The following is a 103,080-nucleotide window of genomic DNA, read 5'->3' as shown; positions in this document are numbered from 1 at the left end:
CTGCAGGGGGGACCCTGTGGGAGAGTAGGACGCCGCCGAACAATTGTTGAGGAAACCCCCGTACCGTTTATTCGGTACGGGGGTTTTCTGCGTTTCAGGGCTTGGGTCTTGGGCCCCTCAAAGAGGGCCCTCCCCTTACAGGCCCTTACAGGCGTCCCGCCGCCTTCAGGGCCAGATACGCATCTGCAAGTGCTGGCGCCAGTTCTTCCGGAGTCTCGTCGACGACCGTCACACCGTGCCGGCGGAGCTGCTCCGCGGTGCGGTGGCGCTCACTTTGGGCCTGGGCAGCGGCTGCAGCTTCGTAGACGGATTCGGCGCTTCCACGGGCGCTCGCCATACGGGCGATGTATGGATCCGCTACCGATGCCATCAGAATCGTGTGGCGCTGCGTGAGTTGGGAGAGCACGGGAAGCAGCCCCTCCTCCACGGGTGCCGCATCGAGGCTTGTGAGCAGCACGATGAGTGAGCGGCGGGGGGCCGTGCGGAGTGCGGCCGCTGTCAGGCCTCGGGCATCCAGTTCGACCAGTTCGGGTTCGACCGTGGCCATCGCGTTGACCAGGGACGGGAGGACGTCGCGTGCTGTGCGGCCCTGAACGAGGGCGCGTACCCGGCGGTCGTAGGCGAGCAGGTCCACCCGGTCGCCGGCGCGTGAAGCGAGTGCTGCCAGGAGCAGGGCCGCGTCCATGGAGGCATCGAGGCGTGGGGCGTCCCCGACGCGGCCTGCTGAGGTGCGGCCGGTGTCCAGGACGATCAGGATGTGGCGGTCACGTTCGGGGCGCCACGTGCGCACGGCGACCGCGGACTGGCGGGCCGTCGCACGCCAGTCGATGGAGCGGGTGTCGTCGCCCGGTACGTACTCGCGCAGGCTGTCGAATTCTGTTCCTTCGCCGCGGGTGAGCACACTGGTGCGGCCGTCGAGCTCGCGGAGGCGGGCTAGTTTCGAGGGCAGGTGCTTGCGGCTGGTGAAGGGGGGCAGGACGCGCACTGTCCAGGGGACCTGGTGGCTGCCTTGGCGTGAGGAGAGACCGAGGGGGCCGTAGGAGCGGATCGTCACGCGGTCTGCTTGACGGTCGCCGCGGCGGCTGGGACGTAGACGGGTGGTGGCCCGGCGGCGTTCGCCTGCAGGAACGGTCAGGCGGTGGCGCGAGGCCTCGATTTCCGTGCCGGGCTGCCAGCTGCTGGGGGGCCAGGCGTCACGCAGACGGGCGCGGAGGAGACGGCGCGAGGGATTGGTGACGGTAAGGGTCACGTCGGCGGCCTCGCCCAGGCGGACGGACGTGTCGCCGGAGCGGGTCAGGCCGAGGCGTCGTACCGGTGCTGCTAGGGCGAAGTCGCAGGCGCAGGCCAAAGCCAGGGGACCGTTCACGGCGAGGATGCCCGTCCAGCTGGGGTCCCAGATACCGACGGGCAGGGAGCCGAGGGCCGCGAGGAGCGCGGCGCGTCCGGTGAGTGGCATCAGCGGGGGACGGGGACGTGGGCGAGGATCGCGTTGATGACGGAGTCGGCCGTGACGCCTTCCATCTCTGCCTCTGGGCGGAGTTGCACGCGATGTCGGAGAGTGGGGAGGGCCAGGGCCTTCACGTCGTCGGGGATGACGTAGTCACGACCCGTGAGCCACGCCCATGCGCGCGAGGTGGCAAGGAGGGCCGTGGCGCCGCGTGGGGAGACGCCCAGGGCGAGGGACGGCGACTCGCGGGTGGCCCGGCAGATGTCCACCACGTAGGCGGTGATTTCCGGGGAGATGGCCGTCTTGGCGACTGCGGCGCGGGCGGCCTCCAAATCGGCCCCGCCGGCCACGGGGCGTACGCCGGCGGCGCGCAGGTCGCGCGGATTGAAGCCCTCGGCGTGACGGGTGAGGACGTCGATCTCGTCCTGGCGGGAGGGGAGAGGGACCGTCAGTTTGAGGAGGAAGCGGTCCAGTTGGGCTTCGGGGAGGGGGTAGGTGCCCTCGTACTCGACAGGGTTCTGGGTTGCGGCGACCAGGAAGGGGTCGGGGAGCGGGCGCGGGGTGCCGTCGACCGTGACCTGCCGTTCCTCCATGGCTTCCAGGAGGGACGACTGGGTCTTCGGGGGCGTGCGGTTGATCTCGTCGGCCAGGAGGAGGTTGGTGAAGACCGGGCCGGGCTGGAACGAGAACTCGGCGGTGCGAGTGTCGTAGACCAGGGAGCCCGTTACGTCGCTCGGCATCAGATCGGGAGTGAACTGCACGCGCTTCGTGTCGAGTTCGAGTGCGGAGGCGAGGGCGCGTACAAGCAACGTTTTGGCGACCCCGGGGACTCCTTCTAGTAGTACATGTCCGCGGCAGAGGAGGGCGACGACGAGGCCGGTCACGGCAGGGTCCTGGCCGACCACGGCTTTGGCGATCTCGGCGCGCAGGGCTTCCAGGGAGGCTCGGGCTTTGCCCGGATCCCCGGTGTTCCCGGCGTTGTCAGTGGTCGGGTCCATCATGGACGGCGTACCTCTCTTTCGAGGGCGTCGAGTTGGTCGGCGAGGGAGATGAGGGCCGCGTCGTCGCCTGGCGGCGGGCCGAAGAGGAGGGGTTGCAGGGCCTGCCCGTCACCGTGGAGATGGGCGGACAGGGCAGGGAGCAGGGCCTCGGGTGCGTGCGCCTGGGCGACGGGGACACCTACGAGGGGGGCGAGGCGGGTGCGGGTGGCGGAGCGAAGAGCGGCGGCCGCGCGGTCGCGGGCGTTCGCCTTGCGGTAGAGGCGGGCGCGGCCTTCGACGGTTTCGGAGGCGCGGATCGCCACGGGGAGTTTTTCGGGCACGAGGGGGCCCAGCCGGCGTGCCCGCCAGAAGGCGGCGAGGGCTGCCGCGACGAAGAGTTGCAGCGTGCCCCAGAGCCAGCCGGAGGGGAGCAGGTCGAAGAAGCCTTTTTCGTCGCCCGTGTCGGTGGCGGAGCTGTCGGAAAGCGTGGGGAGGTACCAGACCAGATGGGGGCGGGAGCCGAGGAGTTGGAGGGCGAGGGAGGCGTTGCCCTCCTTGTCGAGGCGGTCGTTGAAGAGGATGTCGGGCGCGCCGAGGACGACGGTGTCGCCGTCTCCGGAGGTCTCCGGAAGGCGCAGGAGGGTGGCCAGGCGCTCGCTGCGGTAGCACTCGTCGGCGCCGCGGCGTGTGGTGGTGTAGCGGATGCCGCCCGTGTCGGCGGTGCCCGCACGGCGGGCGGCAGGCAGCCGGCAGTCGGGTGGCAGCGTCGAGTCGAGGCTGGTCGCGGGGTCCGCCGTGACACCGGGGGCAAGCTTCTCGACGGACGAGCTGCCTGGAGCGATGAGGACGGTGCGGCCACCCGAGTGTGCGGTCGCGGAGTGCAGCCGGGTCTGTTGACGCTGTGTCAACAGGTCAGGGAGGGCGACCAGGAGGGTTGTGTCCGAGGCGGCTGCGGCCCGCGCCCCGTCCAGAGTGGTGACCACGCGCGTGGACACACCGCGGTCGGCGAGGAGTTCGGCGACGGCGCGGCTGCCTTGGGGGTCGACGGAGCGTGGGTCGAGTTCGCCGTGCCGGGTGTCGGAGCGGATTACGGCGATCACGACGGCCGCCGCCAGGAGGAGCACGACGGCGAGTGCGATGCCGCGTGCGCGGGTCCAGACCTGGCGTGCGGTGGGCGAGGCCGAGGTGGACGGGAGCATGACCTCGGTCGTCATCCGGCGGCTCCCTGGCGGGAGTTGTGGGCTGTGCTGAGGTTGCTGTTCGCGAGCTGGGGCTTGGTGCTTTCGAGGTCGCGGTCGAGTTCCGCCATGCGGTGGTACGACTGCTCGCTCGCCCTTCGGCCGCCGTATGTCACATCGTCGAAGTCCCGGGCGGCGGCGTGCAGCCGGTCTCGGTGGTCGGGCAGTGCTCGGCCTGCTTCTGCGGCCGCCTCGTCCGCGGTGCGGCCGGGGCGGATGTCGAGCAGCGCGCGTTCCTCGAGGGAGCGGACGATGCCGCGCATGCGTTCCTGGACGGCTTGGTTCCAGTGGCCCTGGGCGGCGTGCGCTTCGGCGGCCGCGCGGTGCTCGGCGGCGCTGCGGGGGCGATCGTCGAACAGGGTGGCGGACGAGGTGGGTTCACGCCGTGGTGTGCCCAGCCGCCACCACAGCGCGCCCAGCAACGCGAGAACGGCCACGATGACGACAACCAGGCCGAGTGTGCCTCCGGGGGTCGCGGCCGCCGCCGAGCCGAACAGTTTGTCGACCCAGTCCCAGAAGGCGTTCAGGGCGCGCTGGAACAGGCTGGGATCGTTCTCGTGGTACATGCGCTTCGACAGCTCGCGACGGGCTGCCTCACGCGCGGGATCCCGAGGGATCGTCACCGGCGGTTCGTTGTCGGAGGGCGCCAGCGACAGGACGGATGCGGTGCCGGTGCGCAGCAGCGTTCGTACGGCCGATTCCGCGGCGCGCGGCAGGACCGTCGGCACCGCTGTGAGAACTCCCCCCGTCATGCTCACCGCATCAGCCCCCCGAGCCGGCGTCGGCCCCGTAGCCCTGGACACCGGCGGCGCGGGCCAGTTCGAGATCCAGGGCTTCGCGGCGGATGCGCTGGTCGATGTAGAGGAGCACGGTGACGCCGGCGTTGATCGGGAAAGTGATCATGGAGCCGATCACCGAGCCGATCCCGCTGATGATGAGGAAGGTCCAGCCGAAGTTGTTGCCCTGCCCGTTGAGGAAGCCGACGACGCCTTCGCCGCCGAGCGCTGCGGCGAGGAAAGTGAAGGGGATGACGACGATCGCCGAGATGATGTTCGCGATGATTCCGGCGAGCAACTGGATGCCGAAGACACGCCACCAGGAGCCTCGGACCAGTTTCGCGGATCGGCTCATCGACTTCACGACGCCCTGCTTCTCCAGCATCAGCGCGGGCGACGCCAGGGAGAAGCGGATCGTCAGCCACAGGGCGACGACGCCGGCGGCGAGGCCGCCCAGGACGGCGAGTGCGACACCCCCGTCGGCGTTACCGAAGACCGCCACGAGGATGCCGGGCAGCGCGCCCACGAAGACAATGGTGACGGCGATGAGAGGCAACAGCAGGATCAGGCCGAACAGCTTCACGACCTGAGGGCGGGCATCGCGCCAGGCCTCGCCCGTGGTCACGGAGCGGCCGAGGACCGCGCGGCTGGTGACGGTGGTGAGCAGGGCGGTCGCGGCGACTGTGGCGATCAGAGAGATCAGGAAGACCGCACCGGAGCTGAGCATGACCTCGCCCATGGCGCGGGTCAGTTCGCTCGCGGTGGCGCTCGGGTCGTCGAGGGCCGCAGTGCTGGTGTCGTTGAGCACCAGGCCCTGCAGCAGGATGACGAGGACCTCGGTGACGACCGCGACGGTCAAGGAGATACCCAGCACTGTGCGCCAGTAAGTGCGCATGGTGGAGACGGCGCCGTCGAGGATCTCGCCCACGCCGAGCGGGCGGAGCGGAATGACGCCGGGCTTGGCGGCGGGCGGGGGACCGCCCCAGCCGCCGCCCCATGCGGGGTATCCGGGAGTGCCGTAGGCATGGAAGCCGCCGGGACCGTGGCCTCCGGGGGGAGGCTGGGTGCCCCAGCCGGGGCTGGGCGGTGGGGGTGGCGGAGCAGGCCGGCCGGAGCCTGCCGGGTCGGCGGGCGCGGACCACTGGCCGGGTGGCGGCTGCTGCTTGGACCACTGCGAGCCGGGGCGCTGCGGGTCAGGCGTGTCCTGCGGGGCGGAACCGGGCTGATCCGCGGGCTCCGCGGTACCGGGTCGGTCGGTGGGCCCGGCAGGGCCGGACGCGCCGGGCTCCTGCCCGTCGGACGGGGCAGATCCGGGCGAGGCCCAGCCCGGAGTGTCTTTCATCGTCGCTCCTTCACGGTGCCCGTCCGCGGTCGCGGCGGCAGGTTGGCAGCCATCGTGCCATGGGGTGGTCGCCGAGGTACCGGCCGCGGTATGGGCTGCACACCTTCAATTGTCCGCGGGATAAGGGGCAGACTGACCGCATGGCTGATCAGTACGTGCAATCCGGCGAAGACAGCAGTCCGACCGAGATACCGGCGATCCGCTGGGAGGAGCCACCAGAAGGGCCCGTACTGGTACTTCTCGACCAGACGAGGTTGCCGGCCGAGGAGGTCGAGCGGGTTTGCACGGACGCACCCGCGCTGGTGGAGGCGATCCGTTCGCTGGCCGTGCGCGGGGCGCCACTGCTCGGCATCGCCGGAGCGTACGGTGTCGCGCTCGCCGCCGCGCGCGGCTTCGACGTGGACGAGGCCGCAACTGCGCTGGCGGGTGCCCGGCCCACTGCGGTGAACCTCGCTGTCGGTGTGCGCAGGGCCCAGAGCGCCTACCGGGCCGAGTTCGCCAGGAGCGGCGACGCCGGGCAGGCTGCTGCGGCGGCGCTTGCCGCGGCCCGTCGGCTGCACAAGGAGGACGCCGAGGCAAGTGCCCGAATGGCCGAGTTCGGGCTGGCACTTCTGGACGAGCTGCTGCCCGGTGGCGGGCACCGGATCCTCACCCACTGCAACACCGGCTCGTTGGTGTCGGGCGGGGAGGGGACTGCTTTCGCGGTGGCGCTCGCGGCGCACCGCGCGGGGAGCTTGCGGCGGCTGTGGGTGGACGAGACGCGTCCGTTGCTGCAAGGCGCTCGTCTGACCGCTTATGAGGCGGCCCGCAGCGGCATGGCGTACACCTTGCTCACGGACAACGCGGCGGGCTCGCTCTTCGCGGCCGGCGAGGTGGACGCGGTGCTGATCGGCGCGGACCGCATTGCCGCCGACGGTTCGGTGGCGAACAAGGTCGGGAGCTATCCGCTCGCGGTGCTCGCGCGGTACCACCATGTGCCGTTCATCGTGGTGGCACCGCTGACGACGGTGGATCCGGACACTCCCGACGGGGCCTCCATCGAGGTCGAGCAGCGGCCCGGCCATGAGGTGACCGAGGTCACCGCACCTCAGGTGCCGGTGGCGGGAGCGGAAGCAGGAGGCGGAGTTCCGGTGGCGCCACTGGGGACCCAGGCGTACAACCCGGCGTTCGATGTGACGCCGCCCGAGCTGGTGACCGCGATCGTCACGGAAGAGGGTGCCGTTTCGCCTGTGACAGCTGAGGCTCTTGCGGAGCTCTGTGCCAGGTCGCGCGAGGTGACGATCGGCTGAGGGCTGAGTTCGGCCCGAGCGAGTGCGATCGGGTCGGGCATGGCATGTCCGTCCCGCCGTCGCTGCGGTCCGGCCAGGAGCCACTGGGCCGACCGTATGGTCAGGCTCCGCCTACCCTGGGTAGCTGACATCCGTGTCTGACATCGACGTCGCGGGACAGGGGCAGACAGTGACGGCCGGGTACGACTATCGTCACGGGCCAGTGACCCTGCTCACCTGCACCTTCACCACCGTTATGAGAATGGGATGATGTCGTTTATGAAGGGACGAGTCCTTGTCGTCGACGACGACACGGCACTGGCCGAGATGCTCGGCATCGTGCTGCGTGGTGAAGGTTTTGAGCCGTCTTTCGTAGCCGACGGCGACAAGGCGCTGGCCGCATTCCGTGAGAGCAAACCCGACCTGGTGCTGCTCGACCTGATGCTGCCCGGGCGGGACGGCATCGAGGTGTGCCGCCTGATCAGGGCGGAGTCGGGCGTGCCGATCGTGATGCTGACGGCCAAGAGCGACACCGTCGACGTGGTGGTCGGGCTGGAGTCGGGTGCCGACGACTACATCGTGAAGCCGTTCAAGCCGAAGGAGCTGGTCGCCCGGATCCGGGCGCGGCTGCGGAGGTCGGAGGAGCCGGCGCCGGAACAGTTGGCCATAGGTGACCTCGTCATCGACGTGGCCGGTCACTCCGTGAAGCGGGACGGGCAGTCGATCGCGTTGACGCCGCTGGAGTTCGATCTGCTGGTGGCGCTGGCGCGCAAGCCGTGGCAGGTGTTCACGCGTGAGGTGCTGCTCGAGCAGGTGTGGGGATACCGGCACGCTGCGGACACCCGGCTTGTGAATGTTCACGTGCAGCGGCTGCGCTCCAAGGTCGAGAAGGACCCGGAGCGGCCGGAGATCGTGGTGACCGTCAGGGGCGTTGGTTACAAGGCAGGGCCCAGCTGACGTGTCCGGTGACAGTGCCGCTTCGGCGCCAGGGCCGGACAGGGTCGGCGCGGGGCGGCCTGTCGGCCGGAGGACGACAGGATCGCGCTGGGGCCGACTGCTGGAGGGCGGTCTGCTGCAGGGCGGAGTCCAGGGCAGCCCGGTGCTCCGCTTGTTCATGCGCTGGGTCCGCCGGCCGTTGCTGCCCGTCATGCGGCTGTGGCGGCGGAACATCCAGCTCAAGGTCGTCGCCACCACCCTGCTGATGTCCTTGGGTGTGGTGCTGCTGCTCGGATTCGTCGTCATCGGTCAGGTGCGCAACGGGCTGCTGGACGCCAAGGTGAAGGCCTCGCAGAGCCAGGCCACGGGTGGGTTCGCGGTGGCCAAGCAGAAGGCCGACGAGGCAGCGGTCGGGACCAGCGACGACGGCACGGCGGCGGACCAACGGCAGTCGCAGAACCTCACCTCCTGGATGAGCGACCTGGTGGAGTCCCTGTCCAGCGGTGGCCAGGGCGCCTTCGACGTGGTGACGCTGCCCGCGGGCGACGACAACAGCGGCGGCGGGCGTGGGCCGCGTGCCTCCGGATACGTCGATCCGACGGCCAGCGTGCCCGAGGACCTGCGCGCACGGATCAACGACGACACGACAGCCGCCCAGAGCTACACCCGCATCCTCTACAGCAACAACAAGGAGTCGCAGCCGGCACTCGTCATCGGCAAGCAGGTCAACGACCCCAACGGCGAGCCGTACCAGCTCTACTACCTCTTCCCGCTCACCCAGGAGGAGAAGTCACTGAGCCTGGTCAAGGGCACGCTGGCGACCGCGGGGCTCTTCGTCGTCGTACTGCTCGGGGCGATCGCGTGGCTGGTCGTACGGCAGGTCGTCACGCCCGTGCGGATGGCCGCGGGGATCGCCGAGCGGCTGTCCGCCGGCCGGCTGCAGGAGCGTATGAAGGTCACCGGCGAGGACGACATCGCCCGCCTCGGCGAGGCCTTCAACAAGATGGCGCAGAACCTGCAGTTGAAGATCCAGCAGCTGGAGGACCTGTCGCGGATGCAGCGGCGGTTCGTGTCGGACGTGTCGCACGAGCTGCGGACACCACTGACGACCGTACGGATGGCGGCGGACGTCATCCACGAGGCACGGGAGGACTTCGATCCGGTGACCGCGCGGTCGGCGGAGCTGCTGGCCGACCAGTTGGACCGGTTCGAGTCGCTGCTCGCGGACCTGCTGGAGATCAGCCGGTTCGACGCGGGCGCGGCGGCGCTGGAGGCGGAGCCGATAGACCTCAGGGAGGTCGTACGGCGCGTCGTCAGCGGGGCCGCGCCGCTAGCCGAGCGCAAGGGCACGCACATACGTGTACTGGGCGACCAGCAGCCCGTCGTCGCCGAGGCGGACGCGCGGCGCGTGGAGCGGGTTCTGCGCAACCTCGTGGTCAACGCCGTGGAGCACGGCGAGGGCAAGGACGTCCTCGTCAAGCTCGCCGCGGCCGGCGGGGCGGTCGCCGTCGCGGTGCGCGACTACGGCGTCGGACTCAAGCCCGGTGAGGCCACGCGCGTGTTCAGCCGCTTCTGGCGGGCCGACCCGGCACGCGCGCGTACGACCGGTGGTACGGGCCTGGGGCTGTCCATCGCCCTGGAGGACGCGCGGCTGCACGGCGGCTGGCTGCAGGCCTGGGGGGAGCCCGGCGGAGGCTCGCAGTTCCGGCTGACGCTGCCGCGGACCGCGGACGAGCCGCTGCGGGGCTCGCCGATACCCCTGGAGCCCAAGGACTCGCGGCGCAACCGAGGACTCAACGACGCCGGCCTGCCGCGCGGCGACAAAGCCGCCACCGTGCCCGCGCAGCCGGTCGCGGACCAGATACCGCCCATGGCCCCCAGACGGGGCGGTGCGGCCGCCACAGCCGACCCGACGGCACTGCCCGGGAACGGCGCGCGCGTGGTGCCCCGTCCGACTTCCGCAGCCAGACGACAGAACGAGAGCCCTGGCGAGGACGGGGCCGAGACGTCGAGCCGCCCGGACACCGGGCCGGAGGAGTCCAAGAAGCAAGGGGAGGCATTTCGTGGGCGCTGACCGCGAGGGGGGCGCCGGGCGCAGACCGATGCGCGCGGCGACGTACGCAGTCTGTGGCGCCGTCCTGCTGGCGGGATGCGCCTCGATGCCTGACAGCGGCGATCTGAGCGGCGTCGACTCCACACCGCGACAGGACTCCCAGGTGCGGGTCTTCGCCATGCCGCCCCAGGAGGACGCTCAGCCCTCGGACATCGTCTCCGGTTTTCTCGAGGCGCTGACCAGCGACGATCCGAACTATTCGACGGCGCGGCAATACCTGACCAAGACGGCGTCACAGACGTGGAAACCGGGGCAGTCCAGCACGGTCCTCGCCAATGGGCCCGGCATCGACCCCAACCGCCTGGGCGGCCGGGAGGGCGCCGACGACCTCTCGTTCACACTGACCGGCACGCGGGTCGCGAACGTGGACGAACAGCAGGCGTACTCGCCCGCCGACGGGCCCTATGACGCGCCGGTGCATCTCACGCGCGACAAGAAGACCAAGCAGTGGCGCATCGACAGGCTGCCGCAGGGCGTCGTCATGGGTAAGTCGGACTTCCAGCGCAACTACATGTCCGTCAACAAGTACTACTTCGCCTCGAACGCGGCGGCCGGGAGCACGGCACAGCCGGCGGCAGTCGCCGATCCCGTGTACGTCCGCCGGCGCGTGGACCCCATGACGCAGATGGTCCGCTCGCTGCTCAACGGGCCCACCAACTGGCTCGACCACGTGGTGCGGACGAGTTTCCCGACGGGTACGGCGCTGAAGGACGGCGTCACCACGCTGACGCCCGACGACCAGAACACGCTGACCGTGCCGCTGAACGAGAAAGCCCGCCGGGTCGGTCAGGGCCAGTGCAACGAGATGGCCGCCCAGCTCCTGTTCACCCTGCAGGACCTCACCCCCGCGGTGGACCAGGTCGAGCTGCGGTCCGGCAACTCGCGGCTGTGCTCGCTGCGCGAGTCCGACGCCACCACCGCGCGCGGCACGGTGCAGCAGCCGGGCTACCTGTATTTCATCGACAACAAGAACCGGCTCGTACGGATGGGGACCGGCAACAGCCCCAGCCCCAAGGCCGAACCGGTGGCGGGGGCTCTCGGCGCGGGCGAGAAGGCGCTGCGCTCGGTCGCCGTGTCGCACGACGAGAACAAGGCGGCCGCCGTCTCCGGCGACGGCAAGGAGCTGTACGTCGCCTCGCTGGTGTCCGGCGATTCACTCGGGACCCCCGTAGTGACCAGCCACGCCACTTCGGACAAGGACCGGCTGACGGCACCGAGCTGGGATGTCTACGGCGACCTCTGGGTGGCCGACCGCGATCCCCGCAACCCCCGGTTGCTCCTGCTGGAACAGGGCAGGGGCGAACCGCTCGCGGTGAAGATCCCGGAGCTGGACGGCCGTATCAAGGACGTCCGGGTGGCCGCCGACGGAGTGCGCATAGCGCTCGTGGTGGCGAAGGGCAGCACGAAGTCCCTGCTCATCGGGCGGATCGAGCGGCGGCAGGAGGCCGCGGAGGGGCGGCCCACCGTCTCGGTGCTCGGACTGCACACCGCAACGCCGGAGTTGGAGGACGTCACGGCCATGTCCTGGGCCGGGGACAGCCGGCTCGTGGTGGTCGGACGTGAACAGGGCGGACTGCAGACCATGCGGTACGCGCAGGTCGACGGGTCCACACCCGAGGGACCGGCACCCGCGGCCCTGTCCGGCATCAAGGAGATCACCGCGGGCGAGTCCGACCGCCTGCCGTTGGTGGCTGACTCGGAGGACGGGATCGTACGACTGCCCTCCGGCGGCCAGTGGCAGAAGGTCACGGACGGGGCGGCGCCGGTCTATCCGGGGTGACGCTCTCGGGCGGGGGAGCCGGTGAGGTTGTCCGGGGTGGCTGCTTTCGGCCGCATCGAGGGGGATGGTTTGCACCCCGGACGACTTGTCCACAGGGAGTTATCCACAGGGCTGGCCGGGGGGCTCGGGGGTTGGCAGAGTGGTGGGCATGCGGGGGTGGTGGCAGGACCTCACCGACCTGGTGCTGCCGGCCGAGTGCGGAGGCTGCGGGAGGCCTCGCACGGTGCTCTGCCCGGAGTGCCGTGCCGTCCTGAGCGGGACCGCACCGAGCCGGGTGCGACCGGTGCCGGAGCCGCCCGGGCTGCCCGTGGTGCACGCGGCCGCCCGGTACGCCGACGAGGTGCGGGCCACGCTGCTGGCCCACAAGGAACGGGGCGCGCTGGCCCTCGCGGCACCGCTCGGCACGGCACTGGCAGGTGCCGTGCAGGCGGGGCTCAGCGAGGCGGCGGCCGGCCCTGCGGCTGCGGGCGGTGGAATGCCCGTACTGCTCGTTCCCGTGCCGTCCGCGCGTGCGGCGGTGCGGGCGCGGGGCCACGACCCGGTACGGCGGATCGCGCTCGCGGCGGCGGGCGAGCTGCGGCGGACCGGGACCGCGGCCCGAGTCCTCGCCGTGCTGCGGCAGCGGCGCGCTGTGGCCGACCAGTCGGGGCTCAACTCCCGGCAGCGGCTGGACAATCTCGCGGGCGCCCTGGCGGTGACTCCCGGCGGAGACCGGCTGCTTCGCGGGGGTTCGATCGTGCTCGTCGACGACCTGATGACCACCGGCGCATCCCTGGCCGAAGCGGCACGGGCCGTGCGTGCGGCGACGGAGCCGGAAGGAAGGACGGGCGCGCACGGGAGGAGAGGACAACGGGCGGTTGGGCAACGGCAGTTCTCGGGGCTGGATTCGTACGACGAGGCAACTACGGCTGTGTACACGGCAGCCGCTCGGGAAGGCACAGGAGAACGGATCGCCGGCTCGGCAGACGGGTCGCCCGGTCGTATGCACTCAGTGCCAGGAATGGTGGGTGCGGGCGGAACGGGTGACGTCATCTGCGCAGCCGTGGTCGCAGCGCCCCCAGATTCTTTCGGAATAAACCGGAACTGACTGCCAACTTGCATCGTTGCAGGTAATGAGAGGGTCAATTCACCTGAACGGAGGTACGCCGCGGTAGAGGGTGACGACATCCGTCCGGGCGAGATATGTTCGGTTGTGAGAGAAAGGCGCAGGCCATCGCTCTCGTACCCGAATGCTGTGCTGCGGGTTTTTCACAATCACCCGTAGCGGTGGAGTGGAGATCTTGTCCGCGGGGGAGGAGGTGGAAGTCACCGAGTCCGTAGGTTCCGGAGCTCGCCGGAGCCTGGTGCAAAAGGGAGATGCTCCGCCAGTGGAGCGGAGTGATCCGGGAACGGAGTTCTGCGTGGACATCGTCGTCAAGGGCCGCAAGACCGAGGTGCCCGAGCGGTTCCGCAAGCACGTGGCCGAGAAGCTGAAGCTGGAGAAGATCCAGAAGCTCGACGGCAAGGTGATCAGCCTCGACGTCGAGGTGTCCAAGGAGCCCAACCCCCGACAGGCCGACCGTTGTGATCGAGTGGAGATCACGCTCCGCTCCCGCGGTCCGGTGATCCGGGCGGAGGCAGCGGCCAGCGACCCGTACGCGGCGCTGGACCTGGCAGCGGAGAAGCTGGATGCCCGGCTGCGCAAGCAGCACGACAAGCGGTTCTCCCGCCGCGGCGCGCGCAGGATCTCGGCCGCCGAGGTCCCCGACCACGTCCCGGGCGCGGCGACGCTCAACGGGAACGGCCACCCCGTCCACGAGGAAGACCAGGACGGAGTGCCCACCAAGAAGATCGGCTCACTGGAGGTCAAGGGCGAAGGCCCCCTCATCGTGCGCGAGAAGACCCATGTCGCCTCCCCGATGACCCTCGACCAGGCCCTCTACGAGATGGAACTGGTCGGACACGACTTCTACCTGTTCGTCGACTCCGAGACGAAGGAACCCAGTGTCGTCTACCGGCGGCACGCCTACGACTACGGCGTCATCCACCTCAGCACCGACCCGATGGTTGCCCAGGCGCAGTCTCCCGCGCCCGGCGGCACCCTGGGTGGCTGACCCGCGCGGCTGACGGCTGAGCGCCGGTGCCCCTGGAGCGCCTATGCGCCCCCAGGGGCACCGGTGTGACCCCTTCGCGAACTGCTCTGTCACCGCGTTGTCGCCCGGGCATGGAATCATGGCGTCAATGGCCCAACCGGTGGGTCACTGCCTTGGGTTGGCGATGGCACAGCACCACAGGCCACAGCCTTCAGGGGGAGGAACGATGGCGGACAGCTTCGGACCGATGCGTGACGAGGATGCCGACGGCGGCGTCGTCGGCATGGGCCCGGATGCGGGCTCTCCACGCAAGGAGCCGATCAGAGTCCTTGTTGTGGACGACCACGCCCTCTTCCGCCGGGGCCTGGAGATCGTGCTCGCGGCCGAGGAGGACATCCAGGTCGTGGGGGAGGCCGGAGACGGTGCGGAGGCCGTCGACAAGGCGGCCGACCTGCTGCCGGACATCGTCCTGATGGACGTACGGATGCCGAAGCGGGGCGGGATCGAGGCCTGCACCTCCATCAAGGAGGTTGCCCCCAGCGCCAAGATCATCATGTTGACGATCAGCGACGAGGAAGCCGACCTCTACGACGCGATCAAGGCGGGCGCGACCGGTTATCTCCTCAAGGAGATCTCCACGGACGAGGTGGCCACCGCCATTCGCGCGGTGGCCGACGGGCAGTCGCAGATCAGCCCGTCCATGGCGTCGAAGCTGCTCACCGAGTTCAAGTCGATGATCCAGCGGACCGACGAGCGCCGGCTGGTGCCGGCGCCGCGGTTGACGGACCGCGAACTGGAGGTCCTCAAACTCGTCGCCACCGGGATGAACAACCGTGACATCGCCAAGGAACTGTTCATCTCCGAGAACACCGTGAAGAACCACGTCCGCAACATCCTGGAGAAGCTGCAGCTGCACTCCAGGATGGAAGCGGTGGTGTACGCGATGCGGGAGAAGATCCTCGAGATCCGCTGACGGGCCGGTGGCCCGGTCAGCGCATGGCCGCGACGAGTGCCCGGGTCACCTCCTTGGTGAGCGGCTCGTGCAGCTCCGGGGCGTCCACGCGCTCCACGCGTACGCTGGTGCAGTTCACCCAGCTCGCCGCCTCGACCAGTGCCTCCGCCACGGCCGGTACCACCTTGGGGCCGTCCAGGGTGACCTGCCTGGCGACCAGCGTGGCGCCGTCACGGGCCGGGTCCACCCGGCCGACGAGGCGGCCGCCGGCAAGGACCGGCATGGCGAAGTAGCCGTACACCCGCTTCGGCTTCGGCACATAGGCCTCCAGGCGGTGGGTGAAGCCGAAGATCCGCTCCGTGCGCGCCCTCTCCCAGATCAGGGAGTCGAAGGGGGACAGGAGCGTGGTGCGGTGGCGGCCGCGCGGCGGCGTGTCCAGGGCGGCGGGGTCGGCCCAGGCCGGTTTGGACCAGCCCTCGACCGTGACCGGGACCAGGCCCGAGTCGGCGATCACCGCGTCGACCTGCTCGCCCTTGAGGCGGTGGTAGTCGGCGATGTCCGCGCGCGTACCGACGCCCAGGGACTGGCCCGCCAGGCGGACCAGGCGGCGCAGGCACTCCGTGTCATCCAGCTCGTCGTGCAGCAGCGCGTCCGGGATCGCTCGCTCGGCGAGGTCGTACACCCGCTTCCAGCCGCGGCGCTCCACACACACCACCTCCCCGTACATCAGCGCACGCTCCACGGCGACCTTGGCGCCGGACCAGTCCCACCACTCACTGGTGCGCTTCGCACCGCCCAACTCCGTCGCCGTGAGGGGGCCTTCGGCGCGGAGCTGCTTGATGACCTGGTCGTAGGTGCCGTCCGGGAGGTCGTGGTTCCAGTGCGGGCGGTTTCGGTAGGCGCGGCGGCGGAAGGCGAAGTGGGGCCACTCCTCGACGGGGAGGATGCACGCGGCGTGCGACCAGTACTCGAAGGCGTGCGGGGCGGCGGACGGTGCCTTCCAGTACGCGTCCTCCACCTTTGCGCGGCCCACCGCGCCGAGGCGGGCGTACGGGATCAGCTCGTGGGAACGCGCCAGCACCGAGATGGTGTCCAGCTGGACCGCGCCGAGATGGCGCAGGACCCCGCGGACGCCGGCTCTGCGGTCGGGTGTGCCGAGAAGGCCCTGGGCGCGGAGGGCGATGCGGCGGGCTTCGTCTGCCGAGAGATCGGTGGCGGGGCGCGGGGTCGTCATGGTCCGCACGATAGAAGGCGGCACTGACAACGCGGGATGACCTGCGAATTCACCACTGGACGCCCGATGTTGAGGCGGGCGCCGGGAGGTACGGTGCCGTCGACGCCAGCCCCAGGTCCGAGGGCAGCAGGGCACCCACCCAGGAGTCCCGGCGCACGCCCTGGTGGATGATCGCGGAGCGCAGGACGCCCTCGATGACGAAGCCGGCGCGTTCCGCCACCGCGCGGGAGGCGTTGTTGCCGACTTCCGCACGCCATTCCACGCGGTCGACCGACAGCTCGGTGAAGGCCCAGCGGGAGACCTCGACGACGGCCTCGGTGACATAGCCGTTGCCGCGGTGCTCCTTCGTGCCCCAGAAGCCGATCTCGGCCATGCTCAGGGAATGCATGGTGAGGCTGAGCATGCCCACGAGTTCCTCCCCTTCGGGGAGGAACAGAGCGAAGGTGAGTATGGAACCGTTCGCCCACCCCTTGGGGGCGAGTTCCTCGGTGAAAGTCCGCGCGTGCTCGGCGAGGTAGGGCGAGGGAATCGTCGTCCAGCGCTGGATGTCGGGATCCTGGGCCGCGGCGTACACCGCGTCGGTGTCCTCGGGGCCGACCGTGCGCAGGAGCAGCCGGGAGGTCGTGAGCGTGACGGGTTCCATCGGCTGATTCTCCTCGCAGGCCCGACACGGACGCCATCCTTTTGCCGTGCGTGAGCGCGTGATCACAATTCGCGCAATTCGTAGGCGTCATGCGGCACCATCCGCGGGGCCCGTCCGTTGTCCCCTTTGAAGAAGATTTGAAGCGGTGCGCGAAGCCTTCGGCGGTCGTCGTACCGGCGGGCCTCCCGGCTTGGTGGGGTCCTCGCATACGATGGCCGTTGCTCAGCAAGTCAAATGGAAACCGACCGTCCCAGGCCCGACCGGCAAGGAGACCAACCCCCGTGTCCGTCCTCTCGAAGATCATGCGTGCAGGCGAAGGCAAAATCCTGCGCAAGCTGCACCGCATCGCGGACCAGGTCAACTCCATCGAAGAGGATTTCGTCGACCTCTCCGACGCCGAGCTGCGGGCCCTCACCGATGAGTACAAGCAGCGGTACGCCGACGGCGAGAGCCTGGACGACCTGCTCCCCGAGGCGTTCGCCACCGTGCGCGAGGCCGCCAAGCGCGTCCTCGGGCAGCGTCACTACGACGTGCAGATGATGGGTGGCGCGGCGCTCCACCTCGGCTATGTCGCCGAGATGAAGACCGGTGAGGGCAAGACCCTGGTGGGCACGCTGCCGGCGTATCTGAACGCCTTGTCCGGGGACGGCGTTCACCTGATCACGGTCAACGACTATCTGGCCGAGCGCGACTCCGAGATGATGGGCCGCGTCCACAAGTTCCTGGGCCTGAGCGTCGGCTGCATCCTCGCCAACATGACGCCGGCCGAGCGCCGCCAGCAGTACGAGTGCGACATCACGTACGGCACGAACAACGAGTTCGGCTTCGACTACCTGCGCGACAACATGGCGTGGTCGAAGGACGAACTGGTGCAGCGCGGCCACAACTTCGCCATCGTCGACGAGGTCGACTCCATCCTGGTCGACGAGGCCCGTACGCCGCTGATCATCTCCGGTCCCGCCGACCAGGCCACGAAGTGGTACGGCGACTTCGCCAAGCTGGTCACCCGACTGAAGAAGGGCGAGGCGGGCAACCCGCTCAAGGGCGTCGAGGAGACCGGCGACTACGACGTCGACGAGAAGAAGCGCACGGTCGCCATCCACGAGTCCGGCGTCAGCAAGGTCGAGGACTGGCTGGGCATCGACAACCTCTACGAGTCGGTGAACACGCCTCTGGTGGGCTACCTGAACAACGCCATCAAGGCCAAGGAGCTCTTCAAGAAGGACAAGGACTACGTCGTCATCGACGGCGAGGTCATGATCGTCGACGAGCACACCGGCCGTATCCTCGCCGGCCGCCGCTACAACGAGGGCATGCACCAGGCGATCGAGGCGAAGGAAGGGGTGGACATCAAGGACGAGAACCAGACGCTCGCCACGATCACCCTGCAGAACTTCTTCCGCCTCTACAAGAAGCTCTCCGGCATGACCGGTACGGCGATGACCGAGGCGGCCGAGTTCCACCAGATCTACAAGCTCGGCGTCGTCCCGATCCCGACCAACAAGCCGATGATCCGCAAGGACCAGTCGGACCTGATCTACCGCACCGAGGTCGCCAAGTTCGAGGCGGTCGTCGACGACATCGCCGAGAAGCACGAGAAGGGGCAGCCGATCCTCGTCGGTACGACGTCGGTCGAGAAGTCCGAATACCTCTCGCAGCAGCTCTCCAAGCGCGGCATCCAGCACGAAGTGCTGAACGCGAAGCAGCACGACCGTGAGGCGACGATCGTCGCCCAGGCCGGCCGCAAGGGCGCCGTGACCGTCGCCACGAACATGGCCGGCCGTGGTACGGACATCAAGCTCGGCGGCAACCCCGACGACCTCGCCGAGGCGGAGCTGCGCCAGCGCGGCCTCGACCCCGAGGAGCACATCGAGGAGTGGGCGCACTTCCTGCCCGACGCCCTGGAGCGTGCCGAGAAGGCCGTGAAGGCGGAGTTCGAAGAGGTCAAGGAGCTCGGCGGGCTCTACGTCCTGGGCACCGAGCGGCACGAGTCGCGACGTATCGACAACCAGCTGCGCGGTCGTTCCGGCCGTCAGGGCGACCCGGGCGAGTCCCGCTTCTACCTCTCGCTCGGCGACGACCTGATGAGGCTCTTCAAGGCCCAGATGGTCGAGCGCGTGATGTCGATGGCGAACGTCCCGGACGACGTACCGATCGAGAACAAGATGGTCACGCGCGCGATCGCGTCCGCGCAGTCGCAGGTCGAGCAGCAGAACTTCGAGACCCGTAAGAACGTCCTGAAGTACGACGAGGTCCTCAACCGCCAGCGTGAGGTCATCTACGGCGAGCGGCGCCGCGTCCTGGAGGGCGAGGACCTGCAGGAGCAGGTCGGGCACTTCATGGACGACACGATCGACGCGTACATCGCCGCGGAGACCGCCGAGGGCTTCGCGGAAGACTGGGACCTCGACCGGCTGTGGGGCGCCTTCAAGCAGCTCTACCCGGTGAAGGTGACCGTGGAGGAGCTGGAGGAGGCGGCCGGTGACCGGGCCGGTCTGACCGCCGAGTTCATCTCCGAGTCCATCAAGGACGACATCCACCAGCAGTACGAGGCACGCGAGGCGCAGCTCGGCTCCGAGATCATGCGTGAGCTGGAGCGCCGGGTCGTGCTGTCGGTCCTGGACCGCAAGTGGCGCGAGCACCTCTACGAGATGGACTACCTCCAGGAGGGCATCGGCCTGCGCGCGATGGCGCAGAAGGACCCGCTGGTCGAGTACCAGCGCGAGGGCTTCGACATGTTCACCGCCATGATGGAGGGCATCAAGGAGGAGTCCGTCGGCTACCTGTTCAACCTGGAGGTCCAGGTCGAGCAGCAGGTCGAGGAGATCCCGGTGGAGGACGCCGAGCCGGTCGACATGGAGAAGCAGGACGTGGTGTCGGCGCAGGCGGGTGGCCGTCCGGAGATCCGCGCCAAGGGGCTGGACGCTCCGCAGCGCCGGAACCTGCACTTCTCCGCGCCGACCGTGGACGGCGAGGGCGGCACCATCGAGGGCGACTTCGTGGGCGACGAGGAGCCGGTGCGCTCGGAGGCCGACGGTCTCACGCGCGCGGAGCGGCGCAAGCAGTCCCGGAGCGGGCGTCGCCGCAAGAAGTGAGTAGCGCGTCGTAGCGGCTCGAAGGGCCGGGTCACCTCAGGGTGGCCCGGCCTTTCTGTGTACGGCGGTGCGGCCCGGCGGGAAGGGCTGGGCCGGCGGTCCCTGCGGTCGTCTAGTCGTCGCCTGTGGGGCGCGGCGGGCGGGGGCCGCCGAGCTCCACCGCCGTGCAGCGCCAGCGAAGGTCCTGGCCCCGTTCCAGGCGGAAGGCCATCGCCCGCAGCTGGTCACCGGCGCCGATGCGGGCGAAGGCCTCGACGGCACCGGGACGGGCTTCGTAGTAGCCGATGTCGCGGACGACGGGGCGTGCGCCGCGGGTGCGCAGGGGGCCGCGTTCGGCGAGCCAGGCCAGTTCGTCGTAGGCCCGGCCCGCGGTGTGCCGCAGCATCGAGTGCACGGGGCGCTGACCGCTCAGCACGGCGAGCAGGAGGTCGGCGAAGACGTCGGTGGGGCGGGGCTGGGGGACCGGACGGGTGCGGCCGGCTGGATTCCCGACGGCAAGGGCGGTTCCCTCTGCAGCGGGAGCCGTGCTGCACGGCGCGTGGGTGGTGGTGCGGCCTGCGGCAGCGGTACGCGCGCCCGCAGCCGTCGTGGTGGCGCCTTTGGATGGCGTGGCCTTGCCCTGTGGGCTGACCGGCCCTGTGTGGGCGCTGGTCGTGTTCCTGGCCGTAGTGGCAGTGGCTGTCGGCGGGCGGTTGTCGGCGGGTCCCGTGCTCGGGGAGGGGCTCTCGGTCCGGGAGCCCGGTGGGCGGCCGCCGCCCGGGGCGGTGCGGGTCGAGGTTCCGCCCGGGGTGCGGCGCGGGGCGCCGCCAGGGCGGCGGGAGTCGCGGCGGCCGGGAGGGCGGGCGCCCGGGTGGTGCTGCGCCCTGGTCATGATCTTGTGCATGTGCGTCCCCGTTCGGTGAGACGGATTGATACCCGCCGGTAACTTGGCGTTGGGGATCTTGTACGGGGCGAGGGGCGGCGGCAGCAAGGACGCGGGGAGCCGGACCGGGGCGGTCGGAATCTTCACCTATCAGAGTGAGGGAGGGGGCCTGGAGCCCCGTGATCACGGGGGTGCGCCGGGTGAATTCCGAGGCCTGAAGTGGACGCCTCCGGGCGCATGGGCAGGGACTCGAAAGGGGACTCCGGCACGTATCCTGAAGGCCTTTCAGAAGGCGCCTGAGCGCGCCCAGCCATCGACGACGAAAGTGGCCGGCCATGCGCGTCTACGTCCCCCTGACCCTCTCCGGTCTCGCCGAGGCGTACAAGACGGGAGAGCTGGGGGCAGGGCCGCTCGTGGCGTACGCCGTCACGCCCGCCCTGCGCGAGTGGTACCTCTCCGACGACATCGAGGAACTGGAGTACGCCGCCCTCAACCGCGCCGCGCTGGCCTCGCTTCGGCTGCTGGCCGCGGACCCCGGAGCCGTACGGCGCCGGGTCGTGGTCGCCGTCGACGTGCCCGACGGCGCCGCGTCCGCCGACCCCGACCGGAGCCTCGACCCGGCCGCGCTCGGCGAGGTACGGGTGACCGGGGTCGTGGCGCTGGCCAAGGCCGCCGCCGTCCATGTCGACCTCGACGACGCGGAGGGGGACGTGGCCGCCGCGGCCGAGGCGCTCGAAGCGGCGGACCGCGGGGACGACGACGCACAGTTCGTGGTGGACGGCGCCGAGGACCACGAACTGCTGTGGTACGCGACGCAGGAGATCCCCCACCTGGTCGGGCTCGGCGACTGAGCCCGCCGTGCCTGAGCCCTTCCACGTCGGCTCAATGGCCGTCTGACCTGCGGCGCTCTTGATTGTCAGTGGCGGCGGGTACGTTTTTGGCATGGGGAAGCAGACAGGGGCGCACATCGTCTGGGACTGGAACGGGACGCTGTTCCACGACAATGACGCGATCATCGGGGCGACGAACGCGGCGTTCGCCGAGCTCGGCCTCGAGCCGATCACGCTGGAGCGGTACCGGGCGCTGTACTGCGTGCCGGTGCCGAAGTTCTACGAGCGGCTCATGGGCCGGCTGCCGACGGACGCCGAATGGGAGGTCATGGACGAGACCTTCCACCGGTACTACGCCGAGCACCTGATCGGCTGCGGGCTGACCGAAGGTGCGGCGGAGCTGCTCGCGGGGTGGCGGTCGGCGGGACGCAGCCAGTCGATCCTGAGCATGTACACGCACGACGAACTCGTGCCGTTGGTGCGGGGGTTCGGGATAGAGGCGCACTTCATACGCGTCGACGGGCGGACCGGCCCCTCGGGCGGCAGTAAGGCGGAGCACATGGTGCGCCACCTCGGCTCACTGGTCGGTGTGGATCCGGCCCGTACGGTGGTGATCGGGGATGCCGCCGATGATGCGGTGGCCGCGCTGCACGTGGGGGCGCGGGCGGTGCTGTACACCGGGGGGTCGCATGGCCGGGCCAGCCTTGAGGAGGTCGGGGTGCCGGTGGTTGACACGCTGGCGGACGCGGTGGCGGAGGCACAGCGGCTGGCGGCGTGAGCGGGGTGGTGCCGCGCCGGTGCTGCAATTGGGCAGGGGGCGGGCGCGCGACCCGGCGCGGCGGGGGCCGCTGCGCCCACCCCGTGCCGCCCCGGCGGCACGACTGCTGCCCGCAGCTACCGGCGGTGCGGCACAACTGCCCGTAGCTGCGTCACCCCGTCACGTCACCGGGGCCTTTGCCCGTAGCACCGTCAGGAACTCGCGCATCCAGGCCGGGTGGTCCGGCCAGGCGCGGGAGGAGATCAGGGTGCCGTCGACCACGGCCTCGCTGTCCTGGAAGGTGGCGCCGGCGGCCTGCATGTCGGGTTCCAGGGCGGGGTACGCCGTGACGCGGCGGCCGCGCAGGCCGTCGACCGCGGCGGTGAGCAGGGGGCCGTGGCAGATCTGGGCGACGGGTTTGTCCGCGTCGAAGAAGGACTTGAGGATCTTGCGGAGTTCGGGGTCGTTGCGGAGGTACTCGGGGGCGCGGCCGCCCGGGATGACGAGGGCGGCGTACTCGCCGGCGTCGACCTCGGCGAAGGCGAGATCGGCCGGCCAGGTGTAGCCGGGCTTCTCGGTGTAGGTGTCGAAACCGGGTTCGAAGTCGTGGACGACGAACTGGAGCTTCTTGCGGGCGGGGGCCGCGATATGGACGTCGTAGCCCTCCTCGCGGAGGCGCTGGTAGGGATACAGGACCTCGAGTGACTCTGCTGCGTCGCCGGTGACGATGAGGATTTTCGCGGTCATGTCGGGCGGCTCCCCTCGGGCGGGCGTGCGCTGTCATGGGCAACGTGCCTCCTCGGGGTGGCCTTGCCAAGGGGTCCGGTCGTATTCGAGCAAGGGGGATCAGATGAGGGGTGCGTTTCGTCGGACCGCACGACGGCGGGGCCTTTGCCGCTGTGCAGAGTGTCAAAGTTCCACCCCCGGTTTTGTACACATACGGCTCATGACGGGGCCCCCGTACTGAGCGATAGCCTTATGGCGTGATCAGCGCGATAGCTCGCGGGGGCACCGTTGCCCCTGCCCTGCGCCCGGCGAGCACGGACCATCTCCGTGACCGGGCGGCGGTCGCTGGTCTTCGCGGGCAGGAGGGGGCCGGAAGGGCTCCCGGGATGCCATTCACCCCCTGGACGCGGCCGCTGCGGAGAGCAGCGTCACACCTTCGGGGCGGCTCAAATATGGCTCATATCTTCCCGCTCATCTCACCTTGCGGCATAGCGTCGGAGCAGACCGGAGAACCCGGGCCGTGGCGTCGAGCCGCAGGGGAAGAGACCGTACTTCCTTCTACGTCACGCAACGGCGCGCGACAGGAGCCAGAGGACAATGCAGACCAAGCTGGACGAAGCCAAGGCCGAGCTGCTCGAGAGGGCCGCCCGGGTAGCTGAGAACAGCCCGGTCGGGGGGAACCTACCGACCGGGACGACGGACGAGAGCACCCCGGACCGGGACACCGTGCTCGCGTTCCTCCAGCGCTACTACCTGCACACCGCCCCGGAGGACCTCAACGGCCGCGACCCGGTCGACATCTTCGGAGCCGCGCTCTCGCACTACCGGTTGGCTGAGAATCGCCCCCAGGGCACGGCCAACGTGCGGGTCCACACGCCCACGGTGGAGGAGAACGGGTGGACGTGCAGCCACTCCGTCGTCGAGGTCGTCACCGACGACATGCCCTTCCTGGTCGACTCCGTCACCAATGAGCTGACGCGACAGGGACGCGGGATCCACGTCGTCATCCACCCGCAGGTCGTCGTCCGCCGGGATGTCACCGGCAAGCTCATCGAGGTGCTCAGCGCACAGCCGGGCGGCGGCCTGCCGCACGACGCGCACACCGAGTCCTGGATCCACGTCGAGATCGACCGTGAGACCGACCGGGGCGACCTCAAGCAGATCACCGCCGACCTGCTGCGCGTGCTGTCCGACGTCCGCGAGGCCGTCGAGGACTGGGACAAGATGCGGGACGCGGCGCTGCGCATGGCCGACGAACTGCCCGAGGAACCCGTCGCCACCGACCTGCGCGAGCAGGACATCGAGGAGGCCCGCGAGCTGCTGCGCTGGCTGTCCGCCGATCACTTCACCTTCCTCGGCTACCGCGAGTACCAGCTGCGTGAGGACGACTCGCTGGCCGCCGTGCCCGGCACCGGCCTCGGCATCCTGCGCTCCGACCCGCACCACGCCGGGGACGACAGCCACCCGGTGAGCCCGTCCTTCGAGCGGCTGCCCGCCGACGCCCGCGCCAAGGCCCGCGAGCACAAGCTCCTCGTTCTGACCAAGGCGAACAGCCGGGCCACCGTGCACCGGCCCTCGTACCTGGACTACATCGGCGTCAAGAAGTTCGACGCGGACGGCAACGTCGTCGGCGAGCGCCGCTTCCTCGGACTGTTCTCCTCCGCCGCCTACACCGAGTCGGTGCGCCGGGTCCCGGTCATCCGCCGCAAGGTCGAGGAGGTCCTGGAGCGCGCCGGCTTCTCGCCCAACAGCCACGACGGGCGCGACCTGCTGCAGATCCTGGAGACCTACCCGCGCGACGAGCTCTTCCAGACGCCGGCCGACGAGCTCGAGTCCATCGCCACCTCCGTCCTGTACCTGCAGGAGCGCCGGAGGCTGCGCCTCTACCTGCGGCAGGACGAGTACGGGCGCTACTACTCCGCCCTCGTCTACCTCCCGCGCGACCGCTACACCACCGGTGTGCGCCTGAGGATCATCGACATCCTGAAGGAGGAACTCGGCGGCACCAGCGTCGACTTCACGGCCTGGAACACCGAGTCGATCCTGTCCCGGCTGCACTTCGTGGTGCGGGTCCCGCAGGGCACCGAGCTGCCACAGCTGTCGGACGCCGACAAGGAGCGCATCGAGGCCCGCCTGGTGGAGGCCGCCCGTTCCTGGGCCGACGGCTTCGCCGAGGCGCTGAACGCCGAATGCGGCGAGGAGCGCGCCGCCGAACTGCTGCGCCGCTACAACAACGCCTTCCCCGAGGGCTACAAGGCCGACCACAACCCGCGTGCCGCGGTCGCCGACCTCGTCCACCTGGAACAGCTCAGCGAGGCACAGGCCGACAGCGGCCAGGACTTCTCGCTCAGTCTGTACGAGCCCGTCGGCGCCGCCCCCGAGGAGCGCCGGTTCAAGATCTACCGCAAGGGCGAGGCCGTCTCGCTGTCCGCGGTGCTGCCGGCCCTCAGCCGGCTCGGTGTCGAGGTGACGGACGAGCGGCCGTACGAGCTGCGCTGCTCGGACCGCACCAGCGCGTGGATCTACGACTTCGGCCTGCGCATGCCCAAGTCGCAGAACGGCAGCGGCGACTACCTCGGCGACGACGCCCGCGAGCGCTTCCAGGAGGCCTTCGCCGCCACCTGGACCGGCAAGGCGGAGAACGACGGCTTCAACGCCCTGGTGCTGAGCGCCGGACTGACCTGGCGGCAGGCGATGGTGCTGCGGGCGTACGCCAAGTACCTGCGCCAGGCCGGGTCCACGTTCAGCCAGGACTACATGGAGGACACCCTCCGTAACAACGTCCACACCACGCGGCTGCTCGTCTCGCTGTTCGAGGCGCGGATGTCCCCGGACCGGCAGCGCGCCGGGCACGAGATCGTCGACGCGCTGCTCGAAGAGGTCGACGCGGCCCTCGACCAGGTGGCCTCCCTCGACGAGGACCGGATCCTGCGGTCCTTCCTGACCGTCATCAAGGCGACGCTGCGTACGAACTTCTTCCAGGAGGCGGCGGGCGGCAGGCCGCACGCGTACGTGTCCATGAAGTTCGACCCGCAGGCGATCCCCGATCTGCCGGCGCCGCGCCCGGCGTACGAGATCTGGGTGTACTCGCCGCGCGTGGAGGGCGTCCACCTGCGCTTCGGCAAGGTCGCCCGAGGCGGTCTGCGCTGGTCCGATCGGCGTGAGGACTTCCGGACCGAGATCCTCGGCCTGGTGAAGGCGCAGATGGTGAAGAACACCGTCATCGTGCCGGTCGGCGCGAAGGGCGGCTTCGTCGCCAAGCAGCTGCCGGACCCGAGCGTGGACCGGGACGCGTGGCTGGCCGAGGGCATCGCCAGCTACAAGACGTTCATCTCGGCCCTGCTCGACATCACCGACAACATGGTGGCCGGCGAGGTCGTGCCCCCGGCGGACGTCGTGCGGCACGACGAGGACGACACCTACCTCGTGGTCGCCGCCGACAAGGGCACCGCCACGTTCTCGGACATCGCCAACGGGGTCGCTGAGACGTACAACTTCTGGCTCGGTGACGCCTTCGCCTCCGGTGGCTCGGCCGGCTACGACCACAAGGGCATGGGTATCACCGCCCGCGGCGCCTGGGAGTCCGTCAAGCGGCACTTCCGGGAGCTGGGCGTCGACACGCAGAGCGAGGACTTCACCGTCGTCGGCATCGGCGACATGTCGGGTGACGTGTTCGGCAACGGCATGCTGCTGAGCGAGCACATCCGACTGGTCGCCGCCTTCGACCACCGGCACATCTTCATCGACCCGGACCCGGACGCGGCCACCTCGTACGCCGAGCGCCGCCGCATCTTCGAGCTGCCGCGCTCCAGCTGGGCCGACTACAACGCCGAGCTCATCTCGGCCGGTGGCGGTGTGTTCCCGCGGACCGCCAAGGCCATCCAGCTCAACTCGCACATCCGCGAGGCCCTCGGTATCGAGGGCAAGGTCTCCAAGATGACCCCGGCCGATCTGATGAAGGCCATCCTCCAGGCCCCGGTGGACCTGCTGTGGAACGGCGGCATCGGTACATATGTGAAGGCCAGCACGGAGAGCCAGGCGGACGTCGGCGACAAGGCCAACGACCCGATCCGGGTCGACGGCGCCGACCTGCGCGTCAAGGTCGTCGGCGAGGGCGGCAACCTGGGTCTGACCCAGCTCGGCCGGATCGAGTTCGCACGGCACGGCGGCAAGATCAACACGGACGCGATCGACAACAGCGCGGGCGTGGACACCTCCGACCACGAGGTGAACATCAAGATCCTGCTCAACGGCCTGGTCGCCGACGGCGACATGACCGTCAAGCAGCGCAACAAGCTGCTCGCCGAGATGACCGACGAGGTCGGCGCGCTGGTCCTGCGCAACAACTACGCGCAGAACACGGCGCTCGCCAACGCCCTGGCCCAGTCCAAGGACATGCTCCACGCCCAGCAGCGGTTCATCCGCCACATGGTGCGCGAGGGCCACCTCGACCGGGCGCTGGAGTTCCTCCCCGCCGACCGCCAGATCCGCGAGCGCCTCAGCGCAGGCCAGGGCCTCACCGGCCCCGAGACGGCCGTCCTGCTGGCGTACACCAAGATCACGGTCGCCGAGGAGCTGCTGCACACCTCGCTGCCGGACGACCCCTATCTGCGGGGCCTGCTGCACGCCTACTTCCCGACGGCCCTGCGCGAGAAGTTCGCCGACCACATCGACGGTCACCCGCTGCACCGCGAGATCACCACGACCGTCCTGGTCAACGACACGGTCAACACGGGCGGTACGACCTATCTGCACCGGCTGCGCGAGGAGACCGGCGCCTCCCTCGAGGAGATCGTGCGGGCGCAGACCGCGGCGCGGGCGATCTTCTGCTCGGCACCGGTGTGGGACGCAGTCGAGGGCCTGGACAACCAGGTCGAGGCCGCCGTCCAGACCCGTATCCGGCTGCACTCGCGCCGACTGGTGGAGCGCGGCACGCGCTGGCTGCTCAACAACCGCCCGCAGCCGCTGCAGCTCGCGGAGACGGTGGACTTCTTCGGCGAGCGCGTCGAGCAGGTCTGGCAGCAGCTCACCAAGCTGCTGCGCGGCGCGGACCTCGAGTGGTGGCAGCAGATCTACGACGAGCTGACCGGCGCCGGCGTCCCGGACGAGCTCGCCACCCGCGTGGCCGGGTTCTCCTCCGCCTTCCCGGCGCTCGACATCGTGTCGGTGGCCGACCGCATGGGCAAGGAGCCGCTGGACGTCGCCGAGGTGTACTACGACCTCGCCGACCGTCTGCACATCACCCAGCTCATGGACCGCATCATCGAGCTGCCGCGCGCCGACCGCTGGCAGTCCATGGCCCGCGCCTCCATCCGTGAGGACCTGTACGCGGCGCACTCGGCGCTGACCGCGGACGTCCTGGCGGTGGGCAACGGCACCTCGACTCCCGAGCAGCGCTTCAAGGCCTGGGAGGAGAAGAACGCGGCGATCCTGGGCCGGGCGCGCACGACGCTGGAGGAGATCCAGAGCTCGGAGACGTTCGACCTCGCCAACCTGTCGGTGGCGATGCGCACGATGCGCACCCTGCTGCGCACGCACTCGTAGCGGGCGGTACGAAAGCGGGGTGCCCCGAGCCGGCCGGCTCGGGGCACCCCGCTTTGGTTGCGGTGTTCAGGCGGCCTTCGGCTTGTCCGCGCCGCCGGTGAACTCCTCGTACGCCGCCATGACCTCCTCGGTCGGGCCGTCCATGCGCAGTTCGCCGCGCTCCAGCCACAGCACGCGTTCGCAGGTGTCGCGGATGGACTTGTTGTTGTGGCTGACCAGGAACACCGTGCCGGCCTTCTCGCGCAGTTCGCGGATGCGTTCCTCGGAGCGCTTCTGGAAGGACCGGTCGCCGGTGGCGAGCGCCTCGTCGATGAGGAGCACGTCGTGGTCCTTGGCGGCGGCGATGGAGAAGCGCAGGCGGGCGCCCATGCCGGAGGAGTACGTCCGCATGGGGAGGGTGATGAAGTCGCCCTTCTCGTTGATGCCGGAGAAGTCGACGATGCCCTCGTAGCGGTCCCTGATCTCCTCGCGGGACATGCCCATGGCGAGGCCGCCGAGGTAGACGTTCTTCTCGCCGGTCAGGTCGCCCATCAGGGCCGCGTTGACGCCGAGGAGGGAGGGCTGGCCGTCGGTGTAGATGTGGCCGTTCTCGACCGGCAGCAGGCCCGCGACCGCCTTCAGCAGGGTCGACTTGCCGGAGCCGTTGGTGCCGATCAGGCCGACCGCCTCGCCCTTGTAGGCGACGAAGGACACGTTCTTGACGGCGTGCACCGTGCGGACGCCGGACGCCTTCTCCGTCTGCTTGCGGCGCACCATGCGGTTGAGCGCCGCGGTGGCGGAGCCCTTGCCCGTACCGGTGCCGTTGACCCGGTAGACGATGTCGACGCCGTCGACGACGACGGTGGGGATGCGTTCGATGGTGTGCTCAGCCACGGCCGTACGTCTCCTCAGCCTTCCAGAAGTAGATGAAGCCGCCGACTCCGGCGAGCAGGGCCCAGCCGGCCGCGTACAGCCACACATGGTGCGGCAACTGCTTGGCGTGGAAGCTGTCGATCAGCGCGAAGCGCATGAGGTCGATGTAGACCGCGGCCGGCTGGGCCTGGAGCACCGGCTCCACCCAGTGCGGCAGCCCGCTGTGCTTGCCGGCCAGCTTGTCGATGCTCCACATCACGCCGGACACATACATCCAGGTACGCAGGACGAAAGGCATCAGCTGGGCGATGTCCGGGGTCTTGGCCCCCATCCGGGCCATGATCAACGAGACGCCGGTGTTGAAGGTGAACTGCAGGACCAGCGCCGGGAACGCCAGCAGCCACGAGAACGCGACCGGCACCCCGAAGCAGAGCAGGATGACGACCAGCGCGGCCATCGAGAACAGCAGCTGCTGCAGCTGCTGGAGGCAGAAGGAGATCGGCAGCGCGGCCCGCGGGAAGTGCAGCGCCCGGACCAGGCCGAGGTTGCCGGAGATCGCGCGGGTGCCCGCCATGATCGAGCTCTGGGTGAACGTCCAGATGAACACGCCCGTGACCAGGAACGGGATGTAGTCCGGCACGTGCCGCTTGGTGCCGAGCAGGACACCGAAGATGAAGTAGTACACCGCCGCGTTCAGCAGCGGGGTCATGACCTGCCAGACCTGGCCGAGCTTCGCCTGGGCGTACTGGGCGGTGAGCTTGGCGGTGGCGAAGGCGGTGATGAAGTGGCGCCGGGCCCACAGCTGCCGTACGTACTCGGGCAGGGAGGGGCGGGCGCCGCTGACCGAGAGGCCGTGGCGGGCGGCGAGGGCCGCGAGGTCGTCGTCGGCCGGGGCCGGCGTCGGGGGCGGTGTGTCGAGGACCTGGCTCACATCCGCTGCTTTCACTCGGGGGAGGGGGTGCTGGCGTCGTCCGGCCCGCCGGCCGGACGGTCCGGTGCCCGGCGTTTCCTTACGCTTCTCTTCACGTTCTCTTACGTCAGGACGGGACCGTATCGTCGCAACGCGAGCGTAAGACACGTTGACGTCGGAACGCAACCGTTTCGTCGTAACGTGTTCGTCGGGTCGGGCCGGGTCGGTTCGGAGCGGGCCGTCACGACGCAACCGTTTCGTCGCAACGCCCCTATGCTGGTCCGCATGACGACGAACGCCGAGGAGCCCCAGACGCGTCCGCGCCGCCGGACCCCCGCGGGGGCGGCCGTACTGCGGGAGGACGTGACGGAAGCCATCCGTGCGGCCGTCTTCGAGGAGCTCGCGGCCGTCGGCTATGCGCGGATGTCCATCGAGGGGATCGCGCGCCGTGCGGGCGTCGGCAAGACCGCGGTCTACCGCCGCTGGCGCTCCAAGCTGCACCTGGTCCTCGACGTCGTCTCGGCGATCGCGGTGCTGGGGCTGCCGACTCCGGACACGGGTTCCCTGGAGGGTGATCTGCGGCTGCTGTACGAGGTCACCTCGCGCGCGCTGCGGCACCCGGTGGCCTCGCAGATCATCCCGGACCTGCAGGCCGAGGCTGCCCGCAACCCGGAGATCGCCGAAGCCATGCAGAAGACCCTGCGGGAGGGGCAGGAAGGCGTGGCCCTCAAGATCATCGTGGCGGCGGCGCAGCGCGGTGAGATCAACGGGGAGCTGGACGAGGACCTCGCGCTCGACCTGATCTCCGGGCCCCTCTACTGGCGCTCGGTGGTGATCCGCAGCCCGAAGCTGCCGAAGGACTATCTGGCGGCGCTGGCGCGGGCCACCGCGGAGGCCCTCAAGGCGCTGTGAGCGTGCTGCGGCCCCCCCGGCCGCCAGTGGCCGAAAGCGAGTCGCCGCCCCGCGGTGACCGGAGCTGAGGCGGAACCACCGCGAGAGTTGTGATCGCCGAGGACAACGCCCTGCTCCGGGAGCCGCCTCGTCCTGCTGCTGACGTCCGCCGGGCACGAGGTCGTGGCCGTTGCCGGCACCGGGCCCGAAGTCCTGCCCGCGCTCCTGGAGCACCGTCCCGACGCCGCTGTGCTCAGTACGTCGAGGAGTCCTGCGCCGCCGAGCTGCTGACCGGGGGTGCGAGCGGGCTCGGCTGTCTGCTCGAGGACCGGGTCGGCCGGGTCGACGAGTTCCTCGACGCACTGGAGCGGGTTGCCGCCGGCGGTACGACGCTCGACCCCGAGACCTCAGCGGCAACGTCTTCGGGCCCGTCCGCCGAAGAGGGACGCGGGCGAGCCGTAGAGCGGCGCAGCCCCGCGCCCCTTCAGGGTGCGCGTCTCCGCGCGGGGTCTAGGCGCGCGCCGCCTCCGGATGTACCCGTACCCAGCCCTCCCAGGCTGAGGTGATCATGTCCTGGACGTCGTGTTTGGCCTTCCAGCCCAGTTCGGTGGCGGCGCGGTCCGCGGAGGCGACCACCCGGGCCGGGTCGCCCGGGCGGCGGGGGGTGATGGTCGGGGGGCGGTCGTAGCCCGTGATGGCGTTGATGCGGTCGATCATTTCGCGGACCGAGACGCCCTCGCCGCGTCCGATGTTGAGGGTGAGCCGGCGGCCCGGTGCGGACTGGAGCGTGCGGGCGGCTGCCACGTGGGCTTCGGCCAGGTCCACGACGTGGATGTAGTCGCGGACACAGGTCCCGTCGGGGGTTTCGTAGTCGTCGCCGAAGATGCGCGGGGGCGCGTCGTCCGTCAGCTTCTCGAAGACCATGGGGATCAGGTTGTGGACACCCGTGTCCGCGAGTTCGGGGGTCGCGGCACCCGCCACGTTGAAGTAGCGGAGGGAGGCGGTGGAGAGGCCTGTCGCGCGAGCCGTCGCGCTGACCAGCCATTCGCCGACCAGCTTCGTCTCGCCGTACGGCGACATGGGCAGACAGCGTGTCTCCTCCGTCACCAGGGGCTCGTCCGGCATGCCGTACACCGCCGCGGAGGACGAGAAGACGAAGGACGGGACACCGGCCCCGGTCACCGCCTCCAGGAGGACGCGCAGACCCTCGACGTTCTCCCGGTAGTAGTGCAGCGGCAGGTCCACCGACTCGCCCACCTGCTTCTTCGCCGCCAGGTGGATGACCCCGCTGACGTCGTGGACCGCGAGGGCGCGCGCGACCCGCTCGCCGTCCAGCGTCGATCCCACCACCAGTTGCACACCCCGCGGCACGCGCTCGGCGACGCCCGTCGACAGGTCGTCGTACACCACGGTCCGCTCGCCCGCCTCGATCATCGCCCGGACGACGTGCGCCCCGATGTATCCGGCGCCGCCGGTGATCAGCCAGGTCATGTGCGGCCGTCCCCTTCGTCAGTTGGCCCGTGGTGTGCGGTGTCAGTGGTGCAGGCGGTGGATCCCGTCAGCGACTGCTATGCGCCGGAGTGCTCGGGGAGGCGTCGGGTGACCGGGTCCGGTCCGTGCGTGGATGCGGGAGTCACCGGCGCCGGGCGGGTGGAGCGCCACAGCCGGACGAGGGACAGTACGGCGGCCGTGGCGAGCAGCCCGTTGCGGGCGAGCATCAGCACGCAGCCCGGCCAGGTGCAGGCGATGACCTGGTCGTAGAAGGCCGGATAGGCGACTGTGCTGAGCACGGTCGCGGCCAGCACCAGGGCGGCCACCGGGCGCTGCACGGTGTGCCGCGAGGTCAGGCACACGGCGGCCAGGCCCAGCAGCCAGATCATGTACTGCGGGCTGATCACCCTGCTGGTGACGGTGAAGAGCAGGACGGCGCTCAGCGCGGCGTCGTACGGCGTGGCGGGCGTCCAGCGCTTGGCCCGCAGCCGCCACAGGAGCAGCAGTGCGAAGGCGACCGCCGTGAGCGCGAGGGAGAGGTGCGCCACGGTCCGCACGTGCGGGCCGGTGAACTCCATGGCGCCGTACTGGTATTGCACCTTCCCCGGCCATCCGGCGTGTGTCGCGAAGGCGAGCGCCGTACCGCCGAGCGACTCGATCTGCACGCCCCGCCCGCCCTGTTGGCGCAGGAAGGAGGAGGGGTTGGCGAACAGCGCCGCGAGGACCGCGAGCGACCCCGCCCCGGTGACGGCGGCCCACACCCACGCCGAACGCGTCGTACGCCCCCTCGGCGTGCCCAGCAGCACCAGCGCCGGCCACACCTTCACCAGGGCGCCGAGCGCCGCGAACACCCCGCACGCGCGCGTGGAGCGCGGCAGCGTCAACAGGGAGATGACGGCGAAGGCCGTGACCTGCACGTCGTAGCGGGCCAGCGGGACGTGCAGGAGGAGCGGGAGGCCGCCCACCCACATCGCCGCCCCGAGGAGCCTGCGGCCGGGGCGGTTGCCCGCGACGGCCAGCGCCAGCGTGATCGCCGCGTCGGCGGCGAGGGTGAGCACGACGAACGCCTGGAAGTACGTCAGGCCCGGCAGCAGCTCGGGCGACAGCAGTACCGCGCCGGCTCCCGGCGGGTACTGCCACAGCGGGTCGTGCGCCGGGAAGGCGCCGTGCGCGAGGGTCCCGTACCAGTCGTGGTACAGGTGCCACACCTCCCGTGCGACCGTGCCCCCGCCGAGCCGGGGCGCCGCGTCGTGTGCGAGCAGCCACAGCATCAGGGCGCGGGTGGCGAGCCAGGCGGCGGCGAGGGCGAGGAGCCGGCGTTTTCCGGCGGTGGACATCACGGCTTTCGTCACGGCGTTCATCACGGCGGATCGTAAGCCGGGCGTATGGTGTATGCCTGCTAATACACCGTCAATGCTCGGTAAGAGCCCGTCCGCGGGAGAAAATCAGCCGTGTGCTGAGCGAGGACGCGGGGCGGGCGAACCGTCGGTGGGTGCGTGCGGAGATCGTTGCCGTGGCGGTTCCCGCCGTCGTCATACTCGCGATCGGTCTGTGGGGGCTGGACCGCGGCGGCATGTGGGGCGACGAGAGCGTCACCTTCCTCGTCGGTCGGCGCACGGTGCCGCAGATCTGGCAGCTGCTGCACGGCCTGGACGCCGTGCACGGCCTGTACTACCTGTTCATGCACGTCGTCCTCGCCGTCCACCCCGGTGAGGTCGTCCTCCGGCTGCCGTCCGTGCTCGGGGCCGCCGCGACCGCCGGGCTGGTCGCGGCTCTCGGGGTACGGCTGGTCCGTCCGCGGGTCGGGCTGTGGGCGGGGCTGTTGTACGCGATCACGCCCATGACCGGCCATTATGCGCAGGAAGGCCGCTCGTACGCACTCGTCGCGGCGGGCGTGGCGGGGGCGACACTGCTGCTGGTGCGCGCCGTGGAGGGACGGTCGCGGCAGGATTGGCGATGGTACGGCGGTGTCCTCGCCGTGACGTGTCTGCTGCACGAAATGGTCGTCCTGGTGCTGTGCGCGCATGCGCTGACGCTGGCGCTCATGCGGGTGCCGAAGCGGGTGTGGCTGGGCTGGGCGCGGGCGGCGGGGCTGGCGGGGGCCCTTCTGCTGCCCTTGGTGTGGGTGTCGCATGAGCAGGCGGGGCAGGTGGGGTGGCTGGTGACACCCGGGTGGGACCAGGCGGGACTGCTGGTGCGGGACTTCGCCTTCGCTCCGGACGGGGCGGTGTTCTGGGTGGCCGTCGCGATGATGGTGCTGGGGCTCGGGGCGGGCCGGCTGGCGGCGGTGGCACTTCCGCTGCTGGTACTGCCCCCGGCGCTCCTGATCGCCGTATCGCAGATCCGGCCGCTGTTTCACGAGCGGTATGTGCTGTACGCGTTGGCGGGGGCGCCGCTGCTGGCCGCCGCCGGCGCCGAGCGGGTGGCCGGGTTGCTGGAGCGCCTGCGGCTGGGCGGTCGACGTGTGCCCTACGGCAGGCTCGGCACCCTCACCGGTGTCCTGGCCGTCGCGCTCGCCTTCGTGCAGTGCCTCCCGCTCTACCGGCAGGACCGCTCCCCGGCGCACCGCCCCGAGAACCTCGGTGCCGTCGCCGCCCGGGCCGCCCGCGACATCCGTCCCGGTGATCCGGTGCTGTTCCTGCCGTCGAACTGGCGGCTGACGGCGCTGGCCTATCCGAAGGCGTTCCGCAGGGCCCGGGACATCGCGCTGCGGGAGTCCGGGACCCGGTCCGGGACGCTGAGCGGCATCGAGACCACACCTCAGGAGCTGCGGCGCAAGCTGGCCGGCGTGGACCGCGTCTGGGTCGTCGGCCAGTCGAGGCTGCTGAGGTCGGGGCTGCTGCCGGCCGACCCGACCGAGCGCGTCAAACTCGCCGTCGTGGAGGAGCAGTTCACCGTCCGCGAGAGATACGTCAGCGGCCGGGTGACCTTCCTCCTCTACGTCCGCCGCTCCGCCGCCTCCGCCTCCGCCGCCGTGGCCGCGTCAAGGCCCCTGGTGAGCTCGTCGAGCCGCGACCGCAGCTCCCGGATCTCCTCCACGTCGAAGCCCGTCGCCGCGGCGATCCGGCGCGGTACCTGAACCGCCTGATCGCGCAGGGCGGCGCCCTCCTCCGTCAGCCGGACCTCCACCGAGCGCTCGTCGCGGGCGCTGCGCTCACGCCGTACCAGACCGGCCGTCTCCAGCCGCTTGAGCAGCGGGGACAGGGTGCCGGAGTCGAGCCGCAGATGCTCGCCCAGCTTCTTGACCGGCAGCTCGCCGTGCTCCCACAGCAGCAGCATCACCAGGTACTGCGGATAGGTGAGCCCGAGGTCCTTGAGGATCACCCGGTAGATGCCGCCGAAGGCGCGCGAGGCGGCGTTCAGGGAGAAGCAGATCTGCTGGTCGAGGCGGAGCCAGTCGGTGGCCGGGGTGTCGGGCGCGGTCGTCATGGATCCAGGATAGCTCTTGCGAGCCATTCAGTTGTGTGCAATTGAATTGTGTGCTCTACTTGTCGTCGTGAGGCGGCCGCCAGAAGGGCCGCCGGAACACGACTCCGAGAGGGATGGTCATCCATGGACGCGCTCTACACCGCTGTCGCCACCGCCACCCACGGCCGTGACGGTCGCGCCTTCACCAACGACGGCAAGGTCGACGTCAAGCTGGCCCCGCCGGTGGAGTTCGGCGGCAACGGCGAGGGCACCAACCCCGAGCAGCTGTTCGCCGCCGGTTACGCGGCCTGCTTCGGCAGCGCCCTCGGCCTCGTCGGCCGTCAGGCGAAGGTCGACGTCAGCGACGCCGCGGTGACCGCCGAGGTGGGCATCGGCAAGCAGGGCGAGGGCTTCGGGCTCAAGGTCACCCTGCGCATCGAGCTGCCGGACACCGTGGACGAGGCGACCGGCCGCAAGCTGGTCGAGACCGCCCACCAGGTGTGCCCGTACTCCAACGCGACCCGCGGCAACATCGACGTCGACCTCGTCATCGAGTAGAGCCGGACGACCGTCAGCTCAGCGAGTGCGCCCGCTCCGACGCAGGAGCGGGCAGCACGGCGGCCGTCTGCGGCGCCGGCATCTGCTCGCCGAGCAGCACCGTCCGTACGACCCGCTCGGCGGCCCGTCCGTCGTCGAACTCGCAGAACCGCTCCCGGAAGGCGGCCCTGAGTCCCGCCGACTCCTCGTCCCGCCAGGTGTCCGAGGCGAACAGCCAGGCCAGCTCCCGGTAGGAGCGCGACACATGGCCGGGCGCCTCGGCGGTGATGTCGAAGTAGACGCCCCGGCTCGCCGCGTACGCGCCCCAGTCGTCGGCGTGGATCACGATCGGCCGGTCCAGGTTGGCGTAGTCGAACATAAGGGCCGAGTAGTCGGTGACCAGCACGTCGGAGGCGAGCATCAGGTCCTCGACGTGTGGCTCGTCCGTCGCGTCGACGAGTACGCCGCGCGCGTGCAGATCGGAGAGGCCGAGCCCGCGCGCCGTGCCGGTGGCGAGGGTGGGGTGCAGACGTACGACGAGGGTGTGTCCGGCGCCGAGGTCCGCGGCGAACCGCGCCAGGTCGATCCGGTCGACGTGCCCGCCCCGCCGGTAGTCGCGGCGGGTCGGCGCATACAGCACGACCGTGTTCCCGGCGGGGACGCCGAGCCGCGCACGGACGGCCGCACCGTGCTCCGCGGGCTGCTCGACCAGCACGTCGTTGCGTGGACTGCCCGTCCGCAGCGAGGTGAAGTGGCAGGGGTAGGCCCGGTCCCACACCAGCTCGGAGTGCCGGTTGGCGACCAGGCTCAGATCCCAGCGGTCGGCGCGGTGCAGCATCTTCGGCACGCTGAAGCCGTACCGGGCGCCGGGCTTGGTCAGCAGGTCGGCACCCATGTACTTGAGCGGTGTGCCCTGGTGGGTGTGCACATGGATCTGACCCGTGCGTTTGACCAGGGAGCCCGGCCAGTTGACGTTGTTGACCCAGTACGTGGCCCGCGCCATGACCGCGTGGTACTCGCGCGAGCCCGGCGTCACATAGTCGGTGCCGGGCGGCAGCGAGTCCACCGCGTCCTCGCGGACCACCCACACCCCGCGGATGTGCGGCGCGAGTTCGCGGGCCTTGGCGTGGATCGCGGCCGGGTCGCCGTGCACCCCCGCGTGGTGGGTGGCCGAGTAGACGGCCAGGCGCGGATCGAGCGGGAGCTGCGACTGGGCGGCGTACCAGGCGCGTTGGACCGCCGCCGATGCCTTGCCGACCGTACGCCGCTTGCCCGCCCCGGCGATCCTGCGCAGACCGCGGACCCCGCGCAGCGCCGCGTACGACACGTAGGGCGAGCCCGCCAGGAGCCGCATCTCGGTGCCGCGCGGGCCGTCCGGCGGGGTGAAGTCCTCGGGACAGTGACGGCGGTGGAAGGAACGCATCTCGCGGTAGAAGGCGGAGCGGTCCGACGGGGTCACCCGGTCCTCGCGGGCGATCACGAACAGCATGTGGTCCAGGGCCCGTTCGAAGAGCAGGGGCCGCGCCCAGGCGAGGTCCTCGCGCTCCTGAAGGAACGCGAACAGGCCCTCGTACTGCGGAAAGATGTCGAAGTGCCTGCGTCCCGGCGTCTTGGTGATCGCGCCCTGCCGGCGCTGCCGGTACTCGACACCGATGCGGTTGAGACAGGCGATACGGTCGGCCAGCACCATCGAGCGGTAGGTGACGGGCGCGTCCTCGTACAGTCCGGACGCGTACTGCAGCCCGTGCCCCTGGAAGAAGGCCCTCCGGTACGCCTTGTTCCAGGCGACCAGGAACAGATGGACGTACTGCGGGCTCTCGCGGAGGCTGAAGACGTCCTGGCCCGCGGCGGCCAGCAGCTCGGAGGCGTCGCTCGGGCCGCCCCGCCCCCACCAGTGGGTGCGTACATGGTCGAAGACCAGGATGTCCGGGTCCTCGGCCGACTTCAGCCGGTCGGCGACGGCGGCAAGCAGGCCCGGCGTGTAGTGGTCGTCGCTGTCGAGGAAGAGGACGTAGTCGCCGCGCGCCTCGGCCAGCCCGGCGTTGCGGGCCCGGCCGAGTCCGACGTTCTTGGGCAGGTGCAGCACGCGCACCCGCTCGTCGCGTGCCGCGTACTCGTCGAGGATCGCGCCGCAGCCGTCGGGCGAGCGGTCGTCGACGGCGATCACCTCGAAGTCGGGGTACGACTGTCCGAGCACCGAGTCGATGCACTCGCGCAGGAAGCCCTGCACCTTGTAGACGGGGACGATGATGCTGAAGCGGGGCACGGGTTTCAGTTCCTCACAAGGGCGGGGACCGGGGCCGGGGTGCGCTCGGCGAGCGGGATCACGGGCGGGATCGACTCGGGCGGCTCGCCCAGCAGCACCCGGCGCACGACCCGCTCGGCGGCGCGCCCGTCGTCGAACTGGCAGAACCGCTCACGGAAGGCGGCCCGTGCCGCCGTCGACTCCGCTCCCGCCCAGGAGCCGTCGCGGAAGACCCGGGCCAGCTCCTCGGGCGTGCGGGCCACCGGCCCCGGCGGGTGTTCCATCAGGTCGAAGTAGACGCCCCGGGTCTCCCGGTAGACGTCCCAGTCGTCGGCGTACACCACGACGGGCCGGTCCAGGTTGGCGTAGTCGAACATGATCGACGAGTAGTCGGTGATCAGGGCGTCCGCGGCCAGACACACGTCCTCGGAGGAGCGGTGCGCCGTCACGTCGATGATCCGGCCGGTGCTTCGCGCCGTGCCCTGGTCGTAGAAGTAGTGGGCGCGCAGCAGCACGACCACGTCCTCGCCCACCTCCTCGCAGAACGCCTCCAGGTCCAGGCCCGTCTCGAAGCCCGTGTGGTAGTCGCGGTGGGTGGGCGCGTACAGGACGGCCGTCTTCCCTTCGGGGACCCCGAGCTCCCGCCGGATGCGGGCCACGTCGTCCGCCGTCGCCGTGTAGTACACGTCGTTGCGCGGATAGCCGTACTCGAGCGTCTCGTGCGCGGCGGGGAAGGCCCGCTCCCACATCTCGGTGGAGTGGCGGTTGGAGGTGAGGTTGTAGTCCCAGCGGTCGATACGGGCCAGCAGCTTGGCGAAGCTGCCGGTCGCCGCGGCCACCACCGGATAGGTCGCCTGGTCGACGCCCATCTTCTTCAGCGGGGTGCCGTGCTGGGTCGACAGATGGACGCTGCCGGGGCGCTTGACGACGGCGTCCGCGAAGTTGGCGTTGTTGACGAGGTACTTGGCGGCGGCCAGCACGTCCCAGTACTTGGTGCTGCCGATGACCGCGTACTCGATGCCCTCCGGCAGGGTGTGCTCCTGATCCGGTTCGACCAGGAACACCGAGCGCAGATGCGGGGCGAGTTCGCGGGCCTTGGCGTGGATCGCGGCCGGGTTGCAGGCATAGCCGCGGCCCCAGTAGGCGCAGTAGACGACCAGGTTGGGGTCGAGTGGGCGGCGCAGATTGCGCGCGTACCGCAGACGGGTGCGCACCATGTGGGGGCGCGGCAGCCGCTCGGCCGCCTTCACCGCCGCCTGGTTGGCCTCCCGCAGGGCACGGAACGCCGTGTACGCCCCGGCCGCCAGCAGCCGGTGCTGCAGACCGAGGCTGCCGGGCGGGGTCCGATGGCCGACGGGGCGGTGCCGGCGGTACAGCGTGCTCGCCAGCCGGAAGAAGGCGCGGCGCCTGCCGGACAGCCGCCTGGGGTGCGCGGCGGTCTTCAGGACGGCCGCGAAGAGCTGCTCGAACAGCGCGTTCAAGCGATCGCAGGGCAGGTCGAGTTCGGCGGCGTGGGTGAGGACCAGGTCGGTCTGGGCGAGGAGTTCGAGGTGGTGCTCGCCGGGGAGGGCGAGCCGGCTTCCCTGTCTGCGCACCAGATGCCGTACGACGACCTGGCGCAGCACCGCGGCCTTCTCGGCCGCCAGCGTGACCAGGCCGCCGAAGCCCACATCGGTGAAGTGGCCGTCGGGGAAGCCGATGCGCTGCTCGACCAGGAAGGCCCTACGGTAGGCGGCGCTCCACGCCGGCAGCTGCACGCCCGTGAGCTCGGGCACCTCGTCGGGGGAGAAGGCGCCCGCCGGTGTCCTCGGCAGGAGCAGCGCGGCCGGATTGGTCGGCTCGCCCTCCCACCAGGGCACCCGCTCGTGCTCCAGGTACAGGACGTCCACGTCACCCGTCTCGGCCAGGCGTGCGTCCAGCGCCGCCAGGGCGCCGGGGACGAAGGTGTCGTCGCAGTCGAGGAACAGCAGATAGGTGCCGGTCGACGCCCGCATCCCGGTGTTGCGCGCCCCGGACAGACCGGCCGTGGGCGGCGAGTGCACCGTGGTCACCCGGGAGTCCCGCTCGGCGTATCCGTCGACGACGTCCGCCGCGGGCGTGCCCGGGCCGTCGCAGACCGGGATCAGCTCGAAGTCGCCGAAGGACTGCGCGAGCACGGAGTCCAGCGCCTGGGACAGCCGGCCTGCCACCCCATGGGACGGGACGATGATGCTGAAGCGGGGCATGCTGCTCTTTCTGTCGATGTTCGTGCGGGGACCCGAATGCGTCTCAGCCGAGGCGTCCCGGCCGCCCTGTGGGACGCCAGGTGGACGGCCGGCTCGGTGTGGGCCGCGACGGGCTGGAGGGCATGCGAACTCCCCGGAGTGAGAACGGCGTTCAGAGGCTGTCGGTGACGGTCAGCGGACCGCCGGGTTGCGGCACGGTCGCCTGCGGGGAGCGCGCGAGGGTCGCGGCCGCCGAGGGCACGGGGTGGCGCTCGGCGAGCGGGGTCACCGGCGGCAGTTCGGTTTCGCCCAGGACGACCCGGCGTACGACGCGCTCGGCGGCGCGCCCGTCGTCGTACGGGCAGAAGCGCTCGCGGAACGCGGTCCGCAGCTGCGTCGAGCGGGAGCCACGCCAGTGGCCGGTGGCGAAGATGTCGATCAACTCGTCCTCGCTGCGGGCGACCGCGCCCGGTGGGAAGGCGCGCACGTCGAAGTAGGTGCCGCGGGCCGCCTCGTACGCCGCCCGGTCGTCGTCGGCCGAGTGGAGCACGATCGGGCGGTCCAGGCCCGCGTAGTCGAACATGAGGGACGAGTAGTCCGTGAGCAGGACGTCCGAGGCCAGGCAGAGGGACTCGACGCCGGGACCAGCGGTCACGTCGATGATCCGGGCGCTCTGCGGGACGGGGCCGTGGGTGCGGGCGAGGACGACATAGCGGGGGCCCAGGCGGCGCAGGACGCGTTCCAGGTCCAGCGGGGAGCGCTGGGTGCGGCAGTGGTCGCGGCGGGCGGGGGCGTAGAGGATCGCGACGCTGTCCTCGGGGATGCCGAGGGACTCGCGCAGGCGGGTGACGTCGTTCGACGTGGCCTTCTGGAACACGTCGCTGCGCGGGGAGCCGTATTCGAGCGTGGTGTAGCCGCCCGGGTGGACCCGCTCCCAGGTGAGGGTGGAGTGGCGGTTCGCCGACACGACGTAGTCCCATCTGTCGACGTCTTTGAGGAGCCCTTCGAAGTCCAGGCCGCGCGCCGCGGCCGGGCGTTCCTGGAGGTCGAGGCCCGCGTGCCCGAGCGGGGTGCCCGCCGGTGTCTGGACCAGGATCTGCTGGGGCCGCTTGACCAGGCGGGGCTCGAAGCCGTTGTCGCTGACGAGGTACTTGGAGCGGGCCAGGGCCGTCCAGTAGGCGGCCGTGTCGGGGCGGGCGAGCCAGGTCGTGCGGATGTGCGGCGCGAAGGTGCGGAAGGCCTCCTCCAGGGCGCCAGGGTTGCAGCCGTGCTCGTGGCCGTCGTACGCGGTGAAGGCGGCGCGGTCGGCGCGCAGGGGCAGCCGGAGCTGGATGCGGTAGTGCAGACGCAGCGCCGTCGCCCTCGCGGCGCGCAGGAGTTTGACGGAGAGCTTGCCCGTCCTGCGGTGCAGGGCCGCCGCCAGCTGCAGTGAGCGGTAGGTGCGGTGCAGGCCCCAGCGGATCAGGGTGTGGCGCAGACGGGAGCCCAGCGGGAGGGGCGGGCCGGGGACGCGGTAACGGCGGTAGTGGGCACGGGCCTTGCGCAGGAACTCGGCGCGCGAACCGCGCGGCAGGCGGTCGCGGTGGGAGAACACCTTCGTCAGATGGTCGACCATGCGGCGGAACAACATCGGCCGCCAGCGGGCGAATTGGGGACGCGCGTCGAGGAACGCGAAGACCCGGTCGTACTGTTCGAAGAGGTCGAAGTGCTTACGGCTGGTGGTGGAGAGGATGTTGCCCCGGCGGCGCTGCCGGTAGTGCACGCACACCCGGTCGAGGGTCGTGATGGACTCCGCGGCCATCAGCACCGGGAACGTCCACGGGGTGTCCTCGTAGTAGCCGGGTGGGAAGGTGAAGCCCTCGCGTTCGATGAACTCCCGCCGGTACGCCTTGTTCCAGGCCACCATCAGCACCTTGAGCAGTCCCGGGCGGTCCTCCAGGCGGAAGGGGGCCGGGCTCTGCTCGGTGAGCTGGTCGGCGACGATGTTGCGGACGGTCTCGCCCGACCAGTAGGTGCGTGCGTAGTCGTAGACGACGACGTCCGGTTCGCCCGTCTCCTTGAGGCGGTCGGCGATGGCGCGCAGGGCGTGCGGGGTGAGGGTGTCGTCTCCGTCCAGGAAGACCAGGTAGTCGCCGCTCGCCCGCGCGAGGCCCGCGTTGCGGGCGTGGCCCAGGCCCTGGTTCTCGGTCAGGTGCAGGGGCTGCACGCGCGGGTCGCGGGCCGCGAACTCGTCGATGATCGCGCCGCTCGCGTCCGGGGAGCAGTCGTCGACGGCGATCAGTTCGAGATCGGGATACGACTGCGACAGCACCGATTCCAGGCATTCGTGCAGATACGCCTGAACCTTGTACGCGGGGACGATGACACTGAACCTGGGCAAGGCACATCCATGGGGTCGGCGCGGACGACGGGGCCTTGCCCGGGAACGGCCGATGGAGTGACTTGGTTACGCTGCCTGCGGCATACGGGGGATCCTGGGTGAACGGAAGGGGGCGGGACCGTAACGTCCCACCCCCTTCGGCGCGTTGTCCCCCAGGGCTATTTGACGGCGCCCGCCATGACGCCCGAGACGAACTGCCGCTGGAACGCGAAGAACACGACCAGCGGGATCACCATCGAGATGAACGCGCCGGGCGCCAGTACGTCGATGTTGTTGCCGAACTGCCGTACCTGCTGCTGCAGGGCGACCGTCAGCGGCTGCGACTCCGCGTTCGAGAACACCAGCGCCACCAGCATGTCGTTCCACACCCACAGGAACTGGAAGATGCCGAGGGACGCGATCGCCGGCGCACCCAGCGGCATGACGACGGTGAGGAACAGCCGGGTCTCGCCCGCGCCGTCCAGCCGTGCCGCCTCCAGGAGTTCACGCGGGATCTCCGCGAAGAAGTTCCTGAGCAGGAAGATCGCGAACGGCAGTCCGAAGCCGACGTGGAAGAGGACCACGCCGATGATGTCGCCGAAGATCCCGATCTTGCCGAAGAGATCGGCGAGCGGGATCAGGGCCACCTGGACCGGCACCACCAGCAGCGCCACCACCACCAGGAACCACCAGTCGCGGCCCTTGAAGTCCATCCAGGCGAAGGCGTATCCGGCCATCGCGCCGAGCAGCACCACGAGAAGCGTCGCCGGCACTGTGATCCAGACCGTGTTGAACAGCGCGTGGGTGATCGCGTCCTTCTCCAGGAGCGACTGGTAGCTCTTGGCGGTCAGCCGGCTCGGCGCGGTGAAGACCTTCCACCAGCCCGAGGTGGCGATGTCGGTCGGGTCGCGGAACGACGAGACCAGCAGCCCGAAGGTGGGCACCAGCCAGAACAGGGCGACCAGGATCAGGAAGATCCGCATCACCCCGCCCGCCGCGCCGCTCGCCACCCGCGCGGCGAGGGAGCGCTTGGCGCGCACGGTCGTGTCGAGGGCGGTCACCGCTGACGCTCCTTCCTCAGCCGGCGGATGTTCACGAACATCACCGGCAGCACGAGCAGCAGCAGGATGACGCCGATCGCGCTGCCGACGCCCTCGTTGCCGCCGCCGCCGAAGGACGACAGGAACAACTGCAGGGCAAGGACGTTGGCGTCGTCCTGACTGGGCTGCGGGGCGATGATGTAGACCAGGTCGAAGATCTTCATCACGTTGATCATCAGCGTGATGAGGACGACCACCAGGACCGGTGCGAGCAGCGGGACCGTGACCCTTCTGAAGACCTGCCACTCGTTGGCGCCGTCCACCCGGGCCGCCTCCAGCAGGTTGCGGTCCACGCCCGCCAGGCCCGCCGCGATCAGCACCATCGCGAAGCCCGCCCACATCCACACGTACGCGCCGATGATGGCCGGGGTGACCAGCGTCGGTCCGAGCCAGTCGATGCCGTTGTACGGAGCCGAGAAGTTCGAGGCGGGGAGCCTGAGTTGGGCCCCGTCGGCCTCGGCCGGCAGGGTGAAGGTGCCGTCGGCGCCGCTCTTGGCGGAGGCGACCACCTTGCCGCCCTTCACGGCCTCCACCTTGACGCCCTTCAGCGCCTTCTCACCCGGGTCGACCTTGCCCTTCATACCGCCGCCGCCCAGCTTGAAGTCCAGCCAGACGGTGCCGGTGACGCCCGAGCCGCTCGCCGTCCTCGCGTTCTCGGGGGTGCCGGGCAGCCTGTTGGGCGCGATGCCGACCAGGGGCAGCAGGGCCGGAGTCCCCGCCTTCACGGTGCCGGTCGTCGTGAACGAGCCGCCGCCGGACGGCTTCAGATCGGTCGCCGTCTCGTTCGGCCGCGCACCCGGATACACCGACGACGACACGAACGTGTCATGGATGGACTTGGCGACCGCGTTGGCGGCGCCCAGGTTGGGGTCCTGCTCGTAGACGAGACGGAAGATGATCCCGGCGGCGAGCATCGAGATCGCCATCGGCATGAAGACGATCAGCTTGAACGCCGTTCCCCAGCGCACCCGCTCGGTCATCACGGCGAAGATCAGACCCAGCGCGGTGACGATCGCGGGCGCCACCGCCACCCAGATCGCGGTGTTGCGTACGGCGGTCAGGGTGGCGTCGTTGCTGAAGATGTCGCCGTAGTTCTTCAGCCCGACGAAACCGGAGCCGTCGGCGTCGTAGAGACTGCGCCAGACGGAGTACCCGATCGGGTAGACCACGAGCGCCCCGAGAAGCACGAACGCGGGCAGCAGAAACAGCACCGCCACCCACAGCCGGGTCCCCGTGACGCTCTTGCGCGGCGAGACCGAGGGCGTCGGCAGTGCGCCGGCGCCCCCCGTCGAGTTCGCTACGGACGTCATGGCCGCGCCGTCAGCCCGCCGCGTACGCCTTGGCCGCGTCGGCCTCCAGCTTCTGCTGGGCGCCGGCGACGTCCTTCGGGTTCCTCAGGAAGTCCTGCAGGTCCTTCCACTCGCCGATGCCGGCCGTGCCGCCGAAGGCGGCCGGGGCCTGGTCGGACATGTCGAAGCGGAAGTTGTCACCGGCCGCGAGGAGTTGCTTGGCGATCTGCGCGGTGATCGCGTCCTTGTACTTGGACTGGTCCATCTCCTTGTTCGGGGAGAGTATGCCGCCCTGCGCCGCCCAGATCTCCGCCGCGTCGGTGGAGGCCAGGAACGTCAGCAGCGCCTGGGCGCCCTTGCTGTCCTTCAGCGCCACGGCCACGTCGCCGCCGCTGACCACGGGAGCCTGGGAGCCGACCGCCGGGAACGGGAACACCTTCGCGTCCGTGCCCAGCTTCGCCTTGGTGTCGCCGTTGATGTTCGCGGCCACGAAGTCGCCCTCGAAGACCATCGCCGCCGGGGTGCTGCCGGAGAAGGTCTGCGTGACGGACTTCGGGAACTCAGTGTTCAGCGCGCCCTTGGTGCCGCCCGCGATCAGGTCATTCTTGCCCCAGAGCTGGGCGAGCGTGGTGAGCGCGTCCTTGACGGACGGATCCGTCCACTTGATCTTGTGGGCGGCCAGCTGGTCGTACTTCTCGGGGCCCGCCTGGGAGAGATAGACGTTCTCGAACCAGTCGGTGAGCGTCCAGCCGTCCGCGCCGCCGATCGACACGGCGGGCGAGCCGGCGTCGGAGAGCGTCTGCGCGGTGCTGAGGAAGTCCTTCCAGGTCTTCGGCGCCTGCGTGATGCCCGCCGCCTCGAAGGCCTTCGTGTTGTACCAGACCAGGGACTTGTTGGCGGCCTTGGCGTAGACGCCGTACTGCTTGCCCTTCCAGGCGCCGAGGTCGACCCAGCCCTTGCTGAAGTTCTTGTCCAACTGGGCCTTGGCGTCCGCGCCGAGCGGCTTGAGCCAGCCCTTGTCCGCGAACTGGTGCAACACGCCGACCTGCGGCAGGAACGCGACGTCCGGCGGCTGACCGCCCTGGATCTTGGTACCGAGGAACGTGGAGGTGTTGTTGCCCGTCGGCACGAAGTTGACCTTCGCGCCGGTGCGCTTCTTGAACTCGTCCATGACCTTCATGAAGTTGTCCTGCTCGGCGCCGGTCCAGACGGCTGCCACCTCGAGCGTCTGGCCGTTCAGCTTGGGCAGCTTGACGGAGCCCGAGCCTCCCGAGCTGCCACCGCCGTTGCTGCTCTTGCCGCCGCCCCCGCCACAGCCCGTGAGTGCCAGCGCGAGTGCCGCCGCCAGGAGGGCGGCCGCGGATTTGGCGGCCCTGCGTGTCCGGTTCTTGCTGCTCGTGCTGCGCATCACTGCCCCGTTCTCCGTTCTTCGTCGAACGTCGAGCGCTGTCCCGTGTGATCTGGTCTACGCCTGCGGGATGGGGTCGGCAAGTGTGCGTCCGCTGTCAACCGGGGGATCGTGACCGCCTCGTGACCAGGCGTCCGGCGTTGGTATGACCGCCCACTGGGGGCTGCCGCCCCCAGCCCCCCGCTTCGGCCTGAACGGCCTCGTCCTCAATCGCCGGACGGGCTGGGATGGCCGACCGGGGCTGGAAAATGCTGAACGAAAGAGGACCTACAGGAGCGAAGGGACCTCCGATGCCGAGACCTCCCGGGCCGCTCGCTCCAGCGCGCTGGCCAGCAACGCCAGGTCCGTCGGGCCGTTGCCCAGTTCCCGTACGGGTCTGCGGGTCGGGGGGTCGCCCATGCGCTGCCAGTCCAGGGGGACGACCGTGGGGCGGAGGGTGGCCGTGCGGGGGATGCGGCCCGTGACGCGGCCGCCCTGGAAGGGGGTTGTCCGGCCGTCGGGGCGGGTCAGGCTGCCGCGGCCCGGTGCCGGGTCGTCAGGTCCGGTGGCCGGGGCGCCGAGGGTCACCCGGAGGGTGGCCTTCCGGGCCGGTTCCGTGTCCGCCGTACGGCCGCCGGGGGCGGTTGCGGCCACCAGGTGGACGCCGAGGCGCTCGCCCTCGCGGGCCACCGCCTCCAGCGCCCGCATGACGGAACCCGCGGCCGGGCGGCCCGGTGAGCCGAGTGCGGGGGAGACCAGGGCGTCCAGGTCGTCCACGACCACCACCAGCCGGGGGAGGGGCGGTGCCGCCTCTGTCTGCCGACGCGCCGCCCCCGGACGCAGCCGTATCGTCGAGCTGGGCGGGGAGTCCAGGTCGCCGGTCGCGGTCGTGCCGGTCGCCCGCTGGGTCACCATGCGGCCCGACAGCTCCCGGCCCGTGTGCCACTCGGCGAAGGCGGAGCGGCCCAGCAGCTCGGCCCGGCGCTTCAGCTCGGCGCTCAGGGACTGCGCGAACTCCCGCATGCGGACGGGGTCGTTGGCGGTGAGGTGGGTCGTGACGTGCGGGACGTCCGTACAGACCCGCAGGCCGTCGCCGTGCCCGCCGCCGGAGGGGGTACCCCCCGCGCCCACGCTGTCCCGGCCGTCCATGAGGACGATGCCCAGCCGATCAGGGCGCTCGGCCGCGGCCAGCGAGGCGACCACGGCCCGCAGCAGCTCCGTACGACCGCTGCCCGCCGGGCCCTCGATCAGCAGGTGCGGGCCGTCGGCGGCGAGGTCCGCGCTGACCGGGCCGCGCGGACCGGCCCCGAGCACGGCCCAGGCCCGCCCGCCGAGCGCCTGAGCGTCGTCCGCCGCGTCCGCCCAACGCGCCATCAACGACGCCGGGGTGGCCCTCGCGAGCCCCAACTCGTCCAGCAGCCGCGCCGCCTGGGGCAACGGCACGGACACACGTGCGTGCCGCTCGGTCCCCGAACCGTCCGTCCTGAGCGGCGCCAGCGCCCGCGCGAACCGCTCGGCCCAGGCCAGCGAGACGGCGTCCACCGCGGCCACGGTGCCGGGGCCTATGGGGCCGGGGTGCGGGTGGGCGGTGGCACCCGCGGGCGGGGCGGTGGCCGGGGCTATGGGCACGGGCATGGTGTGCGTGTCGGCCGGTGACGCCGTGTCCGTGCGGACGGCCTGGTCCGCCGGAGGCGGCGGGCGGTCCGCGGCCCCGCCTCCGGGGATGGCCGAACCGGTCCGTGCCACCCGCATCAGCCGCAGCGCCGTCGCCACGTCCCCGCTCAGCAGGGCGACCGCGCCGCAGTCCCGGAAGGCCGGTGCCACCGCGCACGCCGCCTCGTACGTCTCCGTCACCGGCGACGCGGGCGAGGCCGATGCCGTCTCGGCGAGGCAGACGACATGTATCCCGGCCCGCGGCCCCTCCAGGGCCAGCCGCGCCACCGCCTCCCGCACGGCGGCGCCTCCCGGATCGCCGTCCACGACGACCACGGTGTACGGCCCGGGGAAGCCGTCCCGCTCCTCCGCTCCGTCGTCCGCCCGGGCCCAGGAGGGCCTGCGGGCCTGGGCGTGGTCGGGGGTGCGGGGTGCCGCCGGCCGAGTTCCGTGCCGTGTCTCCGCCTGCTGGTCCTCCAGGCGCCGCAGCAGCTCGTCGGTGCGGGCCGTGGCCTGCTCGCGGTCGTAGGCGAGGAGGAGACGGCAGTCCTGGCCGTGGCCGGGGCGCAGATGGGGGAGCCAGCCGAGCCAGGACCATTCCGCGGTGCGCTCCTCCAGCGGGCGGGAGCGGTCCGCGGCGATCAGGACGATCTCCAGGGCTTCGGGCGAGTGCAGCGCGGCCAGCTGGGCCAGCACCGCGCGGGCCAGCCCGGACAGCCGGGCGCGGGGGCCGGCCAGGCCCAGCGCGCCTGCCTCGCGCAGATCCGCGGTCACCGGCACCGCGGGCAGCAGCCCGGAGCCGTCGGGCGCCGCCCGGTCCGCCGTGCCGAGCCGCACCGTGAGCGCCTCCGGGTGCCCCGGCCCGCGCTCCCACAGCCGGGGACCGGGGCCGAGCGCCGTCAGCAACAGCGCCGCCGGGTCGGGCCAGGTCTCCGGGAGCTGGGGGCCGGTGCGGGGGGCGGGCCCCGCCGTGGTGTCCGGGCCGTCGTCCTCGTCGTACGCCTCATGCGCGGTCATGGCCTGCTCGCCGCGGCCGCCGGCCAGCCGTCGTGCCCACGCGGAGAGCCCACCGCGCCTGCGCAGGCCCGGTGGCACGTCGGTCCCACGGAGCGGGGTCCCCTTGCGGCGGCCGGTCTCGGGGGCGTCCGTGCCCTCCGGTGAGTCCCATACGACCGCACCGAAACGGCCCGCAGGGGGGTCCCCCCGCTCGGGCGAAGCCGGGAGTGGGGGAGTGTCGCCGCCCGCTGCGGACGGTCCTGCGGTCCTCATCTCCATCCGCGGTGCGCCGCCCTGCTCGGGCACCAGCGGGGGTTCGGCGGAGCCGTGGCCCTGGGCGGAGGGCATGCCGCGCGAGGGGGTTACGGAGGGGTCGCCGCCGTCGGCCACGCGTGCGTGAGGCGTGGCCTCGGGCGCCGGGGTGCCGCTCCCAGGGGCCGCATGTGCCCTGTCGGCGGTCGCCGGCTCCAGCTCACCCCCTGACGCCACCCGGACATGCCCTTCCCCGTCCGGAGCCGTCGGCACCCGCGCGCCCGGTCCCCCGGCCGGAGCAACCCGCAGTGCCGACTCGCCGACACGGAGCAGCGCGCCCGGGGTGAAACGCACCGGGCGGGTGCCCAGGCGGGTGCCGTCCAGGGTCGTGCCGTTCGTGGAGTCGAGGTCGGCGACCGAGACCTGGCCGTCCGCGGCGACCGTGACCGCGCAGTGGAGGCGGGAGACATCCGGGTCGTCGAGCGGGACGTCGGCGTCCGCGGAGCGGCCGACGCGGATCTCGCCGCCATGCAGCAGATGCACGCCGCCCGCGTCCGGACCCGCGATCACATGCAGCTGGGTCGGGGCGTCGTCCAGCTCGGGGTGCGGCTCCGGCTCGGCGGGGGCGCCCAGGGAGAGCACCGCGCCGTCGATCAGCGGGGGCTCGCCGAGCGTGCTGCGGCGGTCGTCCAGGCGCTCCGCGCCCGCGTACAGCACCACCGCGCCGCCGGAGGCCGAGGCACTCGCGTCACCCGCGACCGCCGAGGCCAGCGCCGACGCCACCGCGGCCAGCGCCGTGCCGGCGGGCGCCGTGACCAGTACGTCACAGCTCGCCGAGCGGCCCCGCGCGCGGTCGGGCGGGCCCAGGGGGTCTACGACGGTCAGCCGGATCTGCATCGCCGTCAGCGGTCCCTTCTGCGCGGGTCTGCGCGGGCGCGGACTTCCCCCACCCCACACGAGCACATCGGCCAGTACTGATACTCCACGCATCCTCGCACCTGCCACTGACAACGCGCCCGCCGCTCGGGGGCAAGTGATCTTGATTGGTCGGCTCTGCCCGCAAAAGTGCCTGACAGATGACACAGCGCAGACCGCTTGAGATCAGTCACGCCCGCCTCGGGCAACCGGTGGACCAAGTCGAGCGTCTTTCCTTCGAACATGCACGGGAAGGCGTACGTAAGACGCTGGGACGGCGACAGGTCGGTGCCGCGCACAGCGGCACTACAGTGGGTCGGAACGGTAAGCAAGCAGCAGGGAGCACATGACGTGCGGCCGGTAGGCAGCAAGTACCTGCTCGAGGAGCCGCTCGGTCGCGGCGCCACGGGCACCGTCTGGCGGGCCCGCCAGCGAGAGACCGCGGGGGCCGAGGCCGCCGTGCCCGGTCAGCCCGGCGAGACCGTCGCGATCAAGGTCCTGAAGGAAGAGCTCGCGAACGACGCGGACATCGTGATGCGCTTCCTCAGAGAGCGCTCCGTGCTGCTGCGCCTGACCCACCCGAACATCGTCCGGGTGCGCGACCTGGTCGTGGAGGGCGATCTGCTGGCGCTGGTCATGGACCTGGTCGAGGGCCCCGACCTGCACCGCTACCTGCGCGAGAACGGCCCCTTCAGCCCGGTGGCCGCTGCTCTGCTCACCGCCCAGATCGCCGACGCGCTCGCCGCCAGCCACGCCGACGGCGTCGTGCACCGCGATCTGAAGCCCGCCAACGTCCTGCTCAAGCAGGACGGCGGCCAGATGCACCCGATGCTCACCGACTTCGGCATCGCCCGCCTGGCCGACTCCCCGGGTCTGACCCGCACCCACGAGTTCGTCGGCACGCCCGCGTACGTGGCACCGGAGTCCGCCGAGGGCCGCCCGCAGACGTCCGCCGTCGACATCTACGGCGCGGGCATCCTGATGTACGAGCTGGTCACCGGCCGTCCCCCGTTCGGCGGCGGCTCGGCCCTGGAAGTACTGCACCAGCATCTGAGCGCCGAGCCGCGCCGTCCGTCCACGATTCCGGACCCGCTCTGGACGGTCATAGAGCGCTGTCTGCGCAAGAACCCGGACGAAAGGCCCAGCGCCGAGAACCTCGCGCGCTCCCTGCGCGTCGTCGCCGAGGGCGTCGGTGTGCACGCGAACGCCGCGCAGATCGCCGCCGCGGAGGCCGTCGGCGCCCTGCTGGCCCCCGACCCGATGCCGGCCGCCGTCCCCGGCTCGGCCGACCCCACGCAGGTCCTGCAGCACGGAGCGGGCTCGTACGACCCGAACGCGGCGACCAGCTTCCTGCCCCACACCGGCGGCGCACCGGGCGCCGCCGATCCCACCGCCGTACTCCCGAACACGGGAGCCGCGGACCCTACCGCCGTCATGCCGCCGATGCCCCAGGGACAGCCGGGGCAGCAGCCCGAGCAGCCGCACCCCTGGCAGAACCAGCTGCGCGCCGCCCGCGACCGCAACGAGCAGACGCAGGTCCAGTACCTCGACCCCGACGAGGACCCGCTGCGCCGCCGCCCCCAGCGGCAGGCCGCCCGCCCGCAGCAGCAGCGCCCCCGGCAGCAGCGGCCGCAGCAGGCGTACGGCTATCCGCAGCAGCAACAGCCGCAGCAGTACGCCCCGCCGCAGCACCAGCAGCCCCAGCGGTACGCGCCTCCGCAGCAGCCGCAGCAGCCCGCCCGTGAGCCCCGGCAGCCGCGGCAGCGCAGCGCCAACCCGATGAAGATCCCCGGGCTCGGCTGTCTGAAGGGCTGCCTGTTCACGATCGTCATCCTGTTCGTCGCGGGCTGGCTGGTCTGGGAGCTGAGCCCGCTCCAGGAGTGGATCGGCACGAGCAAGAGCTACTTGCAGCAGCTGTCCGACATGTTCAGCACCGTGAGCGGCTGGATCGGGAAGCTGGGCCACCTCGTCAGCAGCAAAGGCGGCAACTGAGCAGCGAGCTTGGTGATTTGTCGACACCTGGCGGGTGATTTCCGTCTCTGCGGTGAAGGTTGGCTCCTCGGACGCGTAGTTTTGTCGGCTGGGGGTCTGGGGGTTATCCCCCAGGAAGGCGCAGCAGCGACACAACGCGTCCCGTAGGAGCAGTCTTGGCACGGAAGATCGGCAGCCGGTACACCGCGAACCAGATCCTTGGGCGGGGCAGCGCCGGCACGGTGTGGCTGGGCGAGGGGCCCGAGGGACCCGTCGCCATCAAGCTGCTGCGCGAGGATCTCGCGTCCGACCAGGAACTCGTCGGCCGCTTCGTGCAGGAACGCACGGCGCTGCTCGGTCTCGACCACCCGAACGTCGTCTCCGTACGCGACCTGGTGGTGGACGGCAACGACCTCGCACTGGTCATGGACCTGGTCCGCGGCACCGACCTGCGCACCCGTCTCGACCGCGAACGCCGGCTCGCGCCCGCGGCCGCGGTGGCGATCGTGGCCGACGTCGCGGACGGCCTGGCTGCCGCGCACGCGGCGGGCGTCGTGCACCGCGACGTCAAGCCGGAGAACGTCCTCCTCGACATGCAGGGACCGCTGGGCCCCGGCGGCTCCCACCCCGCCCTCCTGACCGACTTCGGCGTCGCGAAGCTGATCGACTCCCCGCGCCGCACCCGCGCGACGAAGATCATCGGCACCCCGGACTACCTGGCCCCGGAGATCGTGGAGGGCCTGCCCCCACGCGCGGCGGTCGACATCTACGCCCTCGCGACCGTCCTCTACGAGCTGCTCGCGGGCTTCACCCCGTTCGGCGGCGGCCACCCCGGCGCCGTGCTGCGCCGCCACGTCACGGAGACGGTGGTCCCGCTCCCGGGGATCCCGGACGAGCTCTGGCAGCTCCTCGTGCAGTGCCTGGCCAAGGCACCGGCCTCCCGGCTGCGCGCCTCGGAGCTGGGCGCCCGGCTGCGGGAACTGCTGCCGCTGGTCGCGGGCATGCCACCACTGGACGTGGACGAGCCGGACACGGAGCCGACCGAGGAGCCGGAGCCGGCGGCCGGGGAGACCGCGGCCCCGGCCCGCGAACGGGTACGGCGCGGCGCGGTCCCCCTGGTACCGGGCGCGAAGCCGGCCGACTCCAACCGGGACACCCATACGTCGATGAGGGTCCCGGCCCCGGACGAGCTGGCCGGCGGTGCCCGCGGCACGGCCCGGGTACCCCGGGCGACGGGCGCACCGCGGCCGGGTTCCGCACGGCACCGCGCCGTGACGCGCCGTCGCCGGATGGTGCTGGGGACGGCCGCGGCGCTGCTGGTGGCGGCGGCCGGGGTGGGCACGTGGCTGGCGACCTCGGGGGACGACGCGGGGGCGACACCGCAGGACTCGAAGCACTCGGCACCGGCGTCGCCGTGACCAGGGTGGTTCGCTCGCCCGCGCTCGCGGGGTGCCGCCCCAGCGGCACGACTGCCCGCAGCTACGGCGCTGTAGCCGGGCGCTCACCGCTTGGCGGAGCCGTTACGCTGGAGGCGTGGCAGTCGTCGATGTATCCGAAGAGCTCAAGTCCCTCTCCTCGACCATGGAGTCGATCGAGGCCGTTCTGGACCTCGACAAGCTGAGGGCAGACATCGCCGTGCTCGAGGAGCAGGCGGCCGCGCCGTCCCTGTGGGACAACCCGGACGAGGCGCAGAAGATCACCAGCAAGCTGAGCCACCTGCAGGCCGAGGTCAGGAAGGCCGAGGCGCTGCGCGGGCGGATCGACGATCTCGCCGTGCTCTTCGAGATGGCCGAGGAGGAGGACGACCCGGACACCCGAGCCGAGGCCGAGTCCGAGCTCGCCGCCGTCAGGAAGGCGCTGGACGAGATGGAGGTCCGCACGCTCCTGAGCGGTGAGTACGACTCCCGTGAGGCGCTCGTCAACATCCGCGCCGAGGCCGGTGGCGTCGACGCCGCAGACTTCGCGGAGAAGCTGCAGCGGATGTATCTGCGCTGGGCGGAGCAGAAGGGCTACAAGACCGAGCTCATCGAGACGTCGTACGCGGAAGAGGCCGGCATCAAGTCGACCACCTTCGCCGTGCAGGTGCCGTACGCCTACGGCACGCTCTCGGTCGAGCAGGGCACCCACCGGCTCGTGCGCATCTCGCCCTTCGACAACCAGGGACGGCGCCAGACCTCCTTCGCGGGCGTCGAGGTGCTCCCCGTGGTCGAGCAGACCGACCACATCGAGATCGACGAGTCCGAGCTGCGCGTGGACGTGTACCGGTCCTCGGGCCCCGGCGGCCAGGGCGTCAACACCACCGACTCCGCGGTGCGCCTCACCCACCTCCCCACCGGCATCGTCGTCTCCTGTCAGAACGAGCGGTCGCAGATCCAGAACAAGGCGACCGCCATGAACGTTCTCCAGGCGAAGCTGCTGGAGCGGCAGCGTCAGGAGGAGCGGGCCAAGATGGACGCCCTCAAGGACGGCGGCAGCTCCTGGGGCAACCAGATGCGTTCGTACGTCCTGCACCCGTACCAGATGGTCAAGGACCTGCGTACCGATTTCGAAGTCGGCAACCCCGAGGCCGTGTTCAACGGTGAGATCGACGGCTTCATCGAGGCGGGTATTCGCTGGCGCAAGCAGCAAGAGAAGTAACTTTGTCGACTTGCCAACTGCCGCCCCACGGGCGGCAGTTGCTGTTTGTCTGGGTTTTACATCACACTCACAGGTTCCAACTCGATGTAAACAACCCGCAAGTGGACATTGCGCACGCAATGCCCTTGACGTTGCTTTGAAAAATGGGAAGGGTAAAGCGCGGCATGCGTATCTCTGGGGCGCATGTGAACCGGGGGAATTTTGCAATGCAGCTACCTCCGTCGATCACGGCCCCGAGCGCCGCCCAACTGACGAGCAGCTACTGGGGGTAGCAAACACATGACGAACAAGACGCGGATCCGTTTGGCGCGGATTGCCGCGGGTGCCGTGATCGCCGCCGGCGCGTCACTGACCGCTGCGGGTGCCGCTTCCGCCGATGACTGTCTCCCGATCGTCGGGTGCGCCACGCCGGACCCGACGCCGACCGAGCTCCCGACGGACCCGGCCCCGACCGGTCTGCCCACGGACCTCCCGACGGACCTCCCGACGGACCTTCCGACGGAGCCCACCGGTCAGCCGACCGAGCCGACGGAGCAGCCGCCCACCACTCCGCCCACGGACAACCCGACCACTGCGCCGACCAACCCGGGCAATGGAAACGGCAACGGCAACGGCAACGGGCACAACGGTGGTGGCAACTCCAACACCAACCCCGACGGCAACACCGGCACCTCCACCCAGGACCAGGGCTCCTCGGTCCTCACGGACACCGGCTCGAACACCGCGACCCAGACCAAGGGCAACGGTCAGCAGCTCGCCGAGACCGGTGCAGGCCAGACGACCTTCCTGATCATCGGTGCCGCCACCATGATCGCCGGTGGCGTCGGCTTCCGCCTTCTGCCGCGCCTCGTGGGCGGCCGTGGCGGTGCGGCTGCCTGACGGTAGCCGTGCGCACACGCAATGTGTGTGACGACGTACGACGAGGGGCCCGGAGCGTGCATCGCTCCGGGCCCCTCGGGCGTCTCAGTGCCCCTTTGACGCGCCCTAGGCGGTCTGGTGCGCCAGTAGCGCCACCGCCGCGATCAGCACTGCCAGCAGTGCGATCAGCGCCATGGGGTTGAGCCCCGCGAAGAAGTTCTCCTGCTGCAGCCGCTCGCGGTTCGCGCGGCACACGGGGCACCGGCCCTCGCTCACGGGCGCCGCGCAGTTTGCGCACACCAGCCGGTCGTACGTCATGCGCTCGCCCTCCTTGCGAATACGTTCCACTGGGAGAACGGTTTGTGGTTGCCGAACGTTCCCCTCTCTACTGTGCCAGGTTCCTCCGGAGGTCGCGCGGGTTCCTCCCGGAGGGTGCGCTGGGGCGCCTCCAGAGGGGATGTGAGGCTTGTCTCGCGGCTGCCCCTTACGAAGCCCCGCACAAAAACGCACAACCTGCACCCAACCGCAACCGCTGCCTGCACTTGTGCACCCGACTCGCGTATGGTCACGCTCATCTACCCCCGGCGACCCGTGGTGCATCCGTGATCCGATTCGACAACGTCTCCAAGGTCTACCCCAAGCAGACCCGTCCTGCACTCAGGGATGTGTCCCTGGAAGTGGAGAAGGGCGAGTTCGTGTTCCTCGTGGGGTCCTCGGGCTCCGGAAAGTCCACCTTTCTGCGGCTGATCCTCCGCGAGGAGCGGTGCAGCCACGGTCAGGTGCATGTTCTGGGCAAGGACCTCGCGCGCCTCTCCAACTGGAAGGTCCCGCAGATGCGGCGCCAGTTGGGAACGGTGTTCCAGGACTTCCGGCTGCTGCCGAACAAGACGGTGGCCGAGAACGTCGCCTTCGCGCAGGAGGTCATCGGCAAGTCGAAGGGCGAGATCCGCAAGTCCGTGCCGCAGGTGCTCGACCTTGTCGGGCTGGGCGGAAAAGAAGATCGGATGCCCGGTGAGTTGTCCGGTGGTGAACAGCAGCGCGTGGCCATCGCGCGCGCCTTCGTCAACCGGCCCAAACTGCTCATCGCGGACGAGCCGACCGGCAACCTCGACCCGCAGACCTCCGTCGGCATCATGAAGCTGCTCGACCGGATCAACCGGACCGGCACCACCGTGGTGATGGCGACGCACGACCAGAACATCGTGGACCAGATGCGCAAGCGCGTCATCGAGCTGGAGAAGGGCCGCCTCGTCCGCGACCAGGCACGCGGCGTCTACGGCTACCAGCACTGACCGCCACGTCCACGGAAAGGCTCAACCAGTCGCCATGCGCGCACAGTTCGTACTCTCCGAGATCGGTGTCGGTCTCCGCCGCAACCTCACCATGACCTTCGCGGTCATCGTCTCCGTCGCCCTGTCCCTGGCCCTGTTCGGCGGGTCGCTCCTCATGAGCGACCAGGTCAGCACCATGAAGGGCTACTGGTACGACAAGGTCAACGTCTCGATCTTCCTCTGCAACAAGAGCGACGCCGAGTCCGACCCGAACTGCGCCAAGGGCGCGGTCACCGACGACCAGAAGAAGCAGATCCTCTCCGACCTGGACAAGATGACCACGGTTGTGCAGAAGGTCACATACGAGTCGCAGGACGCGGCGTACAAGCACTACAAGGAGCAGTTCGGCGACTCCCCTCTGGCCAGCTCCCTCACGCCGGACCAGATGCAGGAGTCGTACCGGATCAAGCTGAAGGACCCGCAGAAGTACCAGGTCATCGCGACCGCCTTCGACGGGCGCGACGGTGTGCAGTCCGTTCAGGACCAAAAGGGCATTCTGGACAATCTGTTCGGGCTGCTGAACGGCATGAACTGGGCCGCGCGGGCGGTGATGGCGCTGATGCTGGTGGTTGCGCTGATGCTGATCGTCAACACCGTGCGAGTGTCGGCGTTCAGCCGGCGGCGCGAGACCGGGATCATGCGCCTGGTCGGCGCCTCGGGCTTCTACATCCAGGCGCCGTTCATCATGGAGGCCGCGGTCGCCGGGCTCATCGGCGGGACGGTCGCCTGCGGGTTCCTGGTGGTCGCGCGGTATTTCATCATCGACCACGGTCTGGCCCTGTCCCACAAGCTGAACCTGATCAACTTCATCGGCTGGGACGCGGTGTTGACCAAGCTGCCGCTCATCCTCGCCACGAGTCTGCTGATGCCTGCGCTTGCCGCGTTCTTCGCGCTGCGCAAGTACCTGAAGGTGTGACGCATGCCAAGAGGGCCGTACGGTCAACCCGCCGTGCGGCCCTTCGCGTTGTCCTAGACTCACCGGCATGTCAGGTCGTGACCTGTTCTGCCAGCCCCGCCGCATTCGCCGCGGGGCCGCCCTGACATTGGTCTTCGCGAGCGTGCTCGTCGCGGGTGCGGCGACCGGCTCCTTCTCCGAAGGCGACCGGAAATCCTCGCCCGGCGCGGCCCGTTCGGCCGTGCCCGCCGGTCATCACGAGGACGTGGCGAAGGCGGCCGAGGAGGCCATGGCCGACGGCAAGTCCCCCATGGAGGCCGCCGAACGCGCGGTCAGCCGCAGCGGGGACCGCTGGGGCGCCGTCTACTCCGAGGGCGAGTACCAGGAGTTCGAGGAGGCCCTCGACGGCCGGTACACCGGCGTCGGCCTGTGGGCCAGGCGCGAGCGGGACGGCCGTATCGAGGTGACCAAGGTGGCCGACGGTTCGCCCGCGGCCGCCGCCGGGATCCGCAAGGGCGACCGGCTGCGCAGCATCGACGGCGAGAAGGTCGACGGGCAGCCCGTCACCGAGGTCGTGTCGTTACTGCGTGGCGACGCCACCGACGCGGCCGCCGGTACGGCGGTGCGGCTGGGCCTGCAGCGCGGCACGCGCGCGTGGATCGAGACCCTGCGCCGCGCGCATCTGTCCACCGACTCGGTCGCCGTCCGAAAGCTCGCCGGCGGGGTCACCGTGATCCGGATCGCCGCGTTCACCAAGGGCTCCGGCGACGTCGTCCGCACCGCCGTACAGCAGGCCCCCGACGGCGGCGGGATCATCCTCGACCTGCGCGGCAACTCCGGCGGCCTGGTCACCGAGGCCGTGACCGCCGCCTCCGCCTTCCTCGACGGCGGCCTCGTCGCCACGTACGACGTCGACGGCGAGCAGCAGGCCCTGCACGCGGCCCCCGGCGGCGACACCACCAGACCCCTGGTCGCGCTCGTCGACGGCGGGACGATGAGCGCGGCCGAGCTCCTCACCGGCGCCCTCCAGGACCGCGGCCGCGCGGTCGTCGTGGGCTCCCGCACCTTCGGCAAGGGCTCGGTCCAGATGCCGAGGCAGCTCCCCGGCGGCTCCGTCGCGGAACTGACCGTCGGGCACTACCGCACCCCCTCCGGGCGCAGCGTCGACGGCCGGGGCATCACCCCCGACCTGGAGGTCACCTCGCCGGGCCAGGCGGCCGTCGAGCGGGCCGGGACCGTGCTCGGCGGACTGGGCGACGCAGACTAGACGCCGGTAGGACGCCGGATGGATGCCGGTTAAAGGACTGGCCCGCACACCCCCGCGTAGTGCGAAAATGGACGGCACTATGAGCAAGGGAATGTACGTACCGAAGGAGTCCCAGCCCAAACAGGGCGGGGCGGCCGCGAAGGCCAGGGACGGCGAGAAGGGCGGCAAGCGCAAGATCGTCGCCCAGAACAAGAAGGCCCGGCACGACTACGCGATCGTCGACACCTACGAGGCCGGCCTGGTGCTGACCGGCACCGAGGTCAAGTCGCTGCGCGAAGGACGGACCTCGCTGACCGACGGCTTCGTCCAGATCGACCGGGGTGAGGCGTGGCTGCACAACGCCCACATCCCGGAGTACCACCAGGGCAGCTGGACCAACCACTCCGCGCGCCGCAAGCGCAAGCTGCTGCTGCACCGCGAGGAGATCGACAAGCTGGAGTCCAAGGCGCAGGAGACGGGTCACACGATCGTGCCCCTCGCTCTGTACTTCAAGGACGGCCGTGCGAAGGCCGAGATCGCCCTCGCACGAGGCAAGAAGGAGTACGACAAGCGCCAGACCCTGCGGGAGAAGCAGGACCGGCGGGAGTCGGACCGGGCGATCGCGGCGGCGAAGCGCAGGCAGCGCGGCGTGTAGCCGACCCGGCGCCCGGGAATACGGTGGCATCGTCGCTCGTTGTTCACGTACGATGGCACTGCACTCCACGGCGGGTGCACGCCCTCTTCGGAGGGGCCCTCTCCGGAGGGATTGACAACACAACATGGGGATGATCGGTTTCGACAGCGGCTGTCGAAGCAGGGGAAGCGTGTCGAGGAAGCGGCAATGATCTCGTAAACCATATGTCGCAAAAAATAATCGCCAATTCCAAGAGCGATTCTCCCGAGCTTTTCGCTCTCGCTGCCTGATCAGGTAGTGATCGAATAGCTCCTTAATGGGAGTGTCAGCCCGGGGCTGTTCCCGACCCGGATCCTGGCATCAGCTAGGGGACTAAACCTTGATCCCGGTCACGGGGTGAAGAGGGAAATCAAACAGTGACTGGGCCCGTCGGCGACTTGTTCGCGTGATCGCCGGGGCCGAGAAAATCGCAGCGAACTGCACACGGAGAAGCCCTGATTCCGCACCGTTGGACGCGGGTTCGATTCCCGCCATCTCCACTCATCCCATGTGGGCAAGGCCCCGTCGCTTTCGAGCGGCGGGGCCTTTGTCTGTAAGGGCTCACGCCGCGGAGGCCGAAGTCTGCGTGAGCTCGCACCACACGAACTTGCCCCGGCGGCCTCCCCTGGCCACCGGCTGCCACCCCCACAGGCTGGAGCACGCCCGCACCAACCCCAGCCCGCGCCCCTCTTCCGCCTGCATGAGTCGCCCCAGGTCCCCCGGCGGCTCGGGCGGTGCTGGATCGGCATCCCAGGCCCCGATCCGCAGTACACCGCCCGCCAACCAGCACACCCGCAGTTCGGCGGGCCCCTTGGTATGCCGTACGGCGTTGGAGACCAGCTCCGCAGCGAGCAGCTCGGCAACGTCGACGAGGCCGATGAGCCCGTGCATCGTCAGGATCAGGCGAAGGGTGCGGCGACTGACGGTGACGGCGCGAAGGTCGTTCGGAATGCGGAGGGAGTATTCCCAGGGTTCGGATTCGCTTTCGGGCATGCGTCAACTCCGGTCGAGTGGTGGGGGAGGTGCGGCCGACGGGCGGTGGCAGTGCCGCAGCCGTCATGGCAGGACGGGGCGGTGCGCTTCCGGGGTCCCGGGGTTCCGCATCGTGTGCGTCGCGTCACCGACCGTAGATCTAAATCTATAGATGAGGCAAGCTGGTCGCGTAATCTGACGCCGAACGAGTCGCGCCCGTAGGCGCGTTGAACCTAGGAGCAGTCGAGACCCTTGAGGCGCGAACCGACGGCACGCCAGACCCGGCTGGCGACCGAGCTGCGCAGACTCCGTGAAGCAGCGGACCTCAGTGCCCGCGAGGCGGCAACTCTGCTCGGAGTGAGCCCCGCCCAGATCACTCACATCGAGTCCGCGCTCGCAGGTGTGAGCGAGAAGCGGCTGCGCCTGCTCGCCGCCAATTACTCATGCCCCGACGACGAGTTGATCGATGCCCTGGTGGCCATGGCCACCGACCGCACACGCGGCTGGTGGGAGGAGTACCGCGAACTCCTTCCCGCTCCCTTCCTCGACCTCGCCGAACTGGAGCACCATGCCACGTTCCTGCGGGAAGTCCAGTTCCTGTACATCCCCGGAGTGCTCCAGACGGAGCAATACGCTCGGGCCGTCTACGGCTACAGAGTCCCTGAACTCCCCAGTGAAGACCTAGAGTTGCGCGTCCAGCACCGAATGCGACGCAAAGTGATCCTCGAGGGCCCCTCTCCCACGTTTTACGAAGCCGTCATCCACGAGGCGGCGCTGCGCATCATGGTCAGTGACCGCGCCGCTTCCCGAGCACAGCTCGCCCGCCTGGTCGAACTCTCCGAAGCGGACCACATCACCGTCCGCGTCATCCCTTTCGACCTGGAAGGATTCGCCGGCGCCACGAGCGCAATGACGTATGCAGGAGGCGCCCTGCCACGACTGGACACCGTCGTACGCGATGGCCCGCACGGCGCAGCCTTCATCGATTCCGAAGCCCAGCTGGGATCGTTTCGAACGCTCTTTCATAAAGTGGAGGCCGTGTCGCTCGATCCCGAGCGGTCGCGCGACCTCATCCACAGGCTGACGAAAGAGCTGTGAGGCACTCCATGAACACTCCCGGCGACTGGCGGAAGTCGTCCTACTCCGGGCCCGGCGACGGCGATGCGTGCGTAGAGATCTCCGACCGCCGCACCCACATATCCATCCGCGACTCCAAGGACCCGACCGCCGGCGTCCTCATGTTCCCTACCCGAACCTTCACCACCTTCGTCGAAGACCTCAAGGCCCAGCTGCTACGTGACTCTTGATCAGCCATGGGCCCGAAAGTCACCGCCTCGATGGGGTCCCCGGTTAGTACTCCAGTTGCACTTCTCCATATGCCCTGGTCACGGGGCCCTTTCGGAGTCTAGTTGGCTGACGCTGCATCAGGGGGGTGGTGGTTCGTGACTCACTCGATCGGGGCGCGTTGAACCGGTCGTGGATATGGAGAGCGATGCCGAAGTCGGTTCGTGGGATGCCGAGTTGGAGTCGTTGCTGCTGCGGGTGGGCGAGCGGTTCGGCCGCGTCGAGCCGCGGCGTCGGATGCGGGACTACGTGCGTGGACTGCTGGGCCCGGTGGGCCGGAAGAACAGCTGGCAGATAGCCGAGCACGCAGGCAATGACACCCCGTACGGGCTGCAGCGACTGCTGTCGTGGTGCCAGTGGGACCCGGACGAGATCCGTGACGACCTGCGGGACTACGTGGCCGACCGGCTCGGGCAGCCGGACGGTGTCCTGATCGTGGACGACACCGGCTTCCTCAAGAAGGGCACCGTCTCCGCCGGGGTGCAAAGGCAGTATTCCGGGACCGCCGGCCGAACGGAGAACTGCCAGATCGGAGTGTTCGCCGCCTACGCCTCTGCCAAGGGCCGGGCCCTGGTGGACCGCGAGCTCTACCTGCCCAAGTCCTGGACGGAGGATTCCGACCGGTGCCGCGCCGCCCGGATTCCGGAGACCAAGTCCTTCGCGACCAAGCCGGACCTTGCCCGTGCCATGGTTCGGCGGGCACTGGACTCCGCACTGCCGATCGCGTGGGTGACCGCCGATGCGGCCTACGGACAGGAGTGGCACTTCCGGCGGATGCTGGAGGAAGCCGGTGTCGGCTACGTCCTGGCGTGCCCAAGTCGCAGCAGGTCAAGTCTCCAGCGGGAAGCTGGCGCATCGACCATGTCCTGACCGGTGCCCCGGCCGAGGCGTGGGAGCGGATCTCCTGCGGTGACGGCGCGAAGGGTCCGCGGGTCTACGACTGGGCCGCGGCGAAACTGCCCACCGTGGAGGGTTCGGATCCCGCCCACTGCCGCTGGGTGCTGGCCCGTCGCAGCTTGGCGCGTCCCGAGGAGATCGCGTACTACCTGGCCTTCGCACCGGCGGACGCTGCTGTCTCCGAACTGGTTCGGGTGGCCGGCGCCCGGTGGGCCATCGAGGAGTGCTTCCAGGCAGCGAAGAACGAGTGCGGCCTGGACCAGTACGAGGTCCGCCGCTACGTCGGCTGGTACCGCCACATCACCCTGGCCATGCTCGCGCACGCCTTCCTGGCGGCGATGACGGCCCAGGCCCTCGAAAAGGGGGCCGCAGAAACGACACTACCAGCCTCGTTCCCCTCACCGTGGCAGAAGTCCGACGGCTCCTGGACCTTGCCCGTCCCTCCTCGGCCCGGCACCGGTCGCCCGCGCGGCGGCTCTACTGGTCCCGCTGGCGCCGACGCCACCAGGCCGTCGCCCGCCGCTGCCACTACCAGCGCCGCACGCGCCCCGATCGAGTGAGTCACGAACCACCACCCCCCTGATGCAGCGTCAGCCAACTAGACTCCGAAAGGGCCCCGTGACCAGGGCATATGGAGAAGTGCAACTGGAGTATTAGCTGGTTGGCCAGCGTGACACCACGCCGCATCTCGTAGACCGTCAGGGCTAGTCGGACAGGCCAGGGTCTGCACCTGTCTCAGCCGCTTTCGGTCGGCGCACCCATTAACAGTGGCTGCTCGTCCGTGCGACGGGCTCCTTGATCTTTCAGCGGGAATGGGGCTGCATTGCCGTATAACGGGGACCATACGGCCAATCCTGCCTACTCGGGCTGTCGAATTTTGAATTCGAACGCCGCAGGTCCGACTCATTCCGTGGTAGGCCAGCGAACCTCCAGGTTCGTGATCTCCTCGGTCGTGTCTAGGTGCTCCTCCGCCGCTGACAGGTCGACCACCGTCTGGGTGAAGAGGTGATGGGCCCGCGGATCCACCAAATCCGTCAGTGCCGATGGCTCTCCGTAGCCCCCACGCAGCAGCCATCCCGGACCGTCGCATCCGACGATCCGCGTCGGCTGAAGCACTCGCTGCCCATCCTTCACTACAGGAATCCGCGCGCGGACCTCGGATCCGAGGCTACTCTCGGCGTCCTCCGCCGTACCTCCCTGATCCCTGACCTCCTGGATGATCTTCGGGCGGATCTTGCCCCAGACCGAACCGAGAGGAACCCTGAACGCTTGGAGGCTGAGGGCATGATCACCTAGGGAGACGACCACTCCGACGGCGCGCCCGCCGGCCCTCAGCGGGTGAATGCGCGCACCTTCCAACCGCGGCACCCTCAGCACGCCGTAGTCGAGCCGCTCCACTCCGGCGGACGTCGGCGTCTTGGTCGCATCCCAGGGCCCGAACTCGCCGTCCCGCACCTGAGGACGGGTCATCTCGCCGGAATCAAGAACCTCAAACCAGAGGTCTTCCGCCTGCGACAGCAGAGCGTCGAGGGTGCTCGCCGGCGCATCGGGGCGCCGGACGCACTCCGAGAGCCAGGCCACCGCCTGCCCCCAGCTCATGGCCGCAGCCTCGACGCCCAGTTCGATCGCCTGGAAGTCTCCCGAGATCAGTCGCGGCAGCATCGTATCGCCCGACTCCGCGATGCCCTCAGCGAAAGCCGGGTCCTCAACCGCGGCAAGACCAAGGGCCATGATGAGCAGCACGCCCGGAGTCAGTCGGTCCCAGACGCCGAACTCCGCCGAAGCGAGGCTCTCCGCGGACAGGCGTCCGTCCCGGCCGTACCGCTCGACGATTTCCTCGGCAACCACCCTGGCCTGGTTCATCGAAGTCAGGCGGATCTTTGCACCCGCAGCGTCACTTTGGCGATTCCGTCGAACTCCCCGAAGTCGTGGTGGTGATATTCCCACCTGCCTTTGCTGGCATCGGCCCCACAGAAGTACCGCGCGCCCGGAGCCTTCCAGTAAAGGTGATCTAGGTTTTCCAGAGCATCCTCTGTCCTGCAGACGAGACCAGGCTGATCCGGAGTGAAAAGCACCAGCACGTGAGTGTGCAGAGGGGCCTTCCGGGCTCTTGCGGTGGCTGCGACCGCGGCGTTGTCGACCTCGTCGAGGTCCATGGTCACGTGCTCCACCGCTCCCCAGTCGATACGCGTAGGCGTCCAGGGGAACGTCAGGAGGACGTCATGGAAATCCCGGCAGACCTCGGCCGACACCACCGAAGCCTGCCCGCTCTTGATCCAGTTCTGGAGGTGTTCACTGTCAATGTAGTTCATGCCTCGACTTACGTCAGGGGAAATGTGTTGACGATTCCACGGAAATCGCCTTCCGTGAACCCGTCCAGAATCACCGCACCGGATTTCCATCCAGAGTTTCGTTTCGAACCGCTTGTCTTGTCCCACCAGTTCATGTGCACACCCTTGGGGGATTTGGGGTCGAAGTCCAATCGCCAGCCACGCAAGCCGTCCGGACTCTGCATTCCGGAGTAGTACTTGTCCTTCAGCGGACCGAGCTCTTGCTTGAAGGGCACGGCGTCGTCTCCCAAGCCTGCGGCGGTGCGGGCTTTGTCCCGGGCTTCGTTCAGGCTGTTGACGTGGACGTGGGCTTCTTCGATCTCGTCGCAGTTGTGCACCAGCACTGGCGCCGAGCCCGCCAGCACATAATACGTGTGCAGTTTCCCGACGGTCAGGTCGTAGGTGACCTGGTGCTGGTGGAAGTTGTGAACCGCAGTGACCGTGACGGTCGTGTCGTCGGCCTGGCGGAGTTTGGTGCCCGGAATGAGGTCCCGGGCGTCGGTCCAGCGGCCGCGGGTGGCGTCCCAGAAGGGGTGGTGCCAGGTCGTGGTGAGGAGCTGCTGCGCAGACGTGTGGGTCTGAGCGTGAGCGTGTGAAGGCGGGCCGCGGACCGGTGTCGCGTCCACCGTCAGGGTCGTGAAGTCCTTGTCCGTGTGGGTGACGATCACGGCCTGGACTTTCTCCGGGGCCGTGACGCCGGTTTGCGGGTCCGTAGCCAGGACTGTGTCGCCGACTTTGACCTTGCTGATTGGTTTCGAGGCCCCGTCGGCCAGTTGCACCCCGGTATCGGGTACGAAGCTGTGCACTGCACAGGCTTCCACCGCCTCCGCGCCTGCCCCTTCCGTCTTCGCCGCGTCCAGTGCCATCCGCTCGGCTGCCAACGCATCGTCGGCGACCTTCACGGCTTCTTCCGCGTCCTTGACCGCCGTATAGGCCCGGTCCAGTGCGCGCCACACCTTGAAGGCTTCGATGCCGACCTTGATCGCCTTGAAGACCTTGCCCCAGGGCACGGCGGTCAGGGCTGTGTTGACGCAGCCCATGACGTCGCCTTTGGTGAAGCAGTTGTAGGCGTCCGTGAGGCCGATGACGTCGGCGACCAGGCTGAGCAGACGGTGTTTGAAGCCTGATGCCTGTTTCTTGGCCGCGGCGACTGCTGCGTTTGCTGTGGCCTTCTGGCGTTCCAGGGCTCGCTCTTGCGCCCGGGTGTTGGCCGCGCTGTTGCTGATGTCGGCCTTGTACCTCTTGGCGTACGCCTTTGTGTTGCTCGGCGTGCTGCCCGAACCCGGGTAGTCGTGCATCGCCCGGTTCATGGAGTCCTGGTCGCCCGGCGTGCCGTTGATGCAGGCGGGGCAGACGCGGGTCGGGCAGTCGAGTTCCGCGCACGCACCGCTGGGGTCGGACGTGGTGACCGGGGTGTCGTCGGCGTAGTCGTAGGCGTTCCAGGACTGCGGGGCGCCGGCGTCGAGCAGGGGGTCCGGGCTGAGGAAGCGGCCGATGGACGGGTCGTACTCGCGTGCTCCGAGGTTGGTCAGGCCGGTGTTGTCGTCCTGGGTGCCGCCCACGAAGCCGCGTTGTCCGATCCATGTCCCGGACTGGTCGCGTGTCTCGCCGAAGGGCTTGTACTGGCGGCGGGTGACCTGCTGGGTCTGGGAGTCGATCGCCAGCGTGCCGGTTCCCTGGCGGTCCGGGATCAGGTAGGTGAACTTGCCGTCGGAGGAGTGCATGGCCACGGTCTCGCCGGCTATGGAGATGTAGCGCACGCCGTCAGCGCTGGTGGCGTCCTTCTTGAGCGTGATCTCCTCATCGCCCGTGTAGAGCGTGGTGGCGTCGGGGCTGTGACGCAGCAGCAGACTGCCGTCGGCGCCGTACAGGTACTTCGTGTCCCCGGCCGAGCCCGTCGAGGCGAGCTCGGAGAGGTTGCCCTCGTCGTCGTACTTGAAGCTGTCGGTGCCGGCGCGAGTGGTGCGTGTGAGGACGTTGCCGTCCTCGTCGTAGGTGTAGGCGTTCGTGGTGTTGGAAGCCGAGTCACCCGGCGTCACCTTGTCCACCTGGGACACGGCATGCGCCGGTCCCTTGCCCGTGTCGAACGGGGTGTAGCTGGCGGTCGTGTCGTGCGAGGTGTCACCGGACGGGTCGTGGTCCACCTGCTGGGAGCGCGCGCCCGTGGCGTCGTAGCTCCAGGATTGCCAGTACGGCGACGGGCCGCCCACGGTGGTGGATGATCCGGGGGTGGGGGTGGCCGCGCAGTCGTCGGTGGCCGTCCACGCCGCCTTGAGGCGCTGGGCCCAGTCGTAGTTGAAGCACTGGGTGTCGGTCGAGCCGGTCTCCAGCTTGTCGGTGATCTTCGTGACGTTGCCGGAGGGCTGGTAGGCGTAGCTGGTCTTGTCGGCGATCGCGGTGCCGGACTTAGTGGTGGTGGACGAATCCGTCAGGCGGTGGGTCTGGTCGTCGTAGTTGAGAGTCTGCTGGGCGAAGTTGCCCAAGGTGCCGTAGGTGAACTGGTACGGCTCGTCGAACTCGGTGTAGGAGAGCTTGTCGACGTAGTCCCAGCTGCCGACGTCACCGCCGACGGCGGTGGGACGGTTGAACGCGTCATAGCTGTAGCTGACCGTCTCCTGCGGCAGCGTGACGGCGGTCGGGTCCTGGTCGGTGTAACTCCTCAGAGTGCCTGTGAGGTTGTACGTGTTCTGGTGGATGTAGCTGCCCTGCAGCGCGCCCTCGGCCGCCGGGATCACGAGTTCGTCGGCCTGCGCCCAGCCGTGGCTGTCGTAGCCAAGGACCTTCTGCGTGTAGGCGGAGCCGCCGGTGCCGCCCACGTAGCGGGTGGAGGCGGTGGGCTTGCCCTTCTTCAGCGTGTCGTACGTCCACGACGCCAGCTCGTTGCTGGTCGAGGGTGTCACGCCACCCGTCGTGTCGTACTCGGCCGTCTTGCGGCCCATCTCGTCGTACTTGTAGCTGATGGTCTTGCTGCGGGCGTCGGTCGTGGTCAGCAGCTGACCGGCGTTGTCGTAGGTGGAAGAGGAGCTGCCGGTGTCGGGGTCGGTCTGGGAGGTGCGGCGGCCGAGGAGGTCGTAGTGGCTGCTCCAGGTATGGCCCTGGCCGTCGTCCTGGCCGGTCTGGTGGCCTGCCGCGTCGTGGGCGTAGGTGACGGTGTCGGCGGCTCCGGTGGGCGTGGTGCCGTGGTAGCGGAGCAGCTTGACCGTCTGGCCTCGTGCGTCCGTGTAGGTGGTGGTGGGCGTGCCACCGGCGGGCGGAGTGACGTCGACGCGGTCCGAGCCGGGGTAGGCGGTGGTGGTGCGCCAGGTCTCCGAGGCGAAGTGGTAGGCGATCGAGTCTGTCACCCTGCCCGCGCCGTCGTAGACGGTCCCGGTCTGTGAGGGGGTCTTGTCGTCCGGCGCGTCCACCAACGTGCCTGAAGGGGCACCCGAGTTGTAGTACGCGTCGGAGGCGCTGACGGCCCAACCGTGAGTGTCGTAGACGGTGTCGGTGATGACCCGGCCGCCGTCCACCGTCGCCGACTGCGTCTCCCGCGGGCGCAGCAGCGCGTCATAGATCGAGATGGAACTGCGGTAGGCGTTGTCGTCGGTGAGCGTCTGGGTGGTGACCGTCGAGGGCACGGACGGCGAGAGGCTGTAGGTGTACTTGGTGTTGGGGTTGTTGCTCGTGGAGAAGCCCGGGTTCCACACGGCGGTCAGGCGACCCAGCGGGTCGTACGAGCTGGTGCTGGAGTAACCGGCCGCGTCCGTGGTCTTCAGATCCAGCCCTCGGGCCGGGTCCAGGGTCGTCGTGGTGGCGAAGCCCGCCGTCTGGCCGGTGACCTTGGGCTGGGTGACCTTAATGGAGGTCGGGGCCGCGCCCGTCGTGGGGGTGTAGACGGTGGTGGTCGTACGGCCGTCGGCGTCGGTCTCCGTGAGCTCGCGGCCGTAGCTGTCGTACGTGTTCTGCAGCGCCGTGACGTAGTGGATGGTGCCGTCGGCAGCGACCGAGTCGGCCTTCTGGACCATCGTCACATCGCCCTTGGTGGGCGTCGCGTTGTTGTCCGTGGAGCCGTCGAAGAAGGTCAGGTCGTCGCTGAGCAGGTCCTTGGTGTTGTCCGGAGTCACCGAGCAGGAGACCGAGACCTCCTGGACCCGGCGCGGGGTCGGCAGCAGGTTGCCGGAAGCGTCCTGGGCGTACCAGGTACGGGTGCACTTGTCGTCGGCGGACGTCGAGACGTCACCCTTGTCGTCCATGGACTTGGGCAGGCCGGTGGCGCCGTCGATCGAGTAGTCGGTCTCGGTGGTGAGCTTGGTGCCGTCCGCCTTGGTGGTCGTGGTGCGGGCCCGCTGGATGTTGGTGCGGCGCGCGACCAGCGGGTCCAGACCCGCCTTCGTACGGGACTGGGTGGCCGTGGCCGTCGAGCTCCAGGGGTCGGTGACCGCGTCAGACAGCAGGGCACCGCCGTCGCCGTTGTAGGACTGCGTCTCGAAGGTCTGGCCGGCCAGCCAGTCGGAGTCCTTCTGCGGGTCGTCGTTGGCGCTGTCGTTGAGCGTGGCGCTGTGGGTGCCGGACGAGGTCTTGTCGCCGTCCATGCCCCGGAAGTACGTCTGCTTCGACAGAGTGATCTTCTCGGGAGACGTGCCGGTGCGGGTCTCGACCGTGCCGTAGCCGCGCCACTGGTTCCAGGTGCGGTACTTGGCCTGGGTCAGCGGGTCGTCGTTGAAGTGCCAGGCCGGGTCGCCGACGTACTTGTAGGAGGTCTGGACGGGGAGACCATGGGCCGTCGAGTCCTGTGCCGTCACGGAGTTGACGACGAACTTGTTGAACCAGTCCAGCTGCGGCGAAGTCTGGCCCGGCGGTGTCCAGTAGGACGGATAGCAAAGATAGGTGTTGGCGTCCTGGCTGGACGGCAGCACGGTGGTGCCCGCGCGATGGCACTGCGGAGAGCTGTAGTTGACCGTGATCACTTCACCGGACTCGGTGGTGACAGTGGTCAGCCGGTAGCGGGTGATGGGCTGGTAGCCGTCCAGGCCATCGACTCGGTTGGCAAGGGCCTGGCCTTCGAACTTCACCGGTGGCAGGTCCAGGCTGCCGCCGTCCTTGCCGGTGTGCACGATCTGGCTCAGCCACAGCGAAGGGGTGGTGGTGTCCCCGGTCGGCGGAAAGATGTGGGTCAGCGACCAGGCGTCCACGTCCTGGTAGGCGGTGCCGACCAGGACTTGCGTGCGGATGCCCGTCAGGCGCTTGGTGGTGAAGAACGCCGGGCCGTGGTTGTTGCAGGTGCCTGACGAAGCGCAGACCTGGTCCACCGGGACGTCCGGCCAGTGCGAGGCGTTCGCCGTGGTCATCTTCGACGAGGCGCAGTCGAAGCTGGAGTCGGGCAGGCAGCGCTCGGAGGTGTCGAAGAAGACCTGCGCGGCTGCTGGGGCGGTGCTGTCGTAGACCTTCCCCGCCAGCTGCCCGTACTGGATCTTGGAGAGGTATCCGTCGCGAGTGTAGGGCGTGGCCGTGGTGGCGTTGTCCCGGCCGTAGTAGCCGGTCTCCGGCGTGTACCAGTAGCTGATCGCGTCGCCGTGTGGGTCGACGACGTAGTCGAGGTTCCACCGGTAGCCCTGCTGGCACCAGGAGGCGGCAAAGGTGGAGGCGTGGCAGGGCTCGCCCGAGTCGTTGCCGTACACGGGGGCGGTGAACACCGAGTTGGTGGTCGCGTTGCCGGACGCCCAGCCCGGAAGGCGGTTGAGGCCGAAGTAATACTTCGTGCCGTCGGCGGTGGTGACGACGAAGTACTCGTTGTCGTTGTCGCCGTTGACCGTGTCGGTCTTGATCGCGATCTTCTCGCCGTTGTCGCCCTGAGGGTGCCAGGTGTTCGTGGCGTCGTCGTGGACGAGCGTGTTGGACGAGCCGTTCAGCGACAGGGTGAGTGTGTCGACCGCGTCCGACCAGCACTCGTCCGAGGTCTTGGGCGTGCCGTTTGCCGCGTCGTCGGAGCAGGAGGCGTAGCTGCGCTCGACGAAGCCGGGCGAGTAGTCCCAGCCGTCGCCGATCCAGGAGGACTGGGCGTTGGTCGAGGAGGTGCGCCCGTCGACGCTCTGCGAGCTGTAGTCGAGGGACACGCTCGGGGTCAGGCTGCCTGGAACGTCCGGCACGGAGATCGGATACGAGTAGCCGAAGGCACCGCTCGAACTACCCGCCGACCACTGGCCGGACGGAGCCAGCGAGGTGGCGCCGTAGCTGCCGCCGCCGCCCGAGCCGGTCGCGGCTGCGGCGAGCACCAGCGGCTGCGTGGTCGTGGCGGCGGACAGCGGGACCTGGGCCGAGACCGTCTGGGTGCTGGCGTTGTTGGTCGAGGCCAGCGAGGTCTGCTTGCGGCAGGCGGGGGACTTCGGGGTGGTCAACGCGCAGGCAGGCAGCCGTACGAGCCGCAGCCGCCCCGCCCAGTCACCGCCGTAGGCGTCCTTGAACGCCGAGTAGTCCAGACCGACTTGGGCGGTCCCGCCTGAAGTGGCCTGGTCCGGCTGCACGGTGAAGACCACGCCATGCACGCCGAGCTTCTGTGCGGCCGTCTGTCCGGGCAGCGTCACGTGCACGCGCGTGCCGGCGTCGGTCCGGCGCGTCACCTTCGCCGCGGCGACGGTCACCGGGAGATCGCCGGCTCGCTTGGCGGCGGCACCGTGTGCGGGCACCGCCACATCGGCGACACCCTTGGCGGGCCAGGCCTTGTGCGCTTGGGCAGCGCTCCAGCGTGCCATGCGCGGGACCTTCGGGCTCTTGCCCTTGACCGGCGAGACGGGTACCGACCGTGCCTTCTTCGCCTTTACGAGGTAGTTGCCGGAATGGCCTGCCGCAATTGCGTCTGTTGGTGCGAGGAGTCCGACCAAGAGGCCCAGTGCTGTGATTTCGACGATCCACAGCGCCGGTGCCCTGCGTATCCGCATGGTCTTTCTGAAAATCCGCCAACGAGAATGACGACGCACTCCGGACCCCCCAATTCCAGCACGGCTGCCGAAGATGCATTCGATCAGATGACAGGCCGCGCTCACAGGGGCTTCACATGTTCAATAGGCATAGATATCGCCATGCAACCCTCTGTGTTCGACAAAGTTTCGAGGCCAAATGCACCAACTTCCCCGCGAACGAGGCCGATTGCTCAACAACCGCTTCAACCGGTGTACCGTGCAGCAAAGTTGCGCACATCATCTTCACGTTCGGTTGATGCAAAACGCAACCACTGCTTTGCGTGGACAGTTGCCGCATTGACGCGATTGCCGGTAGCCTCCCTCGCGCCCATCGGCGTTTTTCAATCGGACTCAAATGGGGGGCAAATGTCCGACCGTTTCCGCCGACGTTCCTCCGGCGGTCCATTCAGAAAGAGCCCGCGAATACCGGGCCGACTCCTGGTTCTTGCGACGGTCAGCGCACTATGCCTGACCCCACTCGCCACTCGGCCCGCCGCAGCCGACTCCACGCCCGGCTCGGTCGCAGATGTCAACGCCGGAGAGCCCGACCTCACCCCGGCGCCGAAGGACGACACGAAGCCGCCGGAGCCGACCGGCTCGTTGCGTCCGTCCGGCGACGGCGACCTCACGAAGGCCGAGCAGACAGCGCTCGCCGTAGCCCAGAAGCAGGCCGCCTCGACCGGGAAGCCGGTGCGTGTCGATCTCTTGACCACGGAGAACGCGACCACGACGGCCAACCCTTCAGGCACCGTCACCTACGACTCCAGCCTGCTGCCTGTGCGAGTGCACAAGGCCCATCACTGGGTCCCGGTCGACGCCACGCTCACGCGCAACGCGGACGGCACATGGAGCCCCAGGGCCGCTGCCGAACCCCTCGCCTTCTCCGGCGGCGGCGCAGCCGCCCTCGCCACCATGACCAAGGGCAAGGCTTCCCTCGCCCTGTCATGGCCGCACGCACTGCCCGCCCCGCATGTCTCCGGCGCGAGCCTGACCTACCCGGGCGTGATGCCGGGCGTGGATCTGCGGGTCACCGCGGACACCCAGGGCGGTTGGTCCCAGGTCCTCATCGTCAAGAACGCGAAGGCCGCGGCCAACCCCGCGCTCGCCCAACTCGCCCTGACCACCCGTGCCAAGGGCGTCACCGTCGACGACGACGGCCACGGCAATCTCGCCGCGACCACGCCGGACGGCCGGGTGCTCTTCAGCGCCCCACCGCCGTCGATGTGGGACTCCAGCGGCATCGGCACGGCCCGCACCGCACCGGAGGCGGGCCCCGCCCCCAAGGCGCAGGTGGCCCGTGTCCATGGCCAGCTACGCGGCCGCACGCTGTCCCTCGTCCCAGATGCCAAGCTGCTCAGGGACGGACACACCAAGTTCCCGGTCTACATCGACCCGACCTGGAACCCGCACTACGCCAGCGGCGGCAGACAGCACTACGTGGAAACTCAACAAGGCTGCTCCACCGCGAAGAACTACGATTCCAATAAGTACGGCGACCCCGGCGTCGGCTACAACAGCTGGACCGACTGCATTGGCGTGGAACGCTCCTACTTCCAGATGGCCGTGCCCTCAAGCGTCGACCACGCGCACATCGTCTCGGCCACCGTGAATGTCAAGGAGAACTACTCCGCCAGCTGCAGCCTCTCCTCGGACGTCTACCTGTACTGGTCCGGCGCGATCAGCTCGTCGACCACATGGAACGCCAAGCCGTCGCTGACCAGCAAGCTGGACACCCTGAGCTTCGGCCCGGCCTGCACCAGCCAGCCCTCCGGCGGCTTCACAGTGACCGACACGATCAAAAAGGGCGCGAAGGTGCCCTGGAAGAGCTGGACGTTCGCCCTCGTAGGCAGCCAGAACGGCAGCGGCGACGGCAACTACTTCAAGCGGTTCGACAACAACCCGTCGTTGTCCATCACGTACAACCACGCGCCCAACAAGCCCGGCACCCTGGCCACCAAGGTGGGATCCACCTCGCTGGGATGTGGCACCACGACTCCGTACCCGATCGTCGGCAAGACCTTGGCCACCACCCCGCCGACGCTGAACGCCTCGGTGAGCGACGCCGACAAGGATGCTCTGGCGGCAACGTACTCGTACTGGGTGGGCAGCGGTTCGGCCACCACGAAGACCAGCGCCACCGTCGCAAGTGGCGCCAACGCACCCGTACAGCTGGCCTCGTCGTTCATGAGCGGCCTGGCCGACGGCAGCGTGGTCAGCTGGAAGGCGACCTCCAGCGACGGCGAGGACACCTCGGACCCCTCCGCGACTTGCCACTTCACCGTCGACCTCCACAGCCCGGCCCAGCCGACTGTCAAACCCGCGGACAACCTGTACCCGGAGGACTCCGCAGGCATCACCGCGGCGGGCACCCCGGGCAAGTTCACCGTCTCGGTGGACCCGGGCAGCAACGGCAACAACGCCGCCAAATTCCTCTACGGCCTGGACGCGGAACCGCCCACCTCCAACACCCCGGCCTCGCAGACCAAGACGGCCACCAACAACGCGGCCACGATCACTGTGACGCCGGTGGCACCGGGCACGCACACGCTCTACGTGTACGCCGTCGACTCGGCCGGCAACGTCTCCTCAAAACGGCAGTACGAGTTCACCGCGCTTGGGCATGCGACGAAGACGTACGCCAGCCTTCAGGCCGCCTTCAACAACACGGCCACCACGGACGACAGCAACCGCACGACCGCCGACGCCGACGGAGCCGGCGCCACGCTCTCACTGCAGGACCTCAAGGCGGCCGGCTGGCAACCCGGCGGCAAGATCACTGTGGACGGCGCCACCTTCACCCTGCCCAACTGGGGTTCCACGAGCGGTGACAACGTCATGGCTGCCAACCAGACCATCCAGATGAACGGCACCAGCGGCCAGGCAATGGTCTTCCTCGGTTTCTCCACCAACGGCGCCGTCGGCTCCCAGCACCAGGACGGCGACAGCACCAGCCCGGTGGTTCCGGACGACACCAATATCGCGGCCACCAACTGCAGCCTCGGCAACGCCACTTACGAGGACTGCACCACCCCCAAGGGGGCGATCACCTACGGCGACGGCACCGCTCAGCCCTACTACCTGACCATGCCCGACTGGGTGCGTGGCTCGGACACCCTGGCCGCCGTCACCCTGCTGCACCGCAACACCCCTAGCGCCCACGAGACCCACAGCACCAACATCTACGCCTTCGCCGTTCCGCTCAAGGCCGGTGCCACTGTCAGCTCAGTGACGCTGCCCGACGTGGCAGACGCCGCCCGCCAGTTTGTCCCTGGAATGCACATCATCGGCATGTCCGTCCGTGACACCACTACCGCGACCAATGGCACTACCTGGACGGGTAGTTGGAACGCACCCACTGAAGAGCGGTTCCAATTTCCGGACATGGGTGCCTTCAGCAACCAGACCTTCCGCACGGTCACCATGGCCAGCACCGGCGGCGACACCATACGGCTGCGGCTGTCCAACGCGCTGGGCACCGATCCGCTCACGCTCGACCACATCACTGTCGCCCCATACGGCAACGGCGCCACGCTGACGTCGACACCGGTCGACGTAACCTTCGGTGGAGCCAAATCAGTGGTGATCCCAGAGGGCGGCGAACTTTACAGCGACCCCATCCCCATGACGGTCGCCCCGCGCGGGGCGATCACAACCAGCATCCACCTGGTGAACCGAGTTAACTACCTCGTCATGCACCCGTGGGCGGCCGCCGACACACTCAGCTACGTCAGCGCCGTCGGGAGCGGCGATCACACCACGGACACGGCGAACACGGCGTTCAGCGGCACCGGAACGGTCTCGGCGGGCCGCTTCGCCGACATCCTCACCGCAGTCGACGTCACCACTGACCACAAGCCGACGGTCTCCGTGCTCGGCGACGGCCTCATTAACACCCGTACCACAGGCACCACCGCCGGCAGCGACGCCTCACGCTTGAACCAGTGGCTGGCATACCGGCTCATCAACAACACCGACGGCATCCCGGTTTACGGAGTCGTGGCCTCCGGCATCGAGAACAACTACCTCGGCACGGACCAGGGCGCAGGCGCCGGAGGTCGCGCAGCACTCACCCGTCTGGACCGCGACGTCCTTTCCACTCCCGGCATCCGCACGGTCGTGGTCACCCAGGGCCTGGAGGACATCGTCGCCGGCCACGACGACGTCGATGTCGACAGTGCCCTCGGCCTGCTACGCGACCAACTCAAGGGCTGGGGCATCAAGGTCATCTTCACCACGCTCACCCCCTGCGACGGCTACAGCCCCTGTACCGCGGCGATCGACCAGAACCGCATCGACACCAACACATGGATCACCGACCAACTCGACGTCACCTCACCCAAGGTGAGCTACGTGGATGCGGAGTCGGTCGTAGCGGTCCAGGACCCCGCCAGCACGACGGATCCACCGGCGCTGCGGCTGAATGCCGGCACGGCCCCGTCGGACTACGACTCCGGCGACCACGTCAACCTCAGAACGGACGGCTACGGCGCCATCAGCAGCGCGTTCGACCTGGCCACACTGGGGCCCGACGCATAGAGGCCATCTGAACAAGGCCCCGTCGCTTTCGAGCGGCGGGGCCTTTGTCGTGTACACCTTCACAGATCCCACACAGGTGCCATAAGGTGATCGCGACCGGCGACTGGGGGGAACCAGACCGTGCGGGACCAGTCCGGCCCCTACTTCGAGAAGTACGACTCCGATTTCGGGCTCAGCGGCCTGACCGAGGCGTTCGCGCAGTCGACGCCGCCCGGGACGGAGGAGGCGGCACTCGCACTCGTCACGGAGAAGCTCTCCGCATACGAGGGTGAGACGCCCGTCGACACCTCGGGCATCGAGCGGCTCAGCGAGGACGAACGCCACATCCTCGGGTTTGACGTGTTTCATGAAGACTTCGGGTATGCCGAGGAACTCCGCCGAGACCTGGGCAGGCTCCTGGACTCCCCGCTGTCCGACGAGGTGCTCGGGGCCGTGTGGCTCGCCGCCACGGGAGGCGGTTGGGATCCGCGGGCGCACGGAATCGGCGTGCGCGACTGGCTCGCGCGGATGGACGCGACCTGCGCGGCCCGTCCGCCCCGGGTGATGGTGGGCCGTGCGCCGGCTCCGTCGTGGTCGTTCTGGCGGCTGCCGGCCGTCGAAACCGTGCGGGACGCGATCCTGGCGGAGATCCGCGCGTCCGCCGGTGAACTCCCCGGTCTGGCGCCGGCGTTGGAGGAGGTTGCCACCCGGGCCGATCTCGATCTCGGGTTCCGGCTCTGTCTTCGGGCGCTCAAGACGGCAGGCGTGCCGGTCTCGGAGGAGCGCTGCAAGAGGTTCTGCGACCTCGGTGAACCGTTCGGACATCCCTTCTGGGTCGTCTACGGGGGGCTCACCGTCGTGTGGCGGCCCCTGGAGGTCGCGCGGCGTCTCTTCGACGGGGACTTCGGGTTGTCCGAACTCGCCGGACAGTTCCACCCGATGTGGGAGCGATCCGTACCGGCGCCAGAACTCCTCCACCGGACCGTCACCGCCGACGGCTATCACATCCCCGGCGTCCAGGCGCTCGTGCTGTGGGAGGACACCGCCCGGCTGCTCCGGTCCCCGCTGTCCGGCGACACCCTCACCACGCTCTGGGTCGCCGCGTCGCACACGGACCCCGCCCGCTTCGCAACCGACGGACCGGGCTGGCTGCGCCGGATCGCCGAGGAGTGCCGGGCTCGGCTGACCGAGGTCGCCCCCGAGCACACCCCCGCCCTGCCCCCGGTCCGGGCCGACCTGGCGGACGCGGTCCTGCGCGAAGTCCGGGAAGCCGCACCCCTGTTGGAGCCCGAGCAGACGACTGCGCTGGAACAGCTCGTCGTCCAGGTCGACCCCGACCTCGGATTCCGCCTGCTGCTGAGGGTCCTGCACACGGCGTCCGGGTGCCTCACCAAGCGGCAGTACGCCCGTTGCCGGACCCTCGGCGAACGCTTCGGCTACGGCGAGGATCACGTGTCCCACGCGATCGAGCACCTCGCCCAGGACGAGTGACCGCCCGGCACGCGCCCCATCTCCGCACGGCCGCACCCACTCCGGGCGGCCTCACCACTCCCGTACGACTCACCCACCTGACGAAGGACCCACCCCCGCATGTTCCTGATCCGTCTGCTGCCCAGGCTGCCCCGCGAGATCTGCCTCGCCGTCATCGGGCTCGTCTTCGGTGTCTTCCTCGCCGGTCACGGCATCGTCCAGGCCCACGCCGAACTCACCGGCATGCCCGGGACGGTCCAGGTCACCGACTGCCACCGCGCGACCGGAGCGTGGAGCGACCTCTGGGAGGACGGATGGGCCTGTGACGGGTCGTTCGAGTCCGACGACCATGGTGTGCGGATCGCCGCCGTCGGCATCGACGGCATTCTGACCTCCCCTCCCGACAAGCCCCTCGCCGCCCGCGTCGACGGGGCCTCGGCCCGCACCGCGACCCAGGACAGCTCCGGCCGGTGGAAGTGGCCCGCCCTCACCGGCCTCGTCGTGCTCGCCTTCACCGCCTGGCGGATCCGGTCCATCCGCGGGCTTCTGCGCGAGCGCCGCGCCGACGGATCTGCACACCCGGTCCCCGCCTGAGGGTCCTGCGCTGCGTCCCACAACCACGGCGCCCGATGTGGTGCCACACCACATGTCGAGGGACTGTTCACGCTTCTACGGTCCCTCCCCATGACACAGACCAGAGCCGCACGTCACCGCTCCGTCCTCGCGACCCTCCTGGTCGCCCTGATCGCCGCGTTCCTCACCCCGGGCAGAGCATCCGCCGCCTCCCTCCAGGAAGTCACCGGCTTCGGTACCAACCCCGGCGCCCTGCGCATGTTCCGGTACGTGCCCGACGGGCTGCCCGCCGGGCGGCCCGTCGTCGTCGCCCTGCACGGCTGCACACAGGACGCATCCGGGTACGGCTCCGGCAGCGGCTGGCTCCAGCTCGCCGACCGGTGGGGGTTCTCCGTGGTGCTGCCGCAGCAGACCACGGCCAACAACGCCTCCTCCTGCTTCGACTGGTTCCAGAGCGGGGACATCGAACGCGGCCAGGGCGAGGCCGCGAGCGTCGCGCAGATGGTGGACCGGCAACTCGCCGATGTCGGTGGGGACGCCTCGCGCGTGTACGTGACCGGGCTGTCCGCCGGCGGTGGCATGACCGCCGTGATGATGGCGGACTACCCGGAGAAGTTCGCCGCGGGCGGCGTCGTCGCCGGGCTGCCGTACGGGTGCGCGCAGGCCGCCGGGTCGCCGTATGTGTGCATGTACGTCGGTGCCACGCAGACGGCGAAACAGTGGGGCGACCGGGTGCGTGCCGCCCGGCCGGGCTACACCGGCACCTGGCCCACGCTCACCGTCTTCCAGGGCAGCGCCGACTACACCGTCAAGCCCGTCAACATGACCGACCTGATGAAGCAGTGGACCGATGTGCACGGTGCCGACCAGACCGCGGACGTCAGCGACACCGTCGCCGGCTATCCCCACCAGGTCTTCCGGGACCCGGCAGGGAACACCGCCGTCGAGACGTACAGCATCACCGGCATGGGGCACGGGCAGCCGGTCGACCCCGGCAGCGGCACCGCGCAGTGCGGTGCCGCCGGGGCCTACCTCCTCGATGTGAACCTGTGCGCCGCCTACCGGCTCGGGCTCGCCTGGGGCCTCAGCGCAGGGTGAACGTCGACAGGCGAACACCCTTGCTCAGGACCAGATAGACGTCCGTACGGCCCTTCGTCGCGCCCGACAGCTTCGCGGTCACCGTCGTGTAGTCGTACGGCGACGACGTGCCCGCGAAGCGCGCGGTGCCGACGAGGGTGCCGGTCGGTGAGCCGAGCCGTACCTCCACCGTGCCGGAGGACGTCCCGGCGACCCGCGCGGCGAATTCGCCCGCGTCCGGGGCCGGTCGGGTGTCCGCGAACTCCAGCCACGCGCCGTCGGAGGCCGCCGACACCGCCGTACCGCTCGCCTTGGACTCGTCGACGAGAGCGATGCCGGCGGAGTAGTCGTCGAAGTTCTCCGCGCGGGTCGTCTTCGACAGGTCGCGGGGCGGGATCGTCTCACCCTTCACCTGCCAGGACGTACGGGCACGGATGTCGGAGGACGACGAGCCCACCAGGACGTCGTAAGTGCCGCTCTCCACCGCCCACTTGGAACGCGTGACGTCCCAGTGCGCCAGGTCCGACGGCCGTACCCGCAACCGGACCGTCCTCGTCTCGCCCGGCTGGAGCGACACCCGCTGGAAGGACTTGAGCTGCTTGAGGGGCTGTTTGTCGCGGGAGGTGCGCTGGTGGGTGTACAGCTGGACGACCTCCGCGCCCGCCCGGCTGCCGGTGTTGGTGACCTTCACCTGGTAGCCGTCGCCCACCCGCCGCAGACCGGAGTAGGCGAACGTCGTGTACGAGAGGCCGTAGCCGAAGGGATAGAGCGGCTGCCCCGTGAAGTACTGGTAGGTGCGGTCGGACTTGATGATGTCGTAGTCGAGGATCGACGGGAGGTCGGCGTCGGAGCGGTACCAGGTCTGGGTGAGGCGGCCCGACGGGTCGGCGTCGCCGTAGAGGAGGTCGGCGAGGGCGTTGCCGGTCTCCTGGCCCGCGTGGGTGGTCCACAGCAGCGCGGGGACCTCCTTCTGCAAGGAGCCCAGCGTGGTCGGATAGCTGTTCTCGACGATCACGACCGTGTGCGGATTGGCCGCGCGCACCGCCTTGACCAGGGCTTCCTGCGTCGGAGCCAGGGACAGGTCAGTGCGGTCGTGGGCCTCGCGGCCGTTGATCGACGGGTCCGAGCCGATCACCACGACCGCCTGGTCCTTGCCCTTGACCGCGGCGACCGCCTCGTCGACACCGCTGCGGACCACGTCCTTGGTGTAGTGGGCCGCCTGGTCCTTGGCGACCAGGCCGAGGGTGCCGTCCGTGCCGGACGGGCCCAGGTAGACCGGGTTCGACCACCAGGACTCGGAGGTCTCGTAGCCGGCGTAGCGGAGCAGATACGTGCCGTCGTCCTGGCGCTCCAGCTTGAACTGCTGCTGTACGAACCAGCCGTTCGGCTGTTTCTGGTCGTTGACGAAGTTCGACCAGTTGTAGCCGACGTACTTGCCGTTCGCCGCGGAGCGCAGGGTCACGATGCCCGAGCCCCAGTCGAAGACGTCGAACTGGGCTCCCGTACCGGAATCCGCCGTCTCCTTCAGGGGCGCGCCCGCCTCGCCCGTGCCCGCCGTCACGTACTTGCCGGTCGCCGTGTCCTTCAGGGCGATCCGGTCCACGCCCTCGGTGCTCGCGACCGAGGTGCCGAGCTTGGACTCGATGCCGTCCTTCGGGGTGACGGCGTAGGGGAGGGTGCCGGAGTACCAGTCCGTGTAGAGGGTGTCGGCGAGGGGGCCGACGACGGCGGCACTGTCCGTCTTCTTCAGCGGCAGCGCGCCGTCGTTCTTCAGCAGGACCGCCGACTCGGTGGCCGCCTTGCGGGCCAGGGCGCGGTGGGCGGGGCTGTCGATGACGGACGCGTCGATGGAGCCGTACTTCCCGCCGCCGGGATCGAACTCGCCGAGCCGGACGCGGACGCTCAGCACGTCTCCCGCGGCCTTGTCGACGTCCGACTCCTTCAACAGGCCGGTGGACAGCGCCGACTTGACCGCCGTGGTCGTCGGGCCGGAGTCGGCGTCGTTCTCGGTGAAGCTGTCGATGCCCGCCTTCAGCGCCGCCGCGTCGGCCTCGGCCGGGGTGCCGTAGTACTTCTGGCTGCCGACCAGGTTGCCGGGTGCCGCGGCGTCCGTCACATTGAGCAGGTCCTTCGAGGTCCAGGTGCGGACGGTGTCGTCGAGGGCCGGATTCACCGTGTTCGGACGGCCGTTGACCAGGTTGTACGAGGACATCACACCCGTCGCCGCGTCCGCCTCGATCGCGGGCTTGAAGGCCTGCTCGTCGTACTCCTTCAGCACGCGCGGGCGCAGTTCGGAGCTTGTGGTGTCGCGGTGCTCCTCGTTGTTGTTGGCGAGGAAGTGCTTCAGCGTCGGGGCCGTCTTGAGGTGGTCCGGGTCGCCTCCCGTCAGGCCCGTGCCGTACGCCGTGGAGATCGCGCCGGTCAGATACGGGTCCTCGCTGTAGCCCTCCTCGTTGCGGCCCCAGCGCGGGTCGCGCAGCAGGTTGACCACGGGCGCCCACAGGTTCAGGCCCCAGCCCGCGGGGCGGGTCTGCTGGAAGCCGCGTGCCTCGTCCCCGACCGCCGAGCCGACCTGGCGGAGCAGGGCCGGGTCCCAGGTGGAGGCGAGGCCGACGGCCTGCGGGAACACGGTCGTCCTGCCGAGCCAGGCCACGCCGTGCAGGGCCTCGGTGCCGGTGCGGAAGGACTGGATGCCGAGGCGCGGGATGGCGGGCTCGTACTGGTGGAGAAGGGAGATCTTCTCGTCGAGGGTGAGGCGGGACAGGAGGTCGGAGACCCGGGCGGCCACCGGGAGATTCGGGTCGCGGAACGGGTAGGCGGGGTCGTCGGCATGGGCGGGGACGGTGGCGCCCAGACCCGCGATCAGGGTCAGGGCCGCCAGCAGCGTGGTCCTCTGTCTTCTTCGCTTGCCCTTCATGTCACGGCTCCTTCAAGTAGGGCCTTGCACAGGTGGGTCGGTCAGGCACTGCGTGGCATGGTGCTCGCCCGCTCCGTCAGCCGCGGCGGCAGCAGCGTGGCCTCGGGCACGGCGCTGCCGCCGAGCTTCTTCATCAGGAGCTCCACCGCTCGCTCGCCCACCTCCGCGGAGGGCAGGGCGACGGAGGTGACGGGGACGCGCACGGACTCGGCGAGTTCGTCGGGGCAGATGGCGGTGACGGAGAGGTCGCCGGGCACCCGCAGCCCGAGCTGCTCGAAGGCCTCGATGAGCGGTTCGAGGATCGGCTCGTTGTGGACGACGACTCCCGTGAGCGCCGGGTGTTCGCGCAGGAGTTGCTCGGCCACCAGCCGGGCGGCCGCGGGCGAGGCCTCGCAGGGTTGTACGGAGGAGGACAGCCCGCTGCGGTCGGCGGCGGCCGTGAACCCCTGGACCACCCGCTGGGCGAACGCGGTCTGCCGCACGTACACCTCCGGCGGTGAGCCGACCAGCGCCACCACCCGGTGCCCGAGCCGCGCCAGATGCTCCACGCACGCCTCGCCGGCCGCCTTGAAGTCGAGGTCGATGCAGGTCAGTCCCTCCGAGTCGGCCGGGAAGCCGATCAGCACGGACGGCCGTTCCAGCGAGCGCAGCAACGGCAGCCGCGGCTCACGGAGCTGGACGTCCATCACGATCAGCGCGTCCACCAGCGCCGTGTCCGCCACCCGCCTGAGGCCCTCCTCGCCCTCCTCCTGCGTCAGCAGCAGCACGTCGTGGTCGTGCTTGCGGGCCGTCGTCACCACCGACACCGCGAACTGCATCACCACCGGGACGTGGATGCCTGCCCGTAAGGGGATCACGAGTGCCAGGACGTTCGAGCGACTGCTGGCCAGGGCTCGGGCGCCCGCGTGCGGCCGGTAGCCCAGCTCCCGGGCGGCCGCCTCGACCCGCTGCCGGGTCTCCTCGGAGATCGGGCGCTTGCCGCTGAGCGCGTAGGACACGGTGCTGGGGGAGACCCCGGCGTGCCGCGCCACATCGGTGATCTTCACCATCAGCCCAGCTCCAGGGAGAGGAACCCGGTGCCCGCCTGCGCCCGCGCCGACCGCTCCCCGGCGGCCAGACTCCACTGAGCCACCGGCTCACTGCACGAGGCCCGCAGCGTGTCCCCTTCGCGTACGACGGTGAAGGTCACGTCCCCCACCTGCACCGTCACCTGAGCGCCCCGCTCCAGGCCGTAGGCCCGCAGGGTGACGCCGTCGGCATGGTCGTAGTCGGGGCGGTCGGCCACCGCGCCCACCGGGATCACCGTGCCCGGCCGTACCAGCAGGGGGACGCTCAGGAAGCCGTGCCGCTCGCGCACCCAGCGCGGCCCGGTCACCGTCCGCCCGCTCAGGAAGTGCGTCCAGGTGCCCTCGGGGACGTAGTAGGACACATCCCCCTCGTCGTCGAACACCGGCGCGACCAGCAGGTCCGGGCCCAGCATGTACTGCCGCTCCAGATGCGCGCACCCCGGATCGTCCGGGAACTCCAGCACCATCGCCCGCATCATCGGCACGCCCTCGGTGTGGGCGGTGCGTGCGGCCTCGTACAGATACGGCATGAGCCGCAGCTTCAGCCGGGTGAACTGGCGCAGCACGTCCACGGACTCCTCGTCGAACAGCCAGGGCACGCGGTAGGAGGAGCTGCCGTGCAGCCGGCTGTGCGAGGAGAGGAGACCGAAGGCCAGCCAGCGCTTGAACAGGGCGGGGGTCGGGGTGCCCTCGAAGCCGCCGATGTCATGGCTCCAGTAGCCGAAGCCGGACAGGCCGAGCGACAGCCCGCCGCGCAGTGACTCGGCCATCGACTCGTAGGTCGCCTCGCAGTCGCCGCCCCAGTGCACGGGGAACTTCTGGCTGCCGGTCGTCGCCGAGCGGGCGAAGAGCACGGCCTCGCCCTCGCCGCGGTGCTTGCGCAGCACGTCGAAGACGGTGCGGTTGTAGAGGTACGTGTAGTAGTTGTGCATCCGCTCCGGGTCCGAGCCGTCGGACCACGCCACGTCCACCGGCACCCGCTCGCCGAAGTCGGTCTTGAAGCAGTCGACGCCCTGCGCGAGCAGCGCCTCCAGCTTCGAGGCGTACCAGTCGCGGGCGGCCGGGCTGGTGAAGTCGACCAGCGCCATGCCCGGCTGCCACATGTCCCACTGCCAGACGCTTCCGTCCGGCCGCTTCAGCAGATGGCCGAGCGCCTTGCCCTCCGCGAACAGGGGCGAGCGCTGGGCGATGTACGGGTTGATCCACACGCAGACGCGCAGACCGCGCGCCTTCAGCCGGGCGAGCATGCCCTCCGGGTCGGGGAAGACCCGCGGGTCCCACTGGAAGTCGCACCAGTTGAACTCACGCATCCAGAAGCAGTCGAAGTGAAAGACGGAGAGCGGGAGTTCGCGCTCCCGCATGCCCTCGATGAAGGACGTCACCGTCTCCTCGTCGTACGAGGTCGTGAAGGACGTCGACAGCCACAGGCCGAACGACCAGGCGGGCGGCAGGGCCGGGCGGCCGGTGAGGGCCGTGTACTTGCGGAGGATGTCCTTGGGGCTCGGGCCGTAGATGACGTAGTACGTCAGCTCCTGCGTCTCCGCGCTGAACTGGACCCGGGACACCGCCTCCGAGCCGACCTCGAAGGACACCTTGCCCGGGTGGTCGACGAAGACGCCGTAGCCCGCGTCCGTCAGATAGAACGGGACGTTCTTGTAGGCCTGTTCGGTGGCCGTGCCGCCGTCGGCGTTCCAGATGTCGACGACCTGGCCGTTCTTGACCAGCGGGCCGAAGCGCTCGCCGAGGCCGTAGACGGACGTACCGACCCCGAGGCCCAGCTGTTCGCGCAGGTAGTGCGCGCCCTCCGCGTTCCGCATGATGCCCATGCCCTTGGGGCCGCTGGAGGTGAGCGTGCGGCCGTCGGCGAGGAAGTCGACGTGCCAGGAGCCGGTGCGGGCCACTCGGACCGACAGGGCGCCGGAGGTGAGGGTCGCGTGCTCGTCGTCGTATCCGACCTGTGGGGCGAACTCCTGTTCACTGATGTCGAATTCAGGGCCGCGCGCCTGCTCGCCCTCGAAGTGGGTGAAGGTGAGGCCGATGACGTCGGGCATCGGGGTGTGCGCGCTGATCGTCACGACCGGTCCCTTCAGCAGGTCGCCGCGGTGGCGGATGGGCTGGGTCGGCGCGTGGATCTCCAGCGAGCCTCCCCCAGAGGGGGTGCCCCCAGTGGCGGTGACGTCGAGGACCTCGACGGGGTGGGCCGCGGTGACTCCCTCGCGCAGCAGCCAGTAACCATCGGTGAACTTCACTTGCCGCCTCCCCGAGCCGTCCGGCCGGAAAATCCGTCAAAGGTCCTTCGTTTACATGCAGATGGAGATAGCGTGTAAGCATGAAGCGGCAGGTGAAGCGGGCATTCAAGTACCGCTTTTATCCCACCAGTGAGCAAGTGGCGGAACTGACCCGCACGTTTGGCTGTGTGCGCTACGTGTACAACTGGGCCTTGCGGCTTCGTTCGGAGGCATTCACGCTGCGTGGAGAGAAGATCGGCTATCCGGCCACCGACCGGGCGCTGACGGCGCTCAAGGCCACGGAGGATGCCGCTTTCCTCCGTGAGGTGTCGTCGGTGCCTCTGCAGCAGGCGCTGCGTCATCTTCAGCTCGGCTTTCAGGCGTTCTTCGACAAGCGAGCGAAGTATCCGCGGTTCAAGTCGCGCAAGAGAACACGTCCCTCGGCCACGTACACACGTGCGGCGTTCCGCTGGCGCGGTGGCCAGTTGTTCCTGGCGAAGATGAGCGACCCACTGGACATCGTGTGGTCCCGCCCCCTGCCACGAGACGCTCATCCGTCCACGGCGACCATCTCCCGGGACCCGGCGGGGCGCTGGTACGTGTCCCTGCTCTGTGAAGACACGGTGACGGCTGGCAAGGCCGCGGGTCAGATCGGCATCGACGCGGGAATCACCAGCCTGCTCACTCTCTCCACCGGGGAAAAGATCGCCAACCCAAAGCAGGAGAAGCGGGAGCGCGCCCGATTGGCTCGCGCTCAGCGTGAACTGGCACGCAAGGAGAAAGGAAGCAGGAACCGGGAGAAGGCTCGGCTCAAGGTTGCACGGGTTCATGCCCGGGTCGCCGACCGGCGTAGGGATCACCTGCACAAGGTCACCACTCGTCTCGTTCGGGAGAACCAACTGATCGTGATTGAGGACCTGACGGTGCGGCACATGGTCAAGAACCGCAATCTCGCCCGTGCAATCTCTGATGCGTCGTGGGCCGAGCTGCGGGGCATGCTGGAGTACAAGTGCGGGTGGTATGGGCGGGAGCTGATCGCGGTTGACCGCTGGCACCCCAGCAGCAAGGCATGTTCGGCTTGCGGCCTGATCCGTGACTACCTCCCGCTGAACGTCCGAGTCTGGACGTGTGACGGCTGCGGAGTTTCTCATGACAGGGACACGAACGCTGCACGCAACCTTCTGGCCGCTGGGCTGGCGGTGTCGGCCTGTGGAGCCGGTGTAAGACCTCAACGGAAGATCCTTCCGGATGGGGCTGTCGGCGATGAAGCAGGAAAGCTCCGAAGGAGCGTCGCGTAGCGGCGCAGAGTCGGGGCATCCCCTCCTCACGGAGGAGAGAGGCCAATTGACGGCACCCACGGCGGTCATTTGACCGCCCCGACGGCGATGCCGCGGGTGAGGGTCCGCTGGAACACGAGGAAGAACACGATCGCCGGGAGCACGCCCAGCAGGGCCGCCGCATTGGTCATCGTGGCGTCCATCAGGCGCTGGCCCTGGAGGACGCCGAGCGCCACCGACACCGTCTGGTTGTCGTTGGAGACCAGCATCACCAGGGGGAGCAGGAACTCGTTCCAGGTCCAGATGAAGAAGAAGACCAGGAGCACGCCGATGGTCGGCCGGCTGACCGGGACGACGATCCGCCACAGCACCTGCCACTTGTTGGCGCCGTCGATCCGGGCCGCCTCGACGATCTCGCGGGGGAACTGGCCCAGGACCGACGAGAGCAGATACGTACCGAAGGCCGCCTGGATCACCGTGAAGACGATGATCACGCTCAGCCTGGTGTCGTACAGGCCGGCTTGCTTGGCCAGGTAGTAGATCGGGTAGACCAGCGCCTCCTGCGGCAGCACGTTGGCGAGGACGAAGAAGGCCAGGACCCAGGTGCGGCCCTTGATCCGGCCGATCCCGATGGCGTAGGCGTTGAGGACGGAGAGGATCACCGCGAGTACGGCCACCGAGCCGCTGATCAGCACCGAGTTGACCAGCTTCTGGCCGAAGTCGACGCGCTGCCAGAAGCTCTTGAGACCGTCCAGGTACAAGCCCTCGGGCAGGCTGAGCGGGCCGTGCTGGGAGTACTCGGCCGGCGACTTGAACGCGTTGACCGCGACGATGAGGAACGGGACCACCATGAACAGGGCGGCGATGCACAGCGCGATCAGCACCGGGTAGCGGCGCAGGGCGGTCGTCATGCGCGGTCCCCTTCCTCGTCGCGGGTCTGCAGCTTCAGGAGGACGAGGGAGAGCGCCAGGATGATCACCGTGAGGATCGTGGAGATCGCGGCGCCGTAGCCGACCTGGGTCTTCTCGAAGAAGGTGGAGAAGGAGAAGTAGGAGGGGACGTCCGTGGCCCCGCCCGGGCCGCCCTTCGTGAGCACGTACACCGCGCCGAACACCTTGAGCGCGGCGATCGTGCACCAGGTCAGGACGACGTAGATCTCCGGGCGGATCTGCGGCAGCGTGATGTGCCAGAAGCGGCGCCACCAGCCGGCGCCGTCCAGCTCGGCCGCCTCGTACAGCTGCGGGTCCACGCGTTGCAGGCCCGCCATGAACACCACCAGCGGGAAGCCGATCTGCACCCAGACCATCACCCCCATGACGCTGTACAGCGCGATGTCGGGGTCGCCGAGCCAGTCCTGCTGCCAGGAGCCCAGCCCGACCGCCTTCAGCAGCTCGTTCAGGGAGCCGTTGTCAGGGGCGAGGATCCAGCTCCAGACGATGCCGGCGACCGCGATCGGCAGCACCTGCGGGAGGTAGAAGCAGGCCCGCAGCACCGCGGCCCACCGGGATCCGAAGTGCTTGCCGATGTAGTCGAACAGCGCGGCCGCCAGGACGAGACCGATCATCGTCGGTACGGCCGCCATGGCGACGACCATGAACAGGCTGTGCCGGAACGACGCCCAGAACTCCGCGTCGTCCATCAGCTCCCGGTAGTTGGCGAGCCCGGTCCACTGGGGGCTGCCGATGCCCTGCCACTGGGTGAAGCTCACGCCCGTGTTCATCAGGAACGGGACGACGATGATCGCCGTGAACGCCAGGATGCCGGGGAGCAGGAACAGGGCGTACGAGTCGCGGGTACGGGGGCGGCGCGGGCCGGCGTCCGGGTGCTTGCCGGCGGTCCGCGCGCCCCGTTCGACGGTCACCGTCATTTCGTCGGCGCGCCCTTGTCGTAGGCCTGCTGCAGTGCGCTGAGATAGGCGTCCGGTTTCTCGCTGCCCGTCATCAGCTTCTGCGTCTCGGAGATGAGGACGTCGTAGAAGCCGGTCACCGGCCAGTCCGGGTAGAAGGCCAGGCTGTCACGCCCGCTGAGGGTGTTGAAGTTGGCGATGAGCTGCTTGGACTTCGGGTCCGTGATGGCGGAGGCGTCGGCCGCGACCGGAACGCCGCCCTTGTTGCCGAGCAGGTTCTGGATCTTCTTCGACATGGTGATGTCGATGAAGTCGTAGGCCAGGTCCTTGTTCTTGGCGTTCTTGGGGACCACCCAGATGTTCCCGCCGGAGCCCGGGGTCAGATTCGAGCCGGGCCACAGGGTGGTGTCCCAGTCGAACTTGACCTCCCGCTGGAAGCGGCCGTACCACCAGCTGCCGGAGAAGAGGATCGGCGTCTTGCCCTGGATCCAGGACACGCCCGCGTCCTCGGACTTGGTGCTGGTGGTGTTCTTGCTGATGTAGCCCTTCTTCACCCAGTCGGCGAAGGTGGTGGCCCCGTACGTCCAGGCCTGGTCGTGGAAGTCGGTCTTGCCCTTGTACAGCTGGTACTTGTCGACCCAGGAGCGGTCGGCCTTGGAGAGGGCCAGCTGGTAGAGGTACTGCTGGGCGATGTACTCGGCGCCCGCGTTGGCGAGCGGGGTGACGCCCTTGGCGACGAACTTGTCCATGGCGGCGGTCAGTTCGTCGAACGTCTTCGGCTCGGTGATCCCGTACTTCTTGAAGAGGTCCTTGTTGTAGTAGACCATCGTGTACTCGGCGTAGTTGGGCACGCCGTACCACTTGCCGGATCCCATGACGCCGTTGGTGTCGTACATGCTGGTCGTACGGACGCCCGCGCTGAGCTTCTTGTCCCAGCCGTGCTGGGTCGCCTCGGCTGTCAGATCGGTCAGCAGGCCCTGCTTCGCGAGGGTGCCCGCGGTCGCGTTGCCCTTGCTGTACTCCATGACGTCGGGCACGTCCGAGGAGTTCAGGATCATGGGCGCCGTCTTCTGGATCTGTTCGAAGCCCTTCTCCTCGAACTTCACCTTGACGCCCGGATGCTTCGCCTCGAACTCCTTGATCGCCTCGTTCCAGGCCACGCCCATCGCACTGTCGGGGCCCTCGAAGTGCCAGAGCTTGAGCGTCTTGGCGTCGGAGGACCCGCTGCCCGAGCCGCCGCATGCCGTGACCAGCAGCGATCCGCCGAGGAGCGCGGCCGCCACCGTCATCACACGCCTTCGTGCCGTCAACATCCCGTGCCTCCAGGAGAGCCGGATGGGTAGTCGGGGCGTCACGCGGCGGACGGATCCGGTCGTCGAATCGATTCGATGCGTGACGTCGAAGCGCTTCGACGGGCGAAGGTATGCGGGGGCTGGGGGTGCGTCAATGGATTGGACGAGAAATGCTCCGCGGGGTGGGTGGTGAGGGGTTGTCGATCGTCTGCGGCGGAGTCGTGGCTTGTCGCGCCCACGCGGCGGAGCCGCATGTCGACTCAGCCCCGCGCCCCTTAGAGGGCGCGGTACGCACCGGCGATCAGCAGCGCAGCGGCGGCCACCGTCACCGGTATCCCGAAGCCCGCTGTCGGGAACAGGTGGTCCACCAGCCAGCCGCCCGTCGCGGAGCCGCAGGCGATTCCGCCGAGCAGGCCGGTCACCGCGAGGGTCATGCCCTCGTTGAGGCGGCCCTCGGGAGTGTGCTGCTGGACCAGCGTCATCGTCGTGACCATGGTCGGGGCGGTCGCCATGCCCGCGACCAGCAGCGCACCCGCCAGGGCCAGGAGGGAGCCGGTGAGGGAGGCGGCGAGGAGGGGGAGGGCCATCAGGGTGGTCATCGCGGCGACGCACCACGGCAGTCGGGCGTCGGCGGGACCGCTCGGCTTGAGGGCTCCGTACAGCAGCCCCGCCGCGCATGAACCCGCCGCCTGCAGCGCGAGCACGAGGCCCGCCACTGAACGGTGTCCCTGTGCGTCCGCGAACGCGATCGTGACGACCTCCATGGAGCCGAACACCGCGCCCATGGCCAGGCAGACGGCGAGCAGCGGGGGCATACCGGGCGCGCGGAGCGGGGATCTGGCGCGAGCGTGCCGCCGCACGGGCGGCTCGGTCGAGCGCTGCGCGGCGAACAGCAGCATGCCGGTCAGCAGCAGCACCGCGCCGGCCAGCGTGCCCGCCTCCGGGAAGAACGTCCCGCACAGGAAGGCCGCGAGCACCGGGCCCAGCATGAAGCAGAGCTCGTCGGCGGCCTGTTCGAAGGAGTTCGCGGTGTGCAGCGCCCCGTCGTCGCCCTTCAGCAGGTGGGCCCAACGGGCACGGGACATGCCGCCGATGTTCGGGGTCGTGGCGGTGGCGGCGTAGGAGGCGAACAAGGTCCAGGCGGGGGCGCCGAAGTGCACGCAGAGCAGGAGGGCGAGGGAGCCGAGGGCCGCGAACACCGTGGCGGGTACGGCGATCCGGGCCTGGCCGTAGCGGTCGACGAGCCGCGCGGTCCACGGGGCCATCACGGCCGTCGCCGCGAGGCCGGTCGCGGTGACGGCGCCGGCGAGGGCGTACGAGCCGCGCGCACCGGCGATCATCACGACCGCGCTCACGCTGAACATGCCCATGGGGAGCCGGGCCAGCAGATTCCCGAACGTGAAGGCGCGGGCGCCGGGGGTGGCGAAGAGACGGCGGTAGGGACCGGGCGGGCGGTTGCGGGTGCGGGGGTTGAAGTCGACGGCGACGAGGGTGTCGGCGGTGACCGTGAACAACGGGGCTTTCCCGGGCGTCGGTTGCGGCATGGGCACTACGGTCGCCCGTAGATGATCAAGGGGTCCAACACCTTCTGCGCGCCGATTCACGCACCTGCGTTGTAAGTTCTGTTGTAGGTTCGCCGGATGCCCGCGCCCGGCCATCCAGACCCCCGCCTCCTGCGTGCCTTCCTCGCCGTCGCCGAGGAACTGCACTTCACGCGCGCCGCCGCCCGGCTCTATGTCGCCCAGCAGGCGCTCAGCCGGGATGTGCGGCGCCTGGAGCGGGAGTTGGGGGCCGAGCTGTTCGTGCGCAGCACCCGGCAGGTGACGCTCACGGCCGACGGTGAGCGGCTGGTGCCGTACGCGCGCCGGGTGCTTCAGGCGCAGGACGAGCTGCTGGCCGCGTTCGGGCAGGCCAGGCCGCTGCTGGTCGACCTCAACTACCGGGGCGCGGCCACCGCGCGCCGCGTTCTGCACCGGGCCCGCGAACTCGCCCCCGACCACGAGCTGATGGCGCGTTACGAGAGCGGGCTGACCGGCGCCGCGGAAGAGCTGCTCGCAGGGCGCCTCGACGCGTCGTTCGGCCGGTTCGCAGGCCTGGACCCGGTGCTGCGGGCCCGGCTGGAGCACCAGCCCGTGCGCTACGAGCCGATGGCGGTCGTGCTGCCCGAGGACCACCGGCTGGCGGCGCTGGACGCGGTGCCGCTCGCCGCGCTGGCGGGGGAGACGGTGTACGCGGGGGCGGGAAATCCGCGGACACCGGAGTGGACGGATCTGGCCCGCCGGCTGTTCGACGGGCGGCGCATCGAGATCGCACCGCCCGTTCCGCTGGCCGTCGGGGAGGAGGAGTTCGAGCGGATCATGGCCAAGACGCGCAACCCGATTCTCGCCGTGGTGGATTTTCCGGCCATGCCTGGGAGGGTGCTGCGGCCCCTGGCCGATCCTGTGCCTTTGTCGCCGGTGTCACTTGTGTGGCGGAAGGGGCTGGTGCACCCCGCATTCGATGCGCTTCGACGGGCGGCGCTCGAAGTCTCGGCGGCGGAAGCGTGGCTGCGGGTGCCTTCCGATGGATGGCTTCCGGCCATCGATGCGGAGGTCATGCCCGCCGGGGCCCGGCGGAAGCGTTGACCGGACACGAACGGGGCGGCGCACCCGACGAGTTGTCGGTGTACGCCGCCCTGGGGTGGGACGGGTTTGCGGGATGGCCCGCGCTGTCATGACGGTTACTTCGGCTCGCTGTTGAACTTCGACGCCGACCAGAAGTAGCCGAGGACCGCGAGGCCGACGCACCAGGCGATGGCGAGCCAGCCGTTGTGGCCGATCGGGGTGCCCAGGAGGAGTCCGCGCAGGGTCTCGATGGCGGGAGTGAAGGGCTGGTACTCGGCGATCGGCTGGAACCAGCCCGGCATGGTGTGCAGGGGGACGAAGGTGCTGGAGATGAGCGGGAGGAAGATCAGCGGCATCGCGTTGTTGCCGGCGGCCTCGGCGTTCGGGCTGACCAGGCCCATCCCGACCGCGATCCAGGTGAGCGCCAGGGCGAACAGCGTGATCAGCCCGAAGGCGGCGATCCAGTCGAGGACGGTGGCGTCGGTGGAGCGGAAGCCGATGGCCACGGCGACCGCGCCGACCAGGACCACGCTCATCACGCACTGCAGCACGCTGCCGATGACGTGCCCGATGAGCACCGACCCGCGGTGGATGGCCATGGTGCGGAAGCGGGCGATGATGCCCTCGGTCATGTCTGTGGCGACGGACACCGCGGTGCCGATCGTGGTGGAGCCGACGGTCATCAGCAGCAGGCCCGGCACGAGGTAGGCGATGTAGTCGGAGCGGTCGGCGCCGCCGCCGAGTCCCGCGCTCATCGCGTCACCGAAGATGTAGACGAAGAGCAGCAGCAACATGACCGGGGTGAGCAGCAGGTTCAGGGTGAGCGACGGGTAGCGGCGGGCGTGCAGCAGGTTGCGGCGCAGCATCGTGGACGAGTCGCGCACGGCGAGGGAGATCCGGGTCGGGCGGGCGGTAGCCGCAGGGGTGCTCATCGCATGGCCTCCTCGGGCCGGGTGCTGCTGGTCAGGGCGAAGAAGACGTCGTCGAGGTCGGGGGTGTGCACGGTCAGCTCGTCGGCCTCGACGCCGGCCGAGTCCAGCCAGTCGAGGATGGAGCGCAGTTCGCGCTGGCTGCCGTCGCTGGGGATCTGCAGGGCGAGGGCTTCGTCGTCCCGGGCCGCCTCCCCCAGGGCGGAGGCGGCGCTCTGGTACGCGGCCGGGTCGGTGAAGCGGAGCCGGACGTGGCCGCCGGGGACGATCCGCTTGAGCTGCTCGGCGGTGCCTTCGGCGGCGATCCTGCCGTCGTGGAGGACCGCGATACGGTCGGCGAGCTCGTCGGCCTCGTCCAGGTACTGAGTGGTGAGGAAGACGGTCACGCCGTCGCTTGTGACGAGGTCGCGGATGATCTGCCACATGGTGTGCCGCGAGCGCGGGTCGAGGCCGGTGGTCGGCTCGTCGAGGAAGATGATCCGCGGACTGCCGACCAGGGTCATGGCGATGTCGAGGCGGCGTTTCATGCCGCCGGAGTAGGTGGAGGCGGGCTTCTTCGCGGCCTCGGTGAGGTCGAAGCGCTCCAGCAGTTCGGCGGTGACCTGCCGTCCCTCGCGCCGGGACAGGTGGTGCAGGTTCGCCATCAGGAGCATGTTCTCCTCCCCGGTGATCAGGTTGTCGACGGCGGAGAACTGCCCGGTGACGCCGATCGCGGCGCGCACGGCCTGCGCGTCGGTGGCGAGGCTGTGGCCGCCGACGTACAGGTCGCCGGCGTCGGCGCTGATCAGAGTGGAGAGGATCTTGACTGCGGTGGTCTTGCCGGCGCCGTTCGGGCCGAGCAGGGAGAAGATCGTTCCTTCCGCGACGCCCAGGTCGATGCCGTCCAGGACGGTCTTGTCGCCGTAGGACTTGCGCAGACCCTTCGCCGCGATGGCCAGGTCGGTCATGGGGAGTGCTCCTTCAAGGGCTGGGAGGCCGCAGGCGGTCAGAGGCTGCGGGCGGTGATGTCGCCGGAGGAGGTGGTGGCGTGGATGTCGAGTTCGGTGGTGCCGTCGTTCTTGAGCGCGTTGCTGATGCGGCCGTGGCCGGTGCCGGCGTCCAGGGCTGCGGAGACACCGGCGGCGGCGCCGATCGAGATGTCGCCGGACTGGGTGCGCAGTGTCACCGTGCCGCGCACGGCTTCGGTGATCCGGATGTCGCCGCGTGCGGTGCTGATCTCGGCGGGGCCGCCCAGTCGGCCGACCTCGACGTCGCCGTCGACGGCGGTGAGGCGGAGGCTCGCGGCCTCGTCGATCTTGATGTGGCGGTAGGCGCCTTCGAAGGTGACGTCGCCGAGTCGGCCGACGGCCCGCAGTTCGGCGCTCGCGGCCTTGGCCTCGATCCGGGAGCCGGCGGGCAGTTGGACGGTGACCTCGACGGAACCGGAGGGGCCGAGGTACTGGTTCTTGGCGGGCTTCGCCGCGATCCGCAGGATGCCGTCGCGGTAGTCGACCTCCAGTTCCTCGGCCGCCTTCACGTCGCGGTTCTTGGCGGCGTTGGCGGGTCGGACCTCGACGGTGGTGTCGGTCCGGTCGGCGGCGATGAACTGGATGCGTCCGGCGGGGATGTCGAGGACGGCGGAGACGGCGGCGGGGGTGTCGAACTTCTGCATGGTGCTCTCCTTCGTATGCAGCGGGCGCTTGGTCGGCCCGCTGTTTCTGATGATGGAAAGCTACGTTGCGTTCGCTGATCCGGCAACATGCGCGTTGCGCAGAACGGAAATCAATGCAGGTCAATGGCGATAAATCGTTGCAACGGTTCAGAATTTAACGCAACGCCCGGTCCACCGGTCGTTGCAATGGAATGGGTATGAACGCTAGAGTGGGGAGACGCCGAAGAGGCCAGCACTAAGGAGAAGACGATGCCGGGAGGCAGACTCACCCAGCAGGACCGCCAGCAGATCGCGCTGGGACTGGCCGACGGCCTCGCCTACGCGGAGATCGCCCGACGCCTGGACCGCCCGACCTCGACCATCACGCGCGAGGTGCTGCGCAACGGCGGCCCCACCGCCTACCGCGCCGAGATCGCCCACCGTGCGACGGCACACCGCGCCCACCGCCGCCGGCAGACCGCGCCGCCGAACTCTCCGGCGTCCCCGCAGCCCTACGGGCGCGACGCCGAGGCGGTGCGCGCGTACGAGGAGACGCTCACCACCGTGTTCGTGCAGTCGGGCACGCCGCAGATGATGGCCCGGGTGCTGGCCGCCGTCTGCCTCAGCGACGCGGGCAGCCTCACCGCCGCCGAACTCGTCCAGCGGCTCAAGGTCAGCCCGGCGTCCATCTCCAAGGCGGTCGCGTTCCTCGAGGAACAGGGCATGATCCGGCGGGAACGCGACGCGCGCCGCCGGGAGCGGTACGTCGTCGACTCCGACGTCTGGTACCAGTCGATGATGGCCAGCGTCCGCGGCACCGCCCAGGTCGCCGAGACCGCACGGCAGGGCGTCGCCATCCTCGGCCCCGGCACCCCGGCCGCCGTCCGCCTGGAGAACATCGCCCGCTTCCTGGACTTCGTCTCGGAGAGCATCGCCCGCGCCGCGGACCAGGCCCGGGACGTGCTCCATGCGAGGCCCGAAACGGGGCCGGACGGCAGCGCGGAGCCACATCCGGATCGCTGAGGGGCGGTGTGGATCACTCATTGGGGTGAGGTGGCCACCATTGCCCCTGGGTACGCTGAACCGACAGTCGAGACTCCGTCCCATGGGAGCACCGATGAGCGCCGTATCCGACGACGGGTTGGACGACGAGCCCGCGTACCGCTGGCCCGTCCCGCCCCCCGGGGGCTGGACCGCGGACGACCTCGACCGGATTCCGGGCCTCCCGCCGCACACGGAGTTGATCGACGGGAGTCTCGTTTTCATGAGTCCGCAGACCGCATTCCACGCTCGGTGTATGCGCCTGCTTGAGATCACTCTTCTCGGACAGGCGCCGGATCACCTGGATGTCATGCGGGAGATGACGGTCAAGCTGGATGCGAAGAACCGGCCCGAGCCGGACATCCTGGTCCTCCCCCTGGAGGCGACCACCGGACCCGACCAGACCTGGTACAAGCCCGAGGACGTCATCCTCGCCGTCGAAGTCGTTTCCGCCGATTCCCGAGAGCGTGACCGCGAGGTCAAGCCCCGCAAGTACGCGGCCGTCGGCGTGCCGCACTTCTGGCGGGTCGAGAAGGACGACGACAAGGGATACCCCGTCGTGTACGTCTACGAGCTCGACCCCGCCACGAAGTCCTACGGCCTCACCGGCATCTTCCACGACAGGCTCAAGGTCTCCGTGCCCTTCGACATCGAGATCGACCTGACGGCCGTCGACCGCCGCGGTCGGTGACCGTTCGCCCGGCACCTTCACAGGGGGCATCTCACAAGCGGGGAGCCGTTCGTAACGTACGGGCGCAAGACCTCTCATCCGCCCCGGCCGCCGGGTGAGAGCAAAGTTCCCTTCCGGTCACCCAGTGCCACAGACCGGAAACGCTGCCTCCCTACCTTCGGGACTCATCACCGCTCAGCTACCCCAAGCACGACCGAGCCCCGGAGCACCGTGGAGGCGTCATGACAGCCCCTAGCACAGCCCCCGCACCCAGCAGGGGAGGCCGCTGGATCCAGCAGTGGGATCCCGAGGACGAGACCTTCTGGAACGAGACCGGAGAGAAGATCGCCAAGCGGAACCTGCTCTTCTCCGTTCTCTCCGAGCACATCGGGTTCTCGATCTGGACCCTGTGGTCCGTGCTGGTGCTCTTCATGGGCCCGAAGTACGGGCTCACCCCGGCCGACAAGTTCATGCTCACCTCGATGGTCACGCTGGTCGGCGCCGTCGTCCGCGTCCCCTACACCTTCGCCGTCGCCCTCTTCGGCGGCCGGAACTGGACGATCATCTCGGCCAGCCTGCTGCTCATCCCGACGATCGCCGCGTTCGCGGTGATGAAGCCGGGGACGTCGTTCTCGACGTTCCTGCTGATCGGCCTGCTGGCCGGCATCGGAGGCGGCAACTTCGCCTCCTCGATGACCAACATCAACGCCTTCTTCCCGCTCCGTAAGAAGGGGTGGGCGCTCGGCCTCAACGCGGGCGGCGGCAACATCGGCGTACCCGTCATCCAGCTGGTCGCCCTCGCGATCATCGGGGCGAGCGGCGGGCCGCGTGTGCTGCTCGGGATCTACATCCCGCTGATCGTCGTCGCCGCCGTCCTCGCCGCGCTCTTCATGGACAACATCGAGAACGTGAAGAACGATACCGGTGCCGCCAAGGACGCCGCGAAGGACGCCCACACCTGGATCATGTCCTTCCTCTACGTCGGAACCTTCGGCTCGTTCATCGGCTACAGCTTCGCCTTCGGCCAGGTGCTGACGAACCAGTTCGGCCGTACGCCGCTGCAGGCCGCGTACGTCACCTTCATCGGCCCGCTGCTCGGCTCGCTGATCCGTCCCGTCGGCGGCTGGCTCGCCGACCGTTACGGCGGCGCGAAGATCACCCTCTGGAACTACGTCGGCATGGGCGCCGCGACCGCGGTTCTGATCGTCGCCTCCATGCAGAAGTCGCTGGCCCTGTTCACCGTGGCCTTTGTGGTGCTGTTCGTGCTCACCGGGCTCGGCAACGGCTCGACGTACAAGATGATCCCCGGCATCTTCCAGACGAAGGCCATCGCCAAGGGACTGGAAGGGGAGGAGGCGGCCACGTACGGGCGCCGGCTCTCCGGAGCGTCCATGGGCCTCATCGGCGCGGTCGGAGCGCTCGGCGGCGTCGGCATCAACCTCGCCTTCCGCCAGTCCTTCCTCTCCTACGGATCCGGCACCGGAGCGTTCGTCGCCTTCCTCGCCTTCTACGCCCTCTGCTTCGCGGTCACCTGGGCCGTATACCTTCGGCGCCCGGCCACGGCGGCGCAGTCCGAAGCCGCCGCAGAGGCGAAGCCGCAGCTCAGCTACGCCGAGGTATGACGTAACACCAGCGACATGAAGCCGAACCGAGCCTGTCACGCGCCGTTGACAGGCTCGTTCGGCATGTAGGTACCGCACTACTGCATGTACGACGACTCGAGTTCGGGACGAGAGCCATGTACGAGGAACAGCAGCGACCAGACCTGGGCGGGCACGGCTCCCTTGCCGGATTCACGGTGGGCGTGACCGCCGCCCGCCGTGCCGACGAGCTGGGTGCGCTGCTGCAGCGACGGGGAGCCGCCGTCCTGCATGCACCCGCCCTGCGCATCGTGCCGCTCGCCGACGACAGCGAACTGCTGGCGGCGACGAAGGACCTGATCGACCAGGCGCCGGACGTGGTGGTGGCCACGACCGCCATCGGCTTCCGGGGCTGGGTCGAGGCCGCCGAGGGGTGGGGGCTCGGCGAGCCCCTCCTCGACCGGCTGCGGCATGTGGCGCTGCTGGCGCGCGGGCCCAAGGTCAAGGGCGCGATACGGGCCGCCGGGCTGACCGAGGAGTGGTCGCCGTCGAGCGAGTCCATGGCCGAGGTGCTGGACCGGCTCCTTGAGGAGGGCGTCGACGGGCGCCGTATCGCCGTACAGCTGCACGGCGAGCCGCTGCCCGGCTTCGTGGAGTCGCTCCGGGAAGCGGGAGGCGAGGTCGTCGGGGTGCCCGTGTACCGGTGGATGCCGCCGGAGGACATCGCGCCGGTGGACCGGCTGCTGGACGCCGCCGTTTCGCGCGGGCTGGACGCGATCACCTTCACCAGCGCGCCCGCCGCCGCGTCCCTGCTGAACCGGGCCGAGGAGCGCGGGCTGCTGCCCGAGCTGCTCGCCGCCCTCCACCACGACGTCCTGCCGGCCTGCGTCGGCCCGGTCACCGCGCTGCCGCTGCAGGCCCACGGCGTCGACACGGTCCAGCCCGAACGCTTCCGGCTCGGCCCCCTCGTCCAACTGCTGTGCCAGGAGCTTCCGAACCGGGCGCGGTCCCTGCCCATCGCCGGGCACCGGGTGGAGATCCGCGGCCACGCGGTCCTCGTCGACGGCGACCTCAAGCCCGTACCGCCCGCCGGGATGTCACTGCTGCGGGCGCTGTCGCGGCGGCCGGGGTGGGTGGTGGCCCGGGCGGAGCTGCTGCGGGCGCTGCCCGGTGCCGGGCGGGACGAGCATGCGGTGGAGACCGCCATGGCTCGGCTGCGGACGGCTCTCGGGGCGCCGAAGTTGATCCAGACGGTGGTGAAGCGGGGGTATCGGCTGGCGTTGGATCCCGCTGCCGACGCGAAGTACGCGGACGCGTGACCTGCAGTGTGCGTGTCTGGGGGCTCCGCCCCCAGACCCCGGTATCGGCCTGAACGGCCTCGCCCTCAAACTCCCCCACTCTCGGCTTCGCTCGAGCGGGGGGACCCCCACGACGGGCTGAAAACCTCTGCCCTGCCGTAGAGCACCAGCGCCCGCGCCAAGCACCCCAACGCCCCTGTCGTCACAACCGCCCGCACCACGTTCCACGCCACCCACGCCTGCTCGAAGTGCTCCCGTGCCGCCGTCGGATCCTTCATGTTCGCCAGGTCGTTGTTGAGCGGGATGTTGACGGCGACCGTGGTGAGGAAGCCGAGCGCGTAGGCCGCCAGTGCCGCCCACACCCACCAGCGGTACGGCTGCCCGCGCAGCTGCCAGGAGGCCACTGCCGTCAGCAGCAGCGCCCCCATGAAACCGAGGAAGAACACCGGGTTCTGGATCACGTCGTTGATGTTCCGCATGACCTCGACATAGACCCGGTCGTCGCTGCGGGCCAGCGCCGGCATCACGCAGCACGCGAAGATGTAGTAGACGCCTGCGATCAGGCCCATCGCGACCGTGGCCGCACCCAGTACGCATCCCGTGCTCCTGCTGTGGGTTGTCATGCCCTCCAGTCAACGGACGGCGGCGCGGCCGGAACATCGCCGAGAAGCGCGGCCGCATAAGCGCGCGTCCAGCCGTCGTCTCCCGCACCGCCGGTACGAGGGGTTCCGGCCGCGCGAGCGGGAAGGCACTGTAAGAGGGATCGGTTGCTTCAGCCCTCAGGTTCCCGAGCCAGGCGGTGACAGGCACATGGCACTGGGTACGGCCACGGTCGCGTACGAGCTGCGGTTCGATGCCGGTCGGATCTGTCTCGACCTCCTCGCCACCACCCACCCCGAGGAGCGATTCGACTCCGTCGAGGTGCTGTGCGCCTGGATCACCGGGGCAGGACTGGTCCCCGCGTCCACCCCGTTGACCCACGCCGACCCGTCCTGGCTGGTCGGCTTCCGTGAACTGCGCGGACAGATCGGGCAGTTGGTGCACGGAGGACTTACGCCGGCGGTGCTCAGGCCGTCGTACGACATCGCGCTCGCCCGCGTGAACGAGATCGCCCGTGTCTCGCCTCCCGCCCCACGCGCCGTGCGCGGCGCGGACGGCGCGCTCGTACGCGAGCTGGACGGTCCGCCCGAGTGTGCGGCGCTGCTCGGCGCCCTCGCCAGGGACGCCGTGGAGCTCCTCACCGACCCCGTCGCACGGGCCGGCCTGCGGCAGTGCGAGGGGGACAACTGCCCGATCGTTTACGTGGATTCGTCCCGGGGGCGCAGGAGGCGCTGGTGCTCCAGTGAGGTCTGTGGGAACCGGGAAAGGGTGGCCCGGCACCGTCGGCGGGCGGCTCTGACGCGCGCCTGACGTCCGGTATGCGGCTTCTGTGAACGAGCCATCGACGTGATTTCGATTACACGCCGTTTACCTCATCCGTGGCATGGGCAGCGGTTGCGATCTCGCCAATGTGGCGGAAATGTGAAGATCGCGAGGGGGGAATGTGCTCCCATGTCCACCTCGTCACGTCACTCAGAAGAAAACTGTCATCTCACGTTGAACATGACACGGCCCACATCCGTACCCGTGGACGAGCGACCGACTGGGGGAACCCCCGGACATCGGAGGTGGGCGTGCGCAAGGATTCCGTCGTGGCCAATGAACGTGGATCGAGGGCCCGACATCGCATGTCCCAGCCCTCGGAACCTGATGAGGAGCTGATGCGTGCGCTCTATCGCGAGCACGCCGGACCTCTCCTTGCATACGTACTGCGCCTGGTCGCCGGAGATCGGCAGCGCGCCGAGGACGTGGTCCAGGAGACGCTTATCCGTGCCTGGAAGAACGCCGGTCAGCT

The 103,080-nt window shown here is 69.6% G+C and carries 71 protein-coding genes, 1 other RNA gene and 4 pseudogenes (1 of these 76 cut by a window edge); 39 read left to right on the top strand and 37 right to left on the bottom strand.

The features are described from left to right. Window positions 1-145: 145 nt before the first annotated feature. From ACFY1U_RS45125 to ACFY1U_RS45105, 5 genes are read right to left on the bottom strand one after another with little or no spacing between them, the layout of a single operon-like run. A complete protein-coding gene (locus ACFY1U_RS45125; RefSeq protein WP_390699888.1) occupies window positions 146-1,456 on the bottom strand; it encodes a DUF58 domain-containing protein in 1,311 nt (436 codons plus the stop codon). Then, a complete protein-coding gene (locus ACFY1U_RS45120; RefSeq protein WP_390699896.1) occupies window positions 1,456-2,445 on the bottom strand; it encodes an AAA family ATPase in 990 nt (329 codons plus the stop codon). Before ACFY1U_RS45120 ends, ACFY1U_RS45125 begins: the two co-directional genes overlap by 1 nt. Beyond that, entirely contained in the window at window positions 2,445-3,641 is a 1,197-nt protein-coding gene (locus ACFY1U_RS45115) for a DUF4350 domain-containing protein (protein ID WP_390699887.1), read from the bottom strand. The genes ACFY1U_RS45120 and ACFY1U_RS45115 overlap by 1 nt, the downstream gene beginning before the upstream one ends. Then, the gene (locus ACFY1U_RS45110) at window positions 3,638-4,423 is read right to left on the bottom strand and encodes a DUF4129 domain-containing protein (protein WP_390699886.1); all 786 of its coding nucleotides are present in this window, start codon (window positions 4,421-4,423) and stop codon (window positions 3,638-3,640) included. Before ACFY1U_RS45110 ends, ACFY1U_RS45115 begins: the two co-directional genes overlap by 4 nt. A 4-nt stretch (window positions 4,424-4,427) precedes the next feature. Further along, window positions 4,428-5,783: a glycerophosphoryl diester phosphodiesterase membrane domain-containing protein gene (locus ACFY1U_RS45105; RefSeq protein ID WP_390699885.1), complete on the bottom strand. Its 1,356-nt coding sequence runs from the start codon at window positions 5,781-5,783 to the stop codon at window positions 4,428-4,430. A 140-nt stretch (window positions 5,784-5,923) separates the two neighbouring features. Here ACFY1U_RS45105 and mtnA point away from each other — a divergent pair, with 140 nt between their 5' ends. The 7 genes from mtnA to ACFY1U_RS45070 all read left to right on the top strand — a co-directional run bounded on the left by mtnA (window position 5,924) and on the right by ACFY1U_RS45070 (window position 14,925). Continuing rightward, window positions 5,924-7,072 (top strand): S-methyl-5-thioribose-1-phosphate isomerase, encoded by a 1,149-nt coding sequence (gene mtnA, locus ACFY1U_RS45100; RefSeq protein WP_390699884.1) that lies wholly within the window; start codon window positions 5,924-5,926, stop codon window positions 7,070-7,072. Window positions 7,073-7,318: 246 nt separating this feature from the next. Then, complete coding sequence (gene mtrA, locus ACFY1U_RS45095; RefSeq protein ID WP_187284748.1) at window positions 7,319-8,008, top strand: two-component system response regulator MtrA; 690 nt, start codon at window positions 7,319-7,321, stop codon at window positions 8,006-8,008. Between the two features lies 1 nt (window position 8,009). Beyond that, window positions 8,010-10,061 carry an MtrAB system histidine kinase MtrB gene (gene mtrB / locus ACFY1U_RS45090; RefSeq protein WP_390699883.1) on the top strand — a complete coding sequence of 684 codons (2,052 nt, stop codon included), beginning with the start codon at window positions 8,010-8,012 and terminating at the stop codon, window positions 10,059-10,061. Continuing rightward, window positions 10,051-11,880, top strand: coding sequence for an LpqB family beta-propeller domain-containing protein (locus ACFY1U_RS45085; RefSeq protein WP_390699882.1), 1,830 nt, complete (start codon window positions 10,051-10,053; stop codon window positions 11,878-11,880). Before mtrB ends, ACFY1U_RS45085 begins: the two co-directional genes overlap by 11 nt. 148 nt (window positions 11,881-12,028) lie before the next feature. Beyond that, entirely contained in the window at window positions 12,029-12,967 is a 939-nt protein-coding gene (locus ACFY1U_RS45080; RefSeq protein WP_390699881.1) for a ComF family protein, read from the top strand. A 313-nt stretch (window positions 12,968-13,280) separates the two neighbouring features. Further along, on the top strand, window positions 13,281-13,973 hold the full coding sequence (gene hpf / locus ACFY1U_RS45075) for a ribosome hibernation-promoting factor, HPF/YfiA family (protein WP_260326615.1): 693 nt from the start codon (window positions 13,281-13,283) through the stop codon (window positions 13,971-13,973). 205 nt (window positions 13,974-14,178) lie between these two features. Then, entirely contained in the window at window positions 14,179-14,925 is a 747-nt protein-coding gene (locus tag ACFY1U_RS45070) for a response regulator transcription factor (protein ID WP_030943352.1), read from the top strand. Window positions 14,926-14,941: 16 nt separating this feature from the next. On the opposite strand, the gene ACFY1U_RS45065 is transcribed toward ACFY1U_RS45070, so the two are convergent. Continuing rightward, window positions 14,942-16,138 carry a winged helix-turn-helix domain-containing protein gene (locus tag ACFY1U_RS45065; RefSeq protein ID WP_390699880.1) on the bottom strand — a complete coding sequence of 399 codons (1,197 nt, stop codon included), beginning with the start codon at window positions 16,136-16,138 and terminating at the stop codon, window positions 14,942-14,944. 49 nt (window positions 16,139-16,187) lie between these two features. Continuing rightward, entirely contained in the window at window positions 16,188-16,781 is a 594-nt protein-coding gene (locus tag ACFY1U_RS45060; protein ID WP_390699879.1) for a GNAT family N-acetyltransferase, read from the bottom strand. A 281-nt stretch (window positions 16,782-17,062) separates the two neighbouring features. On the opposite strand from ACFY1U_RS45060, the gene secA reads away from it, so the two are divergent. Then, entirely contained in the window at window positions 17,063-19,876 is a 2,814-nt protein-coding gene (secA, locus tag ACFY1U_RS45055; RefSeq protein WP_390699878.1) for a preprotein translocase subunit SecA, read from the top strand. Window positions 19,877-19,988: 112 nt separating this feature from the next. On the opposite strand, the gene ACFY1U_RS45050 is transcribed toward secA, so the two are convergent. Then, window positions 19,989-20,759, bottom strand: a complete 771-nt coding sequence (locus ACFY1U_RS45050; protein ID WP_390699877.1) for an Rv3235 family protein — start codon at window positions 20,757-20,759, stop codon at window positions 19,989-19,991. 314 nt (window positions 20,760-21,073) lie between these two features. Between ACFY1U_RS45050 and ACFY1U_RS45045 the strand changes: the two genes are divergently transcribed. Beyond that, a complete protein-coding gene (locus tag ACFY1U_RS45045; protein WP_390699876.1) occupies window positions 21,074-21,589 on the top strand; it encodes a DUF6912 family protein in 516 nt (171 codons plus the stop codon). A gap of 91 nt (window positions 21,590-21,680) precedes the next feature. Continuing rightward, a complete protein-coding gene (locus ACFY1U_RS45040) occupies window positions 21,681-22,346 on the top strand; it encodes an HAD family hydrolase (RefSeq protein ID WP_390699875.1) in 666 nt (221 codons plus the stop codon). 159 nt (window positions 22,347-22,505) lie between these two features. Here ACFY1U_RS45040 and ACFY1U_RS45035 read toward each other — a convergent pair whose 3' ends face one another. After that, window positions 22,506-23,072, bottom strand: a complete 567-nt coding sequence (locus tag ACFY1U_RS45035; RefSeq protein ID WP_390699874.1) for a DJ-1/PfpI family protein — start codon at window positions 23,070-23,072, stop codon at window positions 22,506-22,508. 576 nt (window positions 23,073-23,648) lie between these two features. Here ACFY1U_RS45035 and ACFY1U_RS45030 point away from each other — a divergent pair. Beyond that, window positions 23,649-28,595, top strand: a complete 4,947-nt coding sequence (locus tag ACFY1U_RS45030) for an NAD-glutamate dehydrogenase (protein WP_390699873.1) — start codon at window positions 23,649-23,651, stop codon at window positions 28,593-28,595. Window positions 28,596-28,661: 66 nt separating this feature from the next. On the opposite strand, the gene ACFY1U_RS45025 is transcribed toward ACFY1U_RS45030, so the two are convergent. Continuing rightward, window positions 28,662-29,468, bottom strand: coding sequence for an ABC transporter ATP-binding protein (locus tag ACFY1U_RS45025; RefSeq protein WP_390699872.1), 807 nt, complete (start codon window positions 29,466-29,468; stop codon window positions 28,662-28,664). Next, a complete protein-coding gene (locus ACFY1U_RS45020) occupies window positions 29,461-30,378 on the bottom strand; it encodes an ABC transporter permease (RefSeq protein WP_390699871.1) in 918 nt (305 codons plus the stop codon). The genes ACFY1U_RS45025 and ACFY1U_RS45020 overlap by 8 nt, the downstream gene beginning before the upstream one ends. Before the next feature lie 264 nt (window positions 30,379-30,642). On the opposite strand from ACFY1U_RS45020, the gene ACFY1U_RS45015 reads away from it, so the two are divergent. After that, window positions 30,643-31,269, top strand: a complete 627-nt coding sequence (locus ACFY1U_RS45015; protein ID WP_365835043.1) for a TetR/AcrR family transcriptional regulator — start codon at window positions 30,643-30,645, stop codon at window positions 31,267-31,269. A gap of 89 nt (window positions 31,270-31,358) precedes the next feature. Next, window positions 31,359-31,652 (top strand): annotated as a pseudogene (locus ACFY1U_RS45010) (DNA-binding response regulator); the annotation flags it as partial. Window positions 31,653-31,758: 106 nt separating this feature from the next. Here the strand turns inward: ACFY1U_RS45010 and galE are convergent. Then, on the bottom strand, window positions 31,759-32,739 hold the full coding sequence (gene galE / locus ACFY1U_RS45005; protein ID WP_390699870.1) for a UDP-glucose 4-epimerase GalE: 981 nt from the start codon (window positions 32,737-32,739) through the stop codon (window positions 31,759-31,761). Between the two features lie 77 nt (window positions 32,740-32,816). Then, the gene (locus ACFY1U_RS45000; protein WP_390699869.1) at window positions 32,817-34,100 is read right to left on the bottom strand and encodes a glycosyltransferase 87 family protein; all 1,284 of its coding nucleotides are present in this window, start codon (window positions 34,098-34,100) and stop codon (window positions 32,817-32,819) included. A gap of 212 nt (window positions 34,101-34,312) precedes the next feature. Here ACFY1U_RS45000 and ACFY1U_RS44995 point away from each other — a divergent pair. Continuing rightward, a pseudogene (locus ACFY1U_RS44995) lies at window positions 34,313-34,795 on the top strand (glycosyltransferase family 39 protein); the annotation flags it as partial. Between the two features lie 881 nt (window positions 34,796-35,676). Here the strand turns inward: ACFY1U_RS44995 and ACFY1U_RS44990 are convergent. Continuing rightward, window positions 35,677-36,168, bottom strand: coding sequence for a MarR family winged helix-turn-helix transcriptional regulator (locus ACFY1U_RS44990; RefSeq protein WP_390699868.1), 492 nt, complete (start codon window positions 36,166-36,168; stop codon window positions 35,677-35,679). A 123-nt stretch (window positions 36,169-36,291) separates the two neighbouring features. Here ACFY1U_RS44990 and ACFY1U_RS44985 point away from each other — a divergent pair, with 123 nt between their 5' ends. Beyond that, on the top strand, window positions 36,292-36,705 hold the full coding sequence (locus ACFY1U_RS44985; RefSeq protein ID WP_344402943.1) for an organic hydroperoxide resistance protein: 414 nt from the start codon (window positions 36,292-36,294) through the stop codon (window positions 36,703-36,705). 13 nt (window positions 36,706-36,718) lie between these two features. Here ACFY1U_RS44985 and ACFY1U_RS44980 read toward each other — a convergent pair whose 3' ends face one another. The 7 genes from ACFY1U_RS44980 to ACFY1U_RS44950 all read right to left on the bottom strand — a co-directional run bounded on the left by ACFY1U_RS44980 (window position 36,719) and on the right by ACFY1U_RS44950 (window position 51,066). Next, window positions 36,719-38,950 (bottom strand): CDP-glycerol glycerophosphotransferase family protein, encoded by a 2,232-nt coding sequence (locus tag ACFY1U_RS44980; RefSeq protein WP_390699867.1) that lies wholly within the window; start codon window positions 38,948-38,950, stop codon window positions 36,719-36,721. 5 nt (window positions 38,951-38,955) lie between these two features. After that, a complete protein-coding gene (locus ACFY1U_RS44975; protein ID WP_390699866.1) occupies window positions 38,956-41,154 on the bottom strand; it encodes a CDP-glycerol glycerophosphotransferase family protein in 2,199 nt (732 codons plus the stop codon). A 151-nt stretch (window positions 41,155-41,305) separates the two neighbouring features. Then, a complete protein-coding gene (locus ACFY1U_RS44970; RefSeq protein ID WP_390699865.1) occupies window positions 41,306-43,513 on the bottom strand; it encodes a CDP-glycerol glycerophosphotransferase family protein in 2,208 nt (735 codons plus the stop codon). A 158-nt stretch (window positions 43,514-43,671) separates the two neighbouring features. Next, window positions 43,672-44,553, bottom strand: coding sequence for a carbohydrate ABC transporter permease (locus ACFY1U_RS44965; RefSeq protein WP_390699864.1), 882 nt, complete (start codon window positions 44,551-44,553; stop codon window positions 43,672-43,674). Beyond that, window positions 44,550-45,902, bottom strand: a complete 1,353-nt coding sequence (locus ACFY1U_RS44960; protein ID WP_390699863.1) for a carbohydrate ABC transporter permease — start codon at window positions 45,900-45,902, stop codon at window positions 44,550-44,552. The genes ACFY1U_RS44965 and ACFY1U_RS44960 overlap by 4 nt, the downstream gene beginning before the upstream one ends. 10 nt (window positions 45,903-45,912) lie before the next feature. Continuing rightward, window positions 45,913-47,289: an ABC transporter substrate-binding protein gene (locus ACFY1U_RS44955; RefSeq protein ID WP_390699862.1), complete on the bottom strand. Its 1,377-nt coding sequence runs from the start codon at window positions 47,287-47,289 to the stop codon at window positions 45,913-45,915. A 267-nt stretch (window positions 47,290-47,556) separates the two neighbouring features. Next, window positions 47,557-51,066: an FHA domain-containing protein gene (locus tag ACFY1U_RS44950; RefSeq protein ID WP_390699895.1), complete on the bottom strand. Its 3,510-nt coding sequence runs from the start codon at window positions 51,064-51,066 to the stop codon at window positions 47,557-47,559. A gap of 369 nt (window positions 51,067-51,435) precedes the next feature. On the opposite strand from ACFY1U_RS44950, the gene ACFY1U_RS44945 reads away from it, so the two are divergent. The 4 genes from ACFY1U_RS44945 to ACFY1U_RS44930 all read left to right on the top strand — a co-directional run bounded on the left by ACFY1U_RS44945 (window position 51,436) and on the right by ACFY1U_RS44930 (window position 56,571). Further along, window positions 51,436-53,076 (top strand): serine/threonine-protein kinase, encoded by a 1,641-nt coding sequence (locus tag ACFY1U_RS44945; protein WP_390699861.1) that lies wholly within the window; start codon window positions 51,436-51,438, stop codon window positions 53,074-53,076. A 155-nt stretch (window positions 53,077-53,231) separates the two neighbouring features. Next, window positions 53,232-54,473 carry a serine/threonine-protein kinase gene (locus ACFY1U_RS44940; protein WP_390699860.1) on the top strand — a complete coding sequence of 414 codons (1,242 nt, stop codon included), beginning with the start codon at window positions 53,232-53,234 and terminating at the stop codon, window positions 54,471-54,473. 115 nt (window positions 54,474-54,588) lie between these two features. Further along, on the top strand, window positions 54,589-55,692 hold the full coding sequence (prfB, locus tag ACFY1U_RS44935; RefSeq protein WP_115907855.1) for a peptide chain release factor 2: 1,104 nt from the start codon (window positions 54,589-54,591) through the stop codon (window positions 55,690-55,692). A gap of 279 nt (window positions 55,693-55,971) precedes the next feature. Then, window positions 55,972-56,571: a hypothetical protein gene (locus tag ACFY1U_RS44930; protein WP_390699859.1), complete on the top strand. Its 600-nt coding sequence runs from the start codon at window positions 55,972-55,974 to the stop codon at window positions 56,569-56,571. Between the two features lie 105 nt (window positions 56,572-56,676). On the opposite strand, the gene ACFY1U_RS44925 is transcribed toward ACFY1U_RS44930, so the two are convergent. Continuing rightward, the gene (locus tag ACFY1U_RS44925; RefSeq protein WP_016438128.1) at window positions 56,677-56,868 is read right to left on the bottom strand and encodes a hypothetical protein; all 192 of its coding nucleotides are present in this window, start codon (window positions 56,866-56,868) and stop codon (window positions 56,677-56,679) included. A 284-nt stretch (window positions 56,869-57,152) separates the two neighbouring features. On the opposite strand from ACFY1U_RS44925, the gene ftsE reads away from it, so the two are divergent. The 5 genes from ftsE (at window position 57,153) to ssrA (ending at window position 61,198) form a co-directional block, all read left to right on the top strand. After that, entirely contained in the window at window positions 57,153-57,842 is a 690-nt protein-coding gene (ftsE, locus tag ACFY1U_RS44920; protein ID WP_030943440.1) for a cell division ATP-binding protein FtsE, read from the top strand. A 34-nt stretch (window positions 57,843-57,876) separates the two neighbouring features. Then, entirely contained in the window at window positions 57,877-58,797 is a 921-nt protein-coding gene (gene ftsX, locus ACFY1U_RS44915) for a permease-like cell division protein FtsX (protein ID WP_390699858.1), read from the top strand. A 67-nt stretch (window positions 58,798-58,864) separates the two neighbouring features. After that, window positions 58,865-60,043, top strand: a complete 1,179-nt coding sequence (locus tag ACFY1U_RS44910) for a S41 family peptidase (RefSeq protein WP_390699857.1) — start codon at window positions 58,865-58,867, stop codon at window positions 60,041-60,043. A gap of 91 nt (window positions 60,044-60,134) precedes the next feature. Next, a complete protein-coding gene (smpB, locus tag ACFY1U_RS44905; RefSeq protein ID WP_344402999.1) occupies window positions 60,135-60,677 on the top strand; it encodes an SsrA-binding protein SmpB in 543 nt (180 codons plus the stop codon). Between the two features lie 126 nt (window positions 60,678-60,803). Continuing rightward, window positions 60,804-61,198, top strand: a transfer-messenger RNA (tmRNA) gene (gene ssrA, locus ACFY1U_RS44900). Window positions 61,199-61,256: 58 nt separating this feature from the next. On the opposite strand, the gene ACFY1U_RS44895 is transcribed toward ssrA, so the two are convergent. Next, window positions 61,257-61,688: an ATP-binding protein gene (locus ACFY1U_RS44895; protein ID WP_390699856.1), complete on the bottom strand. Its 432-nt coding sequence runs from the start codon at window positions 61,686-61,688 to the stop codon at window positions 61,257-61,259. A gap of 231 nt (window positions 61,689-61,919) precedes the next feature. Between ACFY1U_RS44895 and ACFY1U_RS44890 the strand changes: the two genes are divergently transcribed. The 3 genes and pseudogenes from ACFY1U_RS44890 (at window position 61,920) to ACFY1U_RS44880 (ending at window position 64,468) form a co-directional block, all read left to right on the top strand. Further along, the gene (locus tag ACFY1U_RS44890; protein ID WP_390699855.1) at window positions 61,920-62,765 is read left to right on the top strand and encodes a helix-turn-helix transcriptional regulator; all 846 of its coding nucleotides are present in this window, start codon (window positions 61,920-61,922) and stop codon (window positions 62,763-62,765) included. Window positions 62,766-62,773: 8 nt separating this feature from the next. Next, window positions 62,774-62,974 carry a DUF397 domain-containing protein gene (locus ACFY1U_RS44885; protein WP_390699854.1) on the top strand — a complete coding sequence of 67 codons (201 nt, stop codon included), beginning with the start codon at window positions 62,774-62,776 and terminating at the stop codon, window positions 62,972-62,974. Between the two features lie 175 nt (window positions 62,975-63,149). Then, window positions 63,150-64,468, top strand: a pseudogene (locus ACFY1U_RS44880) (IS701 family transposase). 343 nt (window positions 64,469-64,811) lie between these two features. On the opposite strand, the gene ACFY1U_RS44875 reads toward ACFY1U_RS44880, so the two are convergent. From ACFY1U_RS44875 to ACFY1U_RS44865, 3 genes are read right to left on the bottom strand one after another with little or no spacing between them, the layout of a single operon-like run. Further along, window positions 64,812-65,771 (bottom strand): DUF3710 domain-containing protein, encoded by a 960-nt coding sequence (locus ACFY1U_RS44875; protein ID WP_390699853.1) that lies wholly within the window; start codon window positions 65,769-65,771, stop codon window positions 64,812-64,814. A 5-nt stretch (window positions 65,772-65,776) separates the two neighbouring features. After that, window positions 65,777-66,220, bottom strand: a complete 444-nt coding sequence (locus ACFY1U_RS44870; protein ID WP_390699852.1) for a hypothetical protein — start codon at window positions 66,218-66,220, stop codon at window positions 65,777-65,779. Between the two features lie 8 nt (window positions 66,221-66,228). Then, on the bottom strand, window positions 66,229-72,966 hold the full coding sequence (locus ACFY1U_RS44865) for an RHS repeat-associated core domain-containing protein (protein ID WP_390699851.1): 6,738 nt from the start codon (window positions 72,964-72,966) through the stop codon (window positions 66,229-66,231). Between the two features lie 573 nt (window positions 72,967-73,539). Between ACFY1U_RS44865 and ACFY1U_RS44860 the strand changes: the two genes are divergently transcribed. From ACFY1U_RS44860 to ACFY1U_RS44845, 4 genes are all read left to right on the top strand, one after another. Further along, complete coding sequence (locus ACFY1U_RS44860) at window positions 73,540-77,709, top strand: hypothetical protein (protein WP_390699850.1); 4,170 nt, start codon at window positions 73,540-73,542, stop codon at window positions 77,707-77,709. A 120-nt stretch (window positions 77,710-77,829) separates the two neighbouring features. Further along, the gene (locus ACFY1U_RS44855; protein ID WP_390699849.1) at window positions 77,830-79,179 is read left to right on the top strand and encodes a hypothetical protein; all 1,350 of its coding nucleotides are present in this window, start codon (window positions 77,830-77,832) and stop codon (window positions 79,177-79,179) included. A 99-nt stretch (window positions 79,180-79,278) separates the two neighbouring features. Further along, entirely contained in the window at window positions 79,279-79,752 is a 474-nt protein-coding gene (locus ACFY1U_RS44850; protein ID WP_390699848.1) for a hypothetical protein, read from the top strand. A 90-nt stretch (window positions 79,753-79,842) separates the two neighbouring features. Beyond that, window positions 79,843-80,829, top strand: coding sequence for an alpha/beta hydrolase family esterase (locus ACFY1U_RS44845; protein ID WP_390699847.1), 987 nt, complete (start codon window positions 79,843-79,845; stop codon window positions 80,827-80,829). On the opposite strand, the gene ACFY1U_RS44840 is transcribed toward ACFY1U_RS44845, so the two are convergent. From ACFY1U_RS44840 to yicI, 3 genes are read right to left on the bottom strand one after another with little or no spacing between them, the layout of a single operon-like run. Next, window positions 80,816-83,725, bottom strand: coding sequence for a glycoside hydrolase family 3 C-terminal domain-containing protein (locus tag ACFY1U_RS44840; RefSeq protein WP_390699846.1), 2,910 nt, complete (start codon window positions 83,723-83,725; stop codon window positions 80,816-80,818). The genes ACFY1U_RS44845 and ACFY1U_RS44840 overlap by 14 nt on opposite strands. A gap of 41 nt (window positions 83,726-83,766) precedes the next feature. Further along, window positions 83,767-84,774: a LacI family DNA-binding transcriptional regulator gene (locus ACFY1U_RS44835; RefSeq protein ID WP_390699845.1), complete on the bottom strand. Its 1,008-nt coding sequence runs from the start codon at window positions 84,772-84,774 to the stop codon at window positions 83,767-83,769. Then, window positions 84,774-87,041: an alpha-xylosidase gene (gene yicI, locus ACFY1U_RS44830; RefSeq protein WP_390699844.1), complete on the bottom strand. Its 2,268-nt coding sequence runs from the start codon at window positions 87,039-87,041 to the stop codon at window positions 84,774-84,776. Before yicI ends, ACFY1U_RS44835 begins: the two co-directional genes overlap by 1 nt. A gap of 80 nt (window positions 87,042-87,121) precedes the next feature. On the opposite strand from yicI, the pseudogene ACFY1U_RS44825 reads away from it, so the two are divergent. Beyond that, window positions 87,122-88,391, top strand: a pseudogene (locus tag ACFY1U_RS44825) (RNA-guided endonuclease InsQ/TnpB family protein). Here the strand turns inward: ACFY1U_RS44825 and ACFY1U_RS44820 are convergent. The 4 genes from ACFY1U_RS44820 to ACFY1U_RS44805 all read right to left on the bottom strand — a co-directional run bounded on the left by ACFY1U_RS44820 (window position 88,384) and on the right by ACFY1U_RS44805 (window position 92,979). Beyond that, window positions 88,384-89,208, bottom strand: coding sequence for a carbohydrate ABC transporter permease (locus ACFY1U_RS44820; RefSeq protein WP_390699843.1), 825 nt, complete (start codon window positions 89,206-89,208; stop codon window positions 88,384-88,386). The pseudogene ACFY1U_RS44825 and the gene ACFY1U_RS44820 overlap by 8 nt on opposite strands. After that, entirely contained in the window at window positions 89,205-90,164 is a 960-nt protein-coding gene (locus ACFY1U_RS44815; RefSeq protein ID WP_390699842.1) for a carbohydrate ABC transporter permease, read from the bottom strand. Before ACFY1U_RS44815 ends, ACFY1U_RS44820 begins: the two co-directional genes overlap by 4 nt. Then, the gene (locus tag ACFY1U_RS44810) at window positions 90,161-91,456 is read right to left on the bottom strand and encodes an ABC transporter substrate-binding protein (RefSeq protein ID WP_390699841.1); all 1,296 of its coding nucleotides are present in this window, start codon (window positions 91,454-91,456) and stop codon (window positions 90,161-90,163) included. The genes ACFY1U_RS44815 and ACFY1U_RS44810 overlap by 4 nt, the downstream gene beginning before the upstream one ends. Window positions 91,457-91,710: 254 nt before the next feature. After that, complete coding sequence (locus tag ACFY1U_RS44805) at window positions 91,711-92,979, bottom strand: MFS transporter (protein ID WP_390699840.1); 1,269 nt, start codon at window positions 92,977-92,979, stop codon at window positions 91,711-91,713. 96 nt (window positions 92,980-93,075) lie between these two features. On the opposite strand from ACFY1U_RS44805, the gene ACFY1U_RS44800 reads away from it, so the two are divergent. Then, on the top strand, window positions 93,076-94,059 hold the full coding sequence (locus ACFY1U_RS44800; RefSeq protein WP_390699839.1) for a LysR family transcriptional regulator: 984 nt from the start codon (window positions 93,076-93,078) through the stop codon (window positions 94,057-94,059). Window positions 94,060-94,154: 95 nt separating this feature from the next. On the opposite strand, the gene ACFY1U_RS44795 is transcribed toward ACFY1U_RS44800, so the two are convergent. Genes ACFY1U_RS44795 through ACFY1U_RS44785 form a run of 3 tightly spaced genes read right to left on the bottom strand, consistent with a single transcriptional unit; the run spans window position 94,155 to window position 96,618 of the window. Continuing rightward, window positions 94,155-94,970 (bottom strand): ABC transporter permease, encoded by an 816-nt coding sequence (locus ACFY1U_RS44795; protein ID WP_390699838.1) that lies wholly within the window; start codon window positions 94,968-94,970, stop codon window positions 94,155-94,157. After that, on the bottom strand, window positions 94,967-95,914 hold the full coding sequence (locus tag ACFY1U_RS44790) for an ATP-binding cassette domain-containing protein (protein WP_390699837.1): 948 nt from the start codon (window positions 95,912-95,914) through the stop codon (window positions 94,967-94,969). Before ACFY1U_RS44790 ends, ACFY1U_RS44795 begins: the two co-directional genes overlap by 4 nt. A 38-nt stretch (window positions 95,915-95,952) precedes the next feature. Beyond that, window positions 95,953-96,618, bottom strand: a complete 666-nt coding sequence (locus tag ACFY1U_RS44785) for a DUF4097 family beta strand repeat-containing protein (RefSeq protein ID WP_390699836.1) — start codon at window positions 96,616-96,618, stop codon at window positions 95,953-95,955. Window positions 96,619-96,867: 249 nt separating this feature from the next. Here ACFY1U_RS44785 and ACFY1U_RS44780 point away from each other — a divergent pair, with 249 nt between their 5' ends. The 4 genes from ACFY1U_RS44780 to ACFY1U_RS44765 all read left to right on the top strand — a co-directional run bounded on the left by ACFY1U_RS44780 (window position 96,868) and on the right by ACFY1U_RS44765 (window position 101,207). Then, complete coding sequence (locus tag ACFY1U_RS44780) at window positions 96,868-97,620, top strand: helix-turn-helix domain-containing protein (RefSeq protein ID WP_390699835.1); 753 nt, start codon at window positions 96,868-96,870, stop codon at window positions 97,618-97,620. 94 nt (window positions 97,621-97,714) lie between these two features. Further along, on the top strand, window positions 97,715-98,329 hold the full coding sequence (locus ACFY1U_RS44775; RefSeq protein ID WP_390699834.1) for a Uma2 family endonuclease: 615 nt from the start codon (window positions 97,715-97,717) through the stop codon (window positions 98,327-98,329). A 221-nt stretch (window positions 98,330-98,550) separates the two neighbouring features. Beyond that, the gene (locus tag ACFY1U_RS44770) at window positions 98,551-99,930 is read left to right on the top strand and encodes a nitrate/nitrite transporter (RefSeq protein ID WP_390699833.1); all 1,380 of its coding nucleotides are present in this window, start codon (window positions 98,551-98,553) and stop codon (window positions 99,928-99,930) included. Between the two features lie 116 nt (window positions 99,931-100,046). Next, the gene (locus ACFY1U_RS44765) at window positions 100,047-101,207 is read left to right on the top strand and encodes a uroporphyrinogen-III synthase (RefSeq protein ID WP_390699832.1); all 1,161 of its coding nucleotides are present in this window, start codon (window positions 100,047-100,049) and stop codon (window positions 101,205-101,207) included. 65 nt (window positions 101,208-101,272) lie between these two features. Here ACFY1U_RS44765 and ACFY1U_RS44760 read toward each other — a convergent pair whose 3' ends face one another. After that, a complete protein-coding gene (locus tag ACFY1U_RS44760; protein ID WP_390699831.1) occupies window positions 101,273-101,809 on the bottom strand; it encodes a DUF1772 domain-containing protein in 537 nt (178 codons plus the stop codon). A 187-nt stretch (window positions 101,810-101,996) separates the two neighbouring features. Between ACFY1U_RS44760 and ACFY1U_RS44755 the strand changes: the two genes are divergently transcribed. Together ACFY1U_RS44755 and ACFY1U_RS44750 are read left to right on the top strand one after the other, a co-directional pair. Continuing rightward, entirely contained in the window at window positions 101,997-102,596 is a 600-nt protein-coding gene (locus ACFY1U_RS44755) for a CGNR zinc finger domain-containing protein (protein WP_390699830.1), read from the top strand. 317 nt (window positions 102,597-102,913) lie between these two features. After that, window positions 102,914-103,080, top strand: the start of a protein-coding gene (locus ACFY1U_RS44750; protein WP_010039908.1) for a sigma-70 family RNA polymerase sigma factor. 355 nt of this gene lie beyond the right edge of the window; 167 of the gene's 522 nt are visible here — the first part of the coding sequence; its start codon is at window positions 102,914-102,916; the stop codon falls past the right edge of the window.

Origin of the sequence: Streptomyces sp. NPDC001351 (assembly GCF_042896045.1) — a bacterium.
Classification (GTDB): domain Bacteria; phylum Actinomycetota; class Actinomycetes; order Streptomycetales; family Streptomycetaceae; genus Streptomyces.
This window is presented reverse-complemented; position numbering and strand designations above follow the sequence as displayed.

Coding starts and splice junctions, on each gene's coding strand:
- ACFY1U_RS45125 (WP_390699888.1), bottom strand. CDS start 1,456: ATGCCACTCACCGGACGCGCCGCGCTCCTCGCGGCCCTCGGCTCCCTG.
- ACFY1U_RS45120 (WP_390699896.1), bottom strand. CDS start 2,445: ATGGACCCGACCACTGACAACGCCGGGAACACCGGGGATCCGGGCAAA.
- ACFY1U_RS45115 (WP_390699887.1), bottom strand. CDS start 3,641: ATGACGACCGAGGTCATGCTCCCGTCCACCTCGGCCTCGCCCACCGCA.
- ACFY1U_RS45105 (WP_390699885.1), bottom strand. CDS start 5,783: ATGAAAGACACTCCGGGCTGGGCCTCGCCCGGATCTGCCCCGTCCGAC.
- mtnA (WP_390699884.1), top strand. CDS start 5,924: ATGGCTGATCAGTACGTGCAATCCGGCGAAGACAGCAGTCCGACCGAG.
- mtrA (WP_187284748.1), top strand. CDS start 7,319: ATGATGTCGTTTATGAAGGGACGAGTCCTTGTCGTCGACGACGACACG.
- ACFY1U_RS45080 (WP_390699881.1), top strand. CDS start 12,029: ATGCGGGGGTGGTGGCAGGACCTCACCGACCTGGTGCTGCCGGCCGAG.
- ACFY1U_RS45070 (WP_030943352.1), top strand. CDS start 14,179: ATGGCGGACAGCTTCGGACCGATGCGTGACGAGGATGCCGACGGCGGC.
- ACFY1U_RS45065 (WP_390699880.1), bottom strand. CDS start 16,138: ATGACGACCCCGCGCCCCGCCACCGATCTCTCGGCAGACGAAGCCCGC.
- ACFY1U_RS45060 (WP_390699879.1), bottom strand. CDS start 16,781: ATGGAACCCGTCACGCTCACGACCTCCCGGCTGCTCCTGCGCACGGTC.
- ACFY1U_RS45050 (WP_390699877.1), bottom strand. CDS start 20,759: ATGCACAAGATCATGACCAGGGCGCAGCACCACCCGGGCGCCCGCCCT.
- ACFY1U_RS45045 (WP_390699876.1), top strand. CDS start 21,074: ATGCGCGTCTACGTCCCCCTGACCCTCTCCGGTCTCGCCGAGGCGTAC.
- ACFY1U_RS45040 (WP_390699875.1), top strand. CDS start 21,681: ATGGGGAAGCAGACAGGGGCGCACATCGTCTGGGACTGGAACGGGACG.
- ACFY1U_RS45035 (WP_390699874.1), bottom strand. CDS start 23,072: ATGACCGCGAAAATCCTCATCGTCACCGGCGACGCAGCAGAGTCACTC.
- ACFY1U_RS45030 (WP_390699873.1), top strand. CDS start 23,649: ATGCAGACCAAGCTGGACGAAGCCAAGGCCGAGCTGCTCGAGAGGGCC.
- ACFY1U_RS45015 (WP_365835043.1), top strand. CDS start 30,643: ATGACGACGAACGCCGAGGAGCCCCAGACGCGTCCGCGCCGCCGGACC.
- galE (WP_390699870.1), bottom strand. CDS start 32,739: ATGACCTGGCTGATCACCGGCGGCGCCGGATACATCGGGGCGCACGTC.
- ACFY1U_RS45000 (WP_390699869.1), bottom strand. CDS start 34,100: ATGAACGCCGTGACGAAAGCCGTGATGTCCACCGCCGGAAAACGCCGG.
- ACFY1U_RS44990 (WP_390699868.1), bottom strand. CDS start 36,168: ATGACGACCGCGCCCGACACCCCGGCCACCGACTGGCTCCGCCTCGAC.
- ACFY1U_RS44985 (WP_344402943.1), top strand. CDS start 36,292: ATGGACGCGCTCTACACCGCTGTCGCCACCGCCACCCACGGCCGTGAC.
- ACFY1U_RS44975 (WP_390699866.1), bottom strand. CDS start 41,154: ATGCCCCGCTTCAGCATCATCGTCCCGTCCCATGGGGTGGCAGGCCGG.
- ACFY1U_RS44960 (WP_390699863.1), bottom strand. CDS start 45,902: ATGACGTCCGTAGCGAACTCGACGGGGGGCGCCGGCGCACTGCCGACG.
- ACFY1U_RS44955 (WP_390699862.1), bottom strand. CDS start 47,289: ATGCGCAGCACGAGCAGCAAGAACCGGACACGCAGGGCCGCCAAATCC.
- ACFY1U_RS44950 (WP_390699895.1), bottom strand. CDS start 51,066: ATGCAGATCCGGCTGACCGTCGTAGACCCCCTGGGCCCGCCCGACCGC.
- ACFY1U_RS44930 (WP_390699859.1), top strand. CDS start 55,972: ATGACGAACAAGACGCGGATCCGTTTGGCGCGGATTGCCGCGGGTGCC.
- ACFY1U_RS44925 (WP_016438128.1), bottom strand. CDS start 56,868: ATGACGTACGACCGGCTGGTGTGCGCAAACTGCGCGGCGCCCGTGAGC.
- ftsX (WP_390699858.1), top strand. CDS start 57,877: ATGCGCGCACAGTTCGTACTCTCCGAGATCGGTGTCGGTCTCCGCCGC.
- ACFY1U_RS44910 (WP_390699857.1), top strand. CDS start 58,865: ATGTCAGGTCGTGACCTGTTCTGCCAGCCCCGCCGCATTCGCCGCGGG.
- smpB (WP_344402999.1), top strand. CDS start 60,135: ATGTACGTACCGAAGGAGTCCCAGCCCAAACAGGGCGGGGCGGCCGCG.
- ACFY1U_RS44895 (WP_390699856.1), bottom strand. CDS start 61,688: ATGCCCGAAAGCGAATCCGAACCCTGGGAATACTCCCTCCGCATTCCG.
- ACFY1U_RS44885 (WP_390699854.1), top strand. CDS start 62,774: ATGAACACTCCCGGCGACTGGCGGAAGTCGTCCTACTCCGGGCCCGGC.
- ACFY1U_RS44875 (WP_390699853.1), bottom strand. CDS start 65,771: ATGAACCAGGCCAGGGTGGTTGCCGAGGAAATCGTCGAGCGGTACGGC.
- ACFY1U_RS44870 (WP_390699852.1), bottom strand. CDS start 66,220: ATGAACTACATTGACAGTGAACACCTCCAGAACTGGATCAAGAGCGGG.
- ACFY1U_RS44865 (WP_390699851.1), bottom strand. CDS start 72,966: ATGGCACGCTGGAGCGCTGCCCAAGCGCACAAGGCCTGGCCCGCCAAG.
- ACFY1U_RS44860 (WP_390699850.1), top strand. CDS start 73,540: ATGTCCGACCGTTTCCGCCGACGTTCCTCCGGCGGTCCATTCAGAAAG.
- ACFY1U_RS44850 (WP_390699848.1), top strand. CDS start 79,279: ATGTTCCTGATCCGTCTGCTGCCCAGGCTGCCCCGCGAGATCTGCCTC.
- ACFY1U_RS44845 (WP_390699847.1), top strand. CDS start 79,843: ATGACACAGACCAGAGCCGCACGTCACCGCTCCGTCCTCGCGACCCTC.
- ACFY1U_RS44840 (WP_390699846.1), bottom strand. CDS start 83,725: ATGAAGGGCAAGCGAAGAAGACAGAGGACCACGCTGCTGGCGGCCCTG.
- ACFY1U_RS44835 (WP_390699845.1), bottom strand. CDS start 84,774: ATGGTGAAGATCACCGATGTGGCGCGGCACGCCGGGGTCTCCCCCAGC.
- ACFY1U_RS44820 (WP_390699843.1), bottom strand. CDS start 89,208: ATGACGACCGCCCTGCGCCGCTACCCGGTGCTGATCGCGCTGTGCATC.
- ACFY1U_RS44815 (WP_390699842.1), bottom strand. CDS start 90,164: ATGACGGTGACCGTCGAACGGGGCGCGCGGACCGCCGGCAAGCACCCG.
- ACFY1U_RS44810 (WP_390699841.1), bottom strand. CDS start 91,456: ATGTTGACGGCACGAAGGCGTGTGATGACGGTGGCGGCCGCGCTCCTC.
- ACFY1U_RS44805 (WP_390699840.1), bottom strand. CDS start 92,979: ATGCCGCAACCGACGCCCGGGAAAGCCCCGTTGTTCACGGTCACCGCC.
- ACFY1U_RS44800 (WP_390699839.1), top strand. CDS start 93,076: ATGCCCGCGCCCGGCCATCCAGACCCCCGCCTCCTGCGTGCCTTCCTC.
- ACFY1U_RS44795 (WP_390699838.1), bottom strand. CDS start 94,970: ATGAGCACCCCTGCGGCTACCGCCCGCCCGACCCGGATCTCCCTCGCC.
- ACFY1U_RS44790 (WP_390699837.1), bottom strand. CDS start 95,914: ATGACCGACCTGGCCATCGCGGCGAAGGGTCTGCGCAAGTCCTACGGC.
- ACFY1U_RS44785 (WP_390699836.1), bottom strand. CDS start 96,618: ATGCAGAAGTTCGACACCCCCGCCGCCGTCTCCGCCGTCCTCGACATC.
- ACFY1U_RS44780 (WP_390699835.1), top strand. CDS start 96,868: ATGCCGGGAGGCAGACTCACCCAGCAGGACCGCCAGCAGATCGCGCTG.
- ACFY1U_RS44775 (WP_390699834.1), top strand. CDS start 97,715: ATGAGCGCCGTATCCGACGACGGGTTGGACGACGAGCCCGCGTACCGC.
- ACFY1U_RS44770 (WP_390699833.1), top strand. CDS start 98,551: ATGACAGCCCCTAGCACAGCCCCCGCACCCAGCAGGGGAGGCCGCTGG.
- ACFY1U_RS44765 (WP_390699832.1), top strand. CDS start 100,047: ATGTACGAGGAACAGCAGCGACCAGACCTGGGCGGGCACGGCTCCCTT.
- ACFY1U_RS44760 (WP_390699831.1), bottom strand. CDS start 101,809: ATGACAACCCACAGCAGGAGCACGGGATGCGTACTGGGTGCGGCCACG.
- ACFY1U_RS44755 (WP_390699830.1), top strand. CDS start 101,997: ATGGCACTGGGTACGGCCACGGTCGCGTACGAGCTGCGGTTCGATGCC.